We start from the raw sequence: 114,509 nt of genomic DNA on the forward strand, positions 1-114,509 counted from the left end.
CCGCGGTGTCGTTCTGGGCGGCCGTGCCGCACTATGTGTCGCAGCCGCCGAACCCGAAGGCCACGATCGCGCTGCTGCACCGAGTCGAGGACGTCCTCGACATCGAGGTTCCGCTCGGTGAGCTGCCCAAACAGGCCGAGGAATGGGAAGCCGCGGTCAACGAGATGACCGTCGGCGACGAGGAGATCAACGAGTACGTGCGCTCGCTCGAGGAGCGCGGCGACGCGGCGATCGACCTCAACGAGACGATGGCCAAGATCGACGGTGACGCCATCGCCGCGGAGTTCGAGAAGTACCTGCGCAGGCGGGGCCCGGGCAGTTTCGGGCTCTGACCCGCGTTCACCGGGAATTCGCCACGCGAGCACCTCCCGGAAATCGGCGGCACGCCACCTAGACTTTTTCGCGTGCCGAACCACCCGATCGTCGCTCATCTCCGGGGATTCGACGACCGGATCGCGGTGCTCCACCGGCACCCGACGGCGCCCGCCGACACCCTGTGCCGGGTCACCTATGCCCAGCTCGCCGATCGCGTCGCGGCGTTCTCGGCGCGGCTGGGCCCGGCGCGCCGGCTCGTCGCGCTGACCGCGGGCAACGACCTCGACTCCCTCGTCGCCTACCTCGGCGCGCTCGACGCGGGCTGCGTGGTGCTGCTGACCGGCGAACTCTCCGGTGAGCTCGCCGCGATCTACGATCCGGACGTCGTCCTCGACCACGGCCGGATCGTCACCGAGCGCGCGGAACCGGCGCACGAGCTGCATCCGGAGCTCGCGTTGCTGTTGAGCACGTCCGGGTCGACCGGCTCGCCGAAGCTGGTCCGGCTCTCGGCAGCGAACCTGCTCGCCAATGCCGACTCGATCGCCCGCTATCTCGAGATCGGGCCGCACGACCGCGCGGCGACCACGCTGCCGCTGTTCTACTGCTACGGGCTGTCGGTGGTGCACAGCCATCTGCTGCGCGGCGCGAGCCTGCTGCTCACCGAGCGGTCGGTCCTCGACCCCGAGTTCTGGGCGGAGTTCCGCGCGCACCGGGCGACCTCGTTCGCGGCGGTCCCGTACACGGTGGACCTGCTGGACCGGATCGGCTTCGCCGAGCTGTCCCTGCCCGACCTGCGGTACGTGACGCAGGCGGGCGGCAAGCTCGAACCCGCGCGGGTGCGGGCCTACGCGCGGCTCGGCGCGGCCGCGGGCTGGCGGTTCTTCGTGATGTACGGCCAGACCGAGGCGACGGCCCGGATGGCGTATCTGCCCCCTGACCTGGTGGCCGAGCATCCCGAATGCATCGGGATACCGGTGCCCGGTGGACATTTCACGCTCGAACCGGTCGACGACGGGGCCGCCGAGGAACTGGTCTATCACGGCCCGAACGTCATGTTCGGCTACGCGACCCACCCCGCCGAACTCGCGCTGGGCCGCACTGTCACCGCCCTGCGTACCGGTGACCTGGCCCGGCGCACCGCCGACGGCCTGTACCAGGTGATCGGCAGGCGCAGCCGCTTCGCCAAGCTGTTCGGTCTGCGGATCGATCTCGGCCGGATCGAATCCGAGCTGGCCACAGCCGGTTTCGGCGCGGCCTGCACCGACGACGGCGCCCGCCTGATCGCGGCCGTGACCGGCCGGGGCCGGGGCGATCCCGCCGCGCTGATCGCGCGCGTCGCGGGTCTGCCAGCGGCGGCGGTGGCCGTGACGGCCGTCGACGAGCTGCCCCGGCTGGCCAACGGCAAGATCGACTACCCGGCGATTCGGGCGCTGCCCCCGGCCGAGCAGGACCCCGGCGACGATGTGCGGTCGATCTACGCCGACGCGCTGGCCCTGCCCGTCGAGCAGGTTTCGCGCGAGCAGAGCTTCGTGGAGCTGGGCGGCAATTCGCTCAGCTATGTCACCACCGCCGCCCGGCTGGAACGGGTCATCGGCAGGCTGCCGAGCGACTGGCCGCAGCAGTCGATCGACCGGCTCGAGCGAACACCGCGGGCGCGCGGCGGTCTCGGGCGGGCACTGGACACCTCGACCGCGTTGCGCGCCATCAGCATCGTGCTGGTCCTCGGCTCGCACATCCAGCTGTTCGAGGTGTGGGGCGCGGCGCATGTGCTGCTCGCGGTGGCCGGCTACAACTTCGCGCGCTTCTCGGTGAGCTCGGCTCCCCCGGCGCGGCGGTTGCGGCACACCGCGCGGACGGTGGCGATGATCGCGGTGCCGACGGCGCTGTGGGTGCTGATCACGATGGTGTGGCAGCCCGGCTATTACAGCTGGCAGAATGTGTTGCTGCTCAACAAGATCCTCGGCCCGCGCAACGACACGGCGGGGCATCTGTGGTTCCTGGAGGTGCTGGTCTACTGCACGGTCGCGGCCGCGCTGCTGCTGCGGATCCCGTGGCTGGACCGCTGGGAGCGGCGGGGGCCGTTCTGGTTCGCCCTGGCCCTGCTCGGGCTCACGCTGGTACTGCGCTGGCACTCGTTCGGGCTCTATCCCGAGCGCGACATCCCGTTGTCACCGCTGGCCTGTTGGTACTTCGTTCTCGGCTGGGCCGGAGCGAAGGCGACGGCAGTCTGGCAGCGGCTGATCGTCAGCGCCGTGCTGCTGGCAAGTGTGCCCGGGTATTTCGGCGTCACCGATCGGGAACGCCTGGTGATGGCGGGCATCCTGCTGCTCGTGTGGTTGCCCGCGCTGCGCGTGCCCGCCGTCGTCGCCGTGGTGGCGGTGGCGGTGGCCGACAGCTCCCTGTTCGCGTACCTGCTGCACTGGCAGGTGTACCCGGCGTTCGGCGACCAGCGACTGCTCGCGTTGTTCGCCTCGCTCGCGGCCGGTGCGGCCGCTACCAGGATGGTGGTTCTGTGCCGGCGGAACCGGACACGGCTAGCGCTCCAGGGTCAGTACCTGGGCGGCCGCCTCGTGCGCCAGCTTCGCGATCAGCAGGTCACGCGGAATCGTCTGGCCGGCAAGGTGATCGAGTGACGGCACCACCACGTGGTGGGCGTCGGCCCGCTTCAATTCCTGAGTGAGCTCGGCGAACGCCGCACCGTCACCCGCGGTCGATTCATGGAACGTCGCGGCGAAACACATCCCCGCGGTGCGCGCGAGGCTGCGTAGCGCATCCTCCAATTGGTCGCCCCGGCCCTCGGCCAGGTCGTCCCGCAAGTATCCATAGATCAACGCTTCCACCCGAACCTCCGTTGGATTGGGATCGCTGTTCTGTTGTCGGATCCCCCCGCGCGACGCCGTGCGCCGCGCGGGGGTACTGCGTTGCCCTGCAAGCTCTCCTGCAAAGCGGGTGTCCGGTCTGCGGGCCGAGCACCTACTTACAGCATGCGTATTCGCGGCCCGGCGCAGCAGATGTCAAGCCGATGACATCTACATGCCCTATTCGGGACGCCGAACGTTAACTGGTGGGATACTACCGCCGTGACCGCAACTGATGATCGACCCGTCTGGGCTGTTCGGATGCGTTCGGAACGTGACGCGAGGGGTTGGTCGCAAGCCGATGCCGTCCGCGCGATGCGTGCCAAGTCCTCCCACAACCTGCCGACGGACAGTACCCTGCTGCGCAACTGGCGGCGCTGGGAGTCCGGGGAATCGCGCCCCGACGAGTTCTACGCGCCGATCATCGCGGCCGCGTTCGACACCGTCCCCGCCGCGTTCTTCCCCAAGTCCCGGCCCAACCGGGATGACGAGCTGTTATCGGCGACGGGTATGGACACCCTGGAGTTCATCGGCAGGCTCCGGATGTCCGACGTCAACAGCGCCACCCTGGACGCGGTGCGGATCACCGCCGAACGGCTGTGCTGCGAGTACGCCTACGCCGACCCGCACGCGCTGCACGCCGAGGGCACGGCGTGGCTGCGCCGGATCACCTCGCTGCTCGACGGCAGGCTCACCCTGAGCCAGCATCGGGAGATCCTCGTGCTGGCGGGCTGGGTGGCGTTGCTGGTCGGTTGCGTCGATTACGACCTCGGCCGCCGGGCGGGCGCCGAGGCCACCCGGCGGGCCGCGGATTCGCTGGGCCGCGAGGCGGGCAACGTCGAGATCGCCGCGTGGGCGGCCGAGATGTCGGCTTGGTTCGCGCTCACCCAGGGCAATTTCCGGGGGGCGATCGACGTCTCGGAGAAGGCCATGCCGGGCACCGCGTCGATGAGTGTCGGGGTGCAGCTGGCCGCGCAGCGGGCCAAGGGCTGGGCCCGCCTCGGTGATCGCCGGGCCGTGCAGACCGCGCTCGACGAGGGCAGGGCGATCCTGTCGCGGATGGGTCATCCGGCTGATCTGGACAACCACTTCGTCGTCGACGCGACGAAGTTCGACTTCTACGCCATGGACTGCTGCCGCGTCGCGGGCCAGGACCGGCTGGCCGAGCGCTACGCCCAGCAGGTGATCAGCGACTCGACCCGGCCCGACGGCTCGGTCCGCAATCCGATGCGGGTCTCCGAGGCCCGGCTGACGCTGGCCGTGGTCGCCGTCCGCGACCGCGATCTCGAGCGCGCGGTGGAGGAGGGTGTCGCCGCGTTCACGGCGGGCAGGCGCTCGCTGCCGTCGCTGGCCTGGATCGCCGGCGAGGCCGCCAGGGAGATCATCGAGCGCTATCCAGGAGACCCGCGCACCCAGTCGTTCCTCGAGCAGCTGCGCTCGCTCAACGTCGGGTGAGCGGGGCCTACCAGACGGCGGGGGCACGCCGATCCGGGACGGGTCCCCCGGTGGCGGGAGCGGCCACCACTACCCTTTCTACGGTGACCGACCTCGCCGACGGCCTGCCCAGCGCCGTACCCGCCCTGTGGGACGAGCGTCTGCGGTTGTTCTCGTTCGCGACCGCGGAGAAGCGCGCCGACTACCTGCGGGTGCTGCATGCCTTCGACAGCGCCAGGGCCGCCTACGTGGTGCTGCTGCACGCCGACGATGTCGCCGAGTGGATCGCCAGGGCCGAGACCGGCGCCAACGCCGGGCCCGCCGGGGTGCCGCTGCCCGCCGTCGAGATCGGCCCGCTGCTCGAGCAACTGCACCGCTGGGGCGTGCTGGAACGCAGCTACGACGGCACCCGCGCGGCCACTCTCGCGGAGTACCGCAACCGGCACTACGTCTACCAGTTCGCGCAGGCGGGCTTCCAGGCGTACCGGGCGGTGGCCGGCGTGCTGACGGCCAGGATGGACGACGCGTCACTGTCGAGGCTGGTGCTGCCCGAGCTCCTGACCGACCTGCGCACGCTCGCGGCGGCCAATCGCGACGGCGACGCCGAGCGGGTCTACACCACGCTGCGCAGGCTCGACGCCGCGCTCACCGACATGGCGGCGCGCGCGGCGCACTTCTACCTGTCGCTGGGCGACCTGGTGCGCACCACCGAGATCACCCCGGAATCCTTTCTCGCGCACAAGGACGCGCTGCTGGCGCACATGCGCGAGTTCAGCATGGACCTGGCCCGGTTCGCGCCCCGGCTGGCCGCGGCGATCGGCGAGGTGGAGGACACCGGCGTCGAGCAGCTGATCGGCCGCGCGGCGAGTTGTGACGAGCGGGTGCTGCTCAGCCCGGCCGAACGCGAGGCCGACTGGCGGTCGCGCTGGGACGGTCTGCGCACCTGGTTCGTGGCCGCGGGCAGCGGCGAGGCGAACGAGTCGTGTGAGGCCGACCGGCTGCGCGAGGCGACGATGAGCGCGATCGCGGCGGTGCTGTCGCTGCTGCGCCGGGTCACCGAGACCCGCCGCGGCGGGGTGAGCCGGGAATCGGCGCTGCGGCATCTGGCCGCCTGGTTCGTCGACGCCCCCACCACCGGCAGCGCGCACGCGCTCTACGACGCGGTGTTCGGCCTGGGCAGGCCCCGGCACCTGGCGCTCGAGCATCCCGACGCCGAGGTGATCCCGGCGGGCCGGTCCTGGTGGGAGGCACCGCCGCTGGAGATCTCGCGGACCCTCGCCGAGACCGGCCGCGCGCCCACCGCGGGCGCGCCCGCCCGGATCGCCCGCAACGACGCCGGTATCCGCAGGCTGCGCGAGGCCCAGCTGGCGGCCCAGCGCGAGCGCGCGGCGGCCGCGGCCTCGCTGGCCACCGGCGCCGTGCACGAGCGGGTGCTGGACCAGCGCGAGACCGAGGTGCTGCTGCGCCTGCTCGACGCCGCGTCGACGGCGTGGGTGCCGGTCAGCGGACGAGTCGACGGCACGACGGGTTCCGACAACGGCGTGACCCTGACCGTGCGCCCGTGCGACGGATCGACGGTCATCCGCACCGCCGCCGGCCTGCTGCACCTGAACAACCGCCGCCTCGAGGTCACCGCGACGACGCGACGGGGGACGCGAGGATGAGACAGCAGCGCCGCATCGACGCCCTCGCCCTGGACAGCTATCAGCGCGCCGCCCGCGTGATGCTCGCCAACCACCTGGTCACCCGGGTCTATCCCGACCGGATCGCGCTGCCGCTGATCCGGCGCTGGGCCACCGAACTGCGTGAGGACCTCGCCGAGCTGTTCGGCTACCGGCTCGAGGTCACCGAGACCACGGCCCGGCTCTATCCGGTGCACGACCGGCTCGACGACACCGTGCCCGCGCGCAGCGTCAACGACCGGGTCTTCGACCGGCGGCGCTACGCCTATCTCGCCCTGGCCCTGGCGGCGCTCGGCCGGGCGGGCGATCAGATCACCCTGTCCGAATTGGCCGAGCACGTGGCCGATTACGCGAGCCGGATCGACGGCCTCGAGCTGTCCACCGACCGGGCCGCCGATCGGGACGCGTTCGTCGACGCGGTCGGCTGGCTCGGCGCCAGGGGCGCGCTGACCCTGGCCGACGGCGACGCGGGCGGCTGGGCCAGCGACCCGGAGGCGGGCGAGGCCCTCTACGACATCGACCGGCCGGTGGTGTTCGCGCTGTTCCGCCCGCCGCGCGCGCTCCAGCATCTGCACAGCGTGCGCGGCCTGCTGGCCGAGGACACCGAGCACGCGCCCGCCGAACAGGCCCGCCGGGTGCGTCGCGCCCTGGTGGAACGTCCGGTCGTGTACCTCGAGGACCTCTCGCCCGCCGAGCGCGCCCTGCTCGGTCAGGACCGCGTGGTCGACGAGGTCGAGTACTGCACCGGCCTGCGCGCCGAGCGCCGCGCCGAAGGGGTCGCGCTCATCGACACCTCGGGCCGGCTCTCCGATACCCGCTTCCCCGGCACCGGCACGCTCGCCCAGGTGGCCCTGCTGCTCATCGGCGAGATCGCCGACGTGGTCCTCGACATCGACAATCCCGTCCCCGCGCGCCCGGCCCCGGCCGACGAGGACGCACTGCTCGACCAGCTCGACGCGGCCATCCCCGCGGCGGGGGTGTTCGCTCCGCTCGCCGAGGACGCCGAAACACTCGACGCCCCGGCGGATTCCGTCGACGACGAACTCGCCGAGACCGAACCGGTGACCTATCCGTTCCTCGACGACGCCTGGGTGCGCACCACGGTCACCGCCCTGACCGACCGCTACGGCGCGACCTTCGCCGCGCAGTGGCAGGCCGATGTCGGCGGGCTCACCACCGAGGTCGTCGCCCTGCTCGCCAAGCTGCGGCTGGTCCGGCCGGTCGAGGGCGGGCTGCTGATCCTGCCCGCGCTGGCCAGGTACCGGGGCGCGGTGGTCACCGTGCGGGTCCGCCAGGCCGAGGAATTGTTCGTCACCGCCGCCGACACCGACGGCAGCAGCACCGGAACGGGAGGGAACTGAGGAGATGTCGCTCATTCACGGCGGAGTGCGTTTCGTCCCGACCCGCGCGGGCATCGTCAACCTCTGGGACTACCGCGATCAGGAGTTCTGTTTCGCCGACGGCCGGCTCGTGCTGCGCGGGCCGAACGGATCGGGCAAGACCAAAGCACTCGAGGTGCTGTTCCCGTTCGTGCTCGACGGGCGGATCGAGCCGCGCAGGCTCAATCCGTTCGCCGGTGAAGAGCGCACCATGAAGTCGAATCTGCTGTACCGCAAGCAGGAATCGGCCTACTCGTATGTGTGGATGGAGTTCGCGCGCGGTAGCTGGGCGGACCCGGAGGTCGTCACCGTCGGCATCGGCATGCGCGCCACCCGGTCCTCGGACAAGGTGACGCGCTGGTACTTCGTCGCCGACGGACGCGCCGGCGTCGACTTCTCCCTGATCGGTCCCGACGACCGGCCGCTGACCCGCAAGCAGCTCGCCGAGCAGATCGGCAGCGACGCCATCGTCGACCGGCCGGTGGAGTACCGGGCCGCGATCGACGCCAGGATGTTCGGGCTCGGCGTACAGCGCTACGACCAGCTGATCAACCTCATCCTCACGCTGCGCAGGCCGCAGCTGGCCAAGAACCTCGATCCACGCGGCCTCTCGCAGGCACTCACCGACGGCCTGCGCCCGCTCGACGAGCAGCTGATCCTGGACGCGGCCCGGTCCTTCAGCGATATGGAGGAGGTCGGACGCACCCTCGACGGGCTCGTCCAGGCCGACACCGCCACCCGCCGCTTCGTCGACGTGTATCGCAAATACCTTGCCGTACAGGCGAAGACCGATGTCGACCAGGTCCGCACCCGCCTCGACGCGGTCACCAACGCCTCGACCGCCCTGTTCGCCGCCACCGCGCTGCGCACGCGGCGCGAGGCCGACCGCACCGAGGCCGAGACCAGGGCCGAAGAGGCCGACCGTGCCTACGAGCAGGCCATCGCCGACCGCGAGAACCTGCAGCGCTCCAGCGCCTACGAGGGAAAACAGCAGCTCGACGACCTCGCCGACGCGGTCCGCAGGCTGGAGACCTCCGCCGCCGTGCACCGCGACAAGGCCGCCGAGGCGGGCCAGACCCTGCAGCGCCGCGCCGAGGAGGCCGAGCGGGCCGCCGAGGCGGTGCGCACCGCCGCCGCCGCGCTGGTCCGCGGCGAGGACGCCCTGCGCGCCGCCGCCGAGGAAGCGGGCATCGAGTGGACGGCGCCGGGCGACGGCCGCGGCGATCAGATCACCGCCGCGGTCCGCGGGCACGCCGAGGAACGCGACGCCGATGTCCGCGCCGTGCGAAAAGCGTTGAGCCGCTGGGAATCCCTGGCCGCCGACCGCACCCGCGCCCAGCGCCTGGCCGAACGCGCCGTGGAACTGCGCGACGCGGCGGCCGCCGAGGTGGCCCACGCCGAAGCCGCCGTCGCGCTGGCGCGCACCGAATCCGCGGCCGCCCTGCGTACCTGGTGGCAGGCCAACGCGGCCGTGCTCGCTCCGATCGCCGCGGGCATGCCGACCGGGCCGGACACCGACCCGAGCGGTCATTCGGTCGACTCCGACCTCAGCTCAGGCACTGACTCCGGCTCCGGCCACGGCCACAGCTCCGAAGACGTACCGCGCATCGCCGATTCGAAGCGTCCCGCCCTGTTCGACGCCTTGGCATCGGCCGTCGCCGCGGCGGGCACCGAGGACGTCCCGTCCGTGCACGAGGTGCTGGCCGAGTATTGCGAGCCCCGGCAGGAACAGATCCGCACCCGCCGTCAGGAAGCCAAGGCGCGAGCGGCCGCAGCGACCGCACGCCGGGACACGCTGGTCGCCGAGCGCGCCGAGGTGGCCGCCGAACGGGACGACGCGCCCCCGGTACCTCCGACCGACGCCCGCGAGCCGAAAGACCTTCCCGGTGTGCCCTTCTGGCGCTCGGTGCGCTTCGCGGATTCGGTGACCCCGGCCGAAGCCGCCGGTATCGAGGCCGCCCTCCAGGCCGGCGGGCTCCTCGACGCCTGGATCTGCGACCCGGCACTCGTCCCCGAAGTCGACGGGGTCCGCTATCTGCTCCCGCTGCCCGCCGCCGATCGCCCGGTGGGTCGCTCCCTCGCCGACATCCTCGTCGTCGAGGACGACTCCTATGATCTGTCTGTCCCGACGGGCATCGTTGCCGATGTGCTGGCCTCGATCGCACTCGCCGACGCGACGGTGGGAGCCCCCGCGACAACCGAGTCGCGATCCGGCCGGCTCCACCCGCTGGTCTCGGTGGCCCACGCGGCCCCTGTCATCATCGGCACCTCCGGCGCCTATCGTCACGGCCTCCAGGCCGGACGCCACACCAAGCCCGAAGCCGAATTCCTCGGCGCGACCGCTCGCGCCCGCCGCCGGGAACTGCGGCAGGCCGAACTCGACGCGGCCATCGAGGCCGCCACGGCCGAGGCCGACGCGGCGAAGGCCGAAGAAGCCACGGCCACGGCCGAATTGGCGAGTATCAGCGCGGCCGTCAAGGTCCTCCCCCGCCCGTCCGCCATCACCGCCGCCCTGCGCGCGGTCGCGGAGACCGCCGGTCTCATGCGGTCCCGCTCCGAGGCCGTCACCCAGACCGAGCGCGATCTGGACCAGGCGGTCGGCGAGGCCACCGCGATGGAGAAGAAGCTGCGGGCCACCGCGCAGGCGCATCGCACCCCGACCGAGGCCCGCGAACTCGACGCCCTCGCCGCCGCGATCCGGCACTTCGAGAACACCGGCACCGGACTGCTGCGCCTGCGCGCCGAGCACGAGCGCGAACACGAGCGCGAACGCGAGGGCGCCGACCGGCACGACGAGGCGCGGGCGCTGGCCGAGGCCTTCGCCGAGGAGGCCGAGGCCGCCCGGCTCGGCTTCACCGAACAGCAGCGCAAGCTCGAGACGCTGCGGGAAGCGCTGGGCGCCAGTGCGGCCGACATCGATCGGGAACTCGACGCCGCGCGCGCCGCCATCGAAGCGGCCAAGGCCGAGCAGCGGGCCGCGCGCAAGGCCGCCAATGCCGCGATCGAGGCGGTCGGCGACGCCGAGGCCGCCTACCGCACCGCCAACGAGGCGCTGGCCACCGCGCTCACCGAGGTGCTGGCGGAGGTGCGGTCGCTGGCGCCGTACGCCCGGCCGGACCTGCTGAGCCTGCTCGGCGCCTCCGTCGAGCACCGGTGGCCGAGCACCGATGCCGCGTGGTCGACCCAGGAGCAGTTGCAGTACCGGATCGTCGCGGCCGGACCGGAGACCGACCCGGTCGTACTGCCCGACGAGGTCGCGGCCCTGTTCGCCGACCTGGACACCGCCACCACCCAGGTGCGGGCCACCGAGGCCGGACGCAAGTCCACCCGGTCGGCGGTGACCAGCGCGCTGCAGGAGTTCGACGCCGCGCTCACCGCCTCGGGGCGCGACTACCGCCTGCACTGGGACGCCGCCGACGGGCTCACCGTGGTGGCCGTGCACGACGAGAACGGCCAGGCCGCGCTCGCCGACTTCGCCGCGCGCATCGACGCCGCGCGCCGCGATCAGGAACTGCTGCTCACCGACGCCGAACGCCGCATTCTGGAAGACGCGCTGCTGACCGGCCTGGCCCAGCAGATCCACGAACGCACCAGCGACGCACGCGAACTCATCACCCGGATGGGCGCGGAGATGAAGCAGCGCCGGATGTCCTCGGGCAACACCATCGGCGTGCACTGGATCCTGGCCGACGGCCTGTCCGAGGCCGCCCGCGCCATGTGCAAACTGCTCGACCGCGACACCGCCGCGCTGAGCCCGGAGGATCTGGGCGCGGTCCGCGCCCACTTCGCCGCCGAGATCCGGGCGGCCCGCACCGCCCATCCGGAGCGCTCCTACCCCGAGATCCTCGGCGCCACCCTCGATTACCGCACCTGGCGGGTGTTCTCGTTCACCCTGATCAACGGTGACGGCAGCGAGGACAAGCTGACCGTGGCCCGGCACAGCGCGCTCTCCGGCGGTGAGCAGTCGGTCTCGCTGCACCTGCCGCTGTTCGCGGCCGCGCACGTGATGCTCGACTCCGCCGACCCGCAGGCCCCGCGCCTGCTCGCGCTGGACGAGGCGTTCGCCGGTGTCGACGACAACGGCCGCAGCGAATTGCTCGGCCTCAGTGTGCAATTCGACCTCGACCTGTTCATGACCGGTTACGACCTGTGGATCACCTACGGTCACGTCCCCGGCTGCGCGCACTACGACCTGGCGCACTCCACCGCCGAGAACACCGTCAGCGCCACCCTGCTGGTGTGGGACAGCGGTGAACTGCTCGCCGAACACGACGGCGGTGACCTGACCACCGCACTGGGCTCCCCCAACCGCCGCCGGGTCCCCAACACCATCGAGGGTGGACTCACCCTCGAGGGCATGCCGGGCGAACCGGCGCCGGTGGGCTGACAGCCCGTCGCGCCAACCGGTCTTGACGCCACCACGCCGCACCGGCGGCGTGGTGGCCAGGCAATTGCCGGAAGCCCTAGACCGACCAGTTTTCTTACTCGGAATTAACCGCATCGAATTTCGCGGAATCGGTTGCTCGAAATCCTCAGTGCTGCCAGGATTTTGCCCGTGACGGCGCAGGCCCCGGCCGGGTCGTCACGATCACGGTGCGGTCGATGCCGCACGTCGTCAGCAATTCTTCAGGGGATCGTCGTGCGATATCGACAGAATCAACACCTCCCACCGCGGGCATACCGGCAGTTTTCCGGCAGCGCTCCGGGCCGGGATGCCGTGCCCGGCGGCCCATCACGGCCGCCGCGCGCGCCGATGCGCTGAGTTCGCCGGAACTCGGCCGACCCAGCCCGATGAAGGTGCCGGACATATTCGCCGGAAATGGTCTGCGGCCGTTGCTGGCTCGCCTGCGCCGGGGTCGCCGTTCCACCGATCCGGCGCCGACCTTCCCCTGCCCACCGCGGGATGTGACCACCATGCAGCTCCCCGTCCCCCTGCGGGACACCACCCGTCCACTCGCGGCCGCGCTCACCGATGCCGACGCGAGCCGGTTCACCGGCATCCTGCGGGTCACCGGCGAACCGGGCGGCGACATCCGCCTCGTCGACGGCCGGATCGTGGCCGTGAGTACCGGTGGCGCACCGGGTTTCGACGAGCTCGACCCGAGCGACGAGGAGCAGCCGCTCGGCGCGGCCCGCACCCGGCTGCTGCGGATGACGGCGACCGTCGACGGGACGTTCGCGATCGCGGCGGGCTGGATCGATCGCTGCCACTGGATCGACGCGCACCCCCAGGTCTTCGCCGGCGACGATCCCGGCTACGACGCCGAGTGGCTGCTCGGCGAAACCGAGCGCAGGCTGGCCGCGCTCGCGCACGCCGGCTTCTCCCCGTACCGGAATCTGCTGGCGCTCACCGACTTCGGCCGCTCGATGCGCGCGGAGGGCGCCGAGCTGCTGCGCCTGGTCGACGGCACGAGGAGCTGCCGCGACCTGGCCTTCCTGCTCGGCCGTCCGCTCTACCCGGTGACCGTCGAGGTCGCGCGCCTGCTCGGTGGCGGCCAGCTGACGGTGCCGGCCCGGCACGCCGCCGACCAGCCGCCCGCCACCGTCGGGGCGGGCATGGTCGATCCGGCGCTACCGCGACGCCGCCGGGGCGCCAGCGGCATCAACGACACCCTGCGGCCGCGTCCACCGCAGGCCGCTCCCCCGTCCACGACCGCCGTGGACGTGCCCGACTCTTCGCCACGGCGGAGAACCGAGAGGATCCCATGAACACCAACGGCACCCCCGCCAGCATGAGCGAACGGCTGGCCGGCATGGTCAAGTCGCTGCGCGGCGAAGTTCCCGATTGCGTCGCGGCGGGCGTCATCGACATGTCGACCGGCATGCTGCTGTCGGTGGAGACCGTCGACAACCACCCGCCGGAGGTGCTCGACCTGCTCGCGGCTGCCACCCTGGACCTGTTCCAGGGCCGCAATGTGGTGATGATCGAGGACATCTGGAAGGAACGTCGCGGTATCCGCAGCGACGACCACTACTTCCAGGAGATCCTGGTCAACTCCAACAATCTCACCCACCTGTTCCTGCGCGCGGAGAGCCGCGACGATCTGGTGGTCGTCGTGGTGTGCCGCAAGACGGTCAATGTGGGCATGCTCTTCGCGCAGTCCCGCCGGGTCCTCAAGGACACCGGTCGGCTCTGAGCTCAGTCGAGCGCATGCGCGAGCCGGGACGCGCAGCCCCGCAGCCCCGCGCGCAATTCCGGTGATCCGTGTACCCGGAACGGCACGCCGAGGGTGATCAGCTGCGCGGCGAGCCATTCCGGATCGTCGTCGCGGGTCTCGGTGAACCGGCATCCGGTGGCGCCGTCGGCGACGATGCTGCCCGGCGTCGCGCCGAGCCTGCCCTCGACCCGATGCGGCGGCGCCTCGATCGTCACGTCGACCTCGTAACTCGGTGTGGCCCAGTCGGTTCGGCGACCCGCGACGTACTCGGCGGCGTCGGCGGCGGGCAGTGCCCTGGCGACGACGCGGGCGCCCGTCGGTTGCGGTCCCTCGATGCGGTCGGCGCGGAAGCTGCGCCAGGCGTCCCGGTCGAGGTCGTAGGCGACCAGGTACCAGCGTCGGCCCGCCGCCGCGACGCCGATCGGTTCGACGTGCCGCCGCGTCTCGGCGCCCGCCGCGTCCCGATAGCGCAGGCGCAGCCGTTCCCGGTTGCTCACCGCGGCGGCGAGCGTGGTGAGCACGTCCGGGTCGACCGTGGGGCCGCTGCCGGCGCCGACCGCCACCGCCGCGCCCACCACCCGCACCCGCCTGCGGAGTTTCGTCGGCAGCACCTGCTCGAGTTTGGTCAGCGCGCGCACCGACGCGTCCTCGATCCCGGTGACGGCCTGTCCGGCCGCGACCCGCAGACCCACCGCGACGGCCACCGCTTCGTCCTCGTCGAGCACCAGCGGCGGCAGCGCCGACCCGGCGGTGAGCCGGTAGCCGCCGGTCGCGCCCAGCGCCGCCACGACGGGATAGCCCAGCTCACGCAGCCGGTCGACGTCACGGCGGACCGTGCGGTCGGTGACGCCGAGCCGGTCGGCGAGTTCGCTGCCCGGCCACTCCCGGGGCAGCTGGAGCAGCGAGAGCAAACGGAGCAGCCGAGCGGCGGTATCGGTCATGTCCACATTCTGCCGCGCAACTAGGACCGAAACTGTCCTAGATGGCTTCTAGCGTGGTGTGTACACCGACCGAGGAGATCAGATGACGACCATTCGCCCCTTCCACCTCGACATCCCGCAGACCGACCTCGACGACCTGCGGGCGCGCCTGCGCCGGGCCCGCTGGGCCGCGCCGCTGCCGGGCGCGGGCTGGGAACGCGGCGTGCCGACCGACTACCTGCGCGAGCTGGCGCGGTACTGGGCCGAGGATTTCGATTGGCGCGCACAGGAATCCGCGCTCAACGAGTTCCCGCAGTTCGTCACCGAGATCGACGGCCTCGACGTGCATTTCCTGCACGTGCGCTCCCCCGAGCCGGACGCGGTGCCGCTGGTGCTCACCCACGGCTGGCCGAATTCGTTCGCCGAGTTCACCCGCACCATCGGCCCGCTGACCGATCCGCGGGCCCACGGCCTCGATCCGGCCCTGGCCTTCCATGTCGTGGTGCCGTCGGTGCCCGGGTTCGCCTTCTCGGCGGCACCGCGCGAGACCGGGATGAGCACGGCGCGGGTGGCCCGGATGTGGGCGACGCTGATGGACCGGCTCGGCTACGACCGCTACGGCGCCCAGGGCGGTGATCTCGGTGCCTATGTCGCGCCGGAGCTGGCGCTGGCCGCGCCGGAGCACGTGATCGGCGTCCACCTCGACGGCGGCATCGGCATGCCGACCGAGGCCGACGTGCCGAGCATGTCGCCGGAGGACCTGAGCCAGTGGGCGGAGATGCAGCAGTGGATGACCGGCGGCGTCGATCACCACACGCTGCTGCGCGCGGCGCCGCAGACCTTCGCGCTGGGCTGGAACGATTCCCCGGTGGCGCTGCTGGCCTGGCTGATGCAGAAGTTCCAGGAGTTCACCCCGACGGCCGACCTCGCCGAGGACGTCATCGACCGCGACCACCTGCTCACCAACGCCGCGATCTACTGGTTCACCCAGACCGCGGGCACCTCCTCGTGGCCGATGTACGACGGCCTGCGCGACGGCGGCTTCGGCTGGCCCCCCGGCCAGAACCTGGTGCCGACCGGCGTCTACGGCGGCGGCTCACCGCTGATGCGCAAGCTGGCCGACCGCGACCACAAGATCACCCACTGGCCCTCGGGCAACCCGGGCAATCACTTCGTCGCCATGGAGGAGCCGCTGGCCCACGTCACCGACATCCGGACCTTCTTCACCGACCTGCGCTGAACCGGGCCCGGACAGCACACCGGGCAGGGCGCGCACCCCGCACCCTGCCCGGCCGTTCGTCTCGTGGACTACCGCATGCTGGCGTCCGGGACCCGGGGCGGGCACGCGGCGCCGGGCGCGGTGACCAGCTCGAAATGCCACCATTCGTTGTCGAAGGTCCGGCACAGGCCCCAGCGGTTGCCGTTGGCCTCGAGCCACTGCGCGCCCTGCTGCGGGCCGACGTCGACCGCGTGGCCGGAGACATGGGTCGACTCGGCGGGCGGCAGCACCCAGCGGCGAGCCTCGTCGGGGGTGCCGTAGGTGGCCAGGCCGTCCTGCCACAGCATTTCCTGCTGCTCGTGGGTGCGGTAGCCGGAGGTGATCGACAGCGGGACGCCCTCGGCGTGCGCCTGCTGCTCGGCGAGGGTGTAGGCCAGGGCCAGCGCCGGGTCCAGGCCCTCGGTCCCGGCGGCCGACTGGAACTGTTCACGCTGGTCGGTCGGCTGGGCGCCGGCGATGCCGAGGCCGACGGCGGTCACGGCCGCGGTGGCCGTCATCGTCACCAGCATCCGGTCGGCCACCCGGCCGAGCACAGTAGTCATGCCGGGAGTCTATCGACCGGCCTGGGCCCGAGCCGACCACCGGGGTCGGCCCGAGCCGGAGCCATGACTTGATTACCGCAGGTCGAGCGGCTTTTTCACGGTGCTCGGGTCAGCTCGCCCGCGGACTCGTGAGCCGACCGGATCGGCCATCGACCCGGCGCCGCGGTGTAGGCGGGCAGCGCGCCGGACTGCCGGTGCCTGCCCGGGCCCTGCCGGATCACCCGATGCACCGCGAGCGCGGTCAGCAGGCCGATCAGGGTCAGCCCGACCCACACCAGCCGGTCGGCGCCGGCCGCGCGGGCGACATCGAGGACCGCGCCGGTGCCCAGATTGCCCGCCAGGATGGCCACCCCGACGATGGTGTTGTAGAACCCGTAGTGGGTCGCCACCAGCCTGTTGTCGCTCAGCGAGACCACGGTGTCCATCTCGAACGGGAAGACCGCCGCCGTCCCGACCGCCAGCACCGCCGCCGACAGCAGCAGCGCCCCCGCCGCAGCGGCCGTCCCGAACGACGCCGCGCCGGGGACCAGCGCGAGCGGGACGAAGGCCGCGGCCAGCACCCCGACCCCGAGGACGAGACCGCGCCCGATCCCCCACCGCGCGCGCAACCACGCGGTGATCCGCACCTGCCCCGCGACGGCGACCACCCCGGACACCACGAACACCAGCGCGGTCAGTTCCTGCGCGCCCGCACCCGAGACGGTGCCCGCGTGCAGCGGCAATGCCAGATACACCTGGAACGACAGCACATACGTGCCGCCCATCGCCACCGCGAACGCCACGAAGCGCCGGTTACCGGCGATGGTGCGCCAGTCGCTCCACACCGACGCCGTGGTACTCACCCCGGAGCGCTGCGGCAGCGCGCACAGCTGCGCCACCGAGAGCACCGCGAACACGGCCGCCGCCGCGGCCGCGGTCCAACGGAAATCCACACCGAGCAGGGCGATCCCGACGAGCGGGCCCGCCAGGATGCCCGCCTGGTAGAACACGTTGAACACCGCGAACGCCTCGACCCGCCGCTCACCGGCCTCGGCGGCCAGGTAGGCGCGCACGGCCGGATTGAACAGGGCACCAGCGAATCCCGTCGCGGCCGAGGCGAGCAGCAGCATCGGCAGCGAGGTGGCGAAGATCAGCGCGGCGAATCCCGCGGTGCGCAGCACACATCCGGCCACGATGAGCGGTTTGTAGCCGAGCCGGTCGGCCAATGTGCCGCCGATCAGGAACATCCCCTGCTGGGAGAAGTTCCGGACGCCGAGCACCAGCCCGACCGCCCACGCGGCCAGGCCGAGCGGGCCGGACAGGTACCCGGCCAGGTACGGCATCAGCATGTAGAAGCCGAGATTGATGCCGAACTGGTTGATCATGAGCAGTCGCGCCGGGGTGTCGAAACCGGCGAAGGTCCGCAGCGTCGTCATGCGCGCACCGGTCCCGGCCCGACGGCGAGTGCGCCGGGATCGAGCACTGTCGTGCAGCGCGTCCAGGACTCGACCACCCGCTCGGCCGGGTGCGCGATCGTGGCGGGATCGGTGGCGGGCGGCCCCGTCAGCAGGCCGTGTTCGCGGCAGTAGCCGTCGTTGTAGACCGTGTCGAAGTAGCGGTGCGGTCCGTCGGGGAAGACGGCGACGATCCTGGTCTCCGCGTCGGCGTTGCGGGCGGCCCAGCCCGCGACGAGGGCGACCGCGCCCACGCTCCACCCGCCGGTGGCGTAGTGCGTCGCGGCCAGGGTCCGGCACGCCCACACCGCTTCCGCCGGTGCGACCCAATGGATTTCGTCGAAGGCGCGGTAGTCGACATTGGCCGGGTGGATGTTCGAGCCGAGGCCGCGCATCAGCCGCGGCCCCGCGGGCTGGCCGAAGATCGTGGAGGCCACCGTGTCGACGCCGATCAGGCGCAGTCCGGGATACCGGCGGCGCAGCTCCCTGGCCACGCCCGCGGAATGCCCGCCCGTGCCCACCGCGCAGACCAGCACGTCGACCCGCCCGACCTGGTCGATGAGTTCGTGCGCGAGCCCGGCGTAGCCGTCGGCGGCATCGGGATTGCTGTACTGGTCCGGGCACCACGCGGTGGGCTCGGCGGCGAGCAGTTCGGCGACCCGGTCCCGGCGCGCCTGCTGCCAGCCACCGGTGGGATGAGCGCGGTCGACCAAGTCGACCTCGGCGCCGAAGGCGGTGAGCATGCGCGCGACGATCGGTTCCAGCCCGGGATCGGTGACCACGGTGACCGGATGACCGTGCACCAACCCGGCCAGCGCGAGCCCGAGTCCGAGAGTGCCGCTGCTGGATTCGACGATCCGCGCGCCGGGGACGAGATCACCGCGCTGCTCGGCCCTGCGCACCATGTGCAGGGCGGGGCGATCCTTCATCCCGCCCGGGTTGAACCCTTCCAGCTTGGCCCAGAACCCCCGGTCGGCGGTGGCCAGCGGCGCCCCCACCCACATCACCGGGGTATTGCCGACGAGGCCCTGTGGGCGCTCGGCGATCGCGGCAACGGTCCGGTCGAGCACGTATTCCTGCATGTCTGTCGCTTCCTGTGTCGGCCGCCGGGGACGACGGCGCGGACGAGAACGGGCACGCGAACACCGGCCCTGCCACGGGTGTGGCGGGCCTGGCGCTGACCGATCAGCGTCGACAGATGCAGAACTGGGTGAGGATGTCGCGGCCCTGGCGGTACCGCAGGGACGCGCGCGGCGGGGCGCGCGGGACCGCGGCCGGATGACCGAGGCTCGCGAGGAGAACGACGACCAGCGCGCCGAGCAGACCGAGCAGCGGGAGCACGAGGCCGGTGTCGGGCGCCGCGGTGCCGACCAGGCAGTGGTCGGGCAGCGGATGATCGGGAACGGCGAGCCCCGCCCCGTCGACGAACGCGGCGGCGACCACGTCGAGCGGCGCGTCCACGCGGTGGTGGTCGTCGTGATGCACCGTGGTGCAGTCGATCACGAGCGCGCACACGGCGGCCACGATCATGACGAACGCGCACAGCGCCCCCGCCCGGCGCGGCGAGCGACGGTCCGTCGGATGACCCACCGCGCCTCCTTCCGCTCGTCGCCGGTGACCTCCGCCGACCAAGCTACTACGTCATTGCGTAGACGCAGGTCAGCACCATGGAGCCAGGCGATTCGGTCGCGGTGGCGGCTACCGGTCCGCCCGCCAGCGGGCGATCGCGCGACCGATCTCGGTGGCGGGCGGCTCGCCGTAGAGCCATTCGCGGGCCAGCCGATGCCAGTTGGCGCGCACCCGCAACTGGCCGAGGGTGGCGAAGGTGAACAGGTCGGCGCGGCGGGAGAAGACGTGTTCGGGCGGGAGCAGTTGCCTGCGCATGCCCTGGAATTCGACCGAGCGCGGGTCGACGGCGAGCAGGACGGCGCTGGTGGCCAGTTCGGGCGTGATGGTCACCTCCTCGTCGAGCAGGTGCCACCCGCAGGCCGCCCACACATAGGCCAGGCACTCCTCGACGGTGACGCCGGCGTCCGGGTCGATGATGCCGCGCCCGACCCAGGCCGCGTACAGGTCCTCGGGCCGGTCCTCGGCGGCGGCCCGCAGGCAGGAGCGCTCGAAATCGACGTGCTCGGGGTCCATCCGGTTGTAGAGCCCGAAGTCGACGAAGGCGAGCCTGCCGTCCTCGGCGAGCAGCACATTGCCCGGATGCGGATCGCCGCAGAACTCGTTGTCGGCGAACAGAGTGCCCAGGTAGAAGCGGTAGATCAGTTCGCCGTAGTGGTCCCGCTGGGCCGACGGCAGCGTCTGCAGGTGCGAGAACCCGTGGCCCGCCACGTATTCGGTCACCAGCACGTTGTGCGAGCAGTACTCCTCGATCGCGTCGGGCACGGTGATGTAGGGGTGGCCGCGGTAGCGCTGGGCGACCAGATGCTGGGTCCTGGCCTCGCGCAGATAGTCCAGTTCGCTGCGCAGATTGGCGGCGATCTCCTCCAGCACCCCGGTGTCGGCCATGCTCGGCAGCACGGATCTGGCCATCTTGCTGAGGAATTCGAGGTTGCCGATATCGGCGTGCACGGCGCGCTCCACGCCGGGATACTTCACCTTGACCGCGACCACGCGCCCGTCGTGCAAGGTCGCCCGGTGCACCTGGCCGATCGAGGCCGCGGCGATCGCGGTCTCGTCGAAGTCGGCGAAGATCCCCGACAGCGGGCCGAGGTCCTCCTCGATCACCGTGCGCATGGTGGGGAACGCGACGGCGGGCGCGCGATCACGCAGCGCCGCGAGCTGGCGGGTGAACTGCGCGCGGTGCGATTCGGGGACGAAGTCGAGGTCGAGCACCGACAGCATCTGCCCGAGCTTCATCGCCGAGCCCTTCATGCTGCCGAGCACCGCGACGATCTGCTGCGCGGTCTTCATCGCCGACCGCTCGGCCAGCACCTGCCTGGCCTCCTCGGTGCGCCCGATCATCGACAGCCGCGTCCCGACCCCGCGCACGGTCTGCTCGGCGGCCAGCCTGCCCAGCTTCCCGCCGCGCGCCACTCGGCCGGAGGGAACTCCGGAGGTCGCCATATCCACCCCCGTCGAGCCGGTCCAGCGCATGTCGCGTCACACTACACCGCACCGCGACCGCGCAGGGCCGGACGAACGAAGACCCCGGATCGCACCGTGGCGAGGCCGGGGTCTTCGGGATTCGCGACCGTTTACACGCGTTCCTTGGAGCGGGTGCGCACGCGCAGGGCGATCGGCTTGGAGGTCTCGGCGAAGAAGTCGTTGCCCTTGTCGTCGACGACGATGAAGGCGGGGAAGTCCTCGACGTCGATCTTCCAGACGGCTTCCATGCCGAGCTCGGGGTACTCGAGTACCTCGACGTTCTTGATGCAGTCCAGCGCCAAGCGCGCGGCCGGGCCACCGATGGAGCCCAGGTAGAAGCCGCCGTGCTCGTTGCAGGCCTTGGTCACCTGGGCCGAGCGGTTGCCCTTGGCCAGCATCACCATGGAGCCGCCCGCGGCCTGGAACTGGTCGACGTAGGAGTCCATCCGGCCCGCGGTGGTGGGGCCGAAGGAGCCGGAGGCGTAGCCCTCGGGGGTCTTGGCCGGGCCCGCGTAGTAGACGGCCATGTCGCGCAGGTACTCCGGCATCGGCTCGCCCGCGTCGAGGCGCTCCTTGATCTTGGCGTGCGCGATGTCGCGGGCCACGACCAGCGGGCCGGTGAGCGAGAGCCGGGTCTTCACCGGGTACTTCGACAGCTCGGCGCGGATCTCGTCCATCGGGCGGTTGAGGTCGATCTTCACCACGTCGCCACCGAGGATGTCCTCGGTCTGCTCCGGCAGGTACTGGGCCGGTTCGGTTTCCAGCTGCTCCAGGAAGATGCCGTCCTTGGTGATCTTGGCCAGCGCCTGGCGGTCGGCCGAGCAGGACACCGCGATGGCGACCGGGCAGGAGGCGCCGTGCCGGGGCAGGCGCACCACGCGCACGTCGTGGCAGAAGTACTTGCCGCCGAACTGCGCGCCGATGCCGAACTCGCGGGTGAGCTGGAAGACCTCTTCCTCGAGCTCGAGATCACGGAACGCGTGGCCGGTGATCGAACCCTCGGTGGGCAGGTTGTCCAGGTAGTGCGCGGAGGCGTACTTCGCTGTCTTCAAGGCGAATTCGGCGCTGGTGCCGCCGATGACAACGGCGAGGTGGTAGGGCGGGCAGGCCGCGGTGCCGAGCGAGCGGATCTTCTCGTCGAGGAACTCGAGCATGCGCTCGGGGTTCAGGACGGCCTTGGTCTCCTGGTACAGGAACGACTTGTTGGCCGAGCCGCCGCCCTTGGCCATGAACAGGAACTTGTAGACCGGGTTGTCGGGGGTGCCCTCGGTCGAGTACAGCTCGATCTGCGCGGGCAGGTTGGAGCCGGTGTTCTTCTCGTCCCACATGGTGATCGGGGCGAGCTGGGAGTAACGCAGGTTCAGCCTGGAGTAGGCGTCGAACACGCCGCGGCTGATCCACTCGGCGTCGTCGACGCCGGTCAGCACGCCCTCGCTCTTCTTGCCCATCACGATCGCGGTGCCGGTGTCCTGACACATCGGCAGCACGCCGCCCGCGGAGATGTTGAGGTTCTTGAGCAGGTCCAGCGCGACGAAGCGGTCGTTCCCCGAGGACTCGGGATCGTCGATGATCTTGCGCAGCTGGCGCAGGTGCGCGGGGCGCAGGTAGTGGCTGATGTCGTGGATCGCCGTCTCGGTGAGCAGCCGCAGCGCTTCGGGCTCGACCTGCAGGAAGGTGCGCCCGTTGTGCTCGACGGTGCTGACCCCCTCGGTGGTGAGCAAGCGGTACGGCGTGTCGTCGGCGCCGATCGGCAGCAGATCGGAATAGCGGAACTCCGGCGCGGTCACGAATCGCACTCCTCGGGTGGCTGGTCACAAAGCACTCGGAAGCCTATCGACCACCCGCGCCCACCTGCTGGTTAGGCAACCCTATGTGACGTAAGACAAACGCCTGAACCAAGATCGAGGTTGCACGTTCAACCCAAACGGTGCTACCCATTCACCCGAACGGTGGCGGGGCGTGCACCGTTCCAATCCGAAGCCTGCACCGGAGAATCTGGAGCTCGATCGTGACCGATCCACAGTGGCTCGATGATGTCGAAATGCGCGCCTGGCTGGGCTACGTGCGGACCCGCGACCTGATCGCCGCGGCGATCGGACGTGACGCGGGCCGGGCGGCCGACCTCAGCTGGGTCGAGTACTCGGTGCTCGTGTACCTGGCCGACGCGCCGGGACAGCGCCTGACCTTCGCCGATCTGGCCGGCGCGCTGGAATGGTCGCAGAGCAGGCTCTCGCACCAGATCACCCGCATGCAGAAGCGCGGGCTGGTGATCAGGGAGACGATGCCGCACGACCAGCGCCGCACCGTCGCCCGGCTGACGACCGCGGGTGGGCAATTGCTCACCACGGCCGCGCCGGCGCACGTGCGCAGCGTGCGACGGCACATGATCGACGTGCTCGACCGCGGCCAGCTGGCCGCCCTGGCCGAGATCTACGACGTGCTGATCAACCACCATCGCAGCGCGGCAGGCGGATTCGATCCGACCGGACGGGGCAGCGCCGCCACCAGGGCCGCCGAGCCCGCCCCGGATCCGGCCTGAGCGCTACGAGCCGGAGCTGCCGCCGGAGTCGGGGCGGCTGGTGCCGAGTCCGCCGCGCTGGACCGTGCCGCCCGCCTCCGGCACGCCACGGTCGTAGACGCCGCTGCCGGACGGCCGGAGGAAGCTGCCCGCGGCCAGCGCCACGGCGGCCCCGATCGCGGGGTAGACCAGCGTATCGGTGTGCTGGTACCAGAAATTGGCGTAGCGGCTGTCGGTGGTGTCGCACTGCCCGTCGGCCACCCGGGTCGAGGAGGTGGTGTCCACGCAGATGCCCACCGCGGTCGGCTGCGCGGAGGCGCTGGTGGTGGGCCGAGCCGAGGTCGTCGTGGTCGGCCGCGCGGTCGTGGTCGGCCGGACCGTGCTGGTCACCGTCGGTTTCACCGAGGTGGTCGCCGCGCGATGCGCGGGCGCGTCGGTGCCACATCCCGCCGACACCAGCGCCATCGCGACCACGGCGGGCAGGGTGCAGGACACGCTGCGCGACTTCATGATTCGGGCACGCCGACCCTCGCCCGGTACTCCCCCACGCACGAATTCCCCCTCGATTCCGACGACTCGGCCGATCCTAACGGCGCACCGGGAGCCCCGTCCCGTGAACGACACCGGCGGCGGACCTCGCCGATCGCCGAGGTCCGCCGCCGGTGGTGCTCGCTATTGCTGGACGAGATCCGCTGTGGTGAGCGGTCGTTCGAGGTCGGCGGGCACACCGAGGGCTCGTTCGAACCCGGCGGGCACGATGATGTCGCCGCGGTCGAGCTCGGCGATCGAGGTCTTGCGCAGGCCGAGCAGCGCCGAATCGATGCCGCCGCGCAGGATGTCGAGCACGTTCTCCACGCCCGCCTGGCCGTTGGCGGCCAGGCCCCACAGGTAGGCACGGCCGATCAGCACCGCGCGGGCGCCGAGGGCCACGGCCTTGACCACATCGCTGCCGCGGCGGATGCCGCCGTCGAGGACGACCTCGATCTGGTCGCCGACCGCGTCCGCGAGCACCGGCAGCGCCCGGATGGCGGCCGGGGTGCCGTCGAGGTTGTTGCCGCCGTGGTTGGACACCGAGATGCCGGCCACGCCCGCGTCGACCGCGCGCAGCGCGTCGTCGACCCGCATGACGCCCTTGAGCAGCACCGGGCCGTCCCAGTTCGCGCAGATCCAGGCGACGTCGTCCCAGTCGGGCGCCGGGGTCTGCATCCATTCGCCGTAGGCGCCGAAGAAGCCCGGCGCCGCGCCGCCGCCGACGGCCATGTTGGGCGCGGTGAGGTCGGGAATCGAACCGGAGCGCAGGTAGGTGGCGAGCCAGCGCGGGCGCGCCAGGGTCTGCGGCGCGAACTTCATCATCGTGCGCAGGTTCAGCGACTCCGGGATCACCGGGCTGCCCCAGTCGCGACCGTGCGAGAACGACCAGTCCAGGGTCAGGATGAGCCCGACCGCGCCGGCCGCCTTCGCCCTGGCCATCCGCTCCAGGATCTGGTCCTTGTTGCCACACCAGTACAGCTGGAACAGCGTCGACGGGTTGGCCGCGACGACCTCTTCGATCGGCTTGCTCGCGAACGAGCTCAGGCCCATGGCGATGCCGCGCGCGGCCGCCGCCCTGGCCACGGCGACCTCACCGTCGGGGTGCACCGCCTGCACGCCGGTGGGCGAGATCAGCACCGGCATCGAGACCTGCTGGCCGAGCACGGTGGTCGACTGGTCGCGCTCGCCGATCGGGCCGGCGCAGTGCGGGGCGAAGCCGAGTTCGGTGAACGCGGTCTGGTTGTCCTCGATGGTCTGGCCGCGTTCGGAGCCCGCGATCAGCGCGCCGTACACCGATTTCGGCAGGCGCTTGCGGGCGCGGCGCTGCGCCTCGGCGACGGTCTCGAACCAGGGATTCATCGACGTGATCCTTCCTCAGGAACCTGGGGCCACCAGCGGCCCAGGTCGGTCAGCAGTGCGGTGGTTGCCGCGTTCAGCAGCGCGGCGCCTTCGCCTGCGCTCGACCCGGTGGGGTCACCGAGAATTCCGTTGGGGCTCACCGCCCGCACACCGCCGGCGCGCAGCAGCGGCAGCAGCTCGGCCAGCGGGCGCCGGTCCCCCGGTTCGGCCAGCTCGGCGCGCACCAGGTCGGGCGCCAGCGCGAGCTGGATCGAGGTCTCGGCGCGGCCCGCGTGCGGGTCGCCGCCGTACCCGGGCGAGAACAGGCGCACGTCGCGCGACTCCGCGCGCAGCAGGGTGACCGCGCGCCGCAGCGCCTCGACATTGCCGCCGTGCCCGTTGACCAGCACGATCCGGTCGAAGGTGTCGGTGGCCGACCGGCACAACTCGACGACGAGCAGTTCCAGCGCGGCCTGCCCGATCGACAGGGTGCCCGCGAAGCCCGCGTGCTCGCCGCTGGCGCCGTAGGGCACCGGCGGGGCGACCAGCACGTCGGCCCGCTCGGCTGCGACCCGCGCGCAGACGGCGGCGGCGATGTCGGTATCGGTGGACAGGGGCAGGTGGGGGCCGTGTTGCTCGGTGGCACCGAGCGGGATGACCAGGATCACCCCCGCGGCGGCACATGTGCCCGCCTCGGGCCATGTGAGGTGGGCCACGAACATGATCCCGAGATTAACGACAGTCACTGACATAATCAAGGGCCCGGGATTCCCTACTCTGTATCCATGTCCGCCCCGTCTCCGCGCGCTCATCGCGGTCGCCCGCCGCGCACCACGCGCCGCGAACTCGAAGTCATCGCGATGAAGTTGTTCGCCGAGCACGGCTTCGACGACATCACCGTCGAGCGCATCGCGGCCGAGGCCGGCGTCAGCGAACGCACGTTCTTCCGGTATTTCCCCAGCAAGGGCGAGGTGCTCTGGCACCAATTCGACAACGAGGTCGCCGATCTGCGCGACGCGTTCGCCGCGGTCCCCGACGACGAGCCGATGATGGCGGCGGTGCGCCGAATCGTGGTGGCGGCCAACAGATATCGCGCCGAGGACATCCCCGAGCTGCGCACCAGGATGCGGCTGGTCTCCGGGGTGCCCGCGCTCTCGGCGGGCGCGGGCGCGCACTACGACGCCTGGGAACGCGCGGTCGGTGAGTTCGCCGCCCGCCGCCTCGGCACCACCGCCGGTGACCTGGTCCCGCTGGCCGTCGGCCGCACCACCCTCGCGGCCGCGCGGGCCGCGTTCGACGCCTGGCTCGAACGCGGTGACACCGATCTGACGAGCTACCTGGACCGCGCGCTGCGGGCGCTGGAACGAGGGTTCGCCCCGGAGTAGCCAGCGCCCGCCGAGCAACCCACACGTTTGGGCGGCATCCGGGATGGGGTATGAGTAGGCTCGAGCCAAGCGCGCGGTGCGCACCAGAGAAAGCCCGTCGAAAGGGGCAGGAGTTTCCATGTCCGAGGTGTCCATGAGTCTTTCGGCGGATTCGCTGCCGGCGCGCCCGGTAGACAACTTGCTGCCGCAACTGGTCGAGCACCTCCGGCAGAACCGCACCGGACTGCGCGAGGAGTGGGCACGCCGCATCACCGAGGCCGAGCTGCTGACGGCCATGACCCCGGAGGAGATCTTCTCCGAGGCCACGTCGATGTACGACAACTACGTCGAGGTGCTCGTCACCGGTAGCGTCGAGGCCCTGCAGGCCTACGCGCGCGACCTGTCCGAGCGCATCATTCCGCGAGGCGTCGAGACCGACGAGGTCCTCGGTATCGTGCTGCTGCTGCGCGACGTGCTGGCCCGCTCACTGTTCGAGAAGTACCAGGCCGATTTCGACCTGCTCAACCAGGTCCTCGACGCCTACGAACCGGCCGCCAACCGCATCGCCAGCACCGTGGCCATCTCGTTCGTGCAGGAGCGCGAGCGCGTCATCCGCCAGCAGCAGGAAGCCATCCGCGAGCTGTCCACCCCGGTGCTCCAGGTGCGCGAGCAGCTGCTCATCCTGCCGATCATCGGTGTGCTCGACTCCCAGCGCGCCCGCCAGCTCACCGAGCAGCTGCTGCGCGCCATCCGCGCCAACCGCGCCAAGGTCGTCGTCATCGACATCACCGGTGTGCCCGCGATCGACTCCGTGGTGGCCAACCACCTCGTGCAGACCGTCGACGCCTCGGGCCTGATGGGCGCCAACGTCATCATCACCGGCCTGTCCTCGGAGATCGCGCTCACGCTGGTGACCATCGGCCTCGACCTGTCGAAGATGAACGCGGTCGGCGACCTGCAGGGCGGTATCGAAGAGGCCGAGCGCCTGCTCGGGTACGAGGTCTCCCGGGTCACCGAGCGCCTGAGCGAACGAGACGGACGCTGAGCTAGCCACCATGCCGGTACCCATTCTCAAACAGGGCACGTTCCTGATCGCTTCGGTGCAGTCGGCCCTGACCGACAGCGACACCGAGCGGCTCCAGGACGACCTCATGAAGCAGGTCAGCCGCTATCGGGCTACCGGCATCGTCGTCGATGTCACCGCGATCGACGTGATGGACTCCTTCGCCGCGCGCTCGCTGCGCACCATCGCGCACATGACCCAGCTGCGCGGGGCCGAAACCGTCATCGTCGGGCTCCAGCCCGAAGTCGCGTTCGCGATGGTCCAGCTGGGCCTGACCTTCGAGGACATGCACACCGCGCTGGACCTGGAGGAAGGCCTGGCCTGGCTGAACCGTCTGCCGAGCAGGCGACGAGACGGTCGTGACAGTGGCCGCTGAGCAGGTGGCCATCGCGGTCAAAGTCTCCGAAGACATCGTCACCGCACGCCAGGCCGGACACGAGCTGGCCGCGGCCCTGGGTTTCACCCTCACCGACCGGACCATGATCTCCACCGCGATCTCGGAGATCGCGCGCAACATCACCAGCTACGCGGGCAGCGGCGAGATCCGGTTGCTCGTCGACCTGCGCGACGGCCGACGTTCCCTCGTCGTACAGGCGGAAGACCAGGGACCGGGCATCCGCGATATCGCGCGCGCCCTGGAGGACGGCTATTCCACCGGCCGCGGACTCGGGCTGGGCCTGCCCGGCGCGCGCAGGCTGATGGACGGCCTCACCATCGATTCCGCCCCCGGCCGCGGGACGTTGATCGAGATGTGGAAGTGGGTACCCGACGGTGCATGAAGACGGGATCATCGGCCGCACGGAATGGTCGACGGCCGGTCGGGCACTGCCCGGGCAGGACGTCTCCGGCGATCGCGCGGTCATCCTCGACACCGGTGACGGCGGTGCCCTGTTCGGTGTCCTCGACGGCCTCGGGCACGGCGCGGCCGCGGCCGACGCCGCCGATCGCGCGATGGTCATCCTGTCCGAGAACCGCGGCGAACCGCTGGACGTGCTGATGGTGCTGTGTCATCGCGCGATGGTCGAAACCCGCGGCGCCGCGGTCTCGCTGGCACTGATGGGTCCGGGCGAGACCCTCCAGTGGCTCGGCGTCGGCAATGTCGAGTCGCGCCTGCTGACGCTCGGCCCGGCCGGTCCGGAGCTACGCGCGACGATGCTGCTCACCGGCGGCATCGTCGGCTACCGGCTGCCCTCGCACCTGCAACCCCAGACCCTGCCGATCCGGCCGGGTGACCTGCTGCTGATGGCCACCGACGGGATCGTCGCGGTGGGCCCGGAGTCGATCGATCTGGCCCGTCCGGCCACCCAGATCGCGGGCGACCTGCTCGCGCGCGACGCCAAGGACACCGACGACGCCCTGGTCCTCGCCGCCCGTTTCCGCGGAGCCTGTCCATGAGAGGTTGCCGATGAGCGCTGTCCTGGCCGCATTTCTCGACGACTACTCGGCTGCCCTGCGCCGCCACGTCGCCGCGCCCGGCCAGGCGGGCCTCACCGAGGGCTACGACCTCGGCAGGCGGGCCCTCGTCGAGGGCATCAGCCTGCTCGACCTCACCGAGAACCACTTCCGCGCGGTCGCCGCGTTCACCGACGAGGCGGCGGATTCGCGCAGCGCCGAGGTGGCGCTGGAGTTCCTGCTGCAGACGATGGCCGCGCTCGACATCGCCACCCGCGGCTATCTCGACGGCACCCGCCGCTACGAGCAACAGCGTTCGCGCGCCGAGGATCTCGCCGGTCGCGACGCGTTTCGCACCGCGCTGGTCGAGTCGCTGCAGGACGGGTTCTTCGTCGCCGACGACCACGGCACCATCGTCGAGGTGAACTCCGCCTTCGGCGTGCTCACCGGCTACGGCGCGGACGCGGTCCCCTATCCGGTGCCGCATCCGTGGGCCCTGCCGGATCGGGCGGGCTACCCCCAGATCGGTACGGAGGCATCCCGTTTCGTGATGCCGGTGCGGCATCGCGACGGTCGCGAACGCTGGCTGGCGGTGAGCGCGAGCTCGCTGGTGAAGCAGGAGGACAACGAGGAGATCTTCGTCGGCACCGTGCGCGACGTGACCGCCGAACACGACGCGCAGGCCCGCGATCAGGCGGCCTCGCGGCTGGCGACCGCCGTCGGCGCGGCCACCAGCATGGTGGAGGTGCTCGAGGTCGGGCTCGACGAGTTGCGCCGGACGATGGGCGCGCGGACCGCGCTGGTCGCGGTCTGGCCGAGCCGGACCGGGCAGCCGGACGTGTACTCCTGTGGCGAACCGCCCGCCGGCGCGCCGGAAACCAGCGCGGGCGCACCGCAGTTCGTCGCCGCGCCGGTCGCGGGACCGACCGGCCGGGTCGTCCTCGACGAGGAGGTCCGCGCCCTGGTCGACCGGGCCCGCAGGCAGCCCGCCCGCGGCCTGTCCGCCATCACCGGCGAGGACGGCGGCGTCGACGCCGTGGTCGCGCCGCTCGGCGAGACCGGCGACGCGGCCCTGTGGGTGCGCTTCGGCGCGCCGCGCGCGATCAGCGCCGCGGACTGGGCACTGTATTCGCTGCTGGTCGGCCATCTCAGCGTCGCGCTGCAGCGCGCCCGCAACTTCGACCAGGCCCGCGCGACCTCGCTCACCCTGCAGCGCGCGATGCTCGGCCCGATCGAGCTGCCGCCGCGGTTCTCGGTGCACTACGAGCCGGCGCTGCCACCGCTCGAGATCGGTGGCGACTGGTACGACGTGGTGCCGCTGCGCGACGGCACCATCGGCGTCGTGGTCGGCGACTGTGTCGGCCGTGGCCTCTCGGCCGCCGTCGTGATGGGCCAATTGCGCACGGCCGCACGGGCATTGCTGCTGCGCGGCGCGGGCCCGGCGCAGCTGCTGGCCGAGCTCGACGCCGTCGCCGCCCGGATTCCCGGCGCCATGTGCACCACGGTGTGCGCGGCGGTCCTCGATCCCGAGCGCGGCATGGTCCGCTACTCCAACGCCGGTCACATGCCGCCCATCCTGGCACCGCCCGGGGGCACCGGCCGGGTGCTCGAAGGCGGAAGGGCGGTGCCGCTGGCCACCTTCGACACCCCGCGCAGGCCGGAGGCCACCACGGCACTGCCGCCGGGCGCGACGCTGGTGCTGTTCACCGACGGCCTGGTCGAACAGCGCGGGTACGACATCGAAGAGGGCTTCGTCAAGATCGCCGGGGTGCTCAGCGAGACCGGCGCCGCGCTGCCCCGTGACGTCGCCGACGCCGTGCTGTCGCGCCTGTGTCCGCCCGCGGGCTACGACGACGACGTCGCCATGGTCGTCTACCGCCAGCCGCCGGAACCGCTGCACCTCGACATCCCCGCCGCCGCAGCGGAATTGACCGGGCTGCGGCGCAACCTCTACCGCTGGTTCGCCACCGCCGCGGTCCCGCACGATCTGGCCGCCGACCTCGTCGCGGCCGCCAACGAGGCGTGCAGCAACAGCGTCGAGCACGCCTACCGCGATGCCGAGCCCGGCCGGGTCACGCTCACCGCCACGTGCGAGGGCGACCGGGTGGTCATCGAGGTCACCGATTCGGGCCGCTGGGTCCCCACCCCGACCGACCCCGGCTTCCGCGGGCGCGGCGTGGAGATGATGCGCGTGCTCACCGAGGACCTGGAATTCGGCCACGACGAGAAGGGGACGCGCGTCCGCATGTGGGTCACGCTCCCGTCGATCACCTTTCCCACCGCGAATCCGCTGCGCGGATCCACCCGGCCAGCGGGGCAGGCGGCCAACAATACATTCCGATAACGGCCCGCGGACGCGCCGTGTCGGCCGCCGTCGCGGTCACTCGGGCAGCCACGGAGAACGGCGGGCGAATTCCTTCCCCCGACACCACCGAATAGCCGCGAATACCCGCCGTGACCTGGTGGTTCGAAACCCCTATAACGATTCTTCCGTGCGCCGACAAATCCTTGTCCGCACAAATCCTGGTTTGCTACGGTGTGGATGCATTTCCACACCGCGCCTGGTGTGATCCCGGATATTCCAGCGATCTTCCCGCAGTCCGGAGTACGGGCCTACCGCCCATTCTGCACAACATCGATGAAGCCGCGCGCTGCGCCGCTTTGTGTTCTCCTGCGGGCCGATCATCCGACGGAAGGGAGAGATTCATGTTTTCCGGTTTTCTCGGTGACCTCCTCGACATCTTCATCACGCTGATCGAGACGCTGTCGGGCTAGCACAGCAGCGATCCCGGGACGCCCCCAACCTCGTCCCGGGATCAGCTGTGCGCCGCGAGTCCTACATCCGCGCGGTCGTGTCGTAGGCCTCGACATCGAAGGTCTTCAGCATCCGCTCGAAGCGGAAGCTGAAGTCCGGCCAGAGCCGGGAGTGCCGCCCGAGCTCGTCGACGAACCAGCTGGTGCAGTCCCCCGCGTTCCACACGGTGCCGGCGAATTTCGTCTGTAGCTCCCGGTTGTACTCGGTCTGTGCCTGCGCGCGCACCTCCACCGTGCGCAGCCCGGCCGCGTCCATCGTCGTGATCGCGTCGACGATGTAGTTGATCTGCGATTCGATGGTGAACACCGCCGAGGTGTAGCTCAGTGCCGCGTTCGGGCCGATCATCAGGAACATGTTCGGGAAGTTCGCGATGGTGGTGCCCTTGTACACGCTGAGCCCGTCCGCGCCGAACACCTCCGCCAGCGTGCGCCCGTCCCGGCCGGTGATCAGGTCGTAGGTCGGCGAATCGGTGATCTCGAAACCGGTCGCCAGCACGATCGCGTCGACCTCGCGTTCGGTGCCGTCGTTCGCGACGATCGACCCCTCCCTGATCTCCTTGATCCCGTCGGTGACCACGTCGACGTTCGGGCGCTCCAGGGCCGGGTAGTACTCGTTGGAGATCAGCATCCGCTTGCAGCCGAGCCGGTAGTCCGGTGTCACCTTGCGGCGCAACGCCGCGTCCCGGATCACCCACCACAGCTTCAGCCGGGCACCGGCGGCGAAGATGTCGGCCAGCGGCGGGTACTTCGACTGCCAGAGCACGAACGACTCACGCAGCCAGTACACCCCCGCGCGGGCCAGCCGCTGCGACCCCGGAACGTGGCGGTACCAGAGGCGTTCGGGCAGCGTGTAGCGATGACCGAGGCGCGGGAGCACCCACGGCGCGCTGCGCTGGTACACCTCGAGCCGGTCCACCCGCTCCGCGATCGAGGGCACGATCTGGATGGCCGAGGCGCCGGTCCCGACGACCGCCACCCGCTTGCCGGTCAGGTCGACGTCGTGATCCCAGCGCGCGGAGTGGAACATCGCGCCGCGAAACGTGCTGATGCCCTTGATGTCGGGCGGTTTCGGCGCACTGAGCGGACCCGCCGCCGACACCATGATGTCGGCGGTGAACGCGCCCCGGGCGGTCTGGATGTCCCAGCGCGCCGCCGCCGGGTTCCAGCGCGCGTCGGTCACCTCGCAGTCGAGCAGGATCGCCTCGCGCACCCCTTCCCGGTCGACCGTGTCCTGGACGTACCGCTGGATCTGCGGCTGGGTCGAGAACGAGTGCGTCCAGTCCGGATTCGGCGCGAACGAGTACGAATACAGCTGCGACGGCACGTCACAACCCGCGCCGGGATAGGTGTTGTCCCGCCAGGTGCCGCCGATGTCGCCCGCGCGCTCGAAGACGACGAAGTCGGTGATCCCGAGCCGGCGCAGCCGCATGGCCACGCCGAGCCCGGCGAACCCGGCCCCGATGATCGCCACCCGCACGTGGCGCCGAGGCGTGTCGGTCACCGCGTCGACGCCGTGGTGTCGTAGGCCTCGATGTCGAAGTGGCGCACCATCTTCCGGTACCGGAAGCTGAAGTCCGGCCACAGCGCGGAGTTGTTGCCGTGCTTGTCGAGGAACCAGCTGGTGCAGCCACCGTTGACCCACACGGTGCGGGCCATCTTCGGCTCGAGCGCCTTGTTGTAGGCGCGCTGGGTGTCCACCTTCACCTCGAACGACTGCAGACCGCGCGCTCGCATGGTGCTGATCGCGTCGACGATGTAGTTGATCTGCGACTCGATGATGTAGATCAGCGAGGTGTAGTTCAGCCCGGAGTTGGCGCCGAGCATGAAGAACATGTTCGGGAAGTTGGCGACGGTGGTGCCCTTGTACATCTGGTAGCCCTCGGCGTCGGCCGCCTCCGACACCGTCCGGCCGTCGCGACCGGTGTACAGGTTGAACGTCGGCGAATCCGCCACGTGGAACCCGGTGGCCAGGACGATGGCGTCGACCTCGCGTTCGGTGCCGTCCTCGGTGACGATCGAGCGCGCACGCACCTCGGCGATGCCGTCGGTGACCAGATCCACGTTGTCGCGGTCGAGCGCGCCGTAGAACTTGTTCGAGACCAGCATCCGCTTGCAGCCGACGCGGTGCGTGGGCAGCACCTTGCGCCGCTTCTCCGGATCGCGGATCTCGAGCCGCATCTTGACCCGCCCGACGGCCTCGAGCAGCAGGCCGGTCCACGGGTACTTCACCTGGGTGATCACGAACAGTTCGCGGGTGGTGTAGATCAGCGCGCGGATCAGCCGTTGCAGGCCGGGCACGTGCTTGAAGGCGAAGCGTTCCGGCGCCAGGTAGGGCCGGTTCAGCTGCGGCATCACCCAGGTCGCGGTGCGCTGGTACACATCCAGCCGTTCCACCTCGGGCGCGATCGACGGGACGATCTGCACGGCGGAGGACCCGGTGCCGATGACGGCGACCTTCTTGCCCGCCAGGCTCGCGTCGTGATTCCACCGCGCCGAGTGGAAGATCTCGCCCTCGAAGCTCGAGATCCCCTTGATGTCGGGCAGATTCGGCTCGGCGAGCACGCCCGCCGCCGACACGACGAAGTCGGCGGTGAAGGCACCGTCGCTGGTGTCGACCTCCCACCGGCCGTCGGCGTCGATCCAGCGCGCCGCGGTCATCGCGCAGTCGAACTTGTGCTTGTCGCGCACGCCGTACCGGTCGGCCACCTCGCGCAGGTACCGCTCGATCTCGGCCTGCGGCGAGAACGACCGGGACCAGCCCGGATTCAGCGCGAACGAGTACGAGTACAGGTGCGAGGGCACATCGCAGCCCGCGCCCGGATAGGTATTGTCGCGCCAGGTGCCGCCCACATCGGGGCCGCGCTCGATGACCAGGTAGTCGGTCACCCCGTGCTGGCTGAGCCGGATCGCCGTGCCGAGCCCGGACAGGCCGCTCCCGACGATGAGGACCTGCACGTGCCTGCGGGTGGTGTCGCCGGCGGGCCGGTCGTCCACGGTCGTGGAAGTGTCGTTACTGCTCATGGGGCGACCTCAGCGGGATTCGTAGATGCGTTTGTGGCCGGAGACGGCGGCGAGCCGGTACGGACGGCGGGTCTCCTCCGGCATGGCGTGGTAGGCGCCGTCGCTGGGCGAGGTGGCCTCGTGCAACTCGCGGTAGTGCTCGTAGCCGATCAGTTCGCGCGAGTCGATCGCGGCGCGGTTCGCCTCGGTCCGCAGGTGCTCGCGGTAGCCGGGTTGCACGGTGCCGCTGAAGAATTCGGCGACGCTGCCCGAGCCGTAGCTGATCATGGCCAGTGGCCGTCCGGTCAGGTCGTCGGCGTAGTCGAGCAGCGCGGCCAGGCCCAGGTAGAGCGAGGCGGTGTAGCTGTTGCCGACCGTGCGGTTGTAGCGGGTGGTGTCGCCGATGGCGGCCTCGATCTCGGCGGCGTCGGCGGTGTGGCCCTGGCTCTCCAGCAGGTGGCGGTGCGCCTTGTAGGCCATCTTGGTGAAGGGCTGGTGGTAGCAGAACGCGGCGAACTCCGACAGCTCGCGGCCGCCCTGGCGCCGGTAGTCGGTCCAGGCTTCCTGCGCGGCCTTCTGGTAGGCGTTGACCGAGGTCTTGCCGTCCACGATGGCGGCGCTGCGGTAGTTCGGGCGCCAGAAGTCCATGATGTCGGCGCTGTAGAGCCCGGAATGCGGATCCAGTTGCAGGATGGCCGGATTCGCCGTGATCAGCATCGCCACCGCGGCCGCGCCCTGGGTCGGCTCGCCCGGGGAGTCCAGGTCGTACTTGGCGATGTCGGCGGCGATGACCAGCACCCGCTGGGCCGGATCACGCGCGATCAGGCCCGCGGCGAACTGCAGGCCCGCGGTGCCGCCGTAGCAGGCCTGCTTGAGCTCGACCACCCGCGCGGCGTTGGGCAGCCCGATCAGCGAATGCAGGTACAGCGCGGCGGCTTTGGACTGGTCGACACCGGTCTCGGTGGCCAGCAGCACGGTGCGGATGTTGTCGGTGCCGTGCCGCTCGAGGATGGGCTTGGCCGCGGCCGCGGCGATGGTGACGATGTCCTCGTCGGCCGCGGCGACACTCATCTTCTCCTGGCCGATGCCCAGGTAGAACTTGTCACGGTCGACGCCGAGCCGCTCGGCGAGCACGGCGTGGTCGAGGGCGTAGTGGGTGGTCGCGAAGGACAGGTCGTGGATGCCGACCGAGGATGTGTTCATCGTTGTGTTCCGTTGCTCGTGGTGGACCGCTCGAATTGGGTGTGGGCGCGCATCAATTCACCGCGATTGGTCTGCGCGGCCATCAGCGACAGCTCGCCGCACAGCACGGTCGCCGCCGCGATGACGGCGAGTCTGCGGGCGTTCTCGCCGGGCTCCCGGTCTTCCCGGCAGCCCAGACGTTCGAGGTTCTCGTCCACGAAGCTCGCGTGCTTGCCGTTGCCGACGGTGCCGACGATGAGGTTGGGCAGCGTGCACGAGAAGTACAGGTCACCGTCGCGGTCCTCGGCGTGGGTGACGCCCTGGGAGCCCTCGACGATGTTCGCGGCGTCCTGCCCGGTGGCCAGGTAGAACGCCAGCAGCATGTTCGCGTAATGCGCGTTGGCGGAACGGATTCCACCCGCGAGCAGGGTGCCGATCAGGTTCTTGCGGATATTGAGTTCCACCACCTGCCGCGCGGTGGTGTGCAGGCGCTGCTGCACCACCTCGCGCGGGATCAGCAGTTCGGTCACCACGTTCTTGCCGCGGCCGAGGATGCCGTTGACCGCGGTGGCCTTCTTGTCGGTGCAGAAGTTGCCCGAGATGGAGCCGTAGCGCACGCCGGCGACCGTGGTCAGGATGTGGTCCATCAGGTGGTCGCTGGCCAGGGTGGCCATGTTGTGGCCCGACGCGTCGCCGGTGCTGAACTCGAACCGCAGGAACAGCAGGTTGCCGTTGATCTGGTGGTGCAGGTCGATCAGGCGGGCGAAGCGGCTGCTGCCGGTGACGACCTCCTGCAGCTCGGCGAAGCGGTCCTTCAGCTGCCGGACCGCGGTGAGCGCGGTGTAGGCGTCGTCGGCCTCGAGCAGGATCGAGCGGGTCATCCGCTCGTCGACGAGCGTGGAGACGATGCCGCGCTCGGTGAGGGTGGAGATCCGCGCGCCACGACCGACCGAGGGCCACAGAGGCGTTTCGTAGGTGGCCAGGGGCACGTCGACGGCATCGTCGACGACATTGCCCGTGATGCGCAAGGGCCCCACCCACTGCAGCGGGACCGCTGCGTACGACATGTCATTCATCGATGACTCCTCCTCGATCTTTCGATTCGCGCCACCAGGGACTCCGGTGGGCAAGGGACGCCGCGTCGATGCCGCGCAGTGCGCAGAACGCCGCCACGTCCCCGGTGATCAGCAGGTCGCAGCCGGCCAGGTCGGCCGGGGTGCGGGCGCCGAGCACGGTCAGGATCTGGCGCAACTGGTCGAGCCAGGTACGGATCTGCTCGACGAGCGCGTCGGTGTCCTGACGCACGACGGTGTCCAGGAAGGCGCCGGCGACCCCGGTCGCGGCGGCGCCGAGCGCGAGCGCCCTGGCGATGTCGAGCGGGGACCGGATACCGCCGGACGCGGCGATATCGATGCCGTCGATCCCGGCGCAGTCGAGCAGGCAGGTGGGGGTGGACTGCCCCCAGCTCTCGATGAAGGCGAAGTCGGCGGCGGGGCGCCGCTCGTTCTCGATGCGGGCGAAGTTGGTGCCGCCCCGGCCGCCGACATCGGCCACCGAGACACCGGCATCGCGCAGCCAGGCCACGGTCTGCCTGCTGAGCCCGAAGCCCACCTCTTTCACGATCACCGGGACCGGGACATGGGCGGTGATGTGCTCGATCTGCCGGGGCCACGCGCCGAAGGACCGATCGCCCTCGGGCATCACGACTTCCTGGACGGTGTTGAGGTGGATCTGCAGCGCGTCGGCCTCGAGCAGGTCGATCGCGCGGCGCACCTGATCCAGCGAGGCGGTCGCGTTGACGTTGGCCATCACGAAGCCGTGCGGGTTCTCCTCGCGCAGCACGCGATAGGTGCCCGCGACCTCGGGGTCGCGGAAGTAGGCGCTCATCGACCCGGTGGCGATGGGCAGGCCGGTCTCGCGGGCGGCGATGGCCAGCTTGCGGTTGATCTCGCCGGTGTTGACGCTGCCGCCGGTCATCGCGTTGACGTAGAGCGGTGTGTCCCACTGCTTTCCGGCGATGTCGACGGCCAGCGAGACGTCCTGGCTGTCGATCCCGGCCAGCGCGTGGTGGACGAAGGTGACGTCGTCGAAGTCGTTGGCGCCGGTGTCGGCGCGGCGCTGGTTCACCGCGTGGCGAACGTGGTCGTCCTTGCGATCGGCGATCATGCGGTCTCCCCTTCGAACGGGTGGGTCCGCAACGGCAGCGGCCGGATGCCGGCGGCGACCCAACGGTCGGTCAGTTCGGTGCTCGCGGCCGGGTGGGCGCGGTCGACGAGTGCGATCCCGCAGTCGCCACCGCCCGCGCCGGACGGTTTGGCGGCCGCGCCGACGGCGGCGCCCGCCGCGCACAGCGCGCGCAGGCGCGGCGTCATGATGCCGAGCCCGGCGCTCGCGTCGAGGTCGAGCAGGAGTTCCCTGGCGTGGTCGATCTCGCTGCCGACGCCGGCCGAGTCGTCGGCTTCGATCGCGGTGCGCAGGCGGGTCACGCACTCGTTGCTGCGCGCGTTGAAGACGGTGCGGTCGCCCTTCGTCCGGCTCGCCGCACCGACCAGTGCCGGTGTGGAGGCGGGGTTTCCGGTCCAGCCGACCCGCAGGTCGAGTCCGGTCGGGGTCGGCAGCGGGCGGATCGACAGGCCGGGCCAGGTGGCGCGCAGGGCGGCGTCGATGCCGTCGGCGGCGGCCGTCGCGGCGACCACCGCGCGGTCGGGCGAGCCGTAGGCCAGCCAGCCACCCCACGTGCTCACGGCGACATCGCCGCAGGAGGCGCGGGGGTTGACCGCGATCGTGGCGAGCACGGCCAGCCGGTACCTGTCCATCGCGGTGAGCTCGAGCCCGTGGAAGCGGCCGAGGGCGGCGACGGTCGCGACCGTCACTGCCGCGCTCGACCCGAGGCCGTACTTGCGACCGTCGGCGTCACCGAGATCGGCGGAAACCGTCAATGTGTAAGCACCGGAATCGATTCCACGCTCGGCGCGGAGCCGGTCGAGGACCGACGCGGCCGCGAAGACATACGCGAACGCGGCGGGCACGGTGGCGTCGGGCGTCGCCGGGACCAGACGGTCACCGTCGCGGCCCAGGGTGAGCGAGACACCGCCGTCCAGGTCCGAGTGCAGCGTCGTGGCCGTCCCGGCGGACACCCCGGTCACTGTGGCGGTCGCGTAGCGGTCGACGGCCGTGAGCACCGCGAGATGCCCTGGCTCGACGACGGCGTACTCCCCCGCGATGAAGAGTTTGCCCGGAGCGCGACAACTGATCACCGGTCGTCGCCCCCGATCAGCCGGGCACCCGGACCGATGTGCGCGGTCCGGGTGGTGACGAAGTCACCGAGTCCTTCGAGGGTGGCCGCGACGACGGGCGCGTCGGCGCGGGTGCAGAGCACCTTCACATTCGGGCCCGCGTCGATCGTCGCGTAGGCGGCGATGCCGTCGGCGCGCAGCGCGAGCACCGCGTCCAGGATGGCGACCGAATGCGGTGACAGATAGCGAATCCCGGGTCGCGCGGTGAGCATGGTGGCGTGCATGCCGAGGGCGTTGCGCTCGGCGATCTCCCCGATCGCCGGGAGATCCCGGCGCGCGACCGCGTCGCGCATCTGGGCGAGATCGAGGACCGAGGACTCGGTCCACGGGCGGTAGAACGGCGAGGTCTCGGTGGTCTGCCGCATGGCCACCCGGCTCGACACCGCCTTGGCGCCCGCCTCGACGACGCCGACGACCAGCGCCGGGTCGAGGTCGTCGCCGCCGATCGGCTCGGCGTAGGAGCTCAGGTCGCCCGCCTCGCCGTCGCCTTCGCCCGCGTGCCACACGACGAAGCCGCCGAAGATCGAGCGCGAGGCCGATCCGGAACCGCGGCGGGCCAGCCGGGACAGGGCGCGACCGTCCAGGTCGAGTCCGTAGGCGGCGGCCGCGGCGGTGGCCAGCGCGGCGAACCCACTCGCCGAGGAGGCCAGGCCGGCGCCGGTGGGGCCGGCGTTGCCGGTCACCACCGCGGCGCGCTCGTCGCGGCCGGCCAGCGCGCGGACCAGGTCGAGGAAGGTCTCGACGCGGGACAGGGCGGTGCCGGTGGCGGCGGCCTCGTTGAGCTCGACCGTGTCGGCCGGACCGTCGATCAGCCGCACCGAGGTGGTCGTCGGGAAGATGTCCAGCGTCATCGACAGGCTCCCCGTGACGGGGAGGAACAGCGTCTCGTCGCGCTTGCCCCAGTACTTGACCAGGGCGATGTTCGGGTACGCGACCGCGACGGCCGCGCCATCGCGGACGGGCTCGCCCGGCCCTGCGGCGGCGACGGGGACTGCGGAAGTGGGTGTCATCGGTGGGTTTCGCGTTCCGGTCTCGAGGCGGATAGGGACAGGGCGTCCGAGCGCAGGCTCGCGGTGGGGACCGTCCAGGTCCGCACCGCGCCCGCCCGGCGCAGCGCGGTGCCGACCGCGGGCGCGAGATCGGTCGCGGTGAGGGCGAGGACGCAGCCGCCGAGGCCCGCGCCGGTGAGTTTGGCGCCGTACGCGCCCGCGTCCAGCGCCGCGGTCACCAGGGTGTCGATATGCGGTGTGCTGACCCCGAGTTCGGTGAGCAGACGCTGGAACGCCAGCATCGTCGTGCCCAGCGCGGCGGCGTGTCCGCCCGACAGGTCGGTCGCGGCCGCCGTGATCAGATCGGTGGCCTCGGCCAGCAGCCGATCGGCGGCCGCACGGTCTCGGTCCAGGACCCGGCGCACGCCCGCGACGGCGTGCTGGGTCGACCCCGGCACCCCGGTGTCGGCGATCACCAGCGCGGCGTCCAGTCCGACCGTCATCGGCCGGGCCGTGCCCTCGTGGAACCAGATCGGCCCGCTCGCCAGCACGGCGCTGGCGTCGATGCCACTGGCCCGGCCGTGCGCGACCTGCTCGCCACACTGCACCAACTCGTAGAGCGTGCCGGGAGCGACCGCGCGGCCGTACAGCTCGGCGACCGCGCGCACTGCGGCGCCCGCGCACGCGGCACTGGAACCCAGGCCGCGGGCCAGCGGAATGTCGCACTCGACAACGACATCGACGATGTCGTCGCCGAGTCCCCAGCGCCGCAGCGCTTCCTCGACCGCGACGCGCGGTCCGGACGCGGACCCCGCTTCACCGGTGCGGAAACGGAAGTGGCCCGCAGCGAGAACATCGGCTTCGGTACCCGCGAACGCGGGCCGGGCGACGGCGCGCACCGGCAGCGCGGGCAGGGGGAACGCGATGGCGGGAGTGCCGTGGACGACGGTGTGCTCGCCGAGCAGGATCGCCTTGGCGTAGGAGTGGCCGACGCCGGCGACGGGGCCCGGGTCGGTGGAGTTGTGTCTGATGCGCTCTCGAACAGGATGACCGTTCACGTCGATTCCTCTCCCGAACTCGGGCCGGACTCGCCCAGCACGTCACCCCGAGGGGAAACGCGCTGGGCGGCCTGCCGTTACGGCTGCCGAGTCGATCGGCCGAAGATGCGGAGCACGGACGGGAAGAACGCGGGGACCTGCGCGGCGTAGGCGCGGTAGGACGCACCGAAGCGCGCGATCAGATCGCGTTCCTCCAGGTAGGTGCCCAGCAGGATGTAGCAGGTCAGCCCGAGTGCCCACACCAGGTGCCCGACGGTGAACGTGCTCGCGAACCAGAACGAGATCAGCAGACCGGTCATCAGCGGGTGGCGGACGAGCTTGTAGACCCCGTTCACCTGCAACCGGTCGACGGTCGCGTCCGGCACCTGGATGACGTACTCGCGGTAGGCCTGGCTGATGCCGAGCAGATGGAAGTGGTTCAGCAGCAACGTCGCCGCGTAGACGAGCACGAAACCGAGCCAGAACCCGGCGTCGAGCACCAGGCCCACCGTGCCCTCGGCCGACCAGAGCTCGGCCGGGATCGGCTGCCACGCCAGCATGATCACCCACATGACCAGGCACACCATGACGATGTAGACCGAGCGTTCGAGGGCCTCGGGCACCCAGCGGGTGATGAACGCCTTGAACGCGGGCCGGGCCATGCCCGAGTGCTGCAGGCCGAACAGGGCCAGCAGCGCCACATCGATGACGAGCGCCGGGACGGTCGACAGGTGCGGGCCCTTGTCGATCGTCTTCGGCAGGAACCAGCCGCCGGCGAAGAGCAGCATCAGCGGCACGGTGATGCCGGCGACGCCGTAGACGGCGAAGGAGAACAGGAACGGGACGAGCCGCGAACGGCTCGTCAGCACGTCCCGTGCCTGGGTGGGCGTCGGGGTGATCAGATCCATGCGAACCACGGCAGGTACCGGTTGCGCACGGTCCCCTCTTCGATCCGCTTTTCCAGCCGGGCCTTCCACTTGGTGCCGTAGCCCTCGTTGAGGAAGCCACCCGGCCAGAACAGGCGCCACCCCGACTGCGCGACCATCCAATACGGCACGATGACGCCGGGGTTGACATCACGCATGTAGTCGAGCTTGTCCGGGATCTGGCTCCAGTGGATACCGGGGTAACGGTGATGCACGCTGTGGTAGCCCTGGTTGAAGATCAGGAAGTTGAGGATGTTGCCCGCGTTGTTCAGCGAGGTGCTCGGGTCGTCCTCGAAGCCCTTGGCCGGCGCGTGGCTCAGCCAGGCGAAGTAGCCCGCGTTGACCTGGGTGATGAGGAACGGCACCCAGTAGAACAGGACGAACTTCTCCATGCCCGCGGCGTACCAGACGCCGCCGATCACGAGCGCGTACACCGCGATGTCGAACAGGAACTGGTGGCGGGTGCGGCGGCGGCGCGGCGCCGGATCGGCGGCGAAGATCATCCGCATGGTGTGGATCTTGACGATCACGCCGTAGCGGACCCAGTACCAGATGGCACCGAGGCCCTTCTCCATGCCGGTGGTCGCGGTGACGTCGCCGGGGCCGTCGTTGAACCGGTGATGGTTGAGGACGTGCACCTCACGCATCTCGGCCGCGGTCAGGTTGCCCGGCAGGCAGCACAGGATGTCGACGACCCGGTTCGGGAGCGACGACACGAACAGCGGCCGGTGGGTGTGCATGTGCATGACGCCGATGGTCAGCGACAGGTTCAGCAGCGCCAGCACGATGATCAGCGGCACGGCCACGTACCAGTTCGAGGCGAACGGCACGAACAGGCCGAAGGCCGTCATGCCCATCCACAGCGCGATGTGGACGAGCGGGCCGACATTGGAAGCGTGCTCGAGCTTGAGCACCCGTTTGCTGAACGGGGCCTGTTCGGGCGCGACGGGAGTTCCGGTGCTCATAGTCGAGCTCCTTCGCTAGTGGTGTCCAGGACGGTGAGCGCGGGTCTGGTGCGGATGCTCATGGGCGGCTCCCTTGGGTGCTGGTGTCGAGGGCAGCGAGTTGGAGTCTCGTGGCGAGCGCTTGCAGCGCTTCGGGTTCGTGCGGTGGCACCCGCTCCATCGCGCCGAAGGCGAGATGGTCGGCGATCATCATCGTGCGCACCTCGGCGTCGGGCAGTTCGCCGGTCAGCGGGGCTTCCGGCAGGGTCTGCACCAGCGCGAAGGTGGTGTCGACGATCAGCGGGACCAGCGAGGTCGGCATCGTGGCCGGATCACCGGCGCCGAGCACTTCGCGGGTGCCGCTGCCGCCCTCGGCGAAATCCGGTGAGGCGTCGAGCATCCGGTGGATCGCCAGGTCGGCGGTGTGCCGGACGCGGTCGATCATCCTGGTCCAGTACCGCGCCGAGGACGCGGCCAGCAGCGCGGCGCCGACCTTACGCCGGTACGGCGACGGCGCGTCGACGACCGAGCACAGGAACGCGGAGGTGGTGATGGTCATGTACGCCATCGCCGCGCGCGCACCGCGACTTGGCGTGCCGGGGCCCAGCCGCGCCAGCAGGGCGAACCCACCGAGCGCGGGCGCCAGCAGCTGGAGCATCACCATCCGCTTCAGTTCTTCGCGGTCGGCGACGCCGTAGATCTCGAACTCGTTGTCGCGCAGGTCGTTCGCCGATTGGGCGATCACCGCGACGCAACCGGTCAGTTCGCGCAGATCCGCTTCCGAGAGCACGTCCTCGGCGACCAGGGCGCACGCGTAGTGGGTGACCCGGCCGAGCACGCCCTCGCTGTAGGCCACGCGCGAGAGCGGTCCGTCGATATTGCGGGCCATCACCCCGGCGACGTCGGTGATCACCTCGCCGACCCGCTTCTGGCCTTCGGCCGACAGCGCCGACAGCAGCGCCCTGATGTCACCGATGCGCTCGGCCAGCAGCCGGTCGACGGCCTCGCTGTCGCGGGCCTCGGCGGTCACCGCAGGCAGGGCGGGTGGCGGCGTGTCGGAGGTGCTGTTGAGGTAGTCGGCCGCGGCCAGCACGGCACCGCTGGCCACCGCGCGGTCGCTGAGATCCTCGAAGGCGTCGAGCACGCGACACGCGAGCAGCGCCGCGGTCGCCTCCGCGCGCAGGTGCGCGGGCAGGAAACTCACCGAGATGCCGAGGTTGCGGCCCGCGGGGATCAGGGCCAGCCGGGCCAGTTCGTCCGGGGTGGCCGCGGCCCGCAGCGCGGCCATGTCGGGCGCGCGCCGCAGATGCCGCAGCCCGTAGGCCAGCGAGCCGATTCTGGTCTGTCTCATCGGTTGATCACCTGCTGCAAGAGTTCGCGGAGATCGTCGCGGGCCGGCGACGACGGGAAGATGTCCAAGGCCGCGCTCGCGGTCTCGGTGGCCTGCAGCGCGACGGCACGCGCGGCCTGGGTGGCGCCGCTGTCGACCAGGTCGGCCTGCAGGGTCGCGCTGGCGGTCTCGGTCGACAGCCACATCTCCCTGGCGCCGGGACGCACCGCGAGCCACTCGATCACCGGCCAGGTCGGCACCCGCCGGTCCAGGTCGCCGCAGGCGTCCTTGCCCAGTTCGGGGCCGCCCTCGATGTCGCGGACGTCGTCCATGATCTGGAAGGCCAGCGCGAGCTGGTCGGCGTACTCCATCAGGGCCTGCAGGCGATCGTGATCGGCGCCGCCCGCCGTGCCGCCGTAGGAGCACGAGAGCCGGAACAGCGTGCCGGTCTTCGCGCCGGCCACGAGTTCGTAGTGCCTGCGCAGCGCGGTCGCGTCCACCGCGGGCGGCAGGGTTTCGATGAGCTGGCCGAAGGACAGGTCGGAGAGCCGGTCGGCGTAGGTGACGCCCGGCGCCTCGCCGATGCCGCCGAACACGTTCTGATTCTCGGCCAGGACCTGGGCGACCACCTGCATGGCGGCGCCCGCCATGTGGAAGCCGGCCCTGGCGGCGACGCGCACCCCGAACGCGGCGGGCACCGAGGGCGCGCCGCGGCGCAACAGGGACCCGTCACAGATGTCGTCGTGCAGCAGCGAGGACTCGTGCAGCATCTCCATGGCGCAGGCCAGGTCGATCGCGGCGGGTCGCGGGGCGGCCGCGCCGTCGGGCAGCAGTCGCGCGCACGCGAGCACGAGGCGGGCCCGCACGCGTTTGCCTGGCGCGGCCAGAACGTGCCGGTAGATGTCGTCGAAATCGCCACCGGTGATGAGGATTTCCCGCAATCGGTCGGTGACCAGCGGAAGCAGTTCGACCGGGCCCACGGTCCTGACGTCGTCGGCGACGGTGGACGGCGTGCTGACCGACGGTCTGGGCAGGACCGCCACCTGATCACCCGAGTGCTCCGGGTGCACTGCCGGATGAGCATCCTGACGGTGCGCTGAGGGTAGCGCGGGATTGTCCATAGCGCTGAACTCCTTTGGTGATGGTCACGGTGGCGGTGAGGTTCACCCCGACTGGTGCACAGGGGTTCACGGGGGTTCAGGCGGTGGCATCGTCGGCGGTGACTTGTCACAACTACCGGGCCCGAGCTTCCCGATCGTCGGCTACCGACGGGTAGTTTTGTAGAGACCCCGCCGAATTGTCAAGCACTACAACAAGTTCCAGTTCGATATGTCGGAATCGATAGTGCCGCAAAGTAACTCGTGCGCACGAGCGCACCGAAGATGGTGGACGAACCCCGCTCGCCCGATCGGACTTGCGTCGTAAGCGTCAGTGCCCCAACAGATTTCGTGACCCTAGCCCATGCGTGGCCGGGAACGTGTTGCGTGAACGTAAAAATCGTGGGCTGACGCGACGCTGCGGCAGAGATGATTCGGCGTGACGGCCCCCTTGTAGGGTCACGCCGACTACGAGGCCGGTCCCTGGGATGCCGGGAACGGCCTGACCGGACCGTTCGCCGAGGACATCATCGTCCGGCGAGCGGCCACCGAGGGAGCACGCGAACACTGCTCGTGCGACGACTCTACGACCACACCGTCGATGCCGCGAATCGGGTCGAGCGCTTGGTGAGATCTCGCCGACTCGGGCGACGAACTTTTGGGGCTTTTCCCAAACCGCCCCAGGCCCGGCTCGAGATATGCAGGCGCCCTTGACAATTCACCACCAGATGTCAAAGAGGAACACTCGCGGTTTTCGGATCGATGCGGGCGTCGAGCCCGGGGTAGGATCGAAATCCCTGCTCACACAGGCGCCGTCGGCGCACACCAGGAACGGGGCAGCATGACCGGAGATCAGGTCGGCACCGCCGACGACGACTGGCGCCGCGATCGCGCGGGGACGGCGGCCGCGGGGACGAATCCGACGGCACTGTGCCGTCTCACGACCGGATGGGCCGTGATCGGCGACACCCAGCACCTCCCCGGGTACTGCGTGCTGATCTACGACGGCACGGCCGATCAGCTCACCGATCTGCCACGGCCGCAACGGATCGCGTTCATGACCGACCTCGTCGTGCTGGGCGAGGCGGTCGAACGGGCCTGCCGCGCAGCCGATCCCGCGTTCCGGCGGATCAACTACGAGGTGCTCGGCAACACCTGGACGCACCTGCACGGGCACGTGCACGCGCGGTACGAGTGGGAGCCTGCCGACCTCCGCGCCGGACCGGTGTACCTGTACGGCGCCGAACGCACGGCGCCCGAGCATGCGCTCGACGCCCGGCACGACGACTTGCGCGCGGCGATCACCGCCGCCCTCGGCGAGATTCTCGCCGAGGGGTGATCAGCGGGCCGCGGTACTGCTGCCGAGAACGAGCAGTTCCGGCAGTGGATGGTCGACGATCGGAGCGGACGGGCGGACCGCCGGGCCGCGCCGCAGCACCGAGCAGCGCCGGGCCAGAACGGCGCCGCAGGACAGGATCGTCGTGGTGATCAGATCCTCCGCCAGGGGCAGATCGTCCTCGCGGCAGGCGAAGACCGAGAAGCGCACGGCGCGTGGATCGTGGCGCGGATCCGACTGCAGGACCACCTCGGCCGGGCAGCTCGCCAGCAGCATGATCGCGGCGGCGAACTCGGCGTACGGGTCCGCCGCGCCGATCTCCGCGCCGGCGGCGACCGCGGCGAACAACGCGGGCAGGCTGGGCCGGTCGGGAACTTCCCCCGCGCTCTCGATGCGCGACCACCGGCGCACCGCAGGCTGATCGGCGATATCGGTGCGGGTGCGCCAGCGGCGGCGACCGCACTCGAGCAGTCGCGTCGCGGCCGCCTGCCAGACGACGGCGTCGTCGATCCGGGCGACGATGCGCAAGCGGCGACACTCCTCGACGACGTCCGGGGTACTGATCGGCTCGATCGCGGGGACGACAGCGCCCCCGGTGGGTCGGTACGTCTGCATGGCGATCTCCTACCGCGCTAAGGAACCCAACGAGGGCCGACCGGCCGGACCGCGTCGCCACGCCTGCCGGAACGCCCAGCACGCGGCGAGCACCGCGACCGCGACCACGCCGGCGAGCACCGCCAGCACCACCACCCCCGACCGGCCGACCCCGGCGTAGCGGGCGATCATCGCCGACGCGAGGATCGGTCCCGCGGTGGCGAGAACCGGGATCAACAAGATCAACCCGACCGTCACCAGCGTCGACGGCGACAGCGTGGATTTCACTGCGGAAAAGCTCTGCCGGGCACTCACCCTGTGCGGCCCCGACTGCCGCGCGACTGTAGCCATTTCCGCCCTCCGTTACCCGAATGGAACCCAGCGAGCCATGGGCCACTAAACGTACAGCCCGAATCCGGCATGTCGCGTAGTTCGTCACGAAAGAGTGATAACCCGAAACCGGCCCCCACCCATCTGTTGGGCAGATAGCCTGGTCAAGCCCATCTTTGCGATTAGCGGAAGATTTGCTATCGCTCCAGGATATTCAGATCGCATAACAATTCCGGGGACCACCGCGGGGCGAGTCACATCTTTCACCGGACAGTGCGCACACTGCGGAGAATGGCGTGGCGAGTTACCCGCCTGAGCCGAGACCTCTTATTCGGCGTCATTCGCCGCGGAACCGAAGCTGCCCTCCAGCCGGTTGCGCGATCCCGGATGGATCAACCGGGCCGCGCTGACCAAGCCGCCCGAGGACCAGGTGCGGCGGCGAATCAGCAGACACGGCTCGTCGCGATCGATGTCGAGCAGCGCGCACTCCTCGCGACTGGCCCGCACCGCCTCGACCACATGCTCGCCGCGGATCAGCGGAGCCACCTCACTGAGGTAGGTGTTCGGCGTGACGGTGGTGAAGTCCTGCGCCAGATAGTCGGGCGCCTGCGCCGGGTTGACGTAGCGGTCCTCCACCTGGATCGGGATGTCGTCCTCGCGGTGCACCAGCAGCGAGTGGAACACCCTGCCGCTCATGGCGTTCCCGAGCACCGGATGCCGATCGCCCGCCTCCTCGGCGCGCACGAACACCACCTCGGTGCGATGCCGGTGACCGCGCCGGGAGATCTCGTCGGCGATATTCCTGACCTCGAACAGCGGCGAGGCGGCCTTGGTCGGGGCGACGAAGGTGCCCACGCCCATCACCCGGTTGAGCGCGCCGTCGGCGGTGAGGTCGCGCAGGGCGCGGTTGATCGTCATCCGGGACAGACCCAGCGCGTTGACCAGCTGGTTCTCCGAGGGGATCTGCTCACCCTCGGTCCAGCGGCCGCCCTTGATCTGCGCCATGATCAGCTGCTTGACGCGTTCGTACGCCGCGAACTCGGTGCCCAGTTCGCCGTACAGCGCGGCCAGGTCCGCATCGACCACTTCGATCGCCACCACGGTATCCGTTCCCTCAGTTTGCCCAGAGAATACGTTGCGCCCGAACGACACAGCACGCTTGACAGCTACTTGTATATACAGGACTATACCACTAGTCTGGATTCCAGTGACCCAGGACACAGCCGTCATTTCCGAGGAGTGAACCGATGACCGACGCCGCCACCCAGCCCGAACCCGGCCCCCGGCCCGTGTCCGCCCCGCGCGGCTCGCGGCTGCACACGCTGGGCTGGCAGCAGGAGGGCGCCCTGCGGATGCTGATGAACAACCTCGATCCCGAGGTCGCCGAGCGTCCCGACGACCTCGTTGTCTACGGCGGCACCGGTCGCGCGGTCCGCAGCTGGGCGGCCTTCGACGCGATCGTGCGAACCCTCGAGACCCTCGCCGACGACGAGACGCTGCTGGTGCAGTCCGGCAAGCCGGTCGGTGTGTTCCGCACCAACGAGTGGGCACCGCGCGTGCTGCTCGCCAACTCCAACCTGGTCGGCGACTGGGCGAACTGGGCGGACTTCCGCAAGCTCGAGCAGCTCGGCCTGATGATGTACGGCCAGATGACGGCCGGTTCGTGGATCTACATCGGCAGCCAGGGCATCCTCCAGGGCACCTACGAGACCTTCGGCGCGGTGGCGCGCAAGCGGTTCGGCGGCACCCTGGCAGGCACCATCACCCTCACGGCGGGCGTCGGTGGCATGGGTGGCGCGCAGCCGCTGGCGGTGACGATGAACGAGGGCGTCGCGCTCTGCGTCGACTGCGATCCGGCCCGCATCGATCGGCGCATCGCCCACGGGTACCTCGACACCAAGGCCGAGACCCTCCAGGATGCGCTCACACTCGCGATCACGGCCCGTGACGAGCGGCGGGCGCTGTCGATCGGCCTGGTCGGCAACGCGGCCGAGGTGTTCCCGCAGCTGCTGGCCATGGACGCGCCGATCGACATCGTGACCGACCAGACCTCGGCCCACGATCCGCTGTCGTACCTGCCGATCGGTGTCGCGCTCGAGGACTGGCACACCCTCGCGGAGAAGGACCCGGAGTGGTTCACCACCGAGGCGCAGGCGTCGATGGCCAAGCACGTCGAGGCGATGGTCGGGTTCCTGGACAAGGGCGCCGAGGTGTTCGACTACGGCAACTCGATTCGCGACGAGGCCCGCAAGGGCGGCTACGACCGGGCCTTCGCGTTCCCCGGCTTCGTGCCCGCCTACATCCGGCCGCTGTTCGAGGAGGGCCTCGGTCCGTTCCGCTGGGCCGCGCTGTCGGGCGATCCGAAGGACATCGCCGCCACCGATCGCGCCATCATGGAGCTGTTCCCCGAGAACGAGCACCTGAAGCGCTGGATCACCATGGCCGGGGAGAAGGTGCAGTTCGAGGGCCTGCCCGCGCGGATCTGCTGGCTCGGCTACGGCGAGCGCCACCGCGCCGGCCTGAAGTTCAACGAGATGGTCGCCTCCGGTGAGCTGTCCGCGCCGCTGGCCATCGGCCGCGACCACCTCGACTCCGGCTCGGTGGCCTCCCCCTACCGCGAAACCGAGGCCATGGCCGACGGTTCCGACGCCATCGCCGACTGGCCGCTGCTCAACGCCCTGCTCAACACCGCCTCCGGCGCCTCCTGGGTCTCGATCCACCACGGCGGCGGCGTCGGCATGGGCCGCTCCATCCACGCCGGCCAGGTGTGCATCGCCGACGGCACGCCGCTGGCCGCCCAGAAGCTCGAGCGGGTGCTCACCAACGACCCGGGCATGGGCGTCATCCGCCACGTCGACGCCGGCTACGAACACGCCGCCGACGTCGCCCGCGAGCGCGGGGTGCGTATTCCGATGCGGGAGAGCTGATCCGGCGCACCGCCGCCCGCGCCGTTTCCCGGTGCGGGCGGCGGTGTCGGCTCACTCCGGCTGTGCCGCCCGGAACTTCGCTTCCATCTCCGCGGCGAGGTGCGGCTGATCCGCCTCCATCTTCTGGACGTAGGCGACCGCGTCGCCGACGGTCCTCAGGCTCGCCAGGTCTTCGTCGGGGATCTTGACGTTGTACTTGTCCTCGAGCTGGACCGCGATCTCGACCAGTGAGAGCGAGTCGATCTCCAGTTCTTCGACGAAGGACTTCTCCGGTGTCACCTCCGCGGCGTCGATACCGGTCACCTCCTCGACGATCTCGGCGATGCCTGCGACGATCTCTTCCTGCGTGGTAGCCACGAATCTCCTTGTCCGGTGGGTGATACCGGTACGGTAAAAGCTTCACCGGGGTGGAGGTTCAAGGGATTGTGACGGACGACACAGGCTTGCTGATCAGCATCGGGGAACTGGCCCGCGCCACCGGATTCCCGGTGCGCACGATCCGGTTCTATTGCGACGAGGGCATTCTCGACGCCCGGCGCAGCCCGGGCGGGCATCGGTTGTTCGAGGCCGACGGCGCGACCGAGCGCTTGCTGCTGATCCGGCGACTGCGTGCGTTCGGGCTCGGGTTGGAGTCGATCACGGCGGTGCTGCGCGGGGAACGATCGATCGACGAGGCCGTCGCCGCCGAAAGTGCGCGGGTCGAGGGCGAATTCCGGTCGGTGGCATGGCGGCGGGCCTCGCTGCGGGCGGTCGGGGCGGCCGACCCGGCGCAGCGGGCCGACCGGCTGGCCCTCTTGGCCGCCGCCCAGGACGGCGGTGCGCTCCACGACGATCTCGTGCGGTTCTGGCGGCGGATCCTCGCCCCGATCGACCGGCACGAGGTCGACCGCTATGTGGGCTGGAATGTCCCGGAGCCGCCCGCCGACCCGACCGTCGACGAGGTCGTCGCCTATGCCGAACTGGCCGCCCTCGTGGCCGATCGCACGATGAGCGACGCGGTGCGACAACACCTCTGGTGGCACCAGCCGGACCTGATCCGCGACCCGCGGGGCCTGTACGCCGACGTGGCGGACGCCTTGACGGACGTGGTGGCACGGGTCGCGGACGACGTCCGGCCACGACGCGGCAGCGAACTCGACCGTTTCGTCGAGGCCCACGCCGATGCCCGAGGACTCCGCGATTCCCCGGCCTTCCGCGAGCAACTGCTGACCGACACCCCCGACCACCGCATCGACCGCTACTGGACACTGACTGCCCAGCTGGTCGGCGAGCGGATCACCGTCGGCCACGCGATCGACTGGGTGCGTGGCGCGCTGGTCGACTCGGCGGGCGCGGCGACCTGCTAGGCGTCGAGGGTGATCGGTTCGGCGGGTGGGCCTTTCAGCAGGAGGTCCGCCAGGCGGGTGGGTAGGTCACCGGGGACGACGCGGTCGGGGTTGGCGGCGAGGTCGGCCAGGGTCCACCAGCGGTGGCCGGTGACGGTGGCGCGTTCGACCTCGGTGAAGCCGGAGGTGTCGATGTCGAACGCGGGGACGCGGGGACGCGGGCGAGGAAGTAACGTTCGCGGCAGTCGTAGGTGGTGCCGCCCCAGGTGGCGTAGGCGCGGCGGCGCCAGACTTCGGGACCGACGACGAGGTCGGTGAGACCGGTTTCCTCGTGTGCTTCTCGGGCCGCGGTCTGCTGTGGTGTCTCGCCGTCTTCGGTGCCGCCGCCGATCGGATACCAGAAGGTGCGGCCGTCGGCTTCGTCGGTGCCGGAGAACAGCAGGAGCCGGTCGTGCTCGTCGAGCAGGACCAGCCGGATGGAGTGCCGGACAGTCGGTTCGCGGCGATCGGTCGTCGGAGGCACGGTGATTCCTGTTCTGTCGACGAGCGGGATCACCTCCAGCATGCCCGATCGCGAGTGGGCTATCGGCTCGCGGCGATCGGGGCGAGGTTCAGGGTCCAGTCCTGGCCGAGGACGTCGTGGCCGAAGCCGGGGTGGGGGTCTTCGGTGGTCAGGGTGAAGCCGGCGGATTCGTAGATGCGGCGGGCCGCGGACTGGGCGTCGGTGGTCCACAAGGTGATTCGCCGGTAGCCGGATTCTTTCGCGAAGGCGATGACCGTGTCGACCAGGTCGGTGCCGACGCCGAGGCCGCGGGCGGCCGGGGTGACGAGGAGGGTGCGCAGTCTGGCCACTCCCGGCTCGGTGCCGCGCACGCAGAAGACGCAGCCGGCGCGGCGGCCGTCGACCTCGGCGATCCAGGCGGCTTCGACGGCCGGGTCGTGCGCGGTCGCGTAGTCGCCGACGATGCCGGCGACCATGGCCTCGAAGTCGGTGTTCCAGCCGAACTGCTCGGCGTAGATCTCGCCGTGGGCCATCACCACCCAGCCCAGGTCGCCCGGCTGGTCGGCCGAGCGGATCAGGACTCGCGCATCGTCGGACATCGGTCACCTCCACGGTTCACTGAAACGATTGTTTCAGTAGCTGTAAGCTACCGCCATGGGCACCGCCGCGACAACCCCCTCCGCCCGCGAGACCGAACTGCTGGAGGCCGCCTACCGGTACGTCCTCCAGCACGGGCTCGCCGACCTCTCCCTGCGCCCGCTCGCGACCGCCATCGGGTCCAGCCCCCGGGTCCTGATGTTCCTGTTCGGCAACAAGGACGGCCTGGTCCGGGCCCTCCTCGCCCGGGCAAGGGCCGACGAGCTGACCTTCCTCGACGCCCTGACCGACCACCCCACTCCCCCGGACCTCGCCGCCGCCGTCGACCAGGTCTGGCGCTGGCTGTCCGCGCCCGAGCACCACCCGCTCCTGCGCCTGTGGACCGAGGCCTACGCCCGCTCCCTGGTCGACCCCGACGGCCCCTGGACCGGCTTCGCCCGCACCACCGTCGACGACTGGCTCGACCTCCTCGCCCGCTTCCAACCCCCGGCCCACCGCGACACCCCCACCGCCCGCACCACCCGCACCCTCGCCCTGGCAGTCCTGCGCGGCGCCCTCCTCGACCTCCTCGCCACCGGCGACGAACCCCGCGCGACCGCCGCCGTCCAGCACCACATCACCACGCTCCGCAGCACCCCCGGCTGACCGCACCGGCCGGCTCGACATCACCGTGCTCGCGGCCTGCGGCCAGAAACGTCACGCTCGGCGCCGCGCGGTGTCCTGGCCTACGGGCCCGATCCGTCACAGTCACGACACGACTTCCACACGTACTCGGTAGGCGCGAGTTCGACCGACTGCAGCAGCGACCAGTCGAACCTTGCCCAATAGGTGCAGGTGCGGCCCGACTCCGGATCGGTCGCGACGAAGGCGTCGATGTCCCGCGTCGAACGCATCCCGTCGAAGTAGTGGACATGCCAGCGCCCACTGTCGACGAATTCGTCGTAGGTACACGACCACGGCCGCAGGTCGGCCACCGTCTCCAGCACCGGCGGCGGACAATCGCCATGACGAACCAGCCGCCGACCGACGAACCACTCGACCGGGCTGGTCAGTTCGATGCGAAGGCCAGGCCAGAACGACAGGTCCCACCGCGCTTTCCGCCATTCCGTACCCACACCGAGAATCTCGACGGCCGCCGAATCCGGTGCGCCCCACGCCGCGAGATAGTCGTCGAAACGCTGTCGAGGCGCACGCCGGAGCCGCTGCTCGGCCAGTGCTGTCTCCACTCGCGTCGCACCGAGGGAATGGAGCAGAGCCGCGGCCTCGATGGGCGCGCTGTCACGCATCACATGCAGCATCGCCAATTGATAGTCGTACAGCGACAACATGATCGAACCCCCGGGCGACTCGGCGTAGTCGGAGACGAACGTACCAGTCTCGGCGAGGAGCGATTCGGGACCGCGCACCAGGCGGAGGTATTCCGATCTGCTCGGAAACCGCCTGGGCCCCGCGAATCCGCTGGGCCCAGGCGGTGCGTTGGTCAGCCCAGGGGGCCGGTGACGGATTCGGCGGCGGTGAGGAGAGTGCCGGAGGTGGCGAGGTGGTAGGCGGCGTCGATGTCGGGGGCGAGGTAGCGGTCGGGGCCGGGGCCGGGGACCTGGGTGCGGAGGGCGTCGCGGACGGCGGCGGTGGCGGGGGCCGGGGTGAGGGGGGCGCGCAGGTCCAGGGCGCGGGCGGCGGTGAGGGCCTCGATGGCGAGGACGCGGGTGAGGCCGTCGATGGCGCGGCGGAGTTTGCGGGCGGCCGACCAGCCCATGGAGACGTGGTCCTCCTGCATGGCCGAGGACGGGATCGAGTCGACCGAGGCGGGGGCCGCCAGGCGCTTGAGTTCGGAGACGATGGCGGCCTGGGTGTACTGGGCGATCATGTGACCGCTGTCGACGCCGGGATCGTCGGCCAGGAACGGGGGCAGGCCGTGGTTGCGGGCCTTGTCCAGGAACCGGTCGGTGCGGCGTTCGCTGATACTGGCGACATCGGCGACGACGATCGCCAGGAAGTCCAGGACATAGGCGACGGGGGCGCCGTGGAAGTTGCCGTTGGATTCGACGCGGCCGTCGAGGGTGACGACGGGATTGTCCACGGCACTGGCCAATTCGTAGCCGGCGACGCGTTCGGCATGGGCCAGGGTGTCGCGCGCGCCGCCGGCCACCTGCGGGGCGCAGCGCAGCGAGTAGGCGTCCTGGACCACCGTGCAGTCGGGGGTCGCGTGGCTGGCGACGATCGCCGAATCGGCCAGCAGGCGGGTCATATTGGCCGCGGCGACGGCCTGCCCGGGCTGGGGACGCAGCGCCTGGAGGTCGGCGGCGAAGACCTTGTCGGTGCCGAGCAGGCCCTCCACGCTCATGGCCGCGGTGACATCGGCCAGGCGCAACAGCTGCCGCAGGTCGTGGCAGGCGAGCACCAGCATGCCGAGCATGCCGTCGGTGCCGTTGATCAGCGCCAGCCCCTCCTTCTCCTCCAGTTCGACCGGCTCGATGCCCGCGGCGGCCAACGCCTCGGCGGCGGGGAGCAATTCGCCGTCGGCGTCGCGCACCGTGCCCTCGCCGAGGACGGCCAGCGCCACGTGCGCCAGCGGCGCGAGATCGCCGGAACAGCCGAGGCTGCCGTACTCGTAGACCACCGGGGTGATCCCCGCCGACAGCAGCGCGGCGTAAGTCTCGGCGACCACCGGACGCACGCCGGTCCGGCCGGTGGCCAACGTGGACAGCCGCAGCAGCATCAGCGCGCGCACCACCTCCCGCTCCACCTCGGCGCCCGAGCCGGCCGCGTGCGAGCGGACCAGGCTGCGCTGCAACTGTTTACGCAGCTCGAGCGGGATGTGCCGGACGGCGAGGGCGCCGAAGCCGGTCGACACGCCGTAGACCGGCTTGGGGTCGGCCGCCAGCGCCTCGATCCGCCTGCGGCTCGTGCCGATCGCGGCGAGTGCCTCCGTCGACAGCCGCACCGCGGCGCCGTCCCTGGCGACCCGCACCACGTCCAGGGGCGCCACCGGCCCCGTCCCGACGACGACCGGTTCCACCGCGACCGGTGCGGTCCGGTCCGAGTCGATGCTCACTATGTTTTCTCCATTCCGAACGATGTGCGGGACCAGGTTTCTCAGGCGATATCGGCGACGGGATCCGGCGCCGCGACCGGTTCGGGCACCTCCGGCGCCGGGGCCGGACGGACCCATAGCCGGTAGGCCACCCACAGCAGGACCAGCCAGACCGCGCCGACGACCAGGGCCACCCGGCTGTCGGCGTCGAAGGCGATCACCGCGATCACGAACACCAGGAAGCCGATGGTGATCAGCTGGCCGTAGGGCCACAGCGGCACCGGGAACTTCAGCGCGGCGACCTCGGCGGCCGACATCCGCTGCCGCGAGCGGTAGTGCGAGAACAGGATCATCAACCAGACGAAGATGGTCGCGAAGGTGGCGATCGAGGCGATCACCAGGAACACCTTGTCCGGGATCAGGTAGTTGAGCAGCACGCCGACCAGCAGGGTGACGGTCATGATGACCACCGTCATCCACGGCACCCCGTTGCGCGAGACCCGCCGCATGACCGCGGGCGCCTGACCGCGCTGGGCCATGCCGTACATCATCCGGCCCGCGCCGAAGATGTCGCTGTTGATGGCCGAGAGCGCCGCGGTGATCACCACGACGTTCAGCACGGCCGCCGCGGGGCCGAGGCCCAGGCTCTGGAAGATCTGCACGAACGGGCTGCCCTCGTCGCCGATGGTCTGCCACGGATTGATCGCCATGATCACCGCGAGGGTGAGGACGTAGAACAGGATGATCCGGACCGGCACGGTGTTGATCGCGCGCGGGATGGTGCGCTGCGGGTCCTCGGCCTCGCCCGCGGTGATGCCGATGATCTCGGTGCCGCCGAAGGCGAACATGACGATCGCGAAGCAGGCGACGAAGCCGCCGAAGCCGGTCGGGAAGAAGCCGCCGTCGGCCCACAGGTTCTGCACGCCGCCGCTGGTGTCGTGGATGCCGAAGCCGAAGATCAGGATGGCGATGCCGCCGGCGATCATGGCCACGATGGCGACGATCTTGACCAGGCTGAACCAGAACTCGACCTCGCCGAACACCTTCACGCTGAGCAGGTTGATCGCGCCGATGAAGAAGATGATCGACAGCACCCAGATCCACCGGGGCACGTCGGGGAACCAGAAGCCCATGTAGACGCCGAACGCGGTGACGTCGGCCAGACACACGATGAGCATCTCGAAGGTGTAGGTCCAGCCGGTCACGAAGCCGGCCAGCGGGCCGAGGTGCTTGCTGGCGTACTCGCCGAACGAACCGGAGACCGGGTTGCTCACCGCCATCTCGCCGAGGGCGCGCAGCACGATGTAGATCGCGGCGCCGCCGATCAGGTAGGCGAGCAGCACCGACGGGCCCGCCCGGTGGATGGCCTCCGCCGAGCCGTAGAACAGGCCGGTGCCGATGGCCGAGCCGAGCGCGATGAAACGGATGTGACGCGCGGTGAGTCCGCGCGTCAGCACAGCAACGGGCTTGTTCAAACCATTCTCCCGGGATCGGAAAGGCGCACGGATCGGGTGATACCCGGCGGATTCGCCTGTGGGGCCGGTCACAACGACCGCTACATGTATAAACCTGTATATACAGCTATGTCAACGCACGGCCGGTCGCCGGGCAGCCTAGCGCTTGACGTACCTGTCTATACAGGCATATACATATCGGACGTGATCCAGCGCACACGCGCCGGTCCCACGCTCGACGGCGTCACCGCAGAAAGACAGGCCGCTATGACCAGCTCCGGCAGTTCCGAGGACCTCCTCACCCCCGAACGCCGCACCATCGACGTCGTCCCCGACAGCGAACGGCACGGCACGCCGCGCAGCCAGTTCACCCTCTGGTTCGGGGCGAACATGCAGATCACGGCGGTCGTCGACGGCGCGCTGGCGGTGGTGTTCGGCGCCGACGCGCTGTGGGCGATCGTCGGGCTGCTGCTCGGCAACGTCTTCGGCGGCGTGGTGATGGCGCTGCACTCGGCGCAGGGCCCGCGGATGGGGTTGCCGCAGATGATCTCGAGCCGGGCCCAGTTCGGGGTCAAGGGCGCGGTCGTGCCGCTGGTGCTGGTGATCCTGATGTACCTGGGCTTCGCGGCGACCGGCACCGTGCTGGCCGGGCAGGCGGTGAACAACATGCTGCACGTGGACAACCCCGTGATCGGCATCGTGATCTTCGGCGCGCTGACGGCGTTCGTCGCGGTCACCGGGTATCGGCTGATCCACGTCGTCGGGCGGATCGCGACCGTGATCGGGATCGTCGGCTTCACCTATCTGACGGTGCGGCTGTTCGCCGAGTACCCGGTCGGCGACTTCGTCGGGGTGATCGGCTTCGACATCGTCACCTTCCTGCTCGCCATCTCGCTCGGCGCGGGCTGGCAGCTGACCTTCGGCCCGTACGTCGCCGACTACTCCCGCTACCTGCCGCGCAGCACCAGCGAGCGCACCACCTTCTGGTCGACGTTCCTGGGCAGCGTGCTCGGTTCGCAGTGGGCGATGACCTTCGGCGCGCTGGTGGCCGCGGTCGCGGGCAAGGCCTTCCTCGCCGACCAGGTCGGGTTCCTCGGGCACCTGGCCGGGCCCGCCGTGCTCGCGTTCTGCGTGTACCTGGTGATCGTGGTGGGCAAGCTGACGGTCAATGTGCTCAACGCCTACGGCGGGTTCATGTCCATCCTGACCACCGTCACCGCGTTCGACGGGCGCTCGCAGATCTCCACCCGTGCCCGCACGCTCTACATCGTCGGGTTCGTCGGAGTGTCGATGGTGATCGCGATCGCCGCCAGCGCGGACTTCCTGAACAATTTCAAGAACTTCGTGCTCGTGCTGCTGATGGTGTTCACGCCGTGGAGCGCGATCAACCTGATCGACTACTACCTGATCTCGAAGGAACGGGTCGACCTGCCCGCGCTCTACGACCCGCACGGCCGCTACGGCGCCTGGAACGTGCCCGCGCTGGCCTGCTACGGCCTCGGCGTGATGGCCCAGATCCCGTTCCTGGCGCAGAAGCTCTACACCGGTCCGATCACGGATCTGCTCGGCGGCGCCGACATCTCCTGGATCGTCGGCATCGTGTTCACCGCGGCGATCTACTACCCGGTCGCGCGCCGCACCGCCCACCCGCCCGCGCGGATGATCTACCCCGCGCACACCGACATGGTCGACACCCGCACCTAGGAGGACTCCCCCAGTGCCCACCACCGCACTGACCGGCATCGGCACCCTGGTCACCAACGACCCCGCCCTGGGTGACGGCCCGCTCGGCCTGCGCCGCGACGCCGCCGTCGTCTTCGACGACGCGACGGTGGTGTGGGTCGGCGACAGCGCCGCCGCGCCCGCCGCCGACACCGGCGTCGACCTCGGCGGGCGCGCCGTGCTGCCCGGCTTCGTCGAGACCCATTCGCACCTGGTGTTCGCGGGCGAGCGCGCCGAGGAGTTCGCGGCCAGGATGGCCGGGCGCCCGTACGGCGCGGGCGGCATCCGCACCACCATCGCGGCCACCCGCGCCGCGACCGACGAGCAGCTCGCCGCGAATGTGGCGCGGCTGATGGACGAGTCGCTGCGCGCGGGCAGCACCACCGTCGAATGCAAGAGCGGTTACGGCCAGACCGTGGCCGACGAACTGCGCAGCGTGCGGATCGCGGGCCGGTTCACCGACGAGGTGACCCTGCTCGCCGCGCACGTGCCGCCGCCGGAGTACGCCGGTCGCGCCGACGACTACGTCGCGATGGTGTGCGCCGAGATGATCCCGGCGTGCGCGCCGCACGCCCGGTGGATCGATGTGTTCTGCGAACAGGGCGCGTTCGACCGCGACCAGGCGCACGCCGTGCTCTCGGCGGGCATCGCGCACGGCCTGGTGCCGCGGGTGCACGGCAACCAGCTGCACCAGGGTCCCGGTGTGCGGCTGGCGGTGGAACTCGGTGCCGCGTCGGTGGATCACGTGACGCATGTGAACGCCGCCGATATCGACGCCCTGGCGGGCAGCGACACCGTGGCCACGCTGCTGCCGGGCGCCGACTTCTGCACTCGCAACAGCTATCCCGACGCGCGGGCCCTGCTCGACGCGGGCGTCACCGTGGCGCTGGGCGCGGACTGCAATCCCGGCACGAGCTATACGACGAGCCTGCCGTTCTGTATCGCCCTGGCCGTGCGTGACCTGCGCATGACGCCCGACGAAGCCGTCTGGGCGGCGACCGCGGGCGGCGCGCGGGCGTTGCGCCGCACCGATATCGGCACGCTGACGCCCGGTGCGCGCGCCGACGCGATCGCGCTGGACGCACCCTCCCACCTGCACCTGGCCTATCGTCCCGGTGTCCCGCTGATCGACCGGGTGTGGCGCGCGGGCGCGCTCGCCGCGACGAAATGAGGTCTGCCCGATGACATCCGCATGGACCGGCCGGATCGACGGCGCCACGCCCGAACACCTGCGCTGGCATCAGGCCGTGGCTCCCTACGCGCCGGGCGCCGATCCCGGCGCGTGCGTGTTCGTCGGCTTCGCCAGTGACGAAGGGGTGCGGCGCAACAAGGGCAGGACGGGCGCGGCCCGGGGCCCGGAGGCATTGCGCCGCGCGCTGTCGCCGATGGCACTCGGCGCACCGCTGCGCGCCTACGACGCGGGCACCGTCGCGGTCACCGACGGCCGGCTCGAAGACGGCCAGCGCCTGCTCGGCGCGACCGTGTCGGACCTGCTGGACGCCGGTGCCTTCCCGATCGTGCTCGGCGGCGGACACGAAGTCGCCTACGGCACCTATCTCGGGGTGGCCGGCGCGGCGCGGCGCACACCCGACACCGTCGTCGGAATCCTCAACCTGGACGCGCATTTCGACCTGCGCCCCGATCCCGTGCCCAGCTCGGGGACGCCGTTCCGGCAGATCCTCGACCAGGATCCCGACGTGCGGTACGCGGTGCTCGGGATCAGCCAGCCCAGCAACACCACGATCCTGTTCGACACCGCCGATCGGTTCGGTGTGCGGTACCTGCTCGACGACGACTGCGCGCCGGACCGCGCCGCCGCGTTCGTGGCGGAGTTCCTGGCGGGGATCGATCTGCTCTACCTGACCATCGATCTCGACGTCCTGCCCGCCGCGGTCGCGCCGGGAGTCAGCGCGCCCGCCGCGTTCGGCGTGCCGCTGCCGACGATCCAGGCCGTCTGCGACCAGGTCACCGCCAGTGGCAAACTCGCCGTCGCCGATGTCGCCGAACTCAATCCGGATCTCGATATCGACCAGCGCACCGCGCGGACCGCGGCCCGGCTGCTGCACCGTCTGGTCACCCGGCATGTCCGCGGCTGAGATCGACGATCTTGCACATTAAGGCTTGCCTACCCTAAAGTCTGCCGCGATCCGGTTCGCAACCTTCGCATCTCGGCGGTGGTGACGACCGCGCCGTCGTCCCGCACCCGCCCGCCGACCGATCCGCATGCACCACAGCGTCTTCCGCCTGCCCGACGGCCAGGCGCGCTCGGTCGTGCGCGATGAGGAATGCCCACCGTGTCCACTCCCGCTCTGCGCAGTCCGGCGCTGCGCCGTCTCGCACTCTTCGCGCTCGGTGCCGCCGCGCTGGCGCTGTGCGTCGTGCTGAGCCTCGCGCTCGGCTCGCGGTCGGTGCCCGTCGGCACCGTCGTCGACGCGATCCTCGGCCACGGCGCCGATCGAGACGCGGCGGTGGTCACCGGAATGCGGTGGCCGCGAACGGTGGTCGGACTGGTGGTCGGGGCGGCCTTGGGACTGGCGGGCGCCATCGTGCAGGGGGTCAGCCGCAACCCGCTGGCCGCGCCGACGACGCTCGGTATCAACGCGGGCGCGGCGCTCGCGGTGGTCACCGCCATCTACGCGCTGGGCCTGAGCCAGCCGGGACAGTACGTCTGGTTCGCCTTCGCCGGTGCCGCCGTCGCGGCGGCGACCACCCTCGCGCTCGGTCGCCGGGCCGGTGACCTGGACCCGATCCGGCTGGTGCTGGGCGGCACCGTCGTGCAGCTGGTGCTGGCCTCGTGGACCTCGGCGGTCCTGCTGTTCAGCGAGCGCACCCTCGACGAGGCCCGGTTCTGGCTGGTCGGTTCGATCGCGGGACGCGAACTGTCGGTGCTGGTTCCGCTGCTGCCGCTGTTCACGGTCGGCGCCGTCGTCGGGCTGGCGATCACCACCGGGCTCAACGCGCTGGCCCTCGGTGACGAGGCGGCCGAGGCACTGGGCGTGCCGGTCACCCGGATCCGGGTCGCGGGCATGGTCGCGGTGGTCCTGCTGGCCGGTACCGCGGTGGCGGTGGCCGGGCCGATCGCGTTCGTCGGGCTCGCCGCGCCGCACCTGGTGCGCCTGGTCGCGGGCACCGATCACCGGGTGCTGGTGCCCGGATGCCTGCTGGCCGGGCCGTTGTTGCTGCTGAGCGCCGACATCGTCGGCCGGATGATCATGCGCCCGACCGAGGTCGAAGTCGGCATCGTCACGGCGTTCCTCGGCGCCCCGCTGCTGGCGGTGCTCGCGACGCGGAAGGTGCGCCGATGACCACCCTGATGACCTCGACGACCGCGCGGGTCCGGCTGCTCGCCGCGGTCCTGGCCGTCGCGCTGCTCGCGCTCGTGACCATCGCGCTGGCCACCGGCGAAGTGCCGATGGACGCGATCACCGCCCTGCGGGCCGCGGTCGGCCTCGGCGATCGCGGTGACGTCTATGTGGTGCAGGAGTTCCGGGCGCCCCGGATCGCGGCCGGGGTCGTCGCGGGCGCGGGCCTGGCCGTCGCGGGCGGCGTGCTGCAACGGCTGTTCCGCAATCCGCTCGCCTCCCCCGACGTGATCGGCGTGACCGGCGGCGCCTCGCTCGGCGCGGTGGTCGTGCTGGCCGCGGGCGCCAGCCAGTACTCGATTCCGCTCGCCGCGCTGGCGGGCGGCATGGTGGCCGCGGTCGCCCTCGGCGCGATCGGCTGGCGCTCGCAACTGTCCACGGCCCGGCTGGTGCTGGTCGGCCTGGCGATCCAGGCCGGGCTCGCCGCCGCGGTGAATCTGGTGATCGTGCGCTTCCCCCGGGAACTGGCGGGTTCGGCGATGCATTGGACCGCCGGGTCGCTCTACGGCCGGACCTGGCCGGAGGTCACCGGCGCTGCCCTCGGCTCCGTCGTCGTGCTGGTCGCGCTGGTCGTGCAGTACCGCACCCTGGCGGTGCTCGATCTCGGGGACGACTCGGCGGGCGGACTCGGGGTCGGCGTCTCCGGCGCGCGGCTGCGGCTGCTGTGCACCGCCGTGGCGCTGGCCGCGCTGGCGGTGGCCATCTCCGGGCCGATCGTGTTCGTCGCGCTGGCGGTCCCGCAGCTGGTGCGGCTGCTGTGCGGGCCGCCGACGGCGGCGACCCTCGCCGTGACCGGACTGGCGGGCGCGACCCTGCTCACCGCCGCCGACTTCGTCGCGCAGAACCTGCTGCCGGTGCGGGGACTGCCGGTCGGCGTCGTCACCACGACCGTCGGCGCACCGTGGCTGCTGTGGCTGCTCGTGCGCGACAGCAACCCGGCGAATCGGAGGAACGCATGACCGAGCGACCGAGCAACGAACTCGCCACCCGCGCACTGGCTCTGCGCTACGGCGAGCGCACCGTGATCGACGGCCTCGACCTGGTGCTGCCCGGGCACGCCGTCACCGCGATCGTCGGCCCCAACGCCTGCGGCAAGTCGACGCTGCTGCGCGGCCTGACCCGGTTGCTGCGTCCGGCGGGCGGCACCGTCACCCTCGACGGCGCCGACATCCACCGGATGTCGGCGCGCACTCTGGCCCTGCGGCTGGGCCTGCTCCCCCAGCAGCCGATCACCCCCGAGGCGATCACCGTCGAAGCACTGGTGCGCCTGGGCCGCTACCCGCACCAGAAGATGCTGCGCCCCTGGTCGGCGAGTGATCAGGCGGCGGTCGAGGAGGCCATGGCGCGCACCGGCACCACGGCGCTGCGCGACCTGCCCGTCGACCAACTGTCCGGCGGCCAGCGCCAGCGGGCCTGGATCGCCCTGGCACTCGCCCAGGACACCGATCTGCTGCTGCTCGACGAGCCGACCACCTTCCTGGATCTGCGCCATCAACTCGACGTGCTCGATCTGGTCGCCGACCTCAACGCCGACGCGGGCCGCACGGTGATCATGGTGCTGCACGATCTCGGCCAAGCCGCCCGCTACGCCGACCACCTGGTGGTCCTGCGCGACGGCGCGCTGGCCGCGGCCGGGCCGCCCGCCGAGGTCCTCGACGCCGACCTCGTGCGCACCGTCTTCGACGTCGAGTGCCGGGTGATCCCCGATCCGGAAACCGGGACCCCCCTGGTGGTTCCGCTGGGCCGCGCCGCCCGCGCCCGCGTCTGACCTCCCGCCCCGGCGACCCCGTTCCGGGTCGCCCTGTCCCCCACCAGAAATGAGGACCGTCATGTCCCTTCGACGTCTCCGCGCCCGCGGAGTCCGCCGGGCAGGCACCGTGGCCGCGGGCGCGCTGCTCGCGCTCGGCACGCTCGTCGGCTGCGGCACCGACACCGCCACCACCGGCGGCGCGAACACCGCCGCCGACGCCGCGAGCTTCCCGCGCACCCTCGACACCGTCATGGGCCAGGTGACCATCCCGCGAGTCCCGCAGCGCGTCGTCGTCCTCGACACCGCCGAACTCGACTCGACCACGCTGCTCGGCGTGACCCCGGTCGGCGCGGTCATCCCGCACACCAAGACCGCGGGCGGCTTCCCCGACTACCTGAAGGCGGGCCTGGACGGCGTCACCGATGTCGGCCCACTGCTGGAGCCGAACCTCGAGCGCATCGCCTCGCTGAAGCCCGATCTGATCCTGTCCTCGAAGATCCGGCACGAGAAGATCTACGACAAGCTCAGCGGCATCGCGCCGACGGTGTTCACCGAGACCACCGGTGGCCCGTGGAAGGCCAACCTGGCCGTGCACGGCAAGGCCCTCGGCCTCGACCAGCCCGCCGCCGACGCGCTGCGCAAGTACGAGGCCCGCGCGCGGTCACTGGGCGCGGCGATCACGGCGAAGAACAACGGGACCGCGCCGTCGGCCTCGGTGGTCCGCTTCCTGGCCGGCCCGACCCGGCTGTACCTGACGCAGTCGTTCAGCGGTGTCGTGCTGACCGATGTCGGCCTGAACCGCCCGGCCAACCAGGTCTCGACCGACGCCAAGAAGACCATGCTCGAGGTGAGCCCGGAACAGATCGACGGCGCCGACGCCGACCTGATCTTCGTCGCCACCATCGACGACCCGGGCAAGACCCCCAAGAACGCCGTCACCAGCGGCCCGGTGTGGCGCGATCTGGCCGCGGTGAAGAACGGCAAGGTGTTCGAGGTGCCGGACGAGACCTGGATGTCGGGCATCGGCGTGCAGGCGGCCCAGCGGATGCTGGCCGACATCGCCCAGGCCACCGGCGTGCCGCTGCCCGCCGAGTGAGCGCGCGGGATCAGAAGTAGCGCACCCAGACATAGATCCAGGCCATCGTCGTGCTGAGCAGGGTGACCAGGATGCCGTATCGGGTGAACTGCCAGAAGGAGATGCGCTGGCCGGCGCGGGCGGCGATGCCGAGGGCGACGACGTTCGCGCTGGCCGCGACGGCGGTGCCGTTGCCGCCGAAGTCGGCGCCGAGGGCGAAGGCCCACCACAGTGATCGCCCGGTCTCGGGGTCGGGGGCACCGGCGACGATGTCCTCGACCACCGGCGCCATGGTGGCGGTATAGGGGATGTTGTCGACGAAGGCCCCGAGCAGCGCCGACCCGAAGACCAGGGCGGTCGCGGCCAGGAAATAGTCGTCACCGACCAGGTCGATCGCGGCGGCGCCGATGGCCGCGATCACGCCGGTGTGCACCAGCCCGGCGACCATCACGAACAGGCCCATGAAGAACACCAGCGTCGGCCATTCCACCTCGTGCAGGATCTCGCCGATGTCCAGGCCCGAGACCAGCACCATGGTGCCCGCGCCGACCAGCGCGATCACCGAGGGCGCGACGTGCACGACGCTGTGCAGGCAGAATCCGACGATCACCCCGGCCAGCACGATCAGCGACCGGACCAGCAGTTTCGGGTCGCGGATCGCGCGGCGTTCCCGCAGGGCCATCACCGCGTCGACCGAACCGGGATCGGTGCGCAGCGCCGAGCGGAACAGCAGCCGGGTGAGCGCGACGAACACCACGAAGGTGAGCACGACGATCGGGGCCATGTGCACCAGGAAGTCGTTGAAGCTCAGCCCGGCCCGGCTGGCGATGATGATGTTGGGCGGGTCGCCGATCAGCGTCGCCGCGCCACCGATGTTCGCGGCCAGCACCTCGGCGATGAGGAACGGCTGCGCGGCGATGCCGAGCCTGCGGCACACCACCAGCGTCACCGGCGCCACCAGCATGATGATGGTGACGTTGTCGAGGAACGGCGAGGCCACCGCGGTGATCAGCATGAGCATCACCATCAGCCGGTAGGGGTTGCCGCGCGAGCGCTTGGCCGACCAGATCGCCAGGTAGTCGAACAGCCCGGTCTGCTTGACCACCCCGACGATGATCATCATCCCGAGCAGCAGGAAGATGACGTTCCAGTCGATGCCCTCGTGCGGCGAGAAGAACACCTCCTCGCCGGGGATCAGCCCGATCACCGCCATCAGGCCCGCCGCGATGAGCACGGTCTTGACCTTGTCGGCCTTCTCGGTGGCGATGAAGAAGAAGGCGACCACGAAGATCAGCACGGCGAGGGCGGCGGCCATCGTCGCGCCTCAGTCGCCGGGGCCGACGACGGCCAGGCTGGTCAGCAGCCGCTCCAGCGTGATCGCCCCGCACAGGGTGCGCGAGCGGTCGACCACGGCCAGCAGCGGACTGTGCTTGCGCGCCATCAGGATCGCGATCTCGAGCAGGGTCGCGTCCGGGGTGACGGTCGCCGGGGTCACCGCGCCGTCGGGCAGGCAGTCACCGACGGTGAGGCTGCCGGGTTCCTGCCAGAAGAGGTCGGCGTGCACCTCGTCGATCGTGCGGACCAGCGACGGATCGCTCTGGTACGAGCCGGGGATCACCAGGCGCAGCACCTGGGTGCCGGGCAGCACGGCGACGGGCCGGTCGGCCGCGTCGACGACGATCAGACCGGGCAGCCGGTTGACCACCATCAGCCGTACCGCCCGCGCGACCGGGTCGCTGGGCCGCACGGTCGGCAGGTTCATCGCGATGTCCCTGGCGCGCACGGCGGATCACTCCCGGTCCGTGCTCAGGTGGTCGAGGCGCCGTTCGAGCCGGGCGAGCCGGTCGCGGACCGAACTGCTGTGCAGCAGTTCGGCGACCTGGTCGGCCTCGTCGGGCGCCAGCGCGATATCGGCGGCGGGCTCGTCGCTGCCTGGGGCGTAGGTGAGCAGGTGCCGGGTGCCGGTCGGCTCCGTCAGCAACGCGAAGCGGGTGCCGCGCCGAGTGCGGAAGCCGTACAGCACGCCGGTGCCGGGGATCGTCGTGCGATCGGTGTCCATCGGCGAGCGAGTCCTTCCTGACCTGGTGGAATGCGTCCACCACCGAGTCTCGGGCGCCGGGCCGGCCGCCACCATCGGCCGTGACACCCATTTCCGGCGCCGCGGTATCGACCAGCCGGGCCGGGAATGGGTGCCGGACCCCATGGACAACAGCGCGGGCGCGCCAGCATGCTGGGTCGTATGAGCCGTTCAGCAGCCCGAACTCCGGTGACGGCCCTGTTCTGGCGGGTGTGCCTGCTCAACGGGGTCGTCTTCACCCTCGGCACGCTGGTCCTGGCGTTCTCCCCCGCCACCGTCTCGGCGCGGGTCCGGCTGACCGAGATCCCGGTGCTGCTGATCGGGCTGGCGGTGATCCTCACCGCCAACGCGATCGCGCTGCGCCGGAGCTTCGCCCCGCTCGACGAACTCGTCGCCTCGATGCGCCGGGTCGATCCGCCGCATCGCAGCGACCGGCTGGACCGGCACGCGAGCGGCGACTTCCACCACCTGATCGAGACGTTCAACGCCATGCTCGACCGGCTCGAGGCCGAGCGTTCGGTCGCCGGGGCCACTGCGCTGGCCGCCCAGGAGGGCGAGCGTCAGCGCATCGCCCGTGAGCTGCACGACGAGATCGGGCAGAGCCTGACCGTGGCGCTGCTGCGGCTCAAACGGGTGCTCGACCGGGCGCCGGCGGAGTTGCGCGAGGAGGTCGAGGAGGCGCAGGAGACGGTGCGCGGGTGCCTGGACGAGGTCCGCGGGATCGCCTCGCGGCTGCGCCCCGACGTGCTCGAGGACCTGGGACTGCACAGCGCGATCAACGCGCTCTGTCACGAATTCACCCGCACCGCGGCCATTCCCGTGCACCGGCAGCTGGACCCGGACATCTCCCGGCTGGACCCGAACGTCGAGCTGGTCTGCTATCGGATCGCCCAGGAGAGCCTGACCAATGTGCTGCGGCACGCGGGCGCCGACGAGGTCCATCTGCGGCTGACCCCACGCGCGGGCACCGTGCTGCTGTCGGTCTCCGACAACGGGCGCGGCGGCGTCGTCCAGGACGGGGCGGGCATCCGCGGCATGCGCGAGCGCGCCATGCTGATCGACGCGACGCTGACCATCACGTCCCCGGTCGCCGGGGGTACTGCCGTCGAACTCGCCGTTCCCGTGCGGCGGAACGGAGCATCGACATGACCGCGCCGACCCGGATCCTGCTGGCCGACGACCACGCCCTGGTCCGCAGCGGCCTGCGGATGATCCTGGACAACGAACCGGACCTGCGGGTGGTCGCGGAGGCGGCCAACGGGTTCGACGCGGTGACCGCGCTCGCGCAGGACGGGATCGACCTGGTGATCCTCGACATCGCCATGCCGCGGATGACCGGCATCCAGGCCGCCCGCGAGATCGCCCGCACCCGGCCGGGCGTGCGGATCCTGATGCTGTCGATGTACGACAACGAGCAGTACTTCTTCGAATCGCTGAAGGCGGGCGCGTCCGGCTACGTGCTCAAGTCGGTGGCCGACCGCGACCTGATCGAGGCGTGCCGGGCCACCATGCGCGGCGAGTCCTTCCTCTACCCGGGCGCGATCACCGCCCTGGTGCGCGACTACCTCCAGCTGGCCCGGCAGGGCGCGACGCTGCCGGACACGATCCTGACCCCGCGCGAGGAGGAGGTGCTCAAGCTCATCGCCGAGGGGCACTCGGCCCGCGACATCGCCGCCACGCTGGTGATCAGCGCGAAGACCGTCGACCGGCACCGGGCCAACATCCTGCAGAAACTGGGGCTGCGCGACCGGCTCGAGCTCACCAGATACGCGATCCGGGCCGGGCTGATCGAGCCGTGAGAACGCCGACGGCCCCCGCGCCGGACAGACGCGAGGGCCGACGACAGCGCTCACTCGGTGACCGGGTCCGCCCGCAGCGTCTGCTTGCGCGAGACGGTGACCCGCATGACCGGTTCCACGATGCGCGCCGCGATCGGGCCGATGATCGCCATCAGCAGCACGTAGGTCGTCGCCAGCGCGGCGAACTCGTCGGGCACCGCGCCCGCCGCCACGGCCAGACCGGCGATGACGATCGAGAACTCACCGCGCGCGACCAGCGCGGTACCGGCCCGCGCCCGGCCCAGCTGCGAGGCGCCCGCGCGTTTGGCCGCCCACCAGCCGGTGGCGATCTTGGTCGCGGTCGTCACCACGGCCAGCAGCACCGCCCAGCCGAGCACCGGCGGAATCGTCCGCGGATCGGTGCTCAGACCGAACAGCACGAAGAACATGGCCGCGAACAGATCGCGCAGCGGCTCGAGGATCTTGGTGGCGTCGTGGGCGGTGGAATCGGAGATCGCGATACCGAGCAGGAACGCCCCGACCGCGGCCGACACCTGCACCGCCGAGGCCACCCCGGCCACCAGCAGCGCCGAACCGAGCAGCTTGAGCAGGAAGATCTCCCGATCCTCGCTGGCCACGATCGCGGAGACGTACTTGCCGTAGCGCAGCGCGACGACGAGCACCACCGTCACCGCGACCAGCGCGATCCCCACCGTGGTCAGGCCGGCCACGAAGCCGACACCGGCCAGCACCGCGGTCAGCACCGGCAGGTAGATCGCCATCGCCAGATCCTCGAACACCAGGATCGACAGGATCGTCGGCGTCTCGCGGTTGCCCAGCCTGCCCAGGTCGTTGAGCACCTTGGCGACGATGCCGGACGAGGAGATGTAGGTGACGCCCGCCATCGCGATCGCCCCGGTCGGACCCAATCCGAGCATGAGCGCGACGATCACCCCCGGCGTCGCGTTGAGCACCAGATCGAGCAGACCCGCCGTCCACGATTTGCGCATGCCCGTGACGAGTTCACCGGCGGTGTACTCCAAGCCGAGCAGCAGAAGCAGCAGGACGACACCGATCTCGCTGGCGAGATGGATGAAGTCCTCCACCTCGTGCAATTCGATCAGGCCGCCGGTGCCGAAGACCAGACCGCCGAGCAGATAGAGCGGAATCGGCGAGAGGCCGACCTTCGCCGCGATCCGCCCGAGTACCCCCAACCCGAAGAACACCGCCCCCAACTGGATCAAAGCCAGCGCGGTTCCCGTGAGCTGCACCGCGCTCAGCCGTCGGAGAGAATCGCGGCGGCGGCGTCGAGCCCGGCGTTGGTGCCGACCACGACGACCATGTCCCCACCGACGAACCCGAATTCGGGTCCGGGCGAGGCGTGTACCTGACCCGCCCGCAGGACCGCGACGATCGAGGCGAGGGTTCTGGTCCGCATCTCGGTCTCGCCCAGTCGCCGCCCGGCGTAGGGCGAGTTCGGCGGCACTGGCAGCGACCGGGTGCTCACGCCGTCGAGCTCGCGGTGCTCCTCGCGCAGTTGCGCCACCAGCTGGGGCGCGCCGAGCAGGCTCGCCAGCGTGCGCGCCTCGGTCTCGGACAGGGGCACCTGCACGGTCGTGTCCGGGTCGCCGACCTTGGTGAAGATCAGGTCGGTTCCGCCGTCCCGGTGGTCGACGACGCCGATCCGGCGGTCCACCTTCGTCAGCGAAAACTCTTTCCGGACACCGATTCCCGGCAGGGAAGTCACATCTACATTCATTGGATCACCTAACCTCAGCTAGGCGATACCTTACCTTCTCTTTACCATTCGCACGGGGGCTCAGCCCTGGTCGAGCAACCTTCCAGCGGCGTCGAGGCCCTCGTCGGTGCCGACCACGACCACCAGATCACCGGCGATGAAGGTGAAATCCGTTCCGGGCGATGGGGTCACGTCACCGGCGCGCACCACCGCGACGACCGAGGCCTTGGTGCGGGTGCGCATCGCGGTGTCGCGCAACGGACGACCGTCGAACGGGCTGCCCCGATCGATCGCGAACTGCCTGGTCGAGAGCTCACCGACGACGGGGACGTCCCGGCTCTTCTGCACCACCTGCGGCGCTCCGAGCAGCCCGGCCAGGACACCGATCTCGGTGCCGGACAGCGGAATCGAGGTGGTGGTGTCGTAGTCACCCGGCCGCGAGACCACCAGGTCGACCGAACCGTCGCGGTGCTCGATCACGCCGATCCGCCGGCGCGCCTCGACCAGCGGAAAGTCCTTGCACACGCCGATCCCCGGGAGAGGCGTCACATCGATGTTCACGCCCTCACAGTACGACGACTTCCGAATAACACCAGCCCTACCCCGTTACCCGGCGTTCACCCCGTGAGCCGGTCGATGGCGATCGCCACCACGGCCGCATGGAAGAAGAAGCTGAGCACGCTGTGCGCGGTGACCCACCGGTTCCCGGCAGCGACACGGCCGACCCGCACCGTGAGAGAATTCGGTCCGTTGACCGAATTCGAGGAGTCGAGATGGTGTATGTCGAGGCGTCGGTCCGGCGCACCCAGCTGGTGAGCGCGGCCCGCAGCGCGCTGGAGCGCCACGGTGTGGCCGGGACGTCACTGCGCGCGGTCGCCACCGAGGCCGAGGTGCCGCTCGGCACCCTGCAGTACGTGTTCCCGTCGAAGGAACAGCTGCTGCGCGCGGTGATCGAGGACGTCGTCGACGAGATCGCGGCGGTGCTGGCCGAGACCACCGATCTGGAGCACGGCCTGGCGCACGCGATCCGCTCCGGCTTCACCCAGTTCTGGGAGCGCCTGGTGGTCGACCGGTCGGGCCTGCAGCTCATGCAGTACGAACTGGTCACCTACGCCCTGCGCACGCCCGGCCAGGAAGCCCTCGCGCGCTGGCAGTACGAGCGCTACGGCAGCGTCGTGGCCGACTGGTGCCAGCAGGCCGCGCACCGCGCCGGCGAGACCTGCGCCGTGCCGTTCGCCCGGCTCGCCAGGGTCATGCTGGCGACCGTGGACGGGCTGATCGTGCAGTACGTGGCCGACCCCCATCAGGCCAGGGCCAGGGCAGACCTCGACGTCGCCATCGACATGTTCATCGCGCTGACCGGCGCGCGGGAGACCACCACGCCCACCGATTGAAATTTTCCGGTCGCTTGTATGAATTAGGGGTTGCACGCCCCTCTGCCCGGCAGTAACCTCTGTCACAACAGTCATACAACCGACCGACTTTTAATCGAGGGCAGAGAAATGCAGCAGGTCGATGTCGCCGTGATCGGCGCCGGGCTCGCGGGCTTGAGCGCGGCGCGCACGCTGGTCGCCGCGGGCAAGACCGTGGCCGTGCTGGAGGCACGCGATCGCGTGGGCGGACGGACCATGGGCGGTGCGCTGCGCAACGGGGTGCCGGTGGAGCTGGGCGGTCAGTGGATCGGCCCGACCCAGGACGTCGTCGCCGAACTCGTCGCCGAGCTTGGCCTGTCGACCTTCGCGACCTTCGACGAGGGCGCGGGGCTGACCGTCGTCGACGGCGCCGTCATCCGGTACACCGACGAGACGTTCGGCCTCCCCGACGAGACGGCCGCCGAAGTCGGCCGGTTGTGGGTGGAGCTGGAGACCCTCGCCGCCTCGATCACCACCGACACACCGTGGGAGACCGACGGCGCCGAGGAATTCGACCGGCAGACGCTCGACACCTGGCTGTGCGCGAACACCGAGGACACCCTCGCCCGGCGCTTCTTCCGGCTGCTGGTACCCGCGCTGTTCTCAGCGGAGTCGCCCGAGATGTCGCTGCTGCACTTCCTGTTCTACCTCCGGTCGGGCACCAGCCTCGCCACCCTGGTCGCGACCACCGGCGGCGCCCAGGAACGCCGGGTGACCGGCGGTACCCATCTGATCAGCGAGCGGATCGCCGCCGAGCTGGGCGACGCGGTCCGGCTCGGCACGGTCGTGCGGACGATCCGGCAGGACGCCGACGGCGTCGTCGTCGAGTACGAGGGCGGCAGCGTCACGGCCGATCGGGTGATCGTCGCGGTGCCGCCGACGCTGGCGGGCCGGCTGCGCTACGTGCCGCCCCTGCCCGCCCTGCGCGACGGGCTCACCCAGCAGATGCCCGCCGGTTCGGTGATCAAGTTCCAGGTCGGCTACGAGACGCCGTTCTGGCGGGCCGACGGGCTCAACGGGTTCGCGCTCAGCGTCGACGACGCCTTCGGACTTGTGCTGGACAACTCGCCGCAGGACGGTTCCTGTGGCGTGCTGGTCGGCTTCATCGAGGGCGCGCACGCCCGCACCGCCGCACTGCTGACCGCCGAGGAACGGCGCGCACTCGTCGTCTCGGCGCTGGTGAAGTACTTCGGCCCGCAGGCCGCCGAGCCGTTCGACCTGGTCGAACAGGATTGGAACGCCGAGGAATTCACCCGCGGCTGTTACGGCGGGCGCCTCGGCGCCGGCGTCTGGACCCAGTACGGCACGGCCCTGGCCGCACCGATCGACCGGATCCACTGGGCCGGCGCGGAGACCGCCACGGTCTGGAACGGCTACATGGACGGCGCCGTCCGCTCCGGCTATCGCGCAGCCGACGAAGTGCTCACCGCGCACTCCCGAACCGAGGGTCGCAGCGCATGACGAACGACAACAGCACCGCCGCGTCGACCGGCATCGACGAGATCGTCCGCAGGCTCGGTGCGGGCGAGAAGACCTGGGCCGCGCTCCCCCTGGTGGCGCGCCGCGACCTGCTCCTGGAGGTCGGCGAGGCCGCGGCGGCGCAGGCCGCGGAGTGGGTCCGCGTCGCCGCCGCCGTCAAGCAGCTCGACCCGTCCTCGCCGCTGGTCGGCGAGGAATGGATCAGCGGACCGTACGCCCTGATCGGCTACACCCAGGCCCTCCAGGACACCCTGCGCCGGCTGGCCCGGGGCTCGGACGTCCTGGCGGGTTACCGCCTCGGGACCGCGCCCGGCGATCGGCTCACCGTCCGCGTGCTGCCGGGCGGCCTCGCCGACCAGCTGCTGCTCAACGGCTACCGGGCCGAGGTGTGGACCACCCCCGGCACCACCGAAACGCGGCTGCGCGCGGGCATCGGGCTCGGACAGCGCACACCGGAAGCCACCGACGGCGTGGCCCTGGTGCTGGGCGCGGGCAATATCTTCTCGATCGCGCCCCTGGACGTGCTGCACCAGCTCTTCGCCGAGAACCGCACCGCCGTCCTGAAACTCAATCCGACGACCGACGCGCTGGCACCGGTGTTCCGGGCGATCTTCGCCCCGCTGATCGAGCGCGACCTGGTGGAGATCGTCACCGGCGGACCCGAGGTCGGTGCCGCCCTGGCGTATCACCCGGGCATCACCGCCGTGCACATGACCGGCAGCGAGGCGACCCACGACGCCGTCGTCTGGGGCACCGGCGCGGCCGGGGTGGCGGCGAAGGCCGCGGGCACCCCGATCCTCGACAAGCCGATGACCAGCGAGCTCGGCGGTGTCGCCCCCATCATCGTCGTGCCGGGCGACTGGTCGGCGGCCGATCTGCGCTTCCAGGCCGAACACCTCGCCACCCAGCGCCTGCACAACAGCGGCAGCAACTGTATCGCCGGACAGATCGTGCTGCTCAGCGCGGACTGGGCGCAGAAGGACGAATTCCTCGCCGCCCTGCGCCGGGCACTGGCGGCCGCGCCCGCCCGGCCCGCCTGGTACCCGGGCAGCGCCGACCGGGTGCGCTCCGCACGGGAGCTGCATCCCACCGCCGAAAAAGTCGGCGGCACACCGGAACGCACCCTACTGACCGGGCTCGACCTCAGCGATCCCGACGAATCCGCTTTCACCGCCGAGTATTTCGGCCCGGTGCTCGGGGTGGCGGAGCTGCCGGGGACCGGCGCCGCTTTCCTCGACGCCGCTGTCGCCGCCGCCAACGACCGGCTGCACGGCACCCTGGGCGCCAACATCATCGCGCACCCCGGCACCATCAGGGCCCTCGGCGACCGGCTGCACCGGGCGGTGGCCACCCTGCGCTACGGCACCATCGGCATCAACGCGTGGACCGGTGTCGGCTACCTGACCCCGCGCGCCACCTGGGGCGCCTTCCCCGGGCACACCCTCGACGACGTGCGCAGCGGCATCGGGGTGGTCCACAACGCCCTGCTCCTCGACGGCGCCGAACGCACCGTCGTCACCGGGCCGTTCCGCCCGGCGCCGCGCTCGCTGCTGCACGGCGAGCTGTCACTGTCGCCGGTGCCGCCGTGGTTCGTCACGAACCGGACCGCCGCGACCACCGGCCGCCTGCTCACCGGCTTCGTCGCCCGGCCGCGGTGGCGCAAGCTGCCCGCGCTGTTCGCCTCGGCCCTGCGCGGGTGAATCGGCTAGCGCTGATCGAACCGCCAGCGGGTGGCGCCGTGCGGATCGGTCAGCGCGACACCCACCGCGGCGTGGGTGGTGAACCGGTACAGGTACCACGGCGCCGGGCCTGCACTCTGGGCGCTGAACGGCGCGGTGATCGCGTCGCCGTCGCGTTCGGCGGGCCAGCCGGTGTCGCGGTAGGCGGCGGTGACGCGGTCGATCTCGGCGTGGTCGACGGTGCGCGCCGCGGTGCCCTCGACGACGAGGTCGACGTCGTCGGGAAACCGGAACGACAGGGTGCACGCGGGATTGGCGGCGAGGTAGCGCGACTTGTGCGTGCCGGGGCCGCTGGTGAAGTAGAAGTACTCGCCGACCAGCGTCGCGCCGATCCCCGCCGAGTGCGGCCTGCCGTCGGGGCCGACGGTGCCGAGGAACTGGGCGGTCTCGAGGGCGGCGAGACCCTGCTCGATGGCGGTGGCCACCCGGCTCCACGGCAGCTGGTCGTTGCCGTAGATGTTCAGATCGGTGGCGTCGACGGGATCGGGCAGCATCGGCACTCCTTCGTCGTGGCCCGCCGGGGCCCGTGGAGGACACGCAACTGGTGCCCGAGTATAGGCGCGAGCCCGGTCGCGCCGGGCCGCCCGAATCCGAACGGCTTGCGTATTCGGGCGAAGTTGTGTGTTGTTGAGTCGTGACCAACTCATCCGGAGACGCGTATCCACTCACGGACACGATGACCACCACGACGGCGGTACAGGACGGCGTCACGGTGCTCACGGTGACCGGCGAGGTCGATCTGGCGACGGCGCCCGCGCTGGACGCCGCGATCGAGGCGATCCTGGCCGACCGCCCGGCGGCGCTGGTGATCGACCTGACCGCGGTCGGGTTCCTGGCGTCGGCGGGCATGGCGACCCTGGTCGCCGCGCACCAGCGGGCAGGGGAGAACACCGCGATCGCGGTCGTCGCCGACGGGCCCGCCACCAGTCGTCAGCTCAAGATGACGAGCCTGGATCAGGTGTTCGCCATGCACACCACGCTGGCCGCCGCCCTGGCGTCGTTCACGTCCTGACCACACGACAAACGCGCCGCCGCCCGGAGAATCCCTCCGGGCGGCGGCGCGTTTCGTCGTCTACGCGGTCAGCAGAGGCCGCGCAGCTGCTCGATCAGCTTGATCCGGCCCGCGGCGTCCTCGGCCAGCGGCGTGACATTGAGCGTGGTGACACCCGCCGCCGCCATGGCCGCGATGCGCTCCTTGACGAAGCTCTCCGGGCCGATCAGCGACACGTCGCGGACGAGGTCGTCCGGCACGGCCTGCGCGGCGGCCTGCTTGTCACCGGCCAGGTACAGCTCCTGGATGCGGTCGGCGGCGGCGCCGTAGCCGTACTTGGTGGCCAGCGTGTGATAAAAGTTCTTGCCCTTGGCGCCCATGCCGCCGATGTAGAGCGCCAGGTGCGGCTTGATGAACTCCAGCAGCGGGGTGACGTTCTCCCCGATCGCCAGCGGCGGACCCGCGAAGATCTCCAGGTCGCCCAGCGCCGGGTCGCGCTTGGCCTTGCCCGCGGCCAGCGCGTCGCCCCAGACGTCCTGCGCCTTCTCCGGCAGGAAGAAGATCGGCTGCCAGCCCTCGGCGACCTCGGCGGCCAGCTCCACGTTCTTCGGGCCCAACGCGGCCAGCAGCACCGGGATGCGCTCGCGCACCGGACGATTGATCAGCTTGAGCTCTTTGCCCAGGCCGGTGCCGCGGTCGGCGGGCAGCGGGATCTGGTAGTACTTGCCCTGGTAGTTGAGCTTCTCGCGGCGCCAGACCTGGCGGCAGATCTCGACGAGTTCGCGGGTGCGGCCGATGGGGGCGTCGTAGGGCACACCGTGGAAGCCCTCGATGACCTGCGGGCCGGACGCGCCGATGCCCAGGATGAAACGTCCGTCGGAGACGAAGTCCAGACCGGCGGCGGTCATCGCGGTGAGGCTGGGGGTCCGGGTGTAGAGCTGCAGGATGCCCGAGGCCAGCTGCACGCGCTCGGTGCGGGCCGCTAGGAAACCCAGGGCGCTGACCGCGTCGAACGAGTACGCCTCCGGCACGAAGACGATGTCGAGTCCGGCGCGTTCCAGGTCGGCGACCTCGGCCGCGACCTCCTTGAACCCGCCCGAGTAGTTGATGCTCAATCCGATCCGCATGCCACCCAACATAGCCCCGCCGTCCCCGGCCACCCCGACCGGTCGGTCTGTCGTCGCAGGTGCTGGTCGGGCGGGGTAGGCGAGCGGGCACCCGGTAGCGTTGACAACGATTCCCACGCAGTTCTCGCCGCATCGAAAGGCCACCTCGTCGTGTCGCAGCCCACCGCCTCGCCGCAGCAGCTCGTCCCCTCCTTCGGTGCGGTGACCCTCGAGCACTATCTGTCGGAGCTGGGCGCGAAGGTCCCCGCACCGGGCGGCGGCGCCGTCGCCGCGCTGCACGCCGCCCAGGCCGCGGCGCTGGTCGCGATGGTCGCGCGCTACACCACCCGGGCCAAGGACGCCGTGCACCAGCCGATCGTCGAGCGGATCATCGAGGCCGCCGACGCCGCGCGCGCCAGGTCGCTGGCGCTGGCCGACGCCGACGCCGCCGCCTTCACCGCGGTCGGCGCCGCCTACAAGCTGCCCAAGGACACCGACGCCGAGGTCGCCGCCCGCACCGAGGCGATCAACGCCGCGCTGGTGGAGGCGGCCCGGGTGCCCGCCGCCGTGGTCGACGAGGCCGACGAGATCCTCTCGCTGGCCGCCGAACTGCTGCCGATCGGCAACCCCAATGTGGTCACCGACATCGGCGCCGCCGCTGACGCGGCCCGCGCCGCGGCGATGAGCTCGCAGCTCAATATCGAGATCAATGTCGGCTCGCTGCCCGCCGCCCTGGGCGACGGCTTCGCCGCGGCGCTGCTGCGCGTCGACACGATCGCCGCGCGCGCCGACGCCCTGCACGCCGACGTGCTGCACGCCGTGCGCGGCTGACTCAGACCGCGGTGAGCACGATCTTGCCGCGGACTCCACCGGCCTCGCCGAGCCGATGCGCGGCGGCGAGTTCGGTGAGCGACAGGACCGTCGCGATGCGCACGTCGAGCTCGGCCCGGTCGACGGCGGCGGCCAGCTCGGTCAGCGCGGCCGTCGTCGGGTCGACGTGGAACCGGCTGACCCGCGAATCCGGGTGCGTCTGCGGGCCTTCCGCCGCGATCACCCGGCCGCCGGGGCCGAGCACCCGCAGTGATCGGTCGGTGGTGTCGCCCCCGACCAGATCGAGCACCAGATCGACGGCCTGGGTCGCGGTGGTGAAATCCGTCGTGCGGTAGTCGATCGGCTCGTCGACGCCGAGTTCGCGCAGGTACTCGTGATTGGCGGCCCGCGCGGTGCCAACGACCCGCGCACCGCGGCGCGCGGCGAGCTGCACCGCCAGATGCCCGACGCCACCGGCGGCCGCGTGCACCAGAACCCGCTCCCCCGCCCGCACCGAGACCAGCGCCTGCCAGGCGGTGAGCCCGGCGACCGGCAGGGCCGCCGCGCGCACCGGATCGAGCGAGGACGGCACCGCCGCCAGCCGATCCTGGTGCGCCACCACGTATTCGGCGTTCGCCCCGCCGAACACCATGCCGAACACGGTGTCTCCCGGCGCGAATCGCGTCGCGTCGTCGCCGCGCTCGACGACGACACCGGCGACGTCGAGGCCGAGCACCAGCGGCGGCTCCCCGAGGGCGCGGATCAGGCCGCCGCGCAGCTTCCAGTCCGCGGCGTTCACGCTCGTGGCCACCAGCCGGACCAGGACCTCTCCCGGCCCCGGCGCAGGCCGCGGCACCTCCACCCGCTCGAAAACGTCCGGTCCACCGAAGCTGCGCTGCGTCATCTGCCACATGCGGGCAAGTCTGCGCCGAGTGGTATCTCCACGGAAGTAGGCACCTTTCGGATACCGTGGTACCTCATGGATACCACCCGCGCGGCCGACGATCGCGCGAGCTCGGTCGAGGCGTTCCTACGCGACTGCCCGGCGCGGCAACTGCTGTCCGTGCTGGCCGACAAATGGGTGCTGCTGGTGCTGGGCGCGCTGCGCGCGGCCGACGGCCCGGTGCGGTTCAACGAGCTGCGCAGGCGCCTGGACGGCATCACCCAGAAGATGCTCACCAAAACCCTGCGCGACCTGGAACGCGACGGTCTCGTGCGGCGCGCGGTCTACCCGACGGTGCCGCCCCGGGTCGAGTACGCGATCACCGCGCTCGGGGCCGACCTGGGCCGGATCAGTCACGCCATGGGCACCTGGGTGGTCGAGCACCAGCACGAGATCACCGCCGCCCGAGCCGAATTCGACGCCGCCCAGGCGATCGAGCCCACGCCGCTGCCGCGCCTCGGCACTGTCCACTGAACCGGTATCGATGTGGGATCGATTCCCCGTGGCGCTCACCTGCGCGAACACAAGCCGACACTCCGGCAGACCCGTCGGCCGTTACCACTTCGATAGGTCTAGTTGATCATGGCGGCCTAGACTTGGAATCCGCCTACGAGTGACCGAAGGGGTGGCGTTTATGAAGAACGCACTTCGTTTCCTGTTCGTCGCGACCATGGCGGCACTGCTCGCCGCGTTCTGGTCCGGAGCCGCGTCCGCGGCCCTGATCGGAGGATCTCCGACCGCGACGGTCACCGCGATCTCCCCGGCGAACGGACAGGTCGTCGGCGTCGCCGCGCCGGTCACGTTCACCTTCGCGGCCCCGGTCACCGACCGGGCCGGCGCCGAACGCGCCGCCGCGATCCGCGCCACCGAGGCGCTGCCCGGCGCGTTCAGCTGGGTCGACAGCACCCACCTGCAGTGGACGCCGAGTACGCACCTGCCCACGAACTCACCGATCTCGGTCCGGTTCGGCGACCAGCGCACCGAGTTCCAGACCAACGGCGGCGTCTACGCCGAGGCGAATCTCTCGGCGCACACGTTCACCGTCAGCATCGGCGGACAGGTCGTCCGGAACATGCCCGCGTCCATGGGCAAGCCCGGCTTCGAGACCCCCACCGGCAACTTCACGGTGCTGGAGAAGTTCCGCTCGGTGGTGTTCGACTCGCGCACCATCGGCATCCCGCTCGACGACCCCGAGGGCTACATCATCGACGGCGAATGGGCCGAACGCCTCACCTGGGGTGGCGTGTTCGTGCACTCGGCGCCGTGGTCGGTGGACTCGCAGGGGTACGCCAACGTCAGCCACGGCTGCATCAACCTCTCCCCCGACGACGCGGCCTGGTACTACGAAAACGTCGGCATCGGTGACCCGGTCTACATTCACTGGTGAGTAATTCCCTCGTGGCATTCGGCGTTCCCACCGTCAGCGCAGTATCGTGCCCGTAACGAAATCGTTGCGAGACGAACCTGACGGCGACAGCCTGATGAAGGTGGGGCGATGGATCGACCGGATGCACACAGACCGACCGGGGCTCGGCAGCACGACCCGGGGTCGGCTGGTGATCCGTTCACCCCGCCCCCGCGGTGGCGGCCCCATCGCGATCCGAGTGCGCCGCGCCCCCGCCGGCTGACCGAGGACGCGGATCCGCAGCCCCGCACCGGAGCCCGGCATCGCGTCGAGGGCGGGCCGACGACACCGGCCGGTATCCCGGTCATCTCGCTCTCGGCCGCGCACGCCGCACCGGATCGGTCGTCCGGGCGCGTCGTACCGACCGACAGCTACGCCACCGACCGGCTACCCATCGTCGGCGGACCGTTCGATCCCGGTGCGCGCCATGCCCTTCCGGACGTGCCGTTCACCCCGCCGGAGCCCGACAACGGCCCGGCGACCGACCGGCTGCCGATCATCACCCCCGACACCCCGGCTCCCGACGGCGTCGACGCCCAGCCCGAATGGGTCACCGCCGCACCGGTTTCGCTACCACCGCGCCCGACGCCCGACTACGGCGGCGACGACGAGGTGTTCGCGCGGATGATCGATCGCTCCCGGCGCAAGCGCGTGCCGCGCTGGGTCGGACCGCTCGCGGCCTCGGTGGCCGGTGCGGTGCTGATCGGCGGCGGCTATCTCCAGTTGCGCGGTCCCGTCCCGGAATCCGCGGCGGCCAGCAGTCCCATCGAGCCCGCGCCCGCCGGTGCGGTCCCGGTCGCCGGGACCTGCCCCGCCGAGCTCGTCGGCAGCAAGATCCAGGGCAACGGTCCGGGCGGCACCGACAGCGGCGTCGCGGCGATCCTGGCGTTCCAGCACGCGTATTACGTCGCGCGGTCCGGTGATCAGGCGCGGACCCTGGTGTCCGGCGACGCCGCACTCCCCTCCGGCGCCGACATCCAGGCGGGCATCGACACGATCCCGGTGGGCACCACGCACTGCCTGAGCATCACGCCGGCGGCATTCGCGGGCCAGTACTTCGTGGTGATCACCGAATTCCGGCCGGACGCGGTGCCGATCATCTACAACCCGCAGCTGGTCGGGACCGCCAAGATCGGCACCAAGTACCTGATCACCTCGATCGGGCCGGTCCGCTAGACCCGATCGAGGACGCGAAAGCCGGTCAGGCGCGGGCCTTCTCGGCCGCCACGACCACGTGGCGCATCAGCAGCGCGGTGGTCACCGGGCCGACGCCGCCGGGGACCGGGCTCAGCCCTGCCGCCTTGCCGTCGACCGTGGCCGCGTCGACGTCGCCGACGATGCCGCCGTCGGCGGATTCGTTGGTGCCCACGTCGATCACCACGGCGCCGTCGCCGATGTGCTTGCCGGTGACCAGCCCGATCCGGCCCGCGGCGGCGACCACGATGTCGGCGGGGGTGGTGACCGCGGCCAGGTCGGCGGTGCGCGAGTGCGCGACGGTGACGGTGGCGTTCTCGGCCAGCAGCAGCTGCGCCAGCGGCTTGCCGACGATGTTGGACCGGCCGACGACGGTCACCACGCGGCCCTGCAGCGCGATGCCGTGATGCTTCAGCAGCTCGACCACGGCCTCGGAGGTCGCGGGGACGAAACCGTCCAGGCCGGAGGCGAGCAGGCCCAGCGACAGCGGGCTGACGCCGTCGACGTCCTTGCTCGCGGCGATCGAGGAGCTCACGTCGTCGAGGCTGACCCCGGCGGGCAGCGGGGTCTGCAGCATGATCGCGTCGGTGGCCGGGTCGGCGCTGCGCGCGGCCAGCTCGGCGCGGATCGTCTCCGCGCTCGCGTCGGCACCGAGATCGATACGCTCGCAGGCGATCCCGAGACGCTCGGCGGCCTTGCGCAGGGAGTTCACGTACCAGGCGCTGGCCGGGTCGTCGTTGGCCACGATCAGCGCCAGCGTCGGCGCGGTGCCCGCGGCGGTGAGCGCGGCGGCGCGCTCCTTCGTGTCGGCGTTGATGGCGGCGGCGAGTTCCTTGCCGGTCAGCGAAGCGGTATCCACGGTGCATCAGCTTATCCGCCGCTACCCGCGGGACCGACCACCGGGCGGCGACGCGCGGAACATCGTCGGGATCCGTGGCGGGCGCCGCACCCGGCCGTAGGGTGTCCGCAGCTCTGCCACAGCTCTGCCAGCACGTGCCGAACCGTTCGCGGGAAGGGTGTCGACTGTCGTGAAGATCTCGAGGCATTGGAAACAGCTGGCTGCCGCCGTCGCCGCGGCCGCCGCGATCACGAGCGCTGCCGTTCCCCCGGCCGGCGCCGAGGCCGACGTGACCGCGCTCTACAACTCCGCGCAGCGGCATTTCACCGACGGTGACGACAACGCGGGCCGCGCCGACCTGCGCGCGCTCATCGCCGCAGACCCGAACGACGTCGAGGCGCTGGCCCTGCAGGCGATCTGGTCGCACTACGCCGGTGACCACGCCGCGGTCGGCGAGGCGATGGCCCGCCTCGGCGCGATCGACGGTGGCATGGCGGCGGGCACCTCCAACGTGCTGCGCGCGGTGAGCGCGGCGGCCGCGACCCTGCCCAATCCGCTGCCCGCGCTGGTCGGCCCGCAGACCGGCATCGTGGTGCTCGGCTACGGTCTGCTGCCCGACGGCGCGCTGCGGCCCGAGCTGGAGAATCGGCTCACCGCGGCGTGGCTGCAGGCGGTCGCCGCGCCGTTCTCGCCGGTGGTCGTCACCGGCGGCAACCCGCAGAACGGGATCTCCGAGGCGGAGGCGATGCGCCACTGGCTGGTGGGCCGCGGCCTGCCGAACGAGCGGATCCACGTCGAGGACCGGGCCGGGTCGACGGTGCAGAACGCGCTGTTCAGCACCCGCCTGCTACGCGATCTCGGCGCGACCAGCGCCGTGGTGGTGACCTCGCCGAACCACATCCGCCGGGCGGTCGCCGACTTCCTGGTGGCGGGCACCAACGTCGTCGGCGCGATGACCTCGCTCGAACAGCTCGTCTCGCAGCTGCCGCCGCCCGCCCGGGCCGCACAGCGCGGGATCTACCTCGACGCGACCCGCACATTCGAGCTCGACAGCGCGCGCTGATCCGGGGGCGCGAAAAACCGGTTGTCGGGCACGCGACAATCGCTGCATGACTGTTTCCCCCCTCGACGACATCGTCGTCGTGCTGCGCTCGGCGGGCTGCGTGTTCGCCGAGGACGAGGCCGCGCTGCTGCTCGAGGCCGCCGACGGTGACGCCGGCCGCCTCGACGATCTCGTGGCGCGGCGGGTCGCGGGGACACCGCTCGAGTACCTGCTCGGCTGGGTGGCATTCCGCGGCCTGCGGGTCGGCGTGCGGCCGGGAGTCTTCGTGCCGCGCCAGCGCACCGCGTTCCTGGTCGAGCGGGCGGTGGCGGGCGTGGCGCCGGGGACGACGCGGGCGTGCGTGGTCGATCTGTGCTGCGGCTGTGGGGCGCTCGGGCTGTCCGCGGCCACCGAGCTCACCGCGCGCGGCTGCGAGGTCGAGCTCGTCGCCGCCGATATCGACCCGGTGGCGGTGGCGTGTGCCAGGGAGAATCTCGCGCCGCTGAGCGCGCCGGTGTTCGGCGGGGATCTGTTCGACGCGCTGCCCGCCGATCTGCGCGGACGCGTCGACGTACTGCTGGCGAACACGCCGTACGTGCCGACCGAACGGGTCGCGGACATGCCGCCGGAGGCCCGTGAGCACGAACCGTTCGTCGCCCTGGACGGCGGGGCGGACGGGCTCGCTGTCTTCCGCCGGGTCGCCGAGGGCGCGGCGAGCTGGCTCGCGCCGGGCGGCACGGTACTGGTGGAAACCTCGACGGGACAGGTCGATACCGCGTGCGCGGTACTGACCGCGCACGGCCTCACGCCACGCGTCGAGCACTCCGAGGAGTACTACGCCACGGTCGTGCTGGGCACCCGCGCGGCCTGACCGACCGGCAGCGCACACCGTGCCCGGACACCGCGATGCCCCCGTCCGACACTCGCGTCGGACGGGGGCATCGCGGTCCAGCGGCTACTTGCGGCCGGTGAACTGATCCATCGAGTGGTACACGCCGACGGCGTTGAGGTAGAAGTCGCGCACCTTGATCGGCAGCAGACCGGTCAGCGCGCGGTTCATCCGCGAGGTCCACGGCAGCACCACCAGGGCGCCACCGTTCTTCATCTCCCGCCACGAGGTCTCGACGACGTCGTTCTGCTCGAGCATCGGCGTGAACAGGATGCCCTTGGCGCCGTCGAACATGCCGGTGTTGATGTAGGTCGGGCAGACCGTGGTGACCTTCACGTGGTCGTGGCCCGCCTGCTCGAGCTCCAGGCGCACCGAGTCCGACCAGCCCAGCGCCGCCCACTTGGACGCCGCGTAGACGGCCATGCGCGGGTTGGCCACCAGACCGGCCGAGGACGCGATGTTGAGGATGCGCGCCTGACCGGCACCGGCGACCATGCCCGGCAGGAACTCGAGGGTGACGTACATCGGGGCCAGCGAGTTGATCGCCATGGTCTTGTCGATGTCGGCGCGGTTCTCGGTTTCCCAGAAGTAGGTGTTGCCCCGCACGATCCCGGCGTTGTTGACCAGGATGTCGATCCCGCCGATCTCCTTGCGCACCGCCTCGGCGGCCTCGCGGATCGAATCCTGCGAGGACACGTCGACGACGTGCTGGTGCACCTTGCCGCCCAGGGCGGTCAGCTGCGCCGCGGTCTCGCGCAGCGTCAGCTCGTTGACGTCCCACAGCACGACCGCGTCGGCGCCCTCGCGGACCGCCGTCTCGGCGAACAGCCTGCCCAGGCCCATAGCGGCGCCGGTGACCAGCACCCGCTTGCCCGCGACCGAATCGAGTTTCATGAAATGCCTACCCCTGCTTCGTTTTCCGTACGCGTCACTTCTGGCGAAGTGTCTTCATGACGCCGAAGACCAGCGTCATGGTCTTGGCCCACATCTGCTCGGACATGCCCGGCAGCGGCGCGATCGGCAGCACCCGCTGGACCGCGATGGTCTGGGTGTCGACGTACTTCAGCAGTCCCTCGGGACCGTGGCGACGGCCCTGACCGGAGATGCCGAGACCACCGGACGGCGCGTCGACGCTGCCCCAGGCCGCGATGAAACCTTCGTTGACGTTCACCGAGCCGGCGTTGATCCGGGCGGCGACGGCCTTGCCGCGCTCGGCGTCCTTGCTCCACACGCTGGCGTTGAGGCCGTAGGCGGTGTCGTTGGCGGCCTCGATGGCGGCCTCGTCGGAGTCGACCTTGTACACCGACACGACCGGACCGAAGGTCTCCTCGCGGTAGACCGTCATGCCGGGCGCCACATCGGCGAGCACGGTGGGCTCGTAGAAGTACGGACCCAGGTCGGGACGGGCGCGGCCACCGGCGAGCACCTTGGCGCCCTTGGCGACGGCGTCGTCGACGTGCGCGGTGACGGTGTCGAGCTGACGCTGGAAGGTCAGCGAGCCCATGTCGCGGCTGTAGTCGAGCTCGCCGCCGAGGGACATGTTCTTGACGTTGCCGACGAACTCGGCGACGAACTGGTCGTAGACCGCGGCGTCGACGTAGATGCGCTCCATCGACTCGCACAGCTGGCCGGCCGAGGAGAAGCAGGCGCGCACGGCCAGCTTGGCCGCCTTGGAGACGTCGGCGTCGGCGAGCACGAGCAGCGGGTTCTTGCCGCCGAGCTCGAGCGAGTAGCCGATCAGGCGCTCACCGGCCTGCTGGGCGATGGTGCGGCCGGTGGCGCTGGAACCGGTGTAGTCGACGTAGTCGGCGCGGGCGATCACGTCGCCACCGATCTCGCGGCCACGGCCGAGGACCGCCTGCCACAACCCGCGCGGCAGGCCCGCGCGCTCGGCGGCGTCGATGGCCCACAGCGCCGACAGCGCGGTCTGGTTGTCCGGCCGGGCGATCACGGCGTTGCCCGCGACCAGGGCGGGCAGGGCGTCGGAGGCCGACAGCGCGAGCGGGTAGTTCCACGGCGAGATCACCGCGACGACACCCTTGGGCCGGTTGCGCACCTCGACCGAGGTGAGCACCGGCAGCACGCCGCGCGGCTTGCGGTCGGCGAGCAGCTTGGGCGCGACGGCGGCGTAGTAGCGCGAGTTCAGCGCGACATCGCCGACCTCGTCGAACGCGTGCGGGCGGGACTTGCCGGTCTCGGTCTGCACGATGTCGAGAATGGTGTCCTGCTCGGCCAGGACGATGTCGTGGAAGCGGCGCAGGATCTCCACCCGCTGCTTGACCGGCACCTTGGCCCAGTCGCGCTGCGCGTGGCGGGCCACGGCGAAGGCGCGGTCGATGTCCTCGATCGAGGACTGCGGCAGGTCACCGATCTTGTGTCCGGTGGCGGGCGCGAAGATCGGCACCGACGGCGCGCCACCCGCGACGCCACGGTCGAACAGGGGCTTGACCAGCGCGGTCGGCAGCGCGGTTGGTTCGGCGGTCAGCTCGGGGGCTGTCGTCATTGTCGGCCCTTCTCCTCAACAGATGGGTCGCGCGGAGCGATCGCGCAGGTTCGGCTATTTGCTGAACACTAGTGTTAGATTAATGGTTCGAGCCGGTGCCGTGTCAAGCTTTCCGTGGACGTCTCGCGGTTGTGAGGAGGTGCGATGTCCGGTGATTCCGCCACGGTGCGCCGTGGGCGTCCGCCGCAGACCCGGGAGCAGGCCGACGAGGTCCGCGCCCGGATCGTCGAGGCGACGGCAGCCGTGTTCGCCCGCAACGGGTCGCGCGGGCTCAGCGTCGCCCAGATCATCGAGCAGGCCGGGCTGGCCAGGCCGACCTTCTACCGCTATTTCGGCAATGCCGCCGAGCCGCTGCACGTGGTCCTCACCGCGTCCAACGACGGCCTGGTCGGCGCGATCCGCGACGCACTGTCGGGCACCGACGAGCCGGTCCAGCTGGGCATCCGGCTGATCGACGCCTTCATCGACTGGGCGCGCGGCCACGGCCCGATGCTGCGGCCGCTCTTCGCCGAGCTGCACGACCCCGCCTCCCTGGTGTCGGCCTACCGCGAACGCGCCCTCGACGACATCCGCGCCCTGGTCCGCAAGACCTTCGTCGAGCTGGGCCGCCCGGTGCCCACACCCCTGGACATGGACACGGCGCTGCACGTGTGCGAATACGTCGTCTATCGCCTCACGATGGGCACCGAGCCCGGCAGCGACCCCGATCCGGTGCTGGATTCCGAAGCGCGGATCACGATGATCCGCGTCCTGCTGGTCACCCTCGGCACCCGCGACGACCTCGCCTACGCCATGGAACTGCCCGGCCTGTTCCCCGAGCCCTGAGGCTCGTCCCGGCGGCCTCGCGCACCGAGCTGCGCGCCGGCCGACGTGCCACCGGCCCCTGGCTATCCGGCGGAAGCCGATTGCTCGCGATCGGCGGTGGTAGCCGTCAGAACCAGCGCGAGCGCGAGCAGGGCCGCGCCGGTCCAGGCGACGGGCGTGAGTCGTTCGCCGAGGAGGACGACAGCGAGCAGGGTGGCAGTCAGGGGCTCGAGCAGGGTGAGGACCGCGGCGGTGGCGGCGCCCGCGGCGGGCAGACCGTGGAAGAACAGGGCGTAGGCGACGGCGGTGGGTGCCAGGCCGAGGACGGTGACGGCCAGCAGGTTCGCCGGGGTCGGGGTGATGGCGAGGCCGGTCGTCGCGGCCGGGACGGCGAGAAGCGCCGCGCCGCCGAGGAATCCGTAGCCGGTCGCGGTCACCGCGTCGAGGCCGGGAACGGGGTGGGCGGTGACGAGGGTGACCGCGGCGAAGGCGGTGGCGGCGACCAGGGCCAGCGCGACGCCCGCGACCATGCCCGACGTGTCCTCGGCCGGAACGCCGACCAGGATCGTCAGGCCGGTGATCGCCAGCGCGAGGATCGCGCCGCGCCCGCCGTCGAGCCGACGGCGGCCGGTCACGTGGTCGGCCAGCGCGACGACGACGGGGGCCGCGCCGATGGTGACCAGCGTCGCCAGCACGACCGAGGACGCGGCGATCGCGGCGAAATAGCAGGCCTGGAATATCGCGGCCAGCGCGCCGACGGCGCCGATCCGCCGCACGGCCGCCCGCCCCCGCGGGACACCGCGGCACCCGAGCAGCGAGACGACAACCAGGATCGCGCCGCCGACGCCGAGCCGATAGGTGGCGACCGCGATCGGGGCGAGGCCGGTGCGCTGCTGGACGAGGGATCCGAGCAGGCCGCCGGTACCCCACAGCACACCGGCGGCGACGAGCGGGAACAATCCACGCCGGGCGGGCGCGGACACGGAAAGGGAAACAGACATCAGGGAATTCGCTCCTGCGACAGAGGGATGAGGTCGCGGAAACGAGGTGCGAACAGCGGCCATGCGGGCACGCGCCATCGACGCCCGAGCGGTGAACGGCGCCGCGCCTACCCGGTGGGTGGCACGCGCCCTCGGGGCACCTCGCTCAGGAGGCGGGCGGCGGCGTGGAGCGGAAACGCTGGTGCACGTGGTCATCGTACCCGGCGCGCTGCACACAGAATCTCCACATTTGACGACGCAACCCTCCACACCCGCTCGCTAGGGTCTGTCCATGGACATCAGTGGGGGCGGGACCGGAGCGCCGGCGCGGCGCATCCTCGTCGTGGACGACGAGGTGACGATCGCCGAGTCGGTCGCGGCGCGATTACGCGCGGAGGGCTTCACCGTGGAGGTGGCCCACGACGGTCCGGGCGCCGTGGCCGCGGCCGCCACGGCGGAACCGGACCTGGTGGTGCTCGATGTGATGCTGCCCGGTTTCGACGGGCTCGAGGTGTGCCGGCGCATCCAGGCCGACCGGCACGTCCCGGTGCTCATGCTCACCGCCCGCACCGACGAGACCGACCAGCTCGTCGGCCTCGGGGTCGGCGCCGACGACTACCTGACCAAGCCGTTCTCGATGCGAGTGCTGGCCGCCCGCGTGCACGCCCTGCTACGGCGGGTCGACCGGGCCGCCGAGCGCGGCGAGAGCGCCATCGTCGTCGGCGATCTGCGGATCGACCTCGACGAGCGGCGGGTCTGGCGCGGCGCGACCGAGGCCAAGCTGACCCCGCTGGAATTCGACCTGCTGGCCCGCCTCGCCCAGCGCCCCCGCGCGGTCCTGGCGAGGGAGCGACTGCTCGAGGACATCTGGGACTGGTCGGACGCCTCGGGCACCCGCGCGGTCGACAGCCACATCAAGGCCCTGCGCCGTAAGCTCGGCGCCGATCTGATCCGCACCGTGCACGGTGTCGGCTACGCCCTGGACGCGCGATGAGCGAGCTGTCCGCGGACGCCCCGCGCACCTTCCTCGACCGGGTGGCCGACCGGATGCCCCGGCCGCTGGATCCGCTGCGCTCGATCAAGATGAAGCTGGCCGTGCTCATGGTGTGTTCGGGTGCCGTCGCGTTCGCCTACTTCTGGTTGCGGATCGGCTGGCTGCCGACGTTCACCACGCTCACCGCCATGATCATCGCGCTGGTCACCTCGCAGTTCCTCGCGCACGGCATCACCCGTCCGCTGCGCGAGATGACCGCGGCCGCGCGGCGGATGGCGCACGGCGACTACAGCTTCCGGGTGCGCGCCAGTTCCCGCGACGAGGTGGGTCAGCTCGCGACCGCGTTCAATCAGATGGCGGCCGACCTCGCTGCGGCCGATCGCCAGCGCCGTGACCTCATCGCCAATGTCTCGCACGAACTGCGCACGCCGGTGACGGCCTTGCACGCGGTGCTGGAGAACATCGTCGACGGGGTGAGCGAACCCGATCCGGCGACGCTGCGGACCGCGCTGGCCCAGACCGAACGCCTCGGCCTGCTCGTCTCCGAACTGCTCGACCTGTCCAGCATCGAGGCGGGCGCGTTCACCCTCGATCGGGAGAACCTGCCGCTGGCACCGCTGCTGGCGGAGGTGATCGCCGAAGCCGAGGTGATGACAGCCGCGCTCGGCCGCGGTGTCCGCTTCACCACCTCGATCGTGCCCGCCGAGGCGACCGTGCGCGCCGACCGGGCCCGCCTGCACCAGGTGCTGTTCAACCTGCTCGACAACGCGGCCAGGCACGGGCCGGCGGGCGGCGAGGTCCGCGTGTCCGCGCTGGCCGTGCCCGGCGCGACCGTGCTCGAGATCCAGGACGACGGTCCCGGCATCCCGGAAGCCGACCGCGCCACCGTCTTCGACCGGTTCACCCGCGGCGGGCGCACCGACGGCGGCGGCACCGGCCTCGGTCTGGCCATCGCCCGCTGGGTGATCGACCTGCACGGCGGCACCATCGCCGTCGCCGACCCCGGCTCCCGTATCCGCGTCGTCCTGCCCACGGACTGACCCGACCACATCCCGACCCACCATCCCGGACGCCACGTCCTGGGACGATCCCGCACACCCATCGGAGGGGACATGACCGACGAATCCGCCACCCCGCGAACACCGGACCAGCTCATGGCAGGCGCCACGGCGACAGAGACCGACCCCGCGGCCGCCACCACGGCGACGAAGACCGGATCCGCGCCGGGTCCGGGCACCTCGGCGCCACCGAAGGGCGACCCGCCGCCGTGGACCGAGGGCTGGCAGGCGGCGGCCGTCATGCCGCCGATGCCGAAGGCGCCCGCGCTGCCACCGCCCCCACCACCGATCTACCGGCGCCGGTTCCACGTCGCCCGCCCGGCCGGCGTCCTGCCCGCCGCCGCCGTCGCCGGAATCGTCGGCGCGACAGTCATTCCCCTCGACCGCCCGGGCCTCGGCTGGGTCCTCGCCGGTGGCGTCATCGCCAGCGCGCTGGGCATCGTCGACCACCGTGCCCGCACCCGCACCTCGACCGCGCCGAGCCCGGCCCCCGATGCCGCGACACCGAACGATTCGACCGCCGCACCGGCCCGCACTGCCGCACCGGACACTGCACCCAATTCGCCTGCCGCCATGGCGGATTCCCCGAGCGATCCAGCCCCGGCGAACGCGGACACCGCCCCTGCGGTCTCGGAGTCGGCCCCGGCCGCTCCCACACAGCCGGGCCCGCCCGATCCGGCGAACGGCGAATCCGCGCCGACCACCACCGGCACCCCCGCGCCGGGCGACCTGTCCGCCGCCCCGACAGCATCCGGTCGTTCGGCCATCGAGACCACACCGGGAGTGCCGACCTCGGGCCGCACCGGGATGCCGCCGACCCCGGCCGGTTCCACTCCCGCACCGAACACGACATCGCCGCAGACCGTCCCCGACCGGTCCGCGGCCGCTGCGGAGAACATCGAGCCCGGGTCGGGCACCTCAGCCGACAAGCCCGCCGCAGCACCGGAGAACGCAGCTGCCGCGACAGCAGAGACGCCCGGCCCCGCACAGCCGGGCCTGCCCGCTCCGGCGAACGGTGAATCCGCTCCGGCCGCGACCGGCACCCCCGCGCCGGGTGACAAGTCCGCCGCCCCGGCAGCACCCGGTCGTTCGGCCATCGAGGTCACACCGGGAGTGCCGACCTCGGGCCGCACGGGCGCGCAGCCGACCCCGGCCGACCCGGAGCCGGCCGGCACGACGCCGATCCCGACAGGTCACCCACAGCTATCCGGTGCGACCTCGACCGCGACAGACCACCCGGACCCATCCGATGCGACCCCGACCGCGACCGCGACAGACCACCCAGACCCATCCGTTGCGATCCCGACCGCGAGCATCGATTCCGCGGTAGCGGCCGGGCAGGCGGCGGGTGAGGCGTCGTCGAGTACGCCGACACCGCCGAGCGCGAGCTCCTCGGAGCCGGTCGGCGCGACCAAGCCCTCGGCGGCTTCCCCGGAAGCGTCCCGTGCGGCCCCGATCGCCGCGACGGTGGCGCCGGCCGGGACCTCTGCGGCGTTCGAACCCGTGGTCGCCCGGCATCGGCTGTGGTGGACTGCCGCGGCGCTCGCGCTGCTCGGGGTCGGGACGTTCCGGGCGGCGGGATGGTTGTTCGTGCTGTGTGTGCTGGCGGCGGGTGTCGCGGGCTCGCTGGCGGTGCTGGGGCGCAGGACCGGTCGCGGGATCGCGCACGACATGGTGGCGGTGCCGCTGGCCTCGTTCGAGGCGGTGCCGTGGGCGTTCTCGGGGTTGCGGGACACGCGGCCGGCGGAGCTGTCGAATCTGCGGCGCTACGGTGCGTCGGTCGCGGTGACGGCCGCGCTGCTGGTGGTGTTCGTGCCGCTGCTGGGCGGCGCGGACGCGACCTTCGCCGAATTGCTCAGCGGGCTGGTGCCGTCGATCGACGCGGCCACGGCGTGGCAGTGGATCCTGCTGTTCGCGGTGATCGGGATGGGCGCGCTCGGCGGGCTGTACCTGCTCGCCGGACCGCTCGCGCCGGGCACCGAGACGCGCCCGGTCCGGTTGTGGTCGCGCAGTGAATGGGTGCTGCCGGTCGGCGCGCTGACCGTGCTGTTCGCCGCGTTCCTCGGTGCCCAGTTCGTCGCGCTGTTCGGTGGTGACGACTACGTGCAGCGCACCGCCGGTCTCACCTACGCCGAGTACGCGCGCAGCGGCTTCTGGCAGCTCTCGGCGGTGAGCATCCTGACCCTGGCGGTGATCCTGGCGGTCCTGCACTGGGCGTCGCAGGAGACGGCCGCCGACCGGCGCTGGCTGCGGATCCTGCTCAGCGCGGTGAGCGTGCTGGCGCTGGTGATCGTCGGCTCGGCGCTCGCGCGGATGTGGACCTATCAGCAGGCCTACGGCTTCACGGTGCTGCGCCTGCTGGTGGAGGTGTGCGAGCTGTGGGTCGGCCTGGTCTATGTGCTCGTGCTGGTCGCGATCGCCCGGTTGCGCTGGCGCTGGGTGCCGCGCGCCGCGGTCGGCACCGCGCTGGCCACCCTCATCGCGCTCGCCGTCCTGGACCCGGAACAGTTTGTCGCCGAACGCAATATCGCCCGCTGGGAGGACGGCAAGCGGCTCGACTCCGAGTATCTGAGCACCCTGTCCCCGGACATCCTGCCCGCGCTGACCGAACTGCCCGCCGGGCTGCGCGCCGACATCGAGGACCCGATCCGCGCCGATCTCGACGACGACCACTGGTGGTCGTGGAACCTGTCGCGCAGCTCGGCGCGCTGACGCTACGGCTGGGTGCTCCGGGACAGTCCGCTGGCCCGGAGCACCCGTCGTCCGATGGCGGCGCGAATGGATTCCTCGGTGCCGATGATGCGCACATGGGTGCGGGCGCGGGTGATCGCGGTGTAGAGCAGTTCCCTGGTGAGCAGCGTGGATTCCGGTTCGGGCAGGACGACCGAGACGGTGTCGTACTGGCTGCCCTGACTGCGGTGGATCGTCATCGCGAACACCGTGACCACGGCCGGGAACTGGGTCGGATGGACGAGATAGGGGTCGCTGCCGCGTTGCAGCGCCGCCCGCAGCGATCCGTCGGGCCGCCGGATGATGACGCCGGTGTCACCGTTGTAGATGCGGGCCTCGTGATCGTTCGCGGTGACCAGCAGCGGCTGCCCGGGATACCAGACCGCCTGCGGCCCTTCGGGTCCCGTGCCCCCGGCCGCGGCCCATTCGGCGGCCATCCGGTCCCACCGCTCCACCCCGAACGGCCCCTGCCGATGCGCGCAGAGCAGGCGATGCGATTCCAGTGCGGTCAGCGCGCCCACCGCGTCGCCGGCGTTCGCGGCCGCGGTGACGGCCAGTGCCGCGCTGGTCACGTCGGCCCGCACCGCCGCGGTCTCCTCGGGCGCGCACAGCGACACGTCCGCGTCGCCCGCCCGCAGGATGGCCAGCGCGGCATCCGCGTCCCCCGCGCGCACCGCGACGGCCAGGTCCGCGATCCGGCCGCCGAAGCGCCGACCGCGCGTCAACCGCACGATGCCGCCCCGCAACCGGCGCTGTTCCAGCGCGCTCAGCGACTCCGGATCCGGTTGCGTCCCAGCATGATCGGCGACCTCCGCCGCGTCCGCTGTCCCGGGGGCCGAATCGGATCGCAGCAGCTCCGGCAGGGCGGGGTTCGGCGCACCGCTGATCGGCCCCGCGACCAGATCCGCGAGCACCGCGCCGGCATCGACGGAGGCGAGCTGGTCCGGGTCGCCGACCAGGACGAGGCGGGTGTCGGGGCGCAGGGCCGAGAACAGGTGGCTCATCATCGTCAGGGAGACCATCGACGTCTCGTCGACGACGACCACGTCGTAGGGCAGCCGGTTGTGTTCGTGGTGGCGGAATCGCGTGGTGCGGCCGCGCTGCCAGCCGAGGAGGCGGTGCAGGGTGGCGGCGGTCAGTTCGGGAAGTCCCAGTTCGGCGGCTTGTTCGCGCACCGCTTCCTGCAAACGCGCGGCGGCCTTGCCGGTCGGCGCGGCGAGCGCGATCCGCAGGGCGGGGAGTTTCGGGGTGGCCCGGCGGTGCGCGGTGAGCAGCGCGAGGATGCGGGCGATGGTGTGGGTCTTGCCCGTGCCGGGGCCGCCCGCGACGACGGTGGTCCAGTGGGTGGCGGCGAGCGCGGCGGCCAGTCGCTGCCGGTCGGGCCCGGCGCCGAGGGGGTCGGCGAACAGGCGATCCAGTTCGGCGCGCACGAGGACGGAGTCGATCTCCGGATGGTCGGCGCTGCGTTCGGTGAGTACCCGCCGCAACGTCTGTTCCTGCTGGTAGTACCGGTCGAGGTAGAGCAGCGCGCCGCCCTCGGCGTCGGCTTCGACCAGGCGCAACGGGCGCAGCGGTCCGGCCTGCCCACCGCGGATGAGCGGACTGCGGCGCAGCGCGGCGAGCACCCGATCGGTGTCGGGCCAGGGCAGCGTCGCCGGATCGATTCCCGCTGCGGTGTCGCGGCTTTCGTCGGCGTCGATCCCGATCTCGCGCATGCGGGCCAGTTCCAGGCACACCGAACCCGACCGCACCGCGCGCACGGCCAGCGCCGCCGCGAACAGCACGTCCTCGCTGTCCTCCCGGCCCATCCGCCCCAGCCGCACCGCGACATGCACATCCGCGGCGGACAGCACCCCGGCCTCGTTGAACACCCGCAGCAGCCCGGTGCCCCGCTGCGCCACCTGAATCGACGTCATCGGACGACCTCCCCCGAGCACACCCGGTCCACGGGTGGCGTCGCCCATCGCCGAGCCGGCGACACAGCGACCGGACGACGCGGGCACCGCCCGCGAGCCCTCATCGCGGTTCTCCCGCGAGCAGATCCGACAGTGCGACAACGAGTTCCGCGGGCGGCTGCCAGTCGAACACACCGTGACCCGCCGGAGTGGCGGCACCGATCATGCCGCGCACGAACAGATACCGCGCGCCACCGAGATGCCGGGCCGGGTCGTACCCGGGCAGCCGCCAGCGCAGGTAGCGGTGCAGCGCCACCGCGTACAGCAGCGCCTGGAGTGGGTAGTGCGAGCGGATCATCTCCGTGACCATGTGCTCGCGCCGGTAGTGCTCGACGGTGAGATCACCGGTGCCGAGCCGGTTCGTCTTGTAGTCGACGATCAGATAGCGGTGCCCGCCCGCGTCGTCGGGCACCCGCAGCACGGCGTCGATGCTGCCGGTGAGGTAGCCGCGCAGCACCGTGTCGGGCAGCGCCGCCAGCTGGTCGGCGTACCCGGCCAGCACATCGTTTCCGGGTAGATGGCGGCGCAGCAGGTCAGCGATGCCGTGCATCCCCGAAGACCGCGCACCGGGGGTGTCGCCCCCACCGAGTGGCAGTTCGAATTCCAGCTCGCACAGGCGATCCCGGGTCGCTATCGCGGCGAGCGAACCGAAATCGGCAGGGGTCCGCAGAACTTCGAGCAGCGCGGTGGCCAGCAGGTCGACGTCGAGTTCGGCCATGGTGTGCTCGACCGCCTCCGCGCAGCGGGCGGCGACCTCGGCGGCGAGATCCGGCGCCGAGGTGTCGACGGCTTCCAGGATGCCGTGCACGAGGGTGCCGAACTCCGCGCCGTAGGGCAGCGCGTTCATCAGTGACGGCGCACCGGTGCCGCCGGCGGGGGCGTCGAGCGGCGCCTCGGCCGGTTCGTCGTCGGGTCCCGGCCCGTCCTCGGGCTCCTCCTCGCCGACCCCCGCGAGATCGTGCGCGCCCGCGGTGAGCGCGGAATACGATGTCCGCCGCCACTGCTGGTCGAGGACCCGGGTGAATCCCGCGACGGCCAGCTCACCGCTCGGCAGCTCGGTCCTGACCCGGCGCGGCTCGACGTCGTCGGGCCGGTGCACCGCGGTCACCGAGATCACCTCGGCCGCGGGCTCCGCCCACTCCGTGAGGCGTTGCACCGCCGCGGTATCCGCGGGGATGTCGGCACGGCGCGGCACCTGGGCCGAACCAGGGCGCCGCCCCAGGATCATCCGGTGCAGCGGTGCGGCCGCGGTGGTGACGGCGGGCGCCCACCAGGCCACCACCTGGCACATGGCCCGGGTCAGCGCAACATAGAGCAGCCGCAGCTCCTCCCCCGATTCCTCGGCCTCGCAGCGCAATTGGCGCTCGCCGTAGCCGGGCGCCTCCTTGCCGCCGATGTCGAGCACCCTGGTGCCGTTGTCGTCGTGGAACAGCAGCGTCGCCGGGTACGGGTTCTTGGCGCTGTCCCACGCGAAAGGCAGGTACACGAGCGGGAATTCGAGCCCCTTGCTGGCGTGCACGGTGGCGATCTGCACGGCCGCGGCGTCCCGGTCGAGCCGCCTGCTGCGGCCGCTGACGCTGCCCGCCTCCGGATCCCGGACCCGATCGGCCAGCCAGCGGGTCAGCGCGGTCAGCCCGAGCCCTTCGGCGAGGGCCACCTCGTCGAGCAGTTGCGCGAGGTGGCGCAGGTCGGTGAGTTCGCGTTCGCCGTTCTCCACCGCGAGCAGCCGCGGCGCGAGATCGGTCTCGGTGGCGAGCTTGTCGAAGACGGCCGCGAACCCCGCGCGGGCGAACAGCCGCGCCGCCTCCCGCAGCTGGGTGGACACCCGGCCGACGAGATCGGCTCCGCCCGCGTCGATCTCGGCCACGGTGACGCCCAGGATCGGCGTGCAGGCGGCCAGCCGGACCCGGTCGCCGCGATGCGGTTGCTCCAGCGCGCGCAGCACCCACAGCCAGTCGGTGGCGGCCACGGTGGCGAAAACGCTGGTGCCACCGGCCAGCACGGACGCGACCCCGACCCGGTCCAGCGCGGCCCGCACCACATCGATCTGGGTCCGGGTGCGGACCAGCACCGCGATGTCACCGGGCCCGATCGGCCTGCGCACCCGGCCGTCGCCCACCTCGGTGAGCGAATGATCCACGCCCCGTTCCGGTTTGGCCTCGATGGTGGCACCGGACTCGAGCAATGTGACGATGTCGGCGGCCAGGTCGTCGGCCACCTTCGCCCGCTGCCTGCCGACCGAGGGAAACCCCGACCGATTGCGCGGACCGGCACCGGTCCGCGGCAGCACCCGCAGCCGCAGCGGAGTGATCACCGCCGGATCGCCGTGCAGGCGGGTCGCCGGGCGGGTCGGTGTCACGGGATAGACGCTGATCTCCGGGTGCCCCAGTTCCGCACCGCCGCACAGGTGGTCCAGCGCGCGCAGCAGTCCGGCGTCGCTGCGCCAGTTGCGGGTCAGTTCGCTGCGCCGTTCGGCCAGCGCGACCGCGTCCAGGTAGCTGAGCACCTCCGCGCCGCGGAAGGCGTAGATGGCCTGCTTCGGGTCGCCGACCAGGACCAGAGTGGCGTGTTCGTGGAAGGCCAGGCGCAGGATGTCCCATTGCAGCGGATCGGTGTCCTGGAACTCATCGACCAGCGCCACCCGGTACCGCTGCCGGATCCGCGCGCAGGCCCGCGGCCCGTGCTCCGGATCGGCGAGCACCTCGTGCAGCAGCACCAGCAGATCGTCGAAATCACGCAGTCCCGCACGGCGTTTGCGGCGCTCGGTCTCCGCACGCACCGCCGTCGCGAAGGCCACCCGCTCGCCCGCGGCACCGTCGGTGCGCGGTGCGAGGTCGGCGTGGCGGTCGTGCACGGCGGCCAGCGCGAGGGTGTGCGCCTCACGCAGCGTGAACGGCGCGCGGTCGCGGGCGTAACGGGCCAGGTAGAGGTCGTCGGCGACAGTGGCGACCAGGTCGTCGACCGATTCCACCAGCCGCGCGCCCAGATCGTGTTCCCCCGCCAAGCCCAGTTCGTCGAGCATCCGCTGGCAGAACGAGTGGGTGGTGGCGATGGTGCCCGCGTCGAAATCGGCCAGGGCGGTGAGCAATCGGTGCCTGCGCAGCCGCAGCGTCGCCGGATCGGTGTCGGCCAGCCCGCGCACCAGCTCATCGGGGTGGGCCCGCGCGACGCCCGGATCGGCGAGCGCGGCCGCGACCGTCACGAAGCGGTCCCTGGTGCGTTCCCGCAGTTCCTGGGTGGCGGCGCGGCTGAAGGTCACCAGCAGCAGCTCGGTGATGCCGACGCCGGCCTCGGCGACGTAGCGCACCGCGAGACCGACGATGGCGTGGGTCTTCCCGGTCCCCGCGCTCGCCTCGAGCACCGTGGTCCCCACCGGCAACGGCCCGGCCGCGTCGAAGGCGGCGGGCGCCGACATCGTTCCCGTCACGGTTGCCCCTGACTCTCGGCCGCCAGCAGCGGCGCCCACCAGCGACGCGCGATCGCGCCGAACCGCGTGCTCTCGGGTTCGCCCGCCCGGGCGGGGGCGGCGGCGAAGCGGTCGAAGCGCGGCGCGCGGCCCCACACGTAGCGCAGGTAGCGGTCGGTGTGGTCGCCGAACTTGTCGGGTCCGTTGGGGCCGCCGTCGAAGGCGTGCTCGGCGGCGAGCAGGGCGTCGGCGACACCGTCGCCCCGGAAGCGGCGTTCGGCGTAGGCGGCGGTGGCGGCGGGCGCGACCGGGAGCGGTTCGCACAGCCCCTCGTCGCGCAGCCGAACCAGGTCGCGCAGGACCGCCAGGGCGGCGGGGGCCTCGGGCGCCACGATCACCGACCGGGCGACCGGCCTGCTGCGGAACTGACCGCGGCCGGTGCTGATCGCGCGCCACGACCGGTCCTCGGTCGCGGCCAGCGCGAGCAGCGAAACCCACGCGGCCAGGCGGTGTTTCGGCGCCAGCCGGGAGTAGGTGGTGCGCACCAGGGTCTCGCCGCGGACCTCGGGCACGGTGCCTGCCAGGGTACGGCCGTTGCCGAGGTCGATGGCGATGTCGACCGCGCGCGGGCTCGCCTCGTAGTCGGGCTCGGCGGTGCGCACGAGGGTGTCGACGGTGCCCTCCACCTCGTCGAGGACCGCGCCGCCGAACGCGAAGGGCGGCAGCGTGCCGCGCCGCCATTCGGCCGCGCGCAGGCCGGCGGGGTCGGCGCCGGTGAGCCGCGCCGACAGCATCCGCTCGCCCAGATCCCATTTCGCCAGGCCGTCGAGTTCGATGGGCAGTTGCTCGGCGATGTCCTCGGCTTCCTCGGGCACCCGCAGCCCGAGCCGCTGCCACAGGAACGCGCGCACCGGATGCTCGGCGAACGCGATCAGCTCCGCCAAGGCCACATCGGCCTGCGGGACCGGCGGCAGCGGCTCGGTCAGCAGCGGCGGACGCGGCCGCGCGGGCCGGGCGGCGGCACGGGCACCCGCCAGCGCGACGGTGTCGAAACTGCGCGGCCGCTCGGGCGCGAAATTGCGGCGATCGAAGGCTTGCAGCGGATGGCGGACGCGCACCGCGTCCAGCGCGTCCGGACCGACGTGCGCGGCGAGGACGTCGAGCAGCTCGGCTACCGGCACCGCGGGCGGGCGCGCGGCGCCGGTCACCGGATCGGCGCCGGTGTGCAGGATGAGCAGCCGCTCGCCCGCCGCCATGATCGCGTCGAGCAGCAGCTGACGGTCCTCGCTGCGGGGATCGCGTTCGCCGACGAGTGGGTCGCGGGCCAGCAGGTCGTCCCCGTCGACGGTGCCGGGGCGCGGGAAGACGTCGTCGTCGAGGCCGAGCAGGATCACCACCCGGTGCGGCACCGACCGCATGGGGACCAGCGTGCACACCGTGAGCTCACCGGTGCGGAAGTTCGCCCGGCCGGGCCCACCCGCCAGGCGACCGGTCAGCAGCACCGCGACATCGGCCAGCCGCAGCGGCGTCTCGCCCGCGTGCTCGGTGGCGGCGACGATCTCGCGGCGCGCCTCGGTGCGGATCCAGGAGTGCGCGTCGGGCACGTCGGTGAGCAGGTCGACCGCGCGCAGCAGCACCGTCGTCCACTCGGCGGCAGGCCGGGGGCCGCGCAGATCGCGCAGACAGACCGCGAGCCGGTCGACGAACTCGGCGAAGCGACCCGCCAGGTCGACGTCGTTGGAGTCGACGTCGTCGAGCGGCAGGGCCAGATCCAGCCAGTCGTCGCCGGACTCGTCGGCGGTGACCCCGAGCAGGATCCGGTCGACCGCGGCGTTGAGGGTGTTCTGCGCGAAGTCGGCCAGGCCGAACGCCTCGCGCTGGCGCTGCCCGATCCCCCACCGGGCACCGGACTCGGCGGCCCACTCGCGCAGCCGCTCGATGTCGTCGTCGTCGAAACCACAGCGCCTGCGGACGGTCTCGCTCGCCGCCAGGTCCAGCACCTGCGTCACCGTGACGCGACCGTCGGCGAGCTCGAGCAGCTCGATGACCACCGCGAGCATCGGGTTGGTGACCGCCCGGCCACGGTCGGCCAGACGCACCCGCAGCTGGTGGGCCGGGTGCTCGCCCTCGACGGGCAGGTCGACGGCACCGGCACCGCGATGGCCGAAGGCCGCGCGGACCAGCGGCGCGTAGGCCTCCACGTCCGGGCACATGATCAGCACGTCGCGCGGTTGCAGGTCGGGGTCGGCGCCGAAGGCGGTCAGCAGCAGATCCCGCAGCACCTCGACCTGGCGGGCGGGGCCGTGGCAGGCGTGCAGCTCGACGGTGCCATCCGCTGTCGCGCCCGGCGCGGGGACCAGGTCGGCGCGGATCGCGGCCTGCACGGTGCCGAGCAGGGTGGTGTCGGCGGGTTCGCCGGGAAGGTGGATCGTGCTGTGCAGCACCGGGTTCAGCCGCAGCTGGAGTTCCCGCACGTCCCGTGCCAGGCCGGACAGGAGAGGGTGGCGGACGAGATCGGCCGTGTCGTCGGCCGCGCGCGGAGGCACCGGCGCGCCCGCGCCCGCCGCCGACAACGCCGTCCACATCGCCGGACTCGGATGGGCCAGCCAGAGGTGGACGTCGCGGCGCTCGGCCAGGGCGACGAGGACCGCGAGCTGATCGGCGGGCAGCCGGGTGAGGCCGAACACGGAGATCCGCGCGGGCAGGTCGACCGTGTCGGGGTCGGCCCGCAGCCGCGCGCAGGCCGCGGCGAGCCGTTCGGCCGGGCTCGGCGAGCCGACGGCCGCGCGCAGGGCCCGCCACAGCCGCGGTTGCCAGGTGAGGAGGTCGTCGGGGACCGGGCCGCCCGCGCCGTCGGTGTCGGCGCCCGCGGCCCAGTCGAGAATCAGCTGCGGACGTTGCGCGGCGTAGGAGTCGAACAGGGCGGCCAGGTGCGCGGCCGTCGCGTAGCGCCTGCCCACCCGATGCCCCGTGCCGGGCAGGCCGAGGTGCCGGGCGAGCACCGCCGCCCACGGCTCGCCTGCGACCTCGTCGATCACCCCGAGCAGGGTCCACACCAGTCGCTGCCCCACCCACGGATCGTCGGCGGGCGCGACCCCGCTCGCCGCGGACAGCACCTCCGCCACCAGCGCCGTCGGCGCGGGGAAGGCGATATTGGCGGCCACGCCGTCCCCGGCGCCCGCCACGCCGAGCGCGCCGGAGAGCCGCTGGGCCAGCCAGCGCTCCACCCCCTTCGCCGGGACCGCGACCACCTCGGTGGTGAACGGGTCGGCCGGTGCGTCACCGAGCACCCGCCCCAGTCCGTCGGCCAGCGCGTCGGCGCGTTCGGCGCGATGGAGGTGCAACGGCATCCGTCGTTTATACGCCCAGCGACCGACCCGCAATCGTGCGGCCCCGCCGTCACCACCGCGCAGGGCAAGTGAAATAGGCCACACCGCAACGCGTTCCCGGCCGCGCCTGCGCCACCCTGGTTACCCGCCGTGGGATCGTCGACCTTCGGGTGGGACAGTTCGGCCGCAGGCGAAAGGCTGGTCCGGTTCATGATCGCGCAGGTGATTCCCCTGGTTCCCGGTGGCGGTTTCATCGTCCGTCGTGCGGGCGACCGCTGGGAGCTGATCAATTCCCGGCGCTACGGGCCGGACAAGGTGCTGCACACCTGGCCGCTGGATCAGCACGGCGAAGCGTTCGAGCACTGCCATCGGCTCAACGGCTGCACCATCGCGACCCCGCACGCCGCGCACCACTGAGCGGAAAACCGAAGCGGCGCAACGGCGCTGTAACACACTCGGGTGCGCACCTCAAGTAGTGCACAACGGCGTCAGGTGTGCGAATGTGGTCCCTCGTGCGTGACCGTTCCCCCGCCACCCGCGTCGTTCCCCGGGTCGCAGCAACCGCCTGTCTCCTCGCCGCCGCGGCCGTCCTCACTCCGGGCGTCCCCGTGCTGGCCCCGTCGGCCCATGCCGTGCCGCCTGCGCTCACGCAGGTGTCGCAGCCCGGCTTCGACAGCGATATGAGTTCGCGGATCGCGCGGGTGAACGCCTATCTAGCCGGGCGTCCCGGCGTCACCGGGTACGTGCTGCGCGACCGCCAGACCGGCGGCGTCTACGCCAACGAGCACGCCGAGAACCAGGTGTGGACCGCCTCGACGATCAAGCTGGCCATCGCCGCCGACCTGCTCAACCGGGCCAGGGTCGGCGCCATCGGCCTGTCCCCCGAGGACCGGACCAACATGGAGTCCATGCTGGCCACCTCCAACGATCACGCCGCCGACGTGCTGTGGAACAAGTACATCGGCTTCGACCGGATGGCCTACAACAACGCGTTCCGCGCCTACGGCATGGTCAGCCTGATCCCGCAGCCGACCGCGTCGGCGATGTTCCCCGACTGGTCGTTCCAGAAGTGCACCGCCGCCGACCTGGACCGGCTGATGAACACCATCCTCGACACCATGCACCCCGACGACCTCGCCTACCTGCTGGACCGGATGCGCTCGGTCGACTCCAACCAGCACTGGGGCGTGTGGGGCGCGGGCGCGCGGATGCGGCCCGGCCTGAAGAACGGCTGGTCGGCCGAGGCCGACGGCTGGGTGGTCAACTCGGTCGGCGTCGCGGGCAACGGTGAGCGCTACACCCTGGCCATCATGAACGCCCTCGGCAGCGACGGCGGATACACCGAGGGCTCGGAGACCGACACCAAGGTCGCCGAACTCCTGCTTGCCGGTCGCTGACCTTCCCGGTCCCGTATTCTCGATCTTGTCCGACCGGTCCGCGTGCCACGGTGTCGCTCACCGCGGCACGCGGCTCCCGGTGAGCGAACGCACCACAGCAAGATCGGAACCGGGATCTCGTGGCGACGCTGCCTCCGGAGCCGACTACGGTTAACCCTGTCACCACCATTGCGGGGCCCACCCCAGTCTGTCGAGGAGCAGGACGATGAGCACTCAGTCTGTCGGGAACCAGCGGCACCGTGTGGTGGTGATCGGTTCCGGATTCGGCGGCTTGTTCGGCACCAGGCACCTGCGCAAGGCCGATGTCGACATCACCCTGATCTCCAAGACCTCCACCCACCTGTTCCAGCCGCTGCTGTACCAGGTGGCCACCGGCATCCTCTCGACCGGCGAGATCGCGCCCGCCACCCGGCTGGTGCTGCGCAAGCAGAAGAACGCGCAGGTACTGCTCGGCGACGTCCACGACATCGACCTGGTCAACAACACGGTCACCTCGCGACTACTCAACCGCGACACCGTCACCCCCTTCGACAGCCTCATCGTCGCCACCGGCGCGCAGCAGTCGTACTTCGGCAACGACCACTTCGCCACCTTCGCGCCCGGCATGAAGACCATCGACGACGCCCTCGAGCTGCGCGCCCGCATCCTGGGCGCCTTCGAGCAGGCCGAGCTCGCGACCACGCAGGAGGAGCGCGACCGGCTGCTCACCTTCATCGTCGTCGGCGCCGGCCCGACCGGCGTGGAGCTGGCGGGCCAGATCGCCGAGCTCGCCGACCGCACCCTCGACGGCACCTTCCGCACCATCGACCCGCGCGACGCGCGCGTCATCCTGCTCGAGGGCGCGGGCGCGGTGCTCGGCCCGATGGGTCCCAAGCTGGGCGCCAAGGCGGCCAAGCGGCTCGAGAAGATGGGCGTGGAGATCCAGCTCAACGCCATGGTGACCGATGTCGACGCGCACGGCGTCGTCGTCAAGGACGCCGACGGCAGCACCCGCCGGATCGAATCCGCCTGCAAGGTGTGGTCGGCCGGTGTGCAGGCCAGCCCGCTGGGCAAGATGATCGCCGATCGCTCCGAGGGCACCGAGGTCGACCGGGCCGGGCGCGTCATCGTGGAGCCCGACCTCACGGTCAAGGGCCACCCGAACATCTTCGTGGTCGGCGACCTCATGTCGGTGCCCGGTGTGCCCGGTCAGGCGCAGGGCGCGATCCAGGGCTCGACCTACGCGGCCAAGGCGATCAAGGCCGGGCTCAAGGGGCAGGCCCCCGAGGAGCGCGCGCCGTTCAAGTACTTCAACAAGGGCTCGATGGCGACGATCTCGCGTTTCGACGCCGTCTGCCAGATCGGCAAGATCGAGTTCAGCGGCTTCCTCGCCTGGCTGGCCTGGCTGGCGCTGCACCTGTACTACCTGGTCGGCTACCGCAGCCGGATCGTCACCGTGATCGGCTGGTTCGTCTCCTTCCTCGGCCGCAACCGCGGCCAGATGGCCGCGACCGAGCAGTGGGTCTTCGCCCGGTTGGCGATCGAGGAGGTCAAGTCCGACCGGGCCGACGCCAACGAGCTCGCGGCCGCGCTGGGCGCGCCGCCGGTCGGCAACAGCAAGCCCGCGCAGGTGCGCGAGCAGCGCGAAGTCGGCTAGGTCCGTTCGTTCCGAAGGCCGGGTGGTGTCCGCACCGCCCGGCCTTCGGCGTATTCCGGGTTGCCATCGTTTCGGACCCATCCGTCGCCGAGCCGGGTCCGAATGCCGGACGTCATATGTGTGACCAATCCCCCGGACGAAAGGTGATCTATGGCGACGGGGAAACACAGGGCGCCGAGCCCGCAGCGACAGAAGGTGGGTTCGGTCGTCGCGGCTGGAGCGGTCCCCCTGGTCATGGCCCTGATCGGCACGGGCACCGCGAACGCCGATCCCGCGCAGACGGCGGTGACCCAGACCGAACATCCGGCCGGGCCGGAGTTCGACGCGGTGGCGCCCAACGCCACCCCGTACGTGGGCCAGCAGATGCCGGAGAACACGCGCAGTTCGCTGGCGTGGTCGCGGTCGGGCCCGGAGACCGACTACCTGTCCCCGGTGGGCACGCTGCACGCGCCGACCGCGGTCGCGCCGGTGCCGCCGATCCTGCCGCCGCCGGGACAGTTCCGCTTCGGTGATCAGCTGGTCCCGGTGCCGGACTTCGTCCCGGTCGACACGTCGATCCAGATCAACGACGCGGCGGCCAACACCGAGGCCAACCTCGCGACCTTCCTCGACTCGGTCGGCCTCGAGCGCAGCCGCTCGGACCGGATCGCCTCGGAGACCCTGGGCTCCGCCGCCCGTGGCGCGGCGGTCGGGTCGATGGTGGCCACCCCGTTCGCCATGATGGCGAGCACGGGCGGTGCGGTGGCCGGGCTCGTCGCCGGTATCCCGTTCGTCCCGATCGGTCTGGTCGCCGGTCCGATCCTCGGCGGGATGGCCGCCTACATGGCGGTGTCGGTGCCGTTCACGGTCGTCGGCGCCGGTGTCGGCGCGGCGGTGGGCGCGGCGGGCGGTTTCCTCGCGCCGCCGCGCGCGGCGGCGCCGGAAGCGATCGCCGACGACGCGGTGCTGGTCAGCGCCTGATCGTCGCTCGTGTGCGAGGGGAGCCGGGGTTCGCCCCGGCTCCCTTCGTCGTTCTAGACCGGGACCGGATCCTCCGCGCCGACCGGACTGCCCGCGCGCAGGCGGGCACCGGTCCGGGTCGCCAGCGATCCCCCCGCGGCCAGCGGCAACCGGACGGCGTCGAGACCGCCGGACCAGGCGGGCCGGTCGTCCGGGTAGCGCAGTTCGCTGTCGAGCGCGCGCGCCGCGCTCAACCGGTCGTCGGTGGCCGTGCCCGCACCGAGCGCGAGGCGATGCCGGATCAGCGGGAGGTCGTCGAGATCGGCGATCAGATCACCGCGCCACTCGCCGTCGTCCTCGCCGCTGCGTCCCAGCTGCACCCGCTCGCGCAGCCGCAGCCGCGCGTCGGCGGCCACCCGCACGGTTGTCGTCGTGTGATGGCGGGCGCCACCGGCGACGATCGTCGGTTCCGGATCGAAGTCCAGTTCCGCGCCCGCGCCGACCTCGAAGCTCCAGTGCCCCACCGACATCGGCGTGCGCGCGCTCGGCAACGCGATCGTCGCCGCCACCGACCGGACGATCAACCGCGCACCCGGCAGCACGACGATGCGGATATCGAGCTCGTCGCCACCGAGCGGGGTCGCGGCGGTGCCGATCAGGTGCACGGTGTCCGCGCCGGTGTACCGCCCGGCCAGCCCGCCGACCGCGTCGATGCGGGGCAGCCTGCCCGGGGCGGCCACGATGCTCAGCTCAGTGCGCAACGCCGGTGGCCGTGTCCTGTTCGGCGGCCGCGCGCAGCTGCTCGCGCACCCACGCCAGCACCGGCGTGGCGGCCGGATCGTCGGTCAGCGACACCAGGGCGGTGGGGCGGCCCTCGCGCACCTTGGCCGCGTCGCGTTCCATCACGCCCAGATCGGCGCCGACCAGCGGAGCCAGGTCGGTCTTGTTCACCACCAGCAGGTCGGAGAAGGTGACGCCGGGGCCGCCCTTGCGCGGCACCTTGTCGCCGCCCGCCACGTCGACCACGAAGATCTGCGCGTCGATCAGGCCGGAGGAGAACGTCGCGGTGAGGTTGTCGCCGCCGGATTCCACCAGGATCAGGTCCAGCGGCGGATTGGCCGCGACCAGGTCGTCGATGGCGTCGAGGTTGGCGGTGATGTCGTCGCGGATGGCGGTGTGCGGGCAGCCGCCGGTCTGCACGGCGGTGATCCGCTCGTCGGGCAGCACCGCGTGGCGGCGCAGGAAGTCGGCGTCCTCGGTGGTGTAGATGTCGTTGGTCAGCACCGCGAGGGACAGTTCGTCACGCAGCTGCCTGCACAGCGCCGCGACCAGCGCGGTCTTGCCGGAGCCGACGGGGCCGCCGATGCCGATCCGCACCGCCTCGCCCGGCGCGCGGTGCCGCTTGGGGCGGTCGTGGCTGTGATCGTGCGGTTCGCCGTCGATCAGATGGGGCGGCATGGGAACTCCTTCTCGGGGGACGGGGATGTCGGGCGGCTACGAAGCGAACAGTGGCATATCGCGATCCAGGTGACGTTCGGCCAGCGCGTCCTGGAGCGGGTCGGACAGCGCGGCCGGGCCGGTGGCCGCCTCGGCGGCGATCCGGTCGCAGAGCGGGGCCAGCCGCATCGTGCCCGCGGCGATGGCGGCGGGATCGAGGGCGAGCAGGCGCTGCGCGGCGGTGGCCGCGCCGGTGAGCGTGGTGTAGACGACGACGCCGGCGAGTTGTTCGGGGCTCGCGCCGCAGGCGGCGCCGACCATCCCGAACACCGTCGACAGATGCGGCCGCACCCCGGCCCTGGCCCAGTCCTGTTCCGGCCACAGCTGTTTGGCCAGCCGCAACAGGCCACGCCCCTGCGCCCGTGAGGCCGCCCGCGCGGCGGGCGACGGCGTCCTGGCGTCGGCCTCCAGCTCGGCGCGTTCGGGAGTCAGCGTCGCCCCGCAGACGGCGGCCGCGAGCGAGGCGGCAACGAGCCCGGAGGTGACGATCCGCCTGCGCAGGTACAGCTCGACACTCGCGTTGTCGCGCAACAGCCCTGACGACACCGCCTCCTCGACGCCGCCGGAGTGCACGTGCCCGCCGATCGGCAGGCGCGAGTCGGCCAGGGCGAGCAATGTCGCCAGGCCCGCCGCACCCTCGTTTCGCATCCGCCGATCCTATGCAACAGACCTGGACATCCGCCCGGTGAGGGCGGCCAATGTCGCCGGTCACCCCGGCGGCCGGTCGTCGGTCAGCGGGCGGCGCGCGCCGACCGCCAGGCCAGCGCCGCCATCGCGATCAGCAGCAGCGCACCACCCGCGGTCGCGACATGCATGCCGCTGACGAAGGATTCGCGCGCCGCGTCGATCAGGCCCGCGTCACCGTGCGCCTGGGCGATGGTCTCCCCGAGGGTGTCGCCGAAGTCGCCTCCCGACCGGAACACCAGCGCCGCGACCGAACCGAGCAGGGCCAGGCCGAGCGCGTTGCCGAGCTCGAAGCTGGTCTCGGAGATGCCGACCGCCGACCCCGCCCGCTCGGCGGGCACGGCCGAGACCGCCACATCCGAGACCAGCGTGAACGAGATGCCGTAGCCGATACCGGCGATCACCGAACCGAGGACGTACCAGGGCAGTCCGCCGTCGACACCGACGCCGAGCAGCATCAGGTTGCCGACCGCCGACATCGCCAGCGCCAGGGTGAAGGTCGCCCGGACACCGAGCGCGCGCCCGACCCGGGCGCCGCTCATCGAGAACACGAATACCGCGATCGCCATCGGAATGCCGAGCAGCGCCGCCTGCAGCGGGTCCCGCCCGGTGACCGATTGCAGGTAGATGCTGGTCAGGTAGCTCATCGCGGCCAGCGACATCATGCCGACCAGGCTCGCGCCGATCGCGACCCGGAACAGCGGCCGGGTGAACAGGCTCAGGTCGAGCAGCGGCTCACTCAGCCTGCGCTGCCTGCGGACGAAGGCCACCAGGACCAGCACGCCGATCGCCGCGATCCCCAGCGACGCGAGATCGAAACCCTCGGCGGCGAGGTGCTTGATCCCGTAGACGACCGGCAGGATGCCACCGATCGAGAGCACCACGCTGGGCAGATCGAGCGGCCCGAGCGCGGTCGAGCGGTGTTCGGGCAGCAGCATCGGCCCGAACACCAGCAGGATCGCCAGCACCGGGATGTTGATCAGGAACACCGAGCCCCACCAGAAGTGATGCAGCAGCAGTCCGCCGATGATCGGACCGACGGCCGAGCCGCCGGCGAAGAACGCCGTCCAGATGCCGATCGCGGTCGCACGCTGCCTGGCGTCGGGGAACAGGCTGGAGATCAGCGCGAGGCTCGACGGCAGCAGGGTCGCGCCGCCGATGCCCATCAGCACGCGCGCGGCGATGAGGACGGGGGCGCTGGGCGCGAACGCGGCGAGCACCGAGGCGAGACCGAAGATGGTGGCGCCGACGAGCAGGATGTTGCGGCGGCCGATCCGGTCGCCGAGGTTGCCCATCGTGATGAGCAGACCGGCCAGCATGAACCCGTAGATGTCGAGGATCCAGAGTTGCTGGGAGGCACTGGGATCCAGGTCGGCGGTGAGTGTCGGCATGGCGAGGAACAGCACCGAGATGTCCATCGACACCAGCAGTACCGGCAGCAGCAGCACGCCCAAGCCGAGCCATGCGCGGCGTCCACCGGCGACCGCGGTGGGCACCGCCGGGTCCAGCTTCGTCATTCCGACATCCTTCCAGGGGTTTGCGTACACCGTACGCGGGGAACGGGTACAGTGTACGCACCGAAAAGGAAAACGGAAAGCGAGTCATGGGATGACTGACGCGAAGCTCACACGCACCGCGATCGTCGACGCCGCGATCACCCTCGCCGACGCCGACGGACTCGACGCGGTGTCGATGCGCCGCATCGCCGATCGGCTCGACGTCGGCACCATGTCGCTGTATCGCCACGTGGCGAACAAGGACGAACTGATCGCGGCCATGACCGACGAGATCGCCGCCCGCCACCCGTACCCGGACCCGACCGGCCGGGGCTGGACCTGGCGCGACCGGGTGCGCATCGCCGCCGAGATCGATTGGCAGCTCTACCAGCAGCATCCCTGGGTCCTGCTGACGTTCGCGGTCCCCCGCTACAGCTTCGGCCCGCAGGGCCTGACCAGCCTCGCCTGGCTGGTCGAGGGCCTGCGCGCGCTCGACGTCTCGGCCCGCGAGGCCACCACCATGGCGTTCACCGTCTGGAACTACATCTCCGGTGCGAGCCTGCCGGTGGTCGGCGGCGCGCTGCTGGCGGAGAAGCGCACCGCCACCGACGACGCGAACGGCCTGCGCGACCTCCTCGACGGCACCCCGTCGTTCCCCGTGCCCCCCGCGCTCGCCGAACTGAACGGCGCCGGGGTGAGCGACCTGACCTCCGAGGACCTGCTGTTCCTCGGCCTCGACGCCCTCTGTGACGGTTTCGCCGCCCGCGTCGACCGCCGCGCCGCCGCGGACAGCTGACTAGCGCGCGCACCGATACGTCCCGATCGTCAGCTCCGCGCCGACGGTCCGGACATCGGCCAAGCGCAGGGTTTTCGGAGCGCCGGTCACGCCGAACAGCCGCTCACCCGCGCCGAGGACGCACGGAAAGGTCGTGAGGCGCAGTTCGTCGACGAGGTCGTGGTCGATGAGCGTGTGCACGAGCAGGCGGCTCGCGTACACCACGATGTCCCCGTCGACGGTCGCCCGCAGCCGCGCCACCGCGCGGACCGGATCGCCGTGCAATCGGGTCGCGACACCCCAGCCGAGGTCGTCGACGGCCGACCCGACGACGTACTTCGGCAACGCGCGCAGCCGGTCCGCCCAGTCGCCGGGCCTGCTCGCCCAGCGCCGCGCGAACCACTCGTAGCTGCGCCGCCCGAGCAGCAGCGCGGACGCGCTCCGCGCCTCCTCGTCTTCGATCTCCGCCCATGCTCGTCTGGTCGCGTCGTCCATCCGCTCGAACCAGCCGCCGCGCGCGAAGCCCTCCTCGCCGGTGGGGTCCCGCACGACGCCGTCGAGGGAGAGATTCTCGCTGACCACGATGTGTCCCATGACGTTCTCCTGTGTTGTCGGCTACCACTGAGGCAGACGCCACGAGAGCGCGGAAGGGGGCGCGCCCCTTTCCGGCGGGCACCGACGTCGGTACAGGATGACCACCACACGAGAGGCGGGACCGGTGCAGGCAGATCTGCTCTCGCGGGCGCGAGCGGGCGACGGCGCGGCGTTCCGCGCGCTGACCGAACCACACCGCCGCGAACTGCTCGTGCACTGCTATCGCATGCTCGGCTCGTACCAGGACGCCGAGGACGCCCTCCAGGACATCCTGCTCGCGGCCTGGCGCGGACTCGGCGGCTTCGACGGTCGCGCCTCGCTGCGCACCTGGCTCTACCGGATCGCCACCAACCGCTGCCTGAGCGTGCTCCGTACGGCCGCCCGGCGCGGGGCGAAGGAGTGGGACATTCCCGGTGTCCGGCCGCCGGCACCGACCCGGCGCGGCGAGGTCGTCTGGCTCGAGCCGTTCCCGGACGCGCTCTGCGACGCCGCGCCCCCGCCGGGCCCCGAGGTCCGCGTCGAGCAGGCCGAGTCGATGTCGCTGGCGTTCGTGACCGCGCTGCAGGTCCTGCCGCCGCGTCAGCTGGCCGTGCTGGTGCTGCGCGATGTGCTCGGTTTCCCGGCCCGGGAGGTCGCCGATCTGCTCGACACCACGGTCGAGGCGGTCAAGAGCGCGCTCAAACGGGCGCGTGCGGGCGTGCCGCGCCGACCGGACACCCCGGTCGCGGGCTCGCCGGACGAGAACGCGGTGGTCGCGCGGTTCGTCCGCGCCTACGAGGCCGCCGATATCGACGCGGTGGTCGCGCTGCTCACCGACGACGTGTTCCTGTCGATGCCGCCGCTGCCGTTCGAGTACGAGGGTGCCGAGGCGGCCGGAGAGTTCCTCGGCGCGCTGTTCGGCGCGGGCCGCCGCTACGACCTGGTCCCGACCCGGGCGAACGGCCAGCCCGCCTTCGGCGCCTATCTGCGGTCGCCGTCGGGCCACAGTCAGGCCACCGGCCTGTACGTCCTCGGCCTCGCCGGTGACCGGATCCGGGCGCTGACCCGCTTCGAGAACACCGTCCTGCCCTGGTTCGGCCTGCCGCGCACCGTGCCGAAACGCTGACTTGACCTCGAGTGCTGTTCAGGTTGAACAGTGGTGGCATGCACGCAATCCGATTGCACGAATTCGGTCCGGCCACCAACCTCCGCTACGAGTCCGTCCCCGATCCGGAGCCGGCGCCCGGTCAGGTGCGCATCGCGGTGGCGGCCAGTGGGGTCCACCTGGTCGACACCGCGCTGCGCCGCGGTGAACCCGGCCCGTTCCCCGTCCCGTCGCTGCCGACGGTGCCGGGTCGCGAGGTCGCGGGCACCGTCGACCGGGTCGGTGCCGGTGTCGACCCGGGTCTGCTCGGCACGCCCGTGGTCGCCCACCTGGGCGCCGCCCCCGGCGGTTACGCGGAGTTCGCGACGGCCGACGCCGACCGCCTGCTGACCATTCCCGACGGCGTCGATCCCAGCACGGCGGTGGCGATGCTCGGGACCGGGCGCACGACGCTGGGCATCCTGCTGTTCACCGAGCTGGACGCCGAGAGCGTGGCGGTGATCCCCGCCGCGGCAGGCGGCATCGGCACCCTGCTCGTGCAGTACGCCGCGGCGGCGGGCGCGACCGTGGTCGGCCTGGCGGGCGGCCCGGACAAGGTGCGTGACGTCGCGGCGAACGGCGCCGATATCGCGGTCGACTACACGGCCGCGGACTGGCAGGCGAAGGTGCGGGCCCAGCTGGGTGGCCGGACCGCGACCGACGTGTTCGACGGCGTCGGTGGTGACATCGGTACCGCCGCCGTCGAACTGCTGGGCCCCGGCGGCAGGCACCTGATCTTCGGCTGGTCCAGCGGCGCGCCGACCGCCGTCGATCCGGCCACACTGGCCGCCCGGGGAATCACCTCCCGATCCGTGCTCGGTCCGGCGATGCTGGAACGCGCGGGCGGTGACCTGCTGCCGCTGTCGCAGCGGGCGCTGACCGCCGCGGCCGACGGGCTGTTCCGGCCCGCGATCACCGAGTTCCCCCTCGCAGAGGCCGCGCGGGCGCACGAATCCCTCGAAAACCGGTCGACCACAGGAAAAGTCGTGCTGATTCCCTGATTCACCGAATCCTTTCCCGGGGCTCGCCGAATGTCGTGCGGCGGTCTCGCGCGCGGTGGTGGAGACTGGAACCATGACCGACGCGCAGCCGTCCGCCGACCGTCGTCTCGCCGCCCAGGCGCTGGCGGCCGACGATCCGACCGGCTGGTTCGAACCGCTCTACGCCGAGGCCGCGGCGGGAACCTCGGTCGTTCCGTGGGACCGCGACGAACCCAATCCACTGCTGGTCGACTGGGTCACCACCA

General features: G+C 71.3%; 105 protein-coding genes (2 of these 105 running past the window's edge). 52 read left to right on the plus strand and 53 right to left on the minus strand.

Annotated features, from left to right (window positions below; genetic code table 11):
• Positions 1-332: the 3' portion of a PAC2 family protein gene (locus AB0L91_RS23440; protein ID WP_355275565.1), read on the plus strand. 553 nt of this gene lie to the left of the window's left edge; only the last 332 of its 885 coding nucleotides appear in the window; its start codon lies off the left edge, out of view; its stop codon occupies positions 330-332.
• A 72-nt stretch (positions 333-404) separates the two neighbouring features.
• Positions 405-2,948 carry an AMP-binding protein gene (locus AB0L91_RS23445; RefSeq protein ID WP_365013197.1) on the plus strand — a complete coding sequence of 848 codons (2,544 nt, stop codon included), beginning with the start codon at positions 405-407 and terminating at the stop codon, positions 2,946-2,948.
• Here AB0L91_RS23445 and AB0L91_RS23450 read toward each other — a convergent pair.
• A complete protein-coding gene (locus AB0L91_RS23450) occupies positions 2,850-3,155 on the minus strand; it encodes a hypothetical protein (RefSeq protein ID WP_355275569.1) in 306 nt (101 codons plus the stop codon). The genes AB0L91_RS23445 and AB0L91_RS23450 overlap by 99 nt on opposite strands.
• Positions 3,156-3,488: 333 nt before the next feature.
• Here AB0L91_RS23450 and AB0L91_RS23455 point away from each other — a divergent pair, with 333 nt between their 5' ends.
• The 6 genes from AB0L91_RS23455 to AB0L91_RS23480 all read left to right on the plus strand — a co-directional run bounded on the left by AB0L91_RS23455 (position 3,489) and on the right by AB0L91_RS23480 (position 13,805).
• Entirely contained in the window at positions 3,489-4,628 is a 1,140-nt protein-coding gene (locus tag AB0L91_RS23455) for an XRE family transcriptional regulator (protein WP_357345529.1), read from the plus strand.
• A gap of 140 nt (positions 4,629-4,768) precedes the next feature.
• A complete protein-coding gene (locus tag AB0L91_RS23460) occupies positions 4,769-6,271 on the plus strand; it encodes a TIGR02677 family protein (RefSeq protein ID WP_365013701.1) in 1,503 nt (500 codons plus the stop codon).
• On the plus strand, positions 6,268-7,650 hold the full coding sequence (locus AB0L91_RS23465) for a DUF2398 family protein (RefSeq protein ID WP_365013200.1): 1,383 nt from the start codon (positions 6,268-6,270) through the stop codon (positions 7,648-7,650). The genes AB0L91_RS23460 and AB0L91_RS23465 overlap by 4 nt, the downstream gene beginning before the upstream one ends.
• Positions 7,651-7,654: 4 nt before the next feature.
• Positions 7,655-12,055, plus strand: a complete 4,401-nt coding sequence (locus AB0L91_RS23470; RefSeq protein WP_365013202.1) for a TIGR02680 family protein — start codon at positions 7,655-7,657, stop codon at positions 12,053-12,055.
• 527 nt (positions 12,056-12,582) lie between these two features.
• Complete coding sequence (locus AB0L91_RS23475) at positions 12,583-13,377, plus strand: hypothetical protein (RefSeq protein WP_357345524.1); 795 nt, start codon at positions 12,583-12,585, stop codon at positions 13,375-13,377.
• Positions 13,374-13,805 carry a hypothetical protein gene (locus AB0L91_RS23480; RefSeq protein ID WP_355275576.1) on the plus strand — a complete coding sequence of 144 codons (432 nt, stop codon included), beginning with the start codon at positions 13,374-13,376 and terminating at the stop codon, positions 13,803-13,805. The genes AB0L91_RS23475 and AB0L91_RS23480 overlap by 4 nt, the downstream gene beginning before the upstream one ends.
• Before the next feature lie 2 nt (positions 13,806-13,807).
• Here AB0L91_RS23480 and AB0L91_RS23485 read toward each other — a convergent pair whose 3' ends face one another.
• Positions 13,808-14,767, minus strand: a complete 960-nt coding sequence (locus tag AB0L91_RS23485; protein WP_365013204.1) for a transcriptional regulator — start codon at positions 14,765-14,767, stop codon at positions 13,808-13,810.
• An 82-nt stretch (positions 14,768-14,849) separates the two neighbouring features.
• On the opposite strand from AB0L91_RS23485, the gene AB0L91_RS23490 reads away from it, so the two are divergent.
• Entirely contained in the window at positions 14,850-15,986 is a 1,137-nt protein-coding gene (locus AB0L91_RS23490; RefSeq protein ID WP_365013206.1) for an epoxide hydrolase, read from the plus strand.
• A 68-nt stretch (positions 15,987-16,054) separates the two neighbouring features.
• Here the strand turns inward: AB0L91_RS23490 and AB0L91_RS23495 are convergent, their stop codons facing one another.
• From AB0L91_RS23495 to AB0L91_RS23520, 6 genes are all read right to left on the minus strand, one after another.
• Positions 16,055-16,567, minus strand: coding sequence for a M15 family metallopeptidase (locus AB0L91_RS23495; protein WP_365013209.1), 513 nt, complete (start codon positions 16,565-16,567; stop codon positions 16,055-16,057).
• A 95-nt stretch (positions 16,568-16,662) separates the two neighbouring features.
• Positions 16,663-17,982 (minus strand): MFS transporter, encoded by a 1,320-nt coding sequence (locus AB0L91_RS23500; RefSeq protein ID WP_365013212.1) that lies wholly within the window; start codon positions 17,980-17,982, stop codon positions 16,663-16,665.
• Positions 17,979-19,082 (minus strand): PLP-dependent cysteine synthase family protein, encoded by a 1,104-nt coding sequence (locus AB0L91_RS23505; protein WP_365013215.1) that lies wholly within the window; start codon positions 19,080-19,082, stop codon positions 17,979-17,981. The genes AB0L91_RS23500 and AB0L91_RS23505 overlap by 4 nt, the downstream gene beginning before the upstream one ends.
• 103 nt (positions 19,083-19,185) lie before the next feature.
• The gene (locus AB0L91_RS23510) at positions 19,186-19,590 is read right to left on the minus strand and encodes a hypothetical protein (protein ID WP_365013217.1); all 405 of its coding nucleotides are present in this window, start codon (positions 19,588-19,590) and stop codon (positions 19,186-19,188) included.
• A 108-nt stretch (positions 19,591-19,698) separates the two neighbouring features.
• Positions 19,699-21,072: an AarF/ABC1/UbiB kinase family protein gene (locus AB0L91_RS23515; RefSeq protein ID WP_365013703.1), complete on the minus strand. Its 1,374-nt coding sequence runs from the start codon at positions 21,070-21,072 to the stop codon at positions 19,699-19,701.
• A gap of 131 nt (positions 21,073-21,203) precedes the next feature.
• Entirely contained in the window at positions 21,204-22,880 is a 1,677-nt protein-coding gene (locus tag AB0L91_RS23520; RefSeq protein ID WP_357345512.1) for a fumarate hydratase, read from the minus strand.
• Between the two features lie 221 nt (positions 22,881-23,101).
• Here AB0L91_RS23520 and AB0L91_RS23525 point away from each other — a divergent pair, with 221 nt between their 5' ends.
• A complete protein-coding gene (locus AB0L91_RS23525; protein WP_355275593.1) occupies positions 23,102-23,632 on the plus strand; it encodes a MarR family winged helix-turn-helix transcriptional regulator in 531 nt (176 codons plus the stop codon).
• A 3-nt stretch (positions 23,633-23,635) separates the two neighbouring features.
• Here AB0L91_RS23525 and AB0L91_RS23530 read toward each other — a convergent pair whose 3' ends face one another.
• The 3 genes from AB0L91_RS23530 to mftE all read right to left on the minus strand — a co-directional run bounded on the left by AB0L91_RS23530 (position 23,636) and on the right by mftE (position 26,202).
• Entirely contained in the window at positions 23,636-24,121 is a 486-nt protein-coding gene (locus AB0L91_RS23530; RefSeq protein ID WP_365013222.1) for a hypothetical protein, read from the minus strand.
• A 162-nt stretch (positions 24,122-24,283) separates the two neighbouring features.
• Complete coding sequence (gene mftD, locus AB0L91_RS23535; RefSeq protein WP_355275596.1) at positions 24,284-25,501, minus strand: pre-mycofactocin synthase MftD; 1,218 nt, start codon at positions 25,499-25,501, stop codon at positions 24,284-24,286.
• Positions 25,498-26,202 carry a mycofactocin biosynthesis peptidyl-dipeptidase MftE gene (mftE, locus tag AB0L91_RS23540; protein ID WP_365013224.1) on the minus strand — a complete coding sequence of 235 codons (705 nt, stop codon included), beginning with the start codon at positions 26,200-26,202 and terminating at the stop codon, positions 25,498-25,500. Before mftE ends, mftD begins: the two co-directional genes overlap by 4 nt.
• 63 nt (positions 26,203-26,265) lie before the next feature.
• Between mftE and mftR the strand changes: the two genes are divergently transcribed.
• The 7 genes from mftR (at position 26,266) to AB0L91_RS23575 (ending at position 32,074) form a co-directional block, all read left to right on the plus strand.
• Positions 26,266-26,865 carry a mycofactocin system transcriptional regulator gene (gene mftR, locus AB0L91_RS23545; RefSeq protein WP_355275599.1) on the plus strand — a complete coding sequence of 200 codons (600 nt, stop codon included), beginning with the start codon at positions 26,266-26,268 and terminating at the stop codon, positions 26,863-26,865.
• A 118-nt stretch (positions 26,866-26,983) separates the two neighbouring features.
• Entirely contained in the window at positions 26,984-27,889 is a 906-nt protein-coding gene (locus AB0L91_RS23550; protein ID WP_218719715.1) for an STAS domain-containing protein, read from the plus strand.
• Positions 27,890-27,899: 10 nt separating this feature from the next.
• Positions 27,900-28,283 carry an STAS domain-containing protein gene (locus tag AB0L91_RS23555; protein WP_218719716.1) on the plus strand — a complete coding sequence of 128 codons (384 nt, stop codon included), beginning with the start codon at positions 27,900-27,902 and terminating at the stop codon, positions 28,281-28,283.
• Positions 28,273-28,686, plus strand: a complete 414-nt coding sequence (locus tag AB0L91_RS23560) for an ATP-binding protein (RefSeq protein WP_355276000.1) — start codon at positions 28,273-28,275, stop codon at positions 28,684-28,686. The genes AB0L91_RS23555 and AB0L91_RS23560 overlap by 11 nt, the downstream gene beginning before the upstream one ends.
• Positions 28,679-29,302 (plus strand): stage II sporulation protein M, encoded by a 624-nt coding sequence (locus tag AB0L91_RS23565; protein ID WP_355275602.1) that lies wholly within the window; start codon positions 28,679-28,681, stop codon positions 29,300-29,302. Before AB0L91_RS23560 ends, AB0L91_RS23565 begins: the two co-directional genes overlap by 8 nt.
• 10 nt (positions 29,303-29,312) lie before the next feature.
• Positions 29,313-31,643 (plus strand): SpoIIE family protein phosphatase, encoded by a 2,331-nt coding sequence (locus tag AB0L91_RS23570; protein ID WP_365013228.1) that lies wholly within the window; start codon positions 29,313-29,315, stop codon positions 31,641-31,643.
• A 110-nt stretch (positions 31,644-31,753) separates the two neighbouring features.
• Positions 31,754-32,074 carry a hypothetical protein gene (locus tag AB0L91_RS23575; RefSeq protein ID WP_365013231.1) on the plus strand — a complete coding sequence of 107 codons (321 nt, stop codon included), beginning with the start codon at positions 31,754-31,756 and terminating at the stop codon, positions 32,072-32,074.
• Between the two features lie 61 nt (positions 32,075-32,135).
• On the opposite strand, the gene AB0L91_RS23580 is transcribed toward AB0L91_RS23575, so the two are convergent.
• From AB0L91_RS23580 to AB0L91_RS23635, 12 genes are all read right to left on the minus strand, one after another.
• Positions 32,136-33,614, minus strand: a complete 1,479-nt coding sequence (locus AB0L91_RS23580; protein ID WP_365013234.1) for an NAD(P)/FAD-dependent oxidoreductase — start codon at positions 33,612-33,614, stop codon at positions 32,136-32,138.
• Positions 33,611-35,134, minus strand: a complete 1,524-nt coding sequence (locus tag AB0L91_RS23585; RefSeq protein WP_365013237.1) for an NAD(P)/FAD-dependent oxidoreductase — start codon at positions 35,132-35,134, stop codon at positions 33,611-33,613. The genes AB0L91_RS23580 and AB0L91_RS23585 overlap by 4 nt, the downstream gene beginning before the upstream one ends.
• 9 nt (positions 35,135-35,143) lie before the next feature.
• Entirely contained in the window at positions 35,144-36,316 is a 1,173-nt protein-coding gene (locus tag AB0L91_RS23590; protein ID WP_357345497.1) for a hydroxymethylglutaryl-CoA synthase, read from the minus strand.
• Complete coding sequence (locus AB0L91_RS23595; protein ID WP_355275610.1) at positions 36,313-37,371, minus strand: hydroxymethylglutaryl-CoA reductase; 1,059 nt, start codon at positions 37,369-37,371, stop codon at positions 36,313-36,315. The genes AB0L91_RS23590 and AB0L91_RS23595 overlap by 4 nt, the downstream gene beginning before the upstream one ends.
• Positions 37,364-38,461, minus strand: coding sequence for a type 2 isopentenyl-diphosphate Delta-isomerase (gene fni / locus AB0L91_RS23600; RefSeq protein ID WP_365013240.1), 1,098 nt, complete (start codon positions 38,459-38,461; stop codon positions 37,364-37,366). Before fni ends, AB0L91_RS23595 begins: the two co-directional genes overlap by 8 nt.
• Complete coding sequence (locus AB0L91_RS23605) at positions 38,458-39,552, minus strand: phosphomevalonate kinase (RefSeq protein WP_365013243.1); 1,095 nt, start codon at positions 39,550-39,552, stop codon at positions 38,458-38,460. Before AB0L91_RS23605 ends, fni begins: the two co-directional genes overlap by 4 nt.
• The gene (mvaD, locus tag AB0L91_RS23610; RefSeq protein WP_365013245.1) at positions 39,549-40,601 is read right to left on the minus strand and encodes a diphosphomevalonate decarboxylase; all 1,053 of its coding nucleotides are present in this window, start codon (positions 40,599-40,601) and stop codon (positions 39,549-39,551) included. The genes AB0L91_RS23605 and mvaD overlap by 4 nt, the downstream gene beginning before the upstream one ends.
• Entirely contained in the window at positions 40,598-41,638 is a 1,041-nt protein-coding gene (gene mvk / locus AB0L91_RS23615) for a mevalonate kinase (RefSeq protein ID WP_365013248.1), read from the minus strand. The genes mvaD and mvk overlap by 4 nt, the downstream gene beginning before the upstream one ends.
• Before the next feature lie 77 nt (positions 41,639-41,715).
• Entirely contained in the window at positions 41,716-42,525 is an 810-nt protein-coding gene (locus AB0L91_RS23620; RefSeq protein WP_357345485.1) for an isoprenylcysteine carboxylmethyltransferase family protein, read from the minus strand.
• A complete protein-coding gene (locus tag AB0L91_RS23625) occupies positions 42,516-43,508 on the minus strand; it encodes a fatty acid desaturase (RefSeq protein WP_365013252.1) in 993 nt (330 codons plus the stop codon). Before AB0L91_RS23625 ends, AB0L91_RS23620 begins: the two co-directional genes overlap by 10 nt.
• A 58-nt stretch (positions 43,509-43,566) precedes the next feature.
• Positions 43,567-44,838 (minus strand): hypothetical protein, encoded by a 1,272-nt coding sequence (locus tag AB0L91_RS23630; RefSeq protein WP_365013254.1) that lies wholly within the window; start codon positions 44,836-44,838, stop codon positions 43,567-43,569.
• Positions 44,835-45,860 (minus strand): polyprenyl synthetase family protein, encoded by a 1,026-nt coding sequence (locus AB0L91_RS23635; RefSeq protein ID WP_365013256.1) that lies wholly within the window; start codon positions 45,858-45,860, stop codon positions 44,835-44,837. The genes AB0L91_RS23630 and AB0L91_RS23635 overlap by 4 nt, the downstream gene beginning before the upstream one ends.
• Before the next feature lie 895 nt (positions 45,861-46,755).
• Here AB0L91_RS23635 and AB0L91_RS23640 point away from each other — a divergent pair.
• A complete protein-coding gene (locus AB0L91_RS23640; protein ID WP_357345477.1) occupies positions 46,756-47,253 on the plus strand; it encodes a diadenosine tetraphosphate hydrolase in 498 nt (165 codons plus the stop codon).
• Here AB0L91_RS23640 and AB0L91_RS23645 read toward each other — a convergent pair whose 3' ends face one another.
• From AB0L91_RS23645 to hutC, 3 genes are all read right to left on the minus strand, one after another.
• Positions 47,254-47,865, minus strand: a complete 612-nt coding sequence (locus tag AB0L91_RS23645; RefSeq protein ID WP_365013259.1) for a hypothetical protein — start codon at positions 47,863-47,865, stop codon at positions 47,254-47,256.
• A 9-nt stretch (positions 47,866-47,874) separates the two neighbouring features.
• Positions 47,875-48,132: a hypothetical protein gene (locus AB0L91_RS23650; protein ID WP_355275632.1), complete on the minus strand. Its 258-nt coding sequence runs from the start codon at positions 48,130-48,132 to the stop codon at positions 47,875-47,877.
• 369 nt (positions 48,133-48,501) lie between these two features.
• Entirely contained in the window at positions 48,502-49,275 is a 774-nt protein-coding gene (hutC, locus tag AB0L91_RS23655) for a histidine utilization repressor (RefSeq protein ID WP_357345473.1), read from the minus strand.
• A 146-nt stretch (positions 49,276-49,421) separates the two neighbouring features.
• On the opposite strand from hutC, the gene hutU reads away from it, so the two are divergent.
• A complete protein-coding gene (hutU, locus tag AB0L91_RS23660; RefSeq protein WP_365013263.1) occupies positions 49,422-51,101 on the plus strand; it encodes a urocanate hydratase in 1,680 nt (559 codons plus the stop codon).
• A 51-nt stretch (positions 51,102-51,152) separates the two neighbouring features.
• Here the strand turns inward: hutU and acpM are convergent, their stop codons facing one another.
• The gene (gene acpM, locus AB0L91_RS23665) at positions 51,153-51,458 is read right to left on the minus strand and encodes a meromycolate extension acyl carrier protein AcpM (protein ID WP_365013265.1); all 306 of its coding nucleotides are present in this window, start codon (positions 51,456-51,458) and stop codon (positions 51,153-51,155) included.
• Positions 51,459-51,526: 68 nt separating this feature from the next.
• Between acpM and AB0L91_RS23670 the strand changes: the two genes are divergently transcribed.
• Positions 51,527-52,447, plus strand: a complete 921-nt coding sequence (locus tag AB0L91_RS23670) for a MerR family transcriptional regulator (RefSeq protein ID WP_365013268.1) — start codon at positions 51,527-51,529, stop codon at positions 52,445-52,447.
• Positions 52,448-52,481: 34 nt separating this feature from the next.
• Here the strand turns inward: AB0L91_RS23670 and AB0L91_RS23675 are convergent, their stop codons facing one another.
• Both AB0L91_RS23675 and AB0L91_RS23680 read right to left on the minus strand, forming a co-directional pair.
• A complete protein-coding gene (locus AB0L91_RS23675) occupies positions 52,482-52,949 on the minus strand; it encodes an NUDIX domain-containing protein (protein ID WP_365013270.1) in 468 nt (155 codons plus the stop codon).
• Between the two features lie 59 nt (positions 52,950-53,008).
• On the minus strand, positions 53,009-53,527 hold the full coding sequence (locus AB0L91_RS23680) for a GNAT family N-acetyltransferase (protein ID WP_365013273.1): 519 nt from the start codon (positions 53,525-53,527) through the stop codon (positions 53,009-53,011).
• 55 nt (positions 53,528-53,582) lie between these two features.
• On the opposite strand from AB0L91_RS23680, the gene AB0L91_RS23685 reads away from it, so the two are divergent.
• The gene (locus AB0L91_RS23685; protein ID WP_365013276.1) at positions 53,583-54,170 is read left to right on the plus strand and encodes a TetR family transcriptional regulator; all 588 of its coding nucleotides are present in this window, start codon (positions 53,583-53,585) and stop codon (positions 54,168-54,170) included.
• A gap of 80 nt (positions 54,171-54,250) precedes the next feature.
• On the opposite strand, the gene AB0L91_RS23690 is transcribed toward AB0L91_RS23685, so the two are convergent.
• The 3 genes from AB0L91_RS23690 to AB0L91_RS23700 form a co-directional block, all read right to left on the minus strand.
• Complete coding sequence (locus AB0L91_RS23690) at positions 54,251-54,853, minus strand: hypothetical protein (RefSeq protein WP_365013279.1); 603 nt, start codon at positions 54,851-54,853, stop codon at positions 54,251-54,253.
• A 152-nt stretch (positions 54,854-55,005) separates the two neighbouring features.
• A complete protein-coding gene (hutH, locus tag AB0L91_RS23695) occupies positions 55,006-56,580 on the minus strand; it encodes a histidine ammonia-lyase (protein ID WP_365013281.1) in 1,575 nt (524 codons plus the stop codon).
• Positions 56,581-56,621: 41 nt separating this feature from the next.
• A complete protein-coding gene (locus AB0L91_RS23700; RefSeq protein ID WP_357345457.1) occupies positions 56,622-58,034 on the minus strand; it encodes an amino acid permease in 1,413 nt (470 codons plus the stop codon).
• Positions 58,035-58,280: 246 nt separating this feature from the next.
• On the opposite strand from AB0L91_RS23700, the gene AB0L91_RS23705 reads away from it, so the two are divergent.
• The 7 genes from AB0L91_RS23705 (at position 58,281) to AB0L91_RS23735 (ending at position 65,943) form a co-directional block, all read left to right on the plus strand.
• Positions 58,281-59,717, plus strand: coding sequence for a cytosine permease (locus AB0L91_RS23705; RefSeq protein ID WP_365013707.1), 1,437 nt, complete (start codon positions 58,281-58,283; stop codon positions 59,715-59,717).
• Between the two features lie 13 nt (positions 59,718-59,730).
• Positions 59,731-60,906: an imidazolonepropionase gene (hutI, locus tag AB0L91_RS23710; RefSeq protein ID WP_365013285.1), complete on the plus strand. Its 1,176-nt coding sequence runs from the start codon at positions 59,731-59,733 to the stop codon at positions 60,904-60,906.
• Between the two features lie 10 nt (positions 60,907-60,916).
• Positions 60,917-61,831, plus strand: a complete 915-nt coding sequence (gene hutG / locus AB0L91_RS23715; protein ID WP_365013288.1) for a formimidoylglutamase — start codon at positions 60,917-60,919, stop codon at positions 61,829-61,831.
• A gap of 198 nt (positions 61,832-62,029) precedes the next feature.
• Positions 62,030-63,040, plus strand: a complete 1,011-nt coding sequence (locus tag AB0L91_RS23720; RefSeq protein ID WP_365013291.1) for an iron ABC transporter permease — start codon at positions 62,030-62,032, stop codon at positions 63,038-63,040.
• Positions 63,037-64,056 (plus strand): iron ABC transporter permease, encoded by a 1,020-nt coding sequence (locus tag AB0L91_RS23725; RefSeq protein WP_365013294.1) that lies wholly within the window; start codon positions 63,037-63,039, stop codon positions 64,054-64,056. The genes AB0L91_RS23720 and AB0L91_RS23725 overlap by 4 nt, the downstream gene beginning before the upstream one ends.
• Positions 64,053-64,865: an ABC transporter ATP-binding protein gene (locus AB0L91_RS23730; RefSeq protein ID WP_357345448.1), complete on the plus strand. Its 813-nt coding sequence runs from the start codon at positions 64,053-64,055 to the stop codon at positions 64,863-64,865. The genes AB0L91_RS23725 and AB0L91_RS23730 overlap by 4 nt, the downstream gene beginning before the upstream one ends.
• Before the next feature lie 61 nt (positions 64,866-64,926).
• Positions 64,927-65,943, plus strand: coding sequence for an iron-siderophore ABC transporter substrate-binding protein (locus AB0L91_RS23735; RefSeq protein WP_365013297.1), 1,017 nt, complete (start codon positions 64,927-64,929; stop codon positions 65,941-65,943).
• A gap of 10 nt (positions 65,944-65,953) precedes the next feature.
• Here AB0L91_RS23735 and AB0L91_RS23740 read toward each other — a convergent pair whose 3' ends face one another.
• From AB0L91_RS23740 to AB0L91_RS23750, 3 genes are read right to left on the minus strand one after another with little or no spacing between them, the layout of a single operon-like run.
• Entirely contained in the window at positions 65,954-67,237 is a 1,284-nt protein-coding gene (locus tag AB0L91_RS23740) for an ArsB/NhaD family transporter (protein WP_365013300.1), read from the minus strand.
• Positions 67,238-67,246: 9 nt separating this feature from the next.
• Positions 67,247-67,684, minus strand: coding sequence for a CBS domain-containing protein (locus tag AB0L91_RS23745; RefSeq protein WP_355275661.1), 438 nt, complete (start codon positions 67,682-67,684; stop codon positions 67,247-67,249).
• Between the two features lie 27 nt (positions 67,685-67,711).
• Positions 67,712-67,981 (minus strand): hypothetical protein, encoded by a 270-nt coding sequence (locus tag AB0L91_RS23750; protein ID WP_357345441.1) that lies wholly within the window; start codon positions 67,979-67,981, stop codon positions 67,712-67,714.
• 180 nt (positions 67,982-68,161) lie between these two features.
• On the opposite strand from AB0L91_RS23750, the gene AB0L91_RS23755 reads away from it, so the two are divergent.
• A complete protein-coding gene (locus tag AB0L91_RS23755; protein WP_365013304.1) occupies positions 68,162-69,148 on the plus strand; it encodes a histidine kinase in 987 nt (328 codons plus the stop codon).
• The gene (locus AB0L91_RS23760; protein ID WP_365013307.1) at positions 69,145-69,798 is read left to right on the plus strand and encodes a response regulator transcription factor; all 654 of its coding nucleotides are present in this window, start codon (positions 69,145-69,147) and stop codon (positions 69,796-69,798) included. The genes AB0L91_RS23755 and AB0L91_RS23760 overlap by 4 nt, the downstream gene beginning before the upstream one ends.
• 50 nt (positions 69,799-69,848) lie before the next feature.
• Here the strand turns inward: AB0L91_RS23760 and AB0L91_RS23765 are convergent, their stop codons facing one another.
• The 3 genes from AB0L91_RS23765 to AB0L91_RS23775 are packed head-to-tail and all read right to left on the minus strand — an operon-like array spanning position 69,849 to position 72,076.
• A complete protein-coding gene (locus tag AB0L91_RS23765; protein ID WP_355275669.1) occupies positions 69,849-71,048 on the minus strand; it encodes a cation:proton antiporter in 1,200 nt (399 codons plus the stop codon).
• A 5-nt stretch (positions 71,049-71,053) separates the two neighbouring features.
• Entirely contained in the window at positions 71,054-71,536 is a 483-nt protein-coding gene (locus AB0L91_RS23770) for a TrkA C-terminal domain-containing protein (protein ID WP_355275671.1), read from the minus strand.
• A gap of 60 nt (positions 71,537-71,596) precedes the next feature.
• Complete coding sequence (locus AB0L91_RS23775) at positions 71,597-72,076, minus strand: TrkA C-terminal domain-containing protein (protein WP_355275672.1); 480 nt, start codon at positions 72,074-72,076, stop codon at positions 71,597-71,599.
• Positions 72,077-72,288: 212 nt separating this feature from the next.
• Between AB0L91_RS23775 and AB0L91_RS23780 the strand changes: the two genes are divergently transcribed.
• The 3 genes from AB0L91_RS23780 to AB0L91_RS23790 are packed head-to-tail and all read left to right on the plus strand — an operon-like array spanning position 72,289 to position 76,106.
• Positions 72,289-72,909, plus strand: a complete 621-nt coding sequence (locus AB0L91_RS23780) for a TetR/AcrR family transcriptional regulator (protein WP_357345430.1) — start codon at positions 72,289-72,291, stop codon at positions 72,907-72,909.
• A 30-nt stretch (positions 72,910-72,939) separates the two neighbouring features.
• Positions 72,940-74,388 carry a flavin monoamine oxidase family protein gene (locus AB0L91_RS23785; protein WP_365013314.1) on the plus strand — a complete coding sequence of 483 codons (1,449 nt, stop codon included), beginning with the start codon at positions 72,940-72,942 and terminating at the stop codon, positions 74,386-74,388.
• The gene (locus AB0L91_RS23790; RefSeq protein WP_365013317.1) at positions 74,385-76,106 is read left to right on the plus strand and encodes an aldehyde dehydrogenase family protein; all 1,722 of its coding nucleotides are present in this window, start codon (positions 74,385-74,387) and stop codon (positions 76,104-76,106) included. Before AB0L91_RS23785 ends, AB0L91_RS23790 begins: the two co-directional genes overlap by 4 nt.
• A gap of 5 nt (positions 76,107-76,111) precedes the next feature.
• On the opposite strand, the gene AB0L91_RS23795 is transcribed toward AB0L91_RS23790, so the two are convergent.
• Positions 76,112-76,639 (minus strand): pyridoxamine 5'-phosphate oxidase family protein, encoded by a 528-nt coding sequence (locus AB0L91_RS23795; RefSeq protein WP_355275681.1) that lies wholly within the window; start codon positions 76,637-76,639, stop codon positions 76,112-76,114.
• Between the two features lie 182 nt (positions 76,640-76,821).
• On the opposite strand from AB0L91_RS23795, the gene AB0L91_RS23800 reads away from it, so the two are divergent.
• The gene (locus tag AB0L91_RS23800; RefSeq protein WP_357345423.1) at positions 76,822-77,157 is read left to right on the plus strand and encodes an STAS domain-containing protein; all 336 of its coding nucleotides are present in this window, start codon (positions 76,822-76,824) and stop codon (positions 77,155-77,157) included.
• A 68-nt stretch (positions 77,158-77,225) separates the two neighbouring features.
• Here AB0L91_RS23800 and AB0L91_RS23805 read toward each other — a convergent pair whose 3' ends face one another.
• On the minus strand, positions 77,226-78,263 hold the full coding sequence (locus AB0L91_RS23805; protein WP_355275685.1) for an LLM class F420-dependent oxidoreductase: 1,038 nt from the start codon (positions 78,261-78,263) through the stop codon (positions 77,226-77,228).
• A gap of 150 nt (positions 78,264-78,413) precedes the next feature.
• On the opposite strand from AB0L91_RS23805, the gene AB0L91_RS23810 reads away from it, so the two are divergent.
• A complete protein-coding gene (locus AB0L91_RS23810) occupies positions 78,414-79,073 on the plus strand; it encodes a cyclodeaminase/cyclohydrolase family protein (protein ID WP_365013322.1) in 660 nt (219 codons plus the stop codon).
• A 1-nt stretch (position 79,074) separates the two neighbouring features.
• Here the strand turns inward: AB0L91_RS23810 and AB0L91_RS23815 are convergent, their stop codons facing one another.
• On the minus strand, positions 79,075-79,965 hold the full coding sequence (locus tag AB0L91_RS23815; protein ID WP_365013325.1) for an NADP-dependent oxidoreductase: 891 nt from the start codon (positions 79,963-79,965) through the stop codon (positions 79,075-79,077).
• 66 nt (positions 79,966-80,031) lie between these two features.
• On the opposite strand from AB0L91_RS23815, the gene AB0L91_RS23820 reads away from it, so the two are divergent.
• The 3 genes from AB0L91_RS23820 (at position 80,032) to AB0L91_RS23830 (ending at position 82,576) form a co-directional block, all read left to right on the plus strand.
• Complete coding sequence (locus tag AB0L91_RS23820; protein WP_357345418.1) at positions 80,032-80,469, plus strand: helix-turn-helix domain-containing protein; 438 nt, start codon at positions 80,032-80,034, stop codon at positions 80,467-80,469.
• A gap of 160 nt (positions 80,470-80,629) precedes the next feature.
• Positions 80,630-81,382, plus strand: a complete 753-nt coding sequence (locus tag AB0L91_RS23825) for a L,D-transpeptidase (RefSeq protein WP_365013328.1) — start codon at positions 80,630-80,632, stop codon at positions 81,380-81,382.
• 108 nt (positions 81,383-81,490) lie between these two features.
• Positions 81,491-82,576 carry a hypothetical protein gene (locus tag AB0L91_RS23830; RefSeq protein ID WP_355275695.1) on the plus strand — a complete coding sequence of 362 codons (1,086 nt, stop codon included), beginning with the start codon at positions 81,491-81,493 and terminating at the stop codon, positions 82,574-82,576.
• 25 nt (positions 82,577-82,601) lie between these two features.
• Here the strand turns inward: AB0L91_RS23830 and AB0L91_RS23835 are convergent, their stop codons facing one another.
• Positions 82,602-83,453: a bifunctional 5,10-methylenetetrahydrofolate dehydrogenase/5,10-methenyltetrahydrofolate cyclohydrolase gene (locus tag AB0L91_RS23835; protein WP_355275697.1), complete on the minus strand. Its 852-nt coding sequence runs from the start codon at positions 83,451-83,453 to the stop codon at positions 82,602-82,604.
• Between the two features lie 169 nt (positions 83,454-83,622).
• On the opposite strand from AB0L91_RS23835, the gene AB0L91_RS23840 reads away from it, so the two are divergent.
• Together AB0L91_RS23840 and AB0L91_RS23845 are read left to right on the plus strand one after the other, a co-directional pair.
• The gene (locus AB0L91_RS23840) at positions 83,623-84,495 is read left to right on the plus strand and encodes a YdcF family protein (protein ID WP_365013333.1); all 873 of its coding nucleotides are present in this window, start codon (positions 83,623-83,625) and stop codon (positions 84,493-84,495) included.
• A gap of 46 nt (positions 84,496-84,541) precedes the next feature.
• On the plus strand, positions 84,542-85,345 hold the full coding sequence (locus AB0L91_RS23845) for a putative protein N(5)-glutamine methyltransferase (protein WP_365013336.1): 804 nt from the start codon (positions 84,542-84,544) through the stop codon (positions 85,343-85,345).
• Between the two features lie 84 nt (positions 85,346-85,429).
• Here the strand turns inward: AB0L91_RS23845 and AB0L91_RS23850 are convergent, their stop codons facing one another.
• Together AB0L91_RS23850 and AB0L91_RS23855 are read right to left on the minus strand one after the other, a co-directional pair.
• On the minus strand, positions 85,430-86,257 hold the full coding sequence (locus tag AB0L91_RS23850; RefSeq protein ID WP_355275702.1) for an SDR family oxidoreductase: 828 nt from the start codon (positions 86,255-86,257) through the stop codon (positions 85,430-85,432).
• A 34-nt stretch (positions 86,258-86,291) separates the two neighbouring features.
• On the minus strand, positions 86,292-87,866 hold the full coding sequence (locus tag AB0L91_RS23855; protein ID WP_355275704.1) for a succinic semialdehyde dehydrogenase: 1,575 nt from the start codon (positions 87,864-87,866) through the stop codon (positions 86,292-86,294).
• A gap of 144 nt (positions 87,867-88,010) precedes the next feature.
• Between AB0L91_RS23855 and AB0L91_RS23860 the strand changes: the two genes are divergently transcribed.
• Positions 88,011-88,691 (plus strand): TetR/AcrR family transcriptional regulator, encoded by a 681-nt coding sequence (locus AB0L91_RS23860; protein ID WP_355275705.1) that lies wholly within the window; start codon positions 88,011-88,013, stop codon positions 88,689-88,691.
• A 62-nt stretch (positions 88,692-88,753) separates the two neighbouring features.
• Here the strand turns inward: AB0L91_RS23860 and AB0L91_RS23865 are convergent, their stop codons facing one another.
• Positions 88,754-89,671: a DMT family transporter gene (locus AB0L91_RS23865; RefSeq protein WP_365013341.1), complete on the minus strand. Its 918-nt coding sequence runs from the start codon at positions 89,669-89,671 to the stop codon at positions 88,754-88,756.
• A gap of 271 nt (positions 89,672-89,942) precedes the next feature.
• Here AB0L91_RS23865 and AB0L91_RS23870 point away from each other — a divergent pair, with 271 nt between their 5' ends.
• The 3 genes from AB0L91_RS23870 (at position 89,943) to AB0L91_RS23880 (ending at position 94,414) form a co-directional block, all read left to right on the plus strand.
• Complete coding sequence (locus tag AB0L91_RS23870; protein ID WP_357345403.1) at positions 89,943-90,644, plus strand: response regulator transcription factor; 702 nt, start codon at positions 89,943-89,945, stop codon at positions 90,642-90,644.
• Positions 90,641-91,684: an ATP-binding protein gene (locus AB0L91_RS23875; protein ID WP_365013345.1), complete on the plus strand. Its 1,044-nt coding sequence runs from the start codon at positions 90,641-90,643 to the stop codon at positions 91,682-91,684. Before AB0L91_RS23870 ends, AB0L91_RS23875 begins: the two co-directional genes overlap by 4 nt.
• A 72-nt stretch (positions 91,685-91,756) precedes the next feature.
• Positions 91,757-94,414 carry a DUF4153 domain-containing protein gene (locus AB0L91_RS23880; RefSeq protein WP_365013348.1) on the plus strand — a complete coding sequence of 886 codons (2,658 nt, stop codon included), beginning with the start codon at positions 91,757-91,759 and terminating at the stop codon, positions 94,412-94,414.
• A gap of 2 nt (positions 94,415-94,416) precedes the next feature.
• On the opposite strand, the gene recD is transcribed toward AB0L91_RS23880, so the two are convergent.
• From recD to recC, 3 genes are all read right to left on the minus strand, one after another.
• Positions 94,417-96,348: an exodeoxyribonuclease V subunit alpha gene (gene recD / locus AB0L91_RS23885; RefSeq protein ID WP_365013350.1), complete on the minus strand. Its 1,932-nt coding sequence runs from the start codon at positions 96,346-96,348 to the stop codon at positions 94,417-94,419.
• A 100-nt stretch (positions 96,349-96,448) separates the two neighbouring features.
• A complete protein-coding gene (locus AB0L91_RS23890; protein ID WP_365013710.1) occupies positions 96,449-99,802 on the minus strand; it encodes a UvrD-helicase domain-containing protein in 3,354 nt (1,117 codons plus the stop codon).
• Between the two features lie 8 nt (positions 99,803-99,810).
• Positions 99,811-103,143: an exodeoxyribonuclease V subunit gamma gene (gene recC / locus AB0L91_RS23895; protein ID WP_365013353.1), complete on the minus strand. Its 3,333-nt coding sequence runs from the start codon at positions 103,141-103,143 to the stop codon at positions 99,811-99,813.
• A gap of 129 nt (positions 103,144-103,272) precedes the next feature.
• Between recC and AB0L91_RS23900 the strand changes: the two genes are divergently transcribed.
• The 4 genes from AB0L91_RS23900 to AB0L91_RS23915 all read left to right on the plus strand — a co-directional run bounded on the left by AB0L91_RS23900 (position 103,273) and on the right by AB0L91_RS23915 (position 107,115).
• Entirely contained in the window at positions 103,273-103,539 is a 267-nt protein-coding gene (locus AB0L91_RS23900) for a hypothetical protein (RefSeq protein WP_365013356.1), read from the plus strand.
• A gap of 83 nt (positions 103,540-103,622) precedes the next feature.
• On the plus strand, positions 103,623-104,519 hold the full coding sequence (locus tag AB0L91_RS23905) for a tat pathway signal sequence (RefSeq protein WP_355275718.1): 897 nt from the start codon (positions 103,623-103,625) through the stop codon (positions 104,517-104,519).
• Positions 104,520-104,724: 205 nt separating this feature from the next.
• The gene (locus AB0L91_RS23910; RefSeq protein ID WP_365013359.1) at positions 104,725-106,155 is read left to right on the plus strand and encodes an NAD(P)/FAD-dependent oxidoreductase; all 1,431 of its coding nucleotides are present in this window, start codon (positions 104,725-104,727) and stop codon (positions 106,153-106,155) included.
• A 150-nt stretch (positions 106,156-106,305) separates the two neighbouring features.
• Entirely contained in the window at positions 106,306-107,115 is an 810-nt protein-coding gene (locus AB0L91_RS23915; RefSeq protein WP_355275721.1) for a hypothetical protein, read from the plus strand.
• 53 nt (positions 107,116-107,168) lie between these two features.
• On the opposite strand, the gene AB0L91_RS23920 is transcribed toward AB0L91_RS23915, so the two are convergent.
• The 4 genes from AB0L91_RS23920 to AB0L91_RS23935 form a co-directional block, all read right to left on the minus strand.
• Entirely contained in the window at positions 107,169-107,855 is a 687-nt protein-coding gene (locus AB0L91_RS23920; RefSeq protein ID WP_357345390.1) for an urease accessory protein UreD, read from the minus strand.
• On the minus strand, positions 107,845-108,552 hold the full coding sequence (gene ureG, locus AB0L91_RS23925; protein ID WP_355275724.1) for an urease accessory protein UreG: 708 nt from the start codon (positions 108,550-108,552) through the stop codon (positions 107,845-107,847). Before ureG ends, AB0L91_RS23920 begins: the two co-directional genes overlap by 11 nt.
• Before the next feature lie 36 nt (positions 108,553-108,588).
• Positions 108,589-109,239 (minus strand): urease accessory UreF family protein, encoded by a 651-nt coding sequence (locus AB0L91_RS23930; RefSeq protein ID WP_365013364.1) that lies wholly within the window; start codon positions 109,237-109,239, stop codon positions 108,589-108,591.
• An 83-nt stretch (positions 109,240-109,322) separates the two neighbouring features.
• Positions 109,323-110,792 carry an MFS transporter gene (locus AB0L91_RS23935; protein ID WP_357345388.1) on the minus strand — a complete coding sequence of 490 codons (1,470 nt, stop codon included), beginning with the start codon at positions 110,790-110,792 and terminating at the stop codon, positions 109,323-109,325.
• 91 nt (positions 110,793-110,883) lie between these two features.
• Here AB0L91_RS23935 and AB0L91_RS23940 point away from each other — a divergent pair, with 91 nt between their 5' ends.
• On the plus strand, positions 110,884-111,567 hold the full coding sequence (locus tag AB0L91_RS23940) for a TetR family transcriptional regulator (protein WP_355275730.1): 684 nt from the start codon (positions 110,884-110,886) through the stop codon (positions 111,565-111,567).
• Here the strand turns inward: AB0L91_RS23940 and AB0L91_RS23945 are convergent, their stop codons facing one another.
• Positions 111,568-112,140 carry a dihydrofolate reductase family protein gene (locus AB0L91_RS23945; RefSeq protein ID WP_365013367.1) on the minus strand — a complete coding sequence of 191 codons (573 nt, stop codon included), beginning with the start codon at positions 112,138-112,140 and terminating at the stop codon, positions 111,568-111,570.
• A 97-nt stretch (positions 112,141-112,237) separates the two neighbouring features.
• On the opposite strand from AB0L91_RS23945, the gene AB0L91_RS23950 reads away from it, so the two are divergent.
• From AB0L91_RS23950 to AB0L91_RS23960, 3 genes are all read left to right on the plus strand, one after another.
• Positions 112,238-113,245: a sigma-70 family RNA polymerase sigma factor gene (locus AB0L91_RS23950; protein WP_365013370.1), complete on the plus strand. Its 1,008-nt coding sequence runs from the start codon at positions 112,238-112,240 to the stop codon at positions 113,243-113,245.
• Positions 113,246-113,283: 38 nt separating this feature from the next.
• Positions 113,284-114,264, plus strand: coding sequence for a zinc-binding dehydrogenase (locus AB0L91_RS23955; protein ID WP_365013372.1), 981 nt, complete (start codon positions 113,284-113,286; stop codon positions 114,262-114,264).
• A gap of 73 nt (positions 114,265-114,337) precedes the next feature.
• Positions 114,338-114,509: the 5' end (the start) of a methyltransferase domain-containing protein gene (locus AB0L91_RS23960; protein WP_365013375.1), read on the plus strand. Its footprint extends 506 nt past the window's final position; only the first 172 of its 678 coding nucleotides appear in the window; its start codon is at positions 114,338-114,340; its stop codon lies off the right edge, out of view.

It is taken from the genome of Nocardia sp. NPDC051833 (assembly GCF_040681225.1).
Lineage (GTDB): Bacteria > Actinomycetota > Actinomycetes > Mycobacteriales > Mycobacteriaceae > Nocardia.

Coding starts and splice junctions, on each gene's coding strand:
- AB0L91_RS23855 (WP_355275704.1), bottom strand. CDS start 87,866: ATGACGACAGCCCCCGAGCTGACCGCCGAACCAACCGCGCTGCCGACC.
- AB0L91_RS23500 (WP_365013212.1), bottom strand. CDS start 17,982: ATGACGACGCTGCGGACCTTCGCCGGTTTCGACACCCCGGCGCGACTG.
- AB0L91_RS23555 (WP_218719716.1), top strand. CDS start 27,900: ATGCCGGTACCCATTCTCAAACAGGGCACGTTCCTGATCGCTTCGGTG.
- AB0L91_RS23455 (WP_357345529.1), top strand. CDS start 3,489: ATGCGTGCCAAGTCCTCCCACAACCTGCCGACGGACAGTACCCTGCTG.
- AB0L91_RS23515 (WP_365013703.1), bottom strand. CDS start 21,072: ATGGCGACCTCCGGAGTTCCCTCCGGCCGAGTGGCGCGCGGCGGGAAG.
- hutU (WP_365013263.1), top strand. CDS start 49,422: ATGACCGACGCCGCCACCCAGCCCGAACCCGGCCCCCGGCCCGTGTCC.
- AB0L91_RS23595 (WP_355275610.1), bottom strand. CDS start 37,371: ATGAATGACATGTCGTACGCAGCGGTCCCGCTGCAGTGGGTGGGGCCC.
- AB0L91_RS23470 (WP_365013202.1), top strand. CDS start 7,655: ATGTCGCTCATTCACGGCGGAGTGCGTTTCGTCCCGACCCGCGCGGGC.
- AB0L91_RS23725 (WP_365013294.1), top strand. CDS start 63,037: ATGACCACCCTGATGACCTCGACGACCGCGCGGGTCCGGCTGCTCGCC.
- AB0L91_RS23870 (WP_357345403.1), top strand. CDS start 89,943: ATGGACATCAGTGGGGGCGGGACCGGAGCGCCGGCGCGGCGCATCCTC.
- AB0L91_RS23625 (WP_365013252.1), bottom strand. CDS start 43,508: ATGAGCACCGGAACTCCCGTCGCGCCCGAACAGGCCCCGTTCAGCAAA.
- recD (WP_365013350.1), bottom strand. CDS start 96,348: ATGACGTCGATTCAGGTGGCGCAGCGGGGCACCGGGCTGCTGCGGGTG.
- AB0L91_RS23490 (WP_365013206.1), top strand. CDS start 14,850: ATGACGACCATTCGCCCCTTCCACCTCGACATCCCGCAGACCGACCTC.
- AB0L91_RS23860 (WP_355275705.1), top strand. CDS start 88,011: ATGTCCGGTGATTCCGCCACGGTGCGCCGTGGGCGTCCGCCGCAGACC.
- AB0L91_RS23570 (WP_365013228.1), top strand. CDS start 29,313: ATGAGCGCTGTCCTGGCCGCATTTCTCGACGACTACTCGGCTGCCCTG.
- AB0L91_RS23770 (WP_355275671.1), bottom strand. CDS start 71,536: ATGAATGTAGATGTGACTTCCCTGCCGGGAATCGGTGTCCGGAAAGAG.
- AB0L91_RS23505 (WP_365013215.1), bottom strand. CDS start 19,082: ATGCAGGAATACGTGCTCGACCGGACCGTTGCCGCGATCGCCGAGCGC.
- mvaD (WP_365013245.1), bottom strand. CDS start 40,601: ATGACACCCACTTCCGCAGTCCCCGTCGCCGCCGCAGGGCCGGGCGAG.
- AB0L91_RS23780 (WP_357345430.1), top strand. CDS start 72,289: ATGGTGTATGTCGAGGCGTCGGTCCGGCGCACCCAGCTGGTGAGCGCG.
- fni (WP_365013240.1), bottom strand. CDS start 38,461: ATGATCGCCGATCGCAAGGACGACCACGTTCGCCACGCGGTGAACCAG.
- AB0L91_RS23905 (WP_355275718.1), top strand. CDS start 103,623: ATGTGGTCCCTCGTGCGTGACCGTTCCCCCGCCACCCGCGTCGTTCCC.
- mftD (WP_355275596.1), bottom strand. CDS start 25,501: ATGAATCCCTGGTTCGAGACCGTCGCCGAGGCGCAGCGCCGCGCCCGC.
- AB0L91_RS23755 (WP_365013304.1), top strand. CDS start 68,162: ATGAGCCGTTCAGCAGCCCGAACTCCGGTGACGGCCCTGTTCTGGCGG.
- mftR (WP_355275599.1), top strand. CDS start 26,266: ATGTCCGCCCCGTCTCCGCGCGCTCATCGCGGTCGCCCGCCGCGCACC.
- AB0L91_RS23495 (WP_365013209.1), bottom strand. CDS start 16,567: ATGACTACTGTGCTCGGCCGGGTGGCCGACCGGATGCTGGTGACGATG.
- AB0L91_RS23740 (WP_365013300.1), bottom strand. CDS start 67,237: ATGGCCGCCGCCCTCGCCGTGCTGATCTTCGTGGTCGCCTTCTTCTTC.
- AB0L91_RS23475 (WP_357345524.1), top strand. CDS start 12,583: ATGCAGCTCCCCGTCCCCCTGCGGGACACCACCCGTCCACTCGCGGCC.
- AB0L91_RS23550 (WP_218719715.1), top strand. CDS start 26,984: ATGTCCGAGGTGTCCATGAGTCTTTCGGCGGATTCGCTGCCGGCGCGC.
- AB0L91_RS23820 (WP_357345418.1), top strand. CDS start 80,032: ATGGATACCACCCGCGCGGCCGACGATCGCGCGAGCTCGGTCGAGGCG.
- AB0L91_RS23730 (WP_357345448.1), top strand. CDS start 64,053: ATGACCGAGCGACCGAGCAACGAACTCGCCACCCGCGCACTGGCTCTG.
- AB0L91_RS23880 (WP_365013348.1), top strand. CDS start 91,757: ATGACCGACGAATCCGCCACCCCGCGAACACCGGACCAGCTCATGGCA.
- AB0L91_RS23890 (WP_365013710.1), bottom strand. CDS start 99,802: ATGTCGGCGCCCGCCGCCTTCGACGCGGCCGGGCCGTTGCCGGTGGGG.
- AB0L91_RS23930 (WP_365013364.1), bottom strand. CDS start 109,239: ATGCGAAACGAGGGTGCGGCGGGCCTGGCGACATTGCTCGCCCTGGCC.
- AB0L91_RS23955 (WP_365013372.1), top strand. CDS start 113,284: ATGCACGCAATCCGATTGCACGAATTCGGTCCGGCCACCAACCTCCGC.
- AB0L91_RS23915 (WP_355275721.1), top strand. CDS start 106,306: ATGGCGACGGGGAAACACAGGGCGCCGAGCCCGCAGCGACAGAAGGTG.
- AB0L91_RS23645 (WP_365013259.1), bottom strand. CDS start 47,865: ATGCAGACGTACCGACCCACCGGGGGCGCTGTCGTCCCCGCGATCGAG.
- AB0L91_RS23940 (WP_355275730.1), top strand. CDS start 110,884: ATGACTGACGCGAAGCTCACACGCACCGCGATCGTCGACGCCGCGATC.
- AB0L91_RS23910 (WP_365013359.1), top strand. CDS start 104,725: ATGAGCACTCAGTCTGTCGGGAACCAGCGGCACCGTGTGGTGGTGATC.
- AB0L91_RS23640 (WP_357345477.1), top strand. CDS start 46,756: ATGACCGGAGATCAGGTCGGCACCGCCGACGACGACTGGCGCCGCGAT.
- AB0L91_RS23685 (WP_365013276.1), top strand. CDS start 53,583: ATGGGCACCGCCGCGACAACCCCCTCCGCCCGCGAGACCGAACTGCTG.
- AB0L91_RS23760 (WP_365013307.1), top strand. CDS start 69,145: ATGACCGCGCCGACCCGGATCCTGCTGGCCGACGACCACGCCCTGGTC.
- AB0L91_RS23735 (WP_365013297.1), top strand. CDS start 64,927: ATGTCCCTTCGACGTCTCCGCGCCCGCGGAGTCCGCCGGGCAGGCACC.
- AB0L91_RS23945 (WP_365013367.1), bottom strand. CDS start 112,140: ATGGGACACATCGTGGTCAGCGAGAATCTCTCCCTCGACGGCGTCGTG.
- AB0L91_RS23790 (WP_365013317.1), top strand. CDS start 74,385: ATGACGAACGACAACAGCACCGCCGCGTCGACCGGCATCGACGAGATC.
- AB0L91_RS23530 (WP_365013222.1), bottom strand. CDS start 24,121: ATGAAGTCGCGCAGCGTGTCCTGCACCCTGCCCGCCGTGGTCGCGATG.
- AB0L91_RS23585 (WP_365013237.1), bottom strand. CDS start 35,134: ATGAGCAGTAACGACACTTCCACGACCGTGGACGACCGGCCCGCCGGC.
- AB0L91_RS23875 (WP_365013345.1), top strand. CDS start 90,641: ATGAGCGAGCTGTCCGCGGACGCCCCGCGCACCTTCCTCGACCGGGTG.
- AB0L91_RS23825 (WP_365013328.1), top strand. CDS start 80,630: ATGAAGAACGCACTTCGTTTCCTGTTCGTCGCGACCATGGCGGCACTG.
- AB0L91_RS23590 (WP_357345497.1), bottom strand. CDS start 36,316: ATGAACACATCCTCGGTCGGCATCCACGACCTGTCCTTCGCGACCACC.
- recC (WP_365013353.1), bottom strand. CDS start 103,143: ATGCCGTTGCACCTCCATCGCGCCGAACGCGCCGACGCGCTGGCCGAC.
- AB0L91_RS23845 (WP_365013336.1), top strand. CDS start 84,542: ATGACTGTTTCCCCCCTCGACGACATCGTCGTCGTGCTGCGCTCGGCG.
- AB0L91_RS23815 (WP_365013325.1), bottom strand. CDS start 79,965: ATGTGGCAGATGACGCAGCGCAGCTTCGGTGGACCGGACGTTTTCGAG.
- AB0L91_RS23465 (WP_365013200.1), top strand. CDS start 6,268: ATGAGACAGCAGCGCCGCATCGACGCCCTCGCCCTGGACAGCTATCAG.
- AB0L91_RS23750 (WP_357345441.1), bottom strand. CDS start 67,981: ATGGACACCGATCGCACGACGATCCCCGGCACCGGCGTGCTGTACGGC.
- AB0L91_RS23805 (WP_355275685.1), bottom strand. CDS start 78,263: ATGCGGATCGGATTGAGCATCAACTACTCGGGCGGGTTCAAGGAGGTC.
- AB0L91_RS23480 (WP_355275576.1), top strand. CDS start 13,374: ATGAACACCAACGGCACCCCCGCCAGCATGAGCGAACGGCTGGCCGGC.
- AB0L91_RS23865 (WP_365013341.1), bottom strand. CDS start 89,671: ATGTCTGTTTCCCTTTCCGTGTCCGCGCCCGCCCGGCGTGGATTGTTC.
- AB0L91_RS23620 (WP_357345485.1), bottom strand. CDS start 42,525: ATGGATCTGATCACCCCGACGCCCACCCAGGCACGGGACGTGCTGACG.
- AB0L91_RS23485 (WP_365013204.1), bottom strand. CDS start 14,767: ATGACCGATACCGCCGCTCGGCTGCTCCGTTTGCTCTCGCTGCTCCAG.
- AB0L91_RS23690 (WP_365013279.1), bottom strand. CDS start 54,853: ATGTTGTCGCTGTACGACTATCAATTGGCGATGCTGCATGTGATGCGT.
- AB0L91_RS23850 (WP_355275702.1), bottom strand. CDS start 86,257: ATGAAACTCGATTCGGTCGCGGGCAAGCGGGTGCTGGTCACCGGCGCC.
- AB0L91_RS23950 (WP_365013370.1), top strand. CDS start 112,238: ATGACCACCACACGAGAGGCGGGACCGGTGCAGGCAGATCTGCTCTCG.
- AB0L91_RS23680 (WP_365013273.1), bottom strand. CDS start 53,527: ATGTCCGACGATGCGCGAGTCCTGATCCGCTCGGCCGACCAGCCGGGC.
- AB0L91_RS23830 (WP_355275695.1), top strand. CDS start 81,491: ATGGATCGACCGGATGCACACAGACCGACCGGGGCTCGGCAGCACGAC.
- AB0L91_RS23795 (WP_355275681.1), bottom strand. CDS start 76,639: ATGCTGCCCGATCCCGTCGACGCCACCGATCTGAACATCTACGGCAAC.
- AB0L91_RS23745 (WP_355275661.1), bottom strand. CDS start 67,684: ATGAACCTGCCGACCGTGCGGCCCAGCGACCCGGTCGCGCGGGCGGTA.
- hutG (WP_365013288.1), top strand. CDS start 60,917: ATGACATCCGCATGGACCGGCCGGATCGACGGCGCCACGCCCGAACAC.
- AB0L91_RS23800 (WP_357345423.1), top strand. CDS start 76,822: ATGACCACCACGACGGCGGTACAGGACGGCGTCACGGTGCTCACGGTG.
- AB0L91_RS23935 (WP_357345388.1), bottom strand. CDS start 110,792: ATGACGAAGCTGGACCCGGCGGTGCCCACCGCGGTCGCCGGTGGACGC.
- mftE (WP_365013224.1), bottom strand. CDS start 26,202: ATGTTCGTGGCCCACCTCACATGGCCCGAGGCGGGCACATGTGCCGCC.
- ureG (WP_355275724.1), bottom strand. CDS start 108,552: ATGCCGCCCCATCTGATCGACGGCGAACCGCACGATCACAGCCACGAC.
- AB0L91_RS23705 (WP_365013707.1), top strand. CDS start 58,281: ATGACCAGCTCCGGCAGTTCCGAGGACCTCCTCACCCCCGAACGCCGC.
- AB0L91_RS23630 (WP_365013254.1), bottom strand. CDS start 44,838: ATGAGACAGACCAGAATCGGCTCGCTGGCCTACGGGCTGCGGCATCTG.